Source organism: Streptomyces sp. WAC00040 (genome assembly GCF_056835925.1).
Window position 1 is genome coordinate 963,461 of the sequence record NZ_JAKQZE010000002.1, and the last position, 114,277, is coordinate 1,077,737.

A 114,277-nucleotide genomic window follows, 5' to 3' on the forward strand; every position below is an offset into this window, starting at 1 on the left:
CGCCGTCGACGATGCGCACATCCGCGGCGTTGGCGCCCAGTCGGCCGGCGGCCACCTGCAGCAGCCGCTCGCGCAGCTGCTCACAGGCGTTCTTGATCGCCCCGCCGTTGAGGTCCGCACCGGAACTGGCAGCGGTGGCCGAGGTGTTGGGCACCTTGTCGGTGCGCGTCGGGGCGAGGCGCACCTTGTGCAGCGGGATGCCCAACGTGGTCGCGGCCACCTGCATCATCTTGGTGTGCAGCCCTTGGCCCATCTCGGTGCCGCCGTGATTGATCAGGACCGAGCCGTCCTTGTAGATCAGGACCAGCGCGCCGCCCTGGTTGAAGGCGGTGAGGTTGAACGAGATACCGAACTTGATGCCGGTGATCGCAAGAGCCCGCTTGGTGTGCGGGTGCGCGGCGTTGTAGGCGGCGATCTCGCGCTTGCGGTCAGCGATGCCGGCGTCGTCCAGCACCTGCTGCCATACGGTCGAGATCCGTTCGGGCTGGGTGACCGGCTGTCCGTACGGGGTCGTCTGGCCCTGACCCGGCTGGTAGAAGTTGCGCTCGCGCAGCTCCATGGGATCCAGGCCGAGCTTCGGCGCGCAGCGGCCCAGGATGTCCTCGATCACCAGCATGCCCTGCGGTCCGCCGAAGCCGCGGAAGGCAGTGTTGGAGACCGTGTTGGTCTTGGCGACGCGACCGGCGACGCGCGCGTTGGGGATCCAGTACGTGTTGTCGATGTGGCACAGCGCGCGGGCCAGGACCGGTTCGGACAGGTCCAGGCTCCAGCCGCCGTCCGCGATCAGGGTGGCGTCGAGGGCCTGGATACGGCCGTCGGCGTCGAAGCCGATCCTCCACGTGGCGTGGAACCCGTGCCGCTTGCCGGACATGGTCAGGTCCTGGGTCCGGTTGAGCCGGAACCGGACCGGCCGACCGGTCAGCTTGGCGCCGAGCGCGGCGACGGCCGCGAAGCCGTGCGGCTGCATCTCCTTGCCGCCGAAACCGCCGCCCATCCGCAGGCACTGGACGGTCACCTCGTGGGCGGGCACGCCGAGCACGTGAGAGACGATCTCCTGGGTCTCCGAGGGGTGCTGGGTGCTGCTCTGGATGAACACCTGCCCGTTCTCGTCGACCTGGGCCAGCGCCGCGTGGGTCTCGAGGTAGAAGTGTTCCTGACCGGCGAACTGGAACTCGCCGGTGAACACGTGCGCGGAGTCGGCGAAGCCCGCGTCGACGTCGCCGTGCACCATCAGGGGCCGGGCGCCGTGGTAGCTGTCCGCCGCGATCGCGTCCCGCAGCGTGACCAGGGCGGGCTTCTCGTCGAGTTCCACCTCGACGGCCGCCGCACCGAGGCGGGCCGCCTCCAGGGTCTCGCCCAGCACCCACGCCACCGCGTGGCCGTGGAACATGACCTCGTCGGGGAACAGGGGCTCGTCGTGCTTCATGCCGGCGTCGTTGACGCCGGGTACGTCGGCGCCGGTCAGCACCCGCACCACACCGGGCACGACGAGCGCGGGCTCGGTGCGCAGCGCGGTGATCCGGCCATGGGCCTTCATGACCTGGACCGGGTAGGCGTGCAGCACGTCCTTGGTGCGCTGGACCAGGTCGTCGGTGTAGAGCGCGGTGCCGGTGACGTGCAGCGAGGCACTCTCGTGCGGCATCGGAACGCCGACCACGGGCTTTTCGGGGCGCTCGGACAGATGACTCATGACGACACCGCCTCGGGGGTCTGTGCGTGCAGCTTCAGCAGGCTCTGGCCGAGCATCGCGGAACGGTAGAGGGCGCTGGCGCGATGGTCGTCCATCGGCGTGCCCTCGCCCCGCAGCACGCGTGCCGCGGCCTCGACGGTCTCCGCCGTCCACGGCCTGCCCTCCAGGGCGGCCTCGGTGTCGAGGGCCCGGATGGGGGTGGCGGCCACGCCGCCCAGGCCGATGCGTGCCTTGCGGACGATCCCGTCCTCGACGTCGAGCGCGAAAGCGACCGCCACGCTGGAGATGTCGTCGAAGCGCCGCTTGGCGATCTTGTGGAAGGCCACGACCGGTGACAGCGGCAGCGGGATGCGCACCGCGCGGATCAGCTCATCTGCACGGCGCACGCTCTGCCGGTAGCCGGTGAAGTAGTCCGCCAGCGGCACCTCGCGCTCACCGTCGGCGTCGGCGAGTATCAGCGACGCCTCCAGTGCGAGCAGCGCCGGTGGGCTGTCACCGATGGGGGAGCCGGTACCCAGGTTGCCGCCGAGGGTCGCACCGTTGCGGATGAGACGGGAAGCGAACTGCGGGAACAGCTCGGCCAGCAGCGGGACGTCGCCGTCGAGGCGGCGTTCGATCTCGGTGAGCGTCAGCGCCGCCCCGATCTCGATGTGGTCGGACTCGACCCGCAGCCGGCGCAGTTCGGGCAGTCGGTCGATGGCCACGACGCAATCCGCCCGGCGGGAACGGATGTTCACCTCCACCCCCCAGTCGGTGGAGCCGGCGACCACCACGGCGCCGGGCCGCTCGCGCAGCAGCTCCAGCGTCTTTGCCAGCGTGCTCTTCCGCAGGAACGCGCTGTCGCCCTGGGCGTATTCGGTGGCGACCGGTGCGGGCGGGGCCTGCTCGCGTCGCTGCGCCAGTGGGTCGTCCTCGGCGGGCGGACCGACAGCGAACGCGGCATCACGGATCGGGCGATAGCCGGTGCAGCGGCACAGGTTTCCGCTCAGCGCGTGCAGATCGAAACCGTTCGGGCCGTGCTCGTGACCGGTGTTGTCGGCCGGGTCCGGCTCCGGGTCCGCGTGTGCGCAGCGGTCGGGTCGGTAGTACTCGGCGGCCATGCTGCACACGAATCCCGGTGTGCAGTAGCCGCATTGGGAGCCGCCGCGGACCGCCATCTCCTCCTGCACCGGGTGCAGGGTCGACGGCGTGCCGGGTCCGCCGGCACTGGCGAGACCTTCTGAGGTGATGATCTCCTGACCGTCGAGCGCCGCGACCGGGACCAGGCAGGCGTTGACCGCCACCCAGTCGGTGGGCTTGTTCACCCCGGGACGGGCCACCAGGACGGAACAAGCGCCGCATTCACCCTCGGCGCAGCCCTCCTTGGTACCGGTGAGGCCGCGCTCTCGCAGAAAATCGAGCGCCGTGGTGTGGGGCGCGGCCGGGGAGATCGGTGCTTCTTTACCGTTGACCGTGATCCGCGCCGCTACCATGACGGGCCACCGTTTCGGTGCGCGACGGGTCGGTTCATCATGTTCGCCAATTTCAGGCAGCTTTCTGTGTTCAGACGCGCCACGTGAGAGAAGCGGGCGCACAACGGCACGCAGCAGCGACGTGCCGGAAGATCGTGAAGGGAAAACCGGAAGGTACGGGAAACGCGGACTGTGCCACGGAAGGGCACATCAGAACGGCGTGTCAGCAGCCGTGCGCGATTCGACCCGGAATCCAGACCGTGCACTGGGCGAGGCGACCAAGATCAGAGCTGGTGTACATCTGCTGGTCGCCTCCTTTCGGTCATGACGGGTCGGCGTCCACCGCAAAGTAGTGGCTGGCGTCACAGAGGTCAAGAGCCCAAGTGGAACAACGGAGCCGAGGCTGGCGCCTTGCTCTGGTCGCAGCGGGACGCAGGGGCCCGGGAGGCCATTTCGGAGATCTTGCGCGGCGCACCGGGCGGCTCGTCACCCGTGTCGGCGGCCAGGACAGGGAACGCCGGCCCGGCGGAGCGAACTGCGCGCCCCGTCCTGACCGGCGTCCGTGGATGTCCCGGCCGGTGATCGGAGGGCCGGGACATCGGGCTCAGGCGAGGTCGAACCGATCGAGGTTCATGACCTTGTTCCACGCGGCCACGAAGTCACGCACGAACTTGTCGCCCGCGTCCTTGGACGCGTAGACCTCCGAGACGGCTCGGAGCTGGGAGTTCGAACCGAAGACGAGGTCCACGGCGGTGGCGGTCCACTTGACCTCACCCGTGGCACGATCACGGCCCTCGAACACGTTCTCGGTAGAGGTCGATGCCTTCCACTCCGTGCCCATGTCGAGCAGGTTGACGAAGAAATCGTTGGTCAACGTTCCCGGCCTGTGAGTGAAAGCGCCGAGGGGGGAGCCCTTGAAGCCGGTGTTCAGGGCCCGCATGCCGCCGATCAGAACCGTCATCTCGGGAGCGGTCAGGGTCAGCAGGTTGGCGCGGTCGAGCAGGAGCGTCTCCGGCGACAGCTTCTCTCCCGCCCGGAGGTAGTTGCGGAAGCCGTCCGCCGGGGGTTCGAGCACGGCGAACGACTCCACGTCGGTCTGCTCCTGCGTGGCGTCCGTGCGCCCCGGTGCGAAGGGGACCGTGATGTCGTGCCCGGCGTCCTTGGCGGCCTGCTCGACGGCCGCGCACCCGCCCAGGACGATCAGATCGGCGAGCGAGATCCTCGTTCCGCCGGCCTGGGAGCCGTTGAAGTCCTGCTGGATCTGCTCGAGGGTGCGCAACACCTCGGCCACCTCGGGCACGTCATTGACCGCCCAGTCCTTCTGCGGCGCGAGCCGGATGCGTGCCCCGTTGGCCCCGCCGCGCTTGTCGGTGCCGCGGAAGCTCGCCGCCGACGCCCAAGCGGTGGTGACCAGCTGCGACACGGACCGGCCCGAATCGAGGACCTTGCGCTTGAGGGCGGCTGCGTCCGCTTCGGACACCAGGTCGTGATCGACCTCGGGCACGGGGTCCTGCCACAGCTGCGGCTCGGGAATCCACGGGCCGAGATAACGCGTGAGGGGACCCATGTCGCGGTGCAACAGCTTGTACCACGCCTTGGCGAAGGCTTCCGCGAGCTGGTCCGGATTCTCGTGGAACCGCTTCACGATCGGCCCGTAGACCGGGTCCAGCTTCAGCGCGAGGTCCGTCGTCAGCATCATGGGGGCGTGCCTCTTCGACGGATCATGGGCATCAGGCACAGTGCCCTGTGCCGAGGGATCCTTGGGGGTCCACTGCTTCGCGCCGGCGGGGCTCGTCGTCAGCTCCCAGTCGTACCGGAACAGATTATCCAGGTAAGGGCTTGCAGATCATTAACACGTTGTCTTGATCATGCTGCTGGCGTCGCTGCTCAGGGCTCGAACCCGAGCCTGGAGGGCTGTGAGGGCGGAGGGCGGAGTGGCCGCCGGCGGGATGATGACGCTGTGCGCCTTGAGCAGTGTCCTGATCTTCAGCAAGGTGCGGTGCATGGCGGTCCGACTGCTGTCGAACAGCACGGCGAGGGGTTCCGCGGCCAGGGCGACCCGCAGGTGAAGGACGGCTGCCAGGACCTGGTCGGGGAAGGCGAGCCGGGGCGGGCGGCCGCGCTTGACGTCGCCGGCGAGAGCCAAAGTGTCGGTGAGATCGCTCAGTTGCTGCCGGGACATGCCGGTCAGGGCGGGGTCGGACAGGAGATCGTGGTCCCACTCTGGGACCGGTTTCTGCGGAGCCCGGGGTGCTGGGACGGCTGGGCAGGGCTGGGGGTGCAGGGCATAGTTCCAGTCGCCGTGGAAGGCATGGCGGGTCAGTGGCAGGGCCGCCATCTCTGCTTCGCCGATCTGGACTCCGGTGGGGTAGACGTTGGTGTCCAGCTCGGCCATGACACGTAGTCCGGTGCGGGTGGTGGTCGCGGCGATGGACTGGACAATGACTTCATGGCTGGTCAGCGGGCGGCCGCGCCAGTTCATGGTGATGTGCGAGAAGAGCCGGTGCTCGATCTTGTTCCACTTCGACGTGCCCGGCGGCAGGTGGCACACGGTGATCGTCAGTCCTGTTTCGGCCGCGAGCCGGGCGAGTTCGAGCTTCCAGGCCCGGGTGCGGTAGCCGTTCGAGCCGCCCGCGTCGGCGGTGATCAGCAGCCGAGTTGCCTGCGGGTAGGCGACCCGGCCCTGGCCGTGCCACCAGCGGCGAATCGATTCCACCGCGAACGCGGCGGTGTCGTGGTCGGTGCCCACGTTGACCCAGCCGGTGTTCGCCGCGAGGTCGTAGATCCCGTACGGGACGGCCTTGCCCAGCTGGGGGTCGGCGAAGTCATGGACGTTCACCGGCGCCGGATCAGCCGCAGGCCGCCACTGGCGGCCGTTGTTCTTGAACTCGCCGACGAGCTCCTTCTTCTTGGTGTCCACGCTGATCACCGGCTGGCCGGCGTCCCGGTAATCACGAACCTGCTCGTTGAGATAGCGGAACTGGGCATCTCGATCTGGGTGCTGGCTTCCCTCGATGGTCTTGGCGTTGGCCTGCAGACTGAAGCCTTCCTCCCGCAGCAGGTCGGCGACGGTGTCCGCGCTGACTTTGTGCCCGGTCCGGGCCAGCTCCCGCGCCAGCGTGCGGGTCGACTTCACCGTCCACCGCAGCGGCGACATCGGATCGCCTCGCTCGTCCGGCTCGACCAGTGCAAGGAGGGCCGGCCGCAGCCCCGGATCAAGATCTGCGACCCGCTTGCGGCCTCCGCCCGGTCGCCGCACCCGCCCCAGAGGCTCCTCGCCGGTCTCCAACTCGGACACGCCCTTGCGGACCGTGGTCTCACTCACCGCGGCCGCCCGTGCCACGGCCCGAACACCACCATGTCCCAGAACACGGGCCTCTGCGGCCATCAGTAGCCGTCGCTGCCGCTCATCCAGATGCGGGAACAACACCGCGAACTTCATGGCGAGTTGAGTACAGGTCTCGTCCGAGATGCGCATACCACATCAACGAGCCATGAGACAGGAAGCAACACCTTGATGATCTGCAAGCCCTAACCGTTGTCCCATTTCGTCGGCTCCGTGGTCCATGCGCCCTCGAGCCCGCTGGTGAGCGTGTCCGCGCCCTTGCCGCTGCCGGAGGTGTTCCGCCAGCCGATGCCTTGCTGCTCGACGGGCGCGGCCTCGGGCTCCGGACCGATGTAAGAGGGATCGACCGCGCCATGGCATTTGCCGAACGTGTGGCCGCCGATGATGAGCGCGGCGGTCTCCTCGTCGTTCATCGCCATACGGCTGAAGGTCTCGCGAATGTCCCTGGCGGCGGCGAGCGGATCCGGGTTGCCGTTGGGCCCTTCCGGATTGACGTAGATCAGGCCCATCTGCACGGCGCCGAAAGGACCCGTGAGTTCCCTGTCGCCGCTGTAGCGCTCGTCTCCGAGCCAGGTGTCCTCGGGTCCCCAGAAGATCTCCTCGGGTTCCCAGATGTCCTGCCGCCCGAATCCGAACCCGAACGTCTTGAAGCCCATCGATTCCATGGCACAGTTGCCGGCGAACACGAGAAGGTCGGCCCAGGAGATCTTCCGGCCGTACTTCTGCTTGACAGGCCAGAGCAAACGGCGCGCCTTGTCGAGGCTCGCGTTGTCCGGCCAGCTGTTGAGGGGGGCGAAGCGCTGGGCTCCGCTGCCGCCACCGCCCCGGCCGTCGGCGATGCGGTACGTTCCCGCGGCGTGCCAGCTCATCCGGATGAAGAGCGGCCCGTAGTGGCCGTAGTCGGCGGGCCACCAGTCCTGTGACGTCGTCATCACCTCGAAGACGTCCTGCTTCAGCGCGTCGACGTCGAGGGTCGCGAACTCTGCTGCGTAGTCGAAGTCCTCGCCCATCGGATTGGACAGAGGCGAGTGCTGGTGGAGAACCTGAAGATCCAGCTGATTCGGCCACCAGTCCCGGTTCGTCCTGGGACGAGTCGGCGTGGGGGTCGGGGAGGGGATTACCGGGTTCTCGCTTTCGCTGCCGGACACGTCCGTCCTTCTTCCTGTATCGGTCCTTCTGCTGGCTCATCGCTCTTGACGTCTTTGCATTGCCGGTGTCGAGAATCGCGACCCGCGCTCTGGCGCGCCATGCAGCCCGCCGGCCGGAAACACCTGACCGCACCCGCACGGAACGCGCCTCGGCGGCCGGCGAGGACCCGTCGTCATGCACGACGCCGATGATCGAGTCTGTGTCGGCGTCCGTATGGTCGCGCACCGCGGGCCGCACCGCTAAGAGAACACGCAGGGCACCCGCGCATAACATCAGCCTAAGTCGAAAGCCGTTCGGGTATTGCCTCATTTCCTCTCGACATTCCAGACCTCCGGGGATGCGGCAGAAGGAAGACTTCTTATCGCCACAATCACCCTGCCGGGCGACGGGAGCGGACACGTGTATTGCCGGCCCGGCATGCAATGGAAGGGTGAAGCCGCGCAACAGAATTCCTGATGACCACCGTCGCGAAGCTCTGGCGCGGCGCCGCATGAGCAGCGCCGCCGGTCGTCGCCGAACGCGATCCGGCCCCGGCGCAGTGACTGCGCCGGGGCCGGATCAATTTCGTCGTCAGAGCACGGTTTCGCCGGACATCGCCGCCGCCATCCGCAGATGCGGCGCAGCCTCGTCCGCCCGTCCCTGCCGCTCGAGGGTGCGGCCCAGCATCAGGTGCGCGTAGTGCTCGACCGGGTCGCGTTCCAGCACAGCCAGCAGCTCGCTCTCGGCCTTTGCCAGCCGGGCGGAGTGGTAGTACGCGCGGGCCAGCAGCAGCCGCGGCCCGACCTGCTCGGGCACCTCGTCGACCAGGCCCCTGAGGATGCGCGCCGCCGTCACGTACTCCTTGGCGTCGAAGAACATCTGTGCCCGCTCCCACCGCTCGGCGGGCGTCCCGAACTCGAAGTAGCTCTCGCTCACCCGCGTACCTTTCGCCTCGCCGGCCGGTCGTTGGCCGGACACCCCTGCGAACACGGTCGTGCTGCCCGGCATTCCGCCCGTGTGCACGCGTCGCCGCACCTGCCATCCGGGCGGGGCCGGCGCCCCAGGCGCAGCGGACGCCGTCAGTCGCTCAGGTCGGGTTTGCCGAAGAGGACGGCGTAGCCGGAGGGGAGTTGGCTGATGATCTGGTTGAGCTCGCCGGGGGAGACGGCGTCGGCCAGGGTGCTGAGTACGGCGCTGGCGTCCCACTGGGCGGTCCGGGGCCGGGCCCCGGTGCGTTCTGCCACCCGTCGGCAGAACTCCTCGACGCCGTACGACTCGGCCCGCTGCTCCCCGTCGACCCTGAGAGCCTCCTTCAGCGCGGCGGGCAGCTGCGCCGACAGGTCCTTCGCCTCCCCGGGCGTGATGCGGTGCGCCAGGATCTCCAGGACCGCAGTGGTGATCTCGGCGGCTTCCGCCTGATCCGCGTACTCACCGCGCTCCCGCACCCGAGCCAGGAATTCGTCATGCCTCATCGATCTCTCCTCGGTTCGACAGCGGCGCACGGACCGATCCCGTTCTTCCCTTGTCAGAGCCAGGGCTTCATCCCCGTACAGGGGGCCGGCGTCCGGCGTGTCGGCCCCCGCACCCTGATCCTCGAGCCGTGCGGCTGTGCCTGTACCCGTCGCACACGACGGGTGACAGCGCATCCGTGCAGTCGCACAGGACGGGTGACACCGCACGCGTGCGGCCAAACGGCCGCCGTCGAAGCGGGCGGGCGAAATCCGGCGCGAGGAATTGCCGGCTACGCCCGTCAAGCGGGTGTCACACCCCGCTCGGCCAGGTCTCTTCCTGGCCCGTGTCGGCGGGAGGCATGTGCCTACCGGAGCCGAAATCCGCGGGCCGGGAACGGGCTGCGCTGCGACCGGCCTCGGGCGCGGCCGTAATTCGCTTGCCCTGGCGAAGCGGCAACGCTGCACTGTGGCGGGGCCACGAGCCGTGGTGCCGGCATCACACGGAAGGCAGCGGCAGCGATGGAGATACGTCCCACGACCGACCAGGACCTCGACGTCTTCGTCGACACACTCCATGCCGCATTCGGACGCTTCCCGGAAACCCCGGCCGATGACGGCGGCGGGGTCTGGTGGGCGGCGCTCGAAATGGACCGCAATCTGTTCGCCATGACGGCGGACGGGCGGCCCGTCGGCACCGCCGGCGCGTACTCCTTCGAGCTCACCCTGCCCGGCGAGATCCTGGCCCCGGCCGCCGGGGTGAGCGCCGTCGGCGTCGTGCCCTCGCACCGGCGCCAGGGCGTGCTCAGGGCGATGATGCGGCACCAGCTCACCGATCTGCGGGCTCGAGGGGAGTTCCTCTCCGTACTGCTGGCCTCCGAGGCCCCGATCTACGGCAGGTTCGGCTACGGCCCGGCGACCCACACGCAGCGGCTGACGGTGCCGCGCCACCAGGCCGTCTTCGCCCTCCCTCGGGCGCGCGGCCTGACCCAGGCCCCCACGAGCGGCCCGGACACCGGATCGGTGGAGGTGCTGCGGCGGGCCGAGTGCGGCGACGTCCTGGAGGAGCTCTACGACCGCTACCGCCGTGCGCAGCCCGGCGCGCTGTCCCGGCCACACCGCTGGTGGGCCCTGGGCGCGGGGCAGCCCCCGCTTTCTCCGGCGCCGCGCTACGTCGCCGTCCACCGTGACGCCGACGGCGTGCTGGACGGGTACGCCAGCTACTCGCTCGGCGAGTCCGGCGCCTTGACGGTCGACGAGACCATTACAACCGACGACGCCGCCTTCACGGCCCTGGCCCGGTTCGTCCTCGGACACGACCTGGTCACTCAGGTCGTGTTCAAGCACTTCCCACCCCAGCACCCTCTGCGCTGGCAGCTCGCCGACTTCCGCGCCGGTGAGGTGAGCGGCGACACGGACTGGCTCTGGGTGCGGCTGCTGGACGTACCGCGTGCGCTGACCGCGCGGGGCTGGTTCACGGACGGCGAGCTCGTCCTCGACGTCGACGACCCGTTCCTCGGCGAGCGCGGCCGCTACCTGCTGGCCGTCCGGGACGGCAGGGCCGACTGCGTCCCGACGGACCGGGAGCCCGACCTGTCCCTGGACGTGAGCGACCTGGGCTCCGTCTACCTCGGCGGCACCGCCCCGAGCACGCTCGTGCGTGCCGGACACATCCGGGCCCACCGCCCCGGCGCGGCCGCCCTCGCCGACGCCCTGTTCCGCGCCGAGCGCCCGCCGCACTGCCTGCACTGGTTCTGACCCGCACACGCCGGACCAAGCACGTCGCCCACCGGCGACTCCCCCTGGGGGAGGGCGGACGGCCACATGCATGCCGCCGAAACCGCAGGTCGGATAGGTCGCCCGCCCTGCGTGAGCACCGGCCCCGATGGACTCACCGACCGCCGGGCGGCCATCGTCGCCTTCATCGAGCGGGAAGTCGCCCGGAAGGGCTGTCCGCCGTCGATGCGCGAGATCGGCCAGGCGGTCAAGCTCAAAAGACACCTCGTCCGTGGCGCACCAGCTGATGGCCCTGCAACGCAAGGGCGTGCTCTACCGCTACCCGCACACGCCGCGCGCCTTCCACCCCGCCCGGTTCGTCGGCGGCGAGGTCGCGCAGGATGGCCCAGTGCCGCTGCCGGTCCAGCGGCCAGGCGCGTCCAGTCCGGGTCGATCTCCTTGAGCTGCGCGGCCCGCTGTTCGGCCCGTTCCGGGTTCTTGCCGAGTCCGTGGGGCGGCGGAGGTTGACCAGGTGCTGGCCGATGGGCTGCTCGTGGCGTTCTCGCCCTGCCACAGTGCCTCGGGTTTGGGGGCGAGGTGGCCGTGGGCGCGGTGGTAGGAGCGGAACAGCGCAATCTTTGCTTTCCCAGGCTTCGTCGCCCGGCTCCCAGACCATGCCCTGCTCGTCCAGGCGCTCGCGCCGGTGCTCGTCGAGGGTGCCCCTGCCGATAGGCGCGCCGCTGCTCGTGGACCCACCGCCCAAGCGGAAACTCCCGCTCCTGCCCGGTGCCTTCGCCTTCTCCTGTGTCGCCGGGGCGGCGGTGCGGGCGTGGGGGACGGTGGTGTCGTAGGGGACGGAGTAGCGGCAGGTGATCTCGTTCTCGGCGCGCCAGCGGCGCAGGGCCTGCCAGCCCTCGAACCAGATGGTGGAGTCGGGGCGGATGACGCGGGCGCGGACGAAGGCCGCGATCGTGGACGGGGCGCGGGGGAGGCGAAGTTCATCATCACGCTCGTTTCCGTCGGCTCCGCCGCTTCTTCATCGGAGGAGCCTTCGGGGTTGACGTGGCGCTTCTTCTCCCAGCGCCGTTCCCGGGTCAGCGAGGTGGAGGCCAGTCGTTCGACGATCGATTCGTGGTGCGAGGGCAGGCCTTGGAGAACGTCGACGAGGGGCTGGTAGCTCGCGCTGGCGACCATGTCGGGGGGGTCTCGCCAGGGGCGAGGAAGATCGGCACGATGATGCGGCAGACCTTCGTGCTGCCGTCGGGGTCGGGGCGCAGGCCGCGGCCGATGTTCTGCACGATCTGCACCATCGACCCGCGGGCCGACGATGCAGACGGCCTCCACGCCCCGTTCGCCGACGATGTCGACGCCCTCTCCGAGATCCGGACGCTGGCGAGGAACGCGCGGTGCATCCGCCGGGCACGGGCATCGATGCCGTTGGCGAACTGGTGCAGCACCTGGCGGGTGGGCGATGGGGTGGTCGCCGCACAGCCAGTCGGACAGCCGCTCGGCGACCCGCTGTCCGACCGGCAGCGGATCCCACGGCGACTGATTCACGAACTGCTGCAGGGCCTGCATGTTCCCGTCCGGCAGACGCTCGGCCATCGGCTGGACCGACTTGCGCCGGCCATCCAGCATCAGGCCCCGCAGATAACACTCGCCCCACCGCCGCTGATCCCGCCGCGGCACCGAGGCGAACACATCGGCAACGAACTCCGATAACTCACCCCGGAGTCGTTCCACTTCCCCCCAGCCTCATGCCAAGAAGATGCCCAACACCACGCGAGATCACCCGACGTAACGAAGCACTACTAGAAGAGCCTTTTGTTCCCCTCCTGTGGTTCTCCTTCCTCGTGGCCGAAGGGCTGCTGCTGCCCGGCCACCCCCCAGGCCCGGTACTGAAACCACATCAGCGCGGCCAGCACTGTCATGCCCACCGCCCCGCCCGTGGCGAATCCGGCGACTGCCGAGTGGCCCGAGGCGAGCGCGGCGAGCAGGCCCGCAGCCGAGCCGGTCAGGACCGCGGTGACCACGCCGATCATCCCGGCGACCGTCCGGAAGACCTGCCCGTACCCGCCGTGCAGGCCTTGCAGGACGAGCCGTCGCCGGGGCGGGGCGGTGGCCAGGTAGGCGGTCAGCTCGGGGGCGGCCTCGAAGTAGTAGGCACGCAGCCGCTCGATCCGTTGGGCGTATCGCAGGTCCTCGATCCCGCACTGGAGCACCCGGTCGAATGTGACGAAGCCGATGAAGGACAGTGTGGACAGCAGGATCAGCCCGAAGGTGTAGAACACGGTGCCGACGCGGGTTGCCGTGGCGATCAGCCCCAGGGCGACCATCCCGGCGGACATCGCGCCGAGGAAGATCGTAGCGCGGCTGGTTGCTTCGGTGATCGTCGCCGCCCGCGCCCCCTGCAAGGTGAAGTGCTCGGTGGTCACGAAGGACACGGCGGCCTGCCGGGGCTCTTCGTCGTCTGCCTCGGCCCTCGTACCCCCGTCGGCGCTCGTAAGACCACCAGCTTCCTGGACGCGACCCGCATACTGTGTCGATGATCTCCTGAGACCCGTGGGTCCATCCAGCACCGCCTGCCGCATGTCGGGTCCTTGGCAGCCGTCTGCGGACGGTCTCCGGCGGTACTCAGTCGAGGCGGGAGGCCTCGTCCGATGAGAGTGTTTCGGCGTCGCGGGAGAGGCGCTTGCCCCTGCTGCGTTCATGCAGGGCAGAAACCCGGCCAGACGTTCCAGGGCTCTGCGCGAGCGGCTGACGAACGATCTGTCGACTCACCGGCGACCAGGCGCGGGCAAGCCGGGATCAGCGCGCCGGTGCTGAACAGAGCGATCGGCCGCTGACACGGCAGCGACCAACCGGGGAGCAATCTGCGGCGCATACGCCGGGCCGGAGTGGTGTTCGAGGACCGCCCGATGGAGCGGAGTTGCTGCCCAAGCAGCCGTCCATCCATGACTTCTCCGGTCTGGTCGCCGCGATCGGAAGGCACCGCGTGAATACGCCGCAGGCCGACCAGGACCCGGCCGAGTGGCTCCCGCCGCGTCCGACCAGTACCGCCGCTGCATCGGCCAGTGGATCGGCACCAAGCTCAGCCGTCGACAAGGGCGAGCGCGATGCGCACCCGCACTGGCGCTGCTGCCACCGTCGCCGACCGAGGCAAGGTACAGGACAGCACTCACGGTGAGCGACTTCTCGGACTCCGCGATCACCTGTGAGGCCCGTCGCAGCCGTGGGGTGAAACGCCCTATCCGTCTGTGATGCCTGTGAGGTGGGGACCCTGTTTTCCGAGCCTGGGGCGTCTGTGTCAGGCGAGGTCCCGGCGGCGGCCCACCGGGACCGCGAGCAGATACAGCGGCGGCAGGAGAGCGGCCGTGCACACCGCCCACAAGGCCGTGTGCGTCCCCACGTACGTGGCGAGCAGGCCGGCGGTGAGGGCGCCGAGCGGCTGGGCGCCCCAGGAGACGAAGCGGACGGTGGCCATGACACGGGCGAGGAGCTCAGGCGGGGACTCGGTCTGGCGGTGGGTGCGGGTGGCGATCGACCCGATGACGACGCCGAAGGCGAAGCCGGCGTTACCCAAGGCGAACCAGTACGCGTCGGCTGCGGACGTGGTCAGCGGGGCCAAGAGGGCGGCAGCGCCACCGGCCAGCGCGGTCCCGACGAGCCCCCGGGCGGTGCCGAACCGCCGGGTCAGTCGGACCGCCACGGCGGATCCGGCGAGCGCGCCGATTCCGTCCATGGCGAGCACCACGCCGAGCTGTACGGGCGTCAGTCCGGCCTCACGGACCAGGTAGAGGGGTGTGAGGGCGACCAGGGCGGCGCAGACGAAGTTGGTGGCGGTGGCCCAGAGCATGCAGGGCAGCATCACTGGGTGCCGCGTCACGTACGTCCAGCCCTCGCGGATCAGCCGGAGGGTGCCGTCGTCGGTGCGGGCGGCGGGACGGCGCTCGGGGAGCGTACGCAGCAGCAGGGCTGAGAGCAGGTAGCTGCCCGCGTCCACGAGGAGCGCGCCGACCGGGCCCGCGGCGTGCACGAGGAGGCCGCCCCCGGAGGGCCCTCCGGTTTCGGTGACGGCGTGCGTGCCGGACATCAGGCTGTTGCGGGCGGCGAGCTGCCGGTCCGGGACGATGGCGGGCAGAAAGGTCGAGTTGCCGATGTCGAAGAGTACGGTCGCGGCGCCGGTGACCAGAGCGGCGAGTAGCAGGTGCGGATAGGTGAGCCGGTCAAGCCACCAGGCGAGCGGGAGGGATCCGACGGCGGCGAACCGTACGAGATCGAGGGTGACCTGGAGGCGGCGGAGCGCGACGCGCTGGGCGATCACTCCTGCCGGGAGGCTGAGCAGCAGCCAGGAGATCTGTCCGGCGGCGGCGAGCAGGGCGGCCTGGAGCGCGGTGGCGTCGAGGACTGTGAGGGCGACCAAGGGTAGAGCGAGGGCGGTGACGGCGGTGCCCGCGTTGCTGACGGTGGCAGCGGCCCAGTAGCGCCAGAAGACGGCCGGAGGCGAGGTCCCCTGGTGGGTGCTGCGGCGATCGCGCTCCGGGACCGTCGGTGTCTCGCTCATGCGACGCCCATCCTTCAGTGAGTCTCTTATGGGAACTTACTTTGTTTGCGACTCAGTTCCTATACGGAACTGTCCACATGGCGCAAGATGGTTTCGAGGCCGGACGTTGTATTCGTCAAGACAGGAGAGCCATGGGCAGGTCGGTACCCGAGCGGGACGCCGCCTGTGCGATCGCGCAGGCGGCGGCGGTGGTCGGCGACTGGTGGAGCCTGCTCCTGGTTCGGGAGACCGCGCGCGGGCGCCACCGGTTCGACGCGCTTCAGGCGGAGTTGAGGATCTCCCGGAAGGTGCTGACCGAGCGCCTTGCGCACCTGGTGGATGCGGAGGTCTTGGAGAAGGTTCCGTATCAGAGTGGCCCGGTGCGGTACGAGTACCGGCTGACGGAGAGCGGGCGGGGGCTGCTGCCCGTGCTGCTCTCGATGCAGGACTGGGCGGACCGCTGGCTGCTCGGCGACGGCTCGCTGAGCGGCACGGCTGACGAGGAGAGTGCGGAGGCGGTGCGGGTGGCGGGCCTGGTGGGCGAGTCGCTGCCGCGCCTCGAACTGCCGGGACACCGGGACGGTGAGCAGCTGGACCCGGTGGCCGAGGCTGCGGCCACCGTCCTGTTCTGCTACCCGGCGACCGGTCGCCCGGGCCCGTTGCCGGACGGCTGGGCCGACATCCCGGGCGCCATCGGCTGCACGCTGGAAAACCGGCTGTTCCGGGACGCGTACGACGACTTCCGCGCGGCGGGCGCCGAGGTGCGCGGCGTGAGTACTCAACGCCTGGAGGAGCAGCGGGTGTTCGCGGTCGAGGAGGGCATCCCCTTCACCCTGCTCTCGGACGTCGACCTGCGCCTCGCCGCCGCTTTGCGGCTGCCGGTGTTCCGCGCCGGGCAGGCACTGCGGCTGAAGCGGGCGGTGCTGGTGGTGGACCGCGAACGCGTGGTACGCCAGGCGCGCTTCCCGGTGACGGACATCCCGGGGGCAGTGTGCGAGGCGCTGGCGGTGGTACGGCGGGTGGCGGCGGGGAGCTGAAGGGCGCGGGCGCGGCGACGGCCCTGGACATGCCCGCCGCGTCCGTCAGGGCGACAGTCATTCCCACCCGCCGGCCGCCCCCGAGCCGCTCGTGCTGGCGCTGGAGTGTGGGTGACATCCGGTTACCGGTCGGGCTCCGCGTCTTCGGGGCGGCCCGTTCCGAGGCTTCGTCGCGGAGTCAGCGATGCGGTGGGGCGCACTCCGAGGGTTCCGCGGGCTCGTAGCTCGTCCAGATCTGGCAGGTGGACGCCGGGCAGTGCGTCGAGAAGGTCGGCCTGGGCGGCACGGAGGTGCGCGGGAGTCTCGGGGCCTGGGCCGAGGTTGCGGCGAGTGGTCACATGATCATCGTACGGGCGGGCCACGGCGTCAGCGGCGCTGTTCGTACCTGTGCACCGCTGTCACCGTTCCCCTGGCAGAAGCCCCCCTTTGTAGCGGTCCGTCCAGGTGACTTGCGCCGTGTCGGCGGGTCGGCGGTGCGAGGGACAGTGGGACGGTGGCTGCGTCAACTCCAAGCGCCTCTTTGGGATTGTCGAGCGAGAGCCCCCGTAGTGGCCGGCACGTCCCGCCGCGGGGGCTCTGGCTTGTCTGCGGTGCTTTCACCGGAGCTCTGTCGGTCTTCCGTCGCTCCGCATTGCGCCCGTGACTGCCGCGTGACCGATCGGTGCGGCTACCAGCCGGAGCAGGGCCAGCTATTGCCCCCTGTGCGAGCACGCGCGCCGCAAACTCGAACGCGAACGCAGCACCGAGGAGGCGGCCGGGCCGGCAGGCGGCCTCATGGTCCGCCTGCGCGCACCCGCCGCCGAACGCTAGGCCGCGCGGTGCGGCATGGTGCTGACGGCTCTCCCGCTGCACTCCTGCGGAACCGAGAGACACCGTCTCGGTGCTGACAGCTCTCCCGCTCGCGGCCGGGAGTCGGATGCGGATGGTTTCGACCATGCCGGGGCTGCGTGTGAAGGCCAGGTGCCTGGTGAGGCGGCGGATCATGTGCCAGCCGACCCTCTCGGTGACTGCGCCACTCAGTGGCCTGACCGGAAGGTTTGGATCCGCTTGCACAGCGCAGTAGATAAATGAACTCAGCCGTACATCCCGGGAGAGGATCATCATGGGCATCATCGCCTGGATACTCATCGGCTTGCTCGCCGGAATGATCGCGAAGCTTCTGATGCCTGGCAAGGACCCCGGCGGCATCATCATCACCATGCTCATCGGCATCGTCGGCGGCCTTCTCGGAGGCTGGCTGGGCAAGGTCATCTTCGGCGTCGACTCGATCGACGGCTTCTTCGACCTCTCCACGTGGATCGCGGCGATCGTCGGCTCCCTGATCCTGCTCGCCCTCTACCGGCTCTTCACCGGAAGCAGGCGCTCCCACCGGCACGTCTGACGAGAGCGAACTTGACCTCCGGTTCACCGGATCCGCAACCGGTCAATCGCCGCGACTTCGCGACCGCCCTGACCAACTACTGGGCCAGCCGGGCAGGGCAGGGCTCAGCGGAGCTGCAGGCCTGCCGGGCCCGGGCGATCGACGCCGGGCGCACATGGGTCATCCACCGATCGGCAGCGTGACGGAGGTGAAGCGAGGCGGCCCCGTCCAGCACATTGGACGGGGCCGCCTGCGATTGCCTGCACGAACTCGACAACACTGCTCCGCCCATGGCCGGACCGCACGGCGCGCCTGTCGCGCGACCGGGACGGCCGGTGCCTGTCGCCCGGCGGCGTGGTGGACTGCCGAAGTTCACTACCTGCTCCGGCACAGGGGAACGTCTGGCAGTGGTCGTCCGGGTGGCTGATGTAGATGTTGGAGACGTATCCGCCGTACTGGGGCAGGTACGCCCACCATTCATTGGTGTACGGCGGCACCGAAACGGTCTGGCCCTTCTGGCAGCCCACCAGCACCTCGACGCCTGCGGGAAGTCGGGTCAGAACATTGACCCCGAGGACAGGTCGGCTCCGGACGTTGACGTGTGAACTCCACGTTCCGTACCACTCACCGGACGGCGCGACGCCACCGGGAACATTCAGAGAGCCGGTCAGCCTGCCCATGTCGGTATAGGCCTTGCCGTAGGCGGTGCCCGTCGGGTGCAGCATGAAGACGGCCACGATCGAGGGGGGCCGTACCGGTGCGCAGCGCAAGACCTGGCGTGGTGGCGGTCAGTGGGCCAGCGGGAGGACCGCGGACACCGTCTTGCCGCCCGGTCGGATGCGGACCCGCACCTCAGCGGCCAGAGTGTGCACCAGGTGCCAGCCGAACCCGCCGGGCCGCCCCGCGTCCCGGGGTAGCGGACGTGGAGCGACACGGCTGGGGTCGTCCACCGACACCGTCACCGTTCCGGGGCCCGCCACCAGGCGGAACCGGGTCACGCCGCCGGCATGCCGCAGCGCGTTGGTGACCAGTTCGGACACCACCAGCAGCACCGCATCCACCTCGGGCCTGCTTGCCGGTGCCATCGCGGCCACAAAACCCCGCGTCGCATCCCTTGCCCGTTCAGCGGTCTGCGGGCGGGCCGTCAGGGACTCGCTGTCCGCCTCGGGTGGCTGCATGATCACAAACCCTCCGTCGGAGTTCTTGGACCTTGAATCGCATGCCCCGAGATGTGTCGGTCATCCCCGATGCCCGAATGCGCCCGCGGCAGGGCCGCAGGCTTGCGCCTGCGCAGACTCCGGCCACTTCAGTCGCGCCGGGCCGGGGGTCCGTCGGTTCCAGAGCCCTCGTTCAATTGGTGCCACCGTGGTGTCATCGCAGTGCCACCGCGCGCCATTCTGTCGCTCCGTGCGGCTCCGTGACTGTCGATTCCAGGAAGAAAGTGCAGCTCAAGGACGCGCGCCCCAAAGGTGAGCCACTTTGGCTCGCCGTGGCGCCATTGATGTGCCATCATGGCGTCATGGACCTCACGCCCTACGTCGACAACCTCCGGCACGAACTCGCCGTCGCGGCGGACGCGGGCGGTGACGAAGCCCGCGCCCTCGCCGAGCGGCTCACCGCCCCCCTCGAATCCGCCGCACGTCTCACCTTGCTCAACGCGCTGTCCGCGGCCATGGGCGAGGTCACCCGGGATCTGGCACCCGGCTCCGTCGATGTGCGGCTGCGTGGGCTCGACCCCGAGTTCGTGGTGACGCCACCGCCCGTGCCCGAGCCGTTCCGGGAGGCGCAGGTGCCGGTCGCCGCGCCCGCCGCAGCCGCTCCGCCGCCCGCGGACGCCGACGACGGCGCCATGGCGCGGATCAACTTCCGCCTCCCCGCCCACCTCAAGGCCCGCGCCGAGGACGCCGCCGCGGCGGAGGGCCTGTCGGTCAACGCCTGGCTGGTGCGGGCGGTGTCCACCGCGCTCGACGGCGGGGAGCGCGTGAGCCCGGGCCGCGGCAAGGAGTCGGGCGGCCGGAGCTTCACCGGCTGGGTCCGCTAGGCCGCCGGCCCGCCGTACCCCACTCCACCGGCGGAGCTGATCCCGCCGACGTGACCCATCACCCGCCTCACCGGCGGGATCACCCACCCAAGCCAAGAGGACGGGACAGCCATGCCTGCTTTCGACACACCCGAACCGATCTCCGCCACCTTCGAGTTGGAGGTCGGCACCGCCCGCGTCACTGCCGGCAGGCGCACCGACACGGTCGTGGAAGTCCTGCCGCGCAACGGCGCCGACGACAACGACGTACGGGCCGTGCAGCAGACCCAGGTCACCTTCTCGGGCGGCAGGCTGACGGTCAGGACTGCCAAGAAGCGGTCCCTGTTCGGCAAACCGGGCGCCATCGAGGTGAGCGTCGAACTGCCCGCGGGATCGGATGTCCGGGGCAGCACGGCCATGGGCGGTTTCTTCTGCGAAGGCCGCCTCGGTGACGCCGTGCTCAAGACCTCGTTCGGCGACCTCCAGGTCGACGAAGTGGCCGGCGCCGAACTCAGGACCGACCACGGCGACATCCGCCTGGCCCGCTCGACGGGGGACGTCGAAGTGGTCGGCGCGGGCCGCATCGAGATCGGCACCGTCGTCGGCACGGCGACCGTCAAGAACGGCAACGGCGCGACCGAGGTCGGCGAAGTGACCGGCGGCCTGAAGACCAGCGCGGCCAATGGCGATGTCTCCGTGGGCATCGCGCACAGCAGCGTCGATGCGAAGTCCGCCAACGGCAGGATCGAGATCGGCGTCGCCCACGCCAGGATCGACGCGGTGTCCGCCAACGGCCGCATCCGTGTCGGCGACGTCACCCGCGGCCGTGTGGACCTGCGTTCCTCCGTCGGCGACATCGAAGTGGGCATCCACCAGGGCACCGCCGCCTGGCTCGACGTGCACACCAAGTACGGCACGGTACGCAACTCGCTCGGCTCCTCCGCCGGCCCCGCGGACTCCGACGAAACCGTCGAGGTGCACGCCCGGGCCGGAGTCGGCGACGTCATCATCTGCCGCGCCTGACCAGGCGTACCCCCGACTCCCGTCCCAGAAAGGAATGCGGCATGACTGCTACCCGGACGACCGGGCCGATCACCGCGAACGCGTCGGCGCCGGCGATCACCGCCACCGGACTGCGCAAGTCCTACGGCGACAAGCTCGTCCTCGACGGCATCGACCTGAACATCGCCGAAGGCACCGTCTTCGCCCTGCTCGGACCCAACGGCGCCGGCAAGACCACCACGGTGGAGATCCTCTCCACGCTCATCGACGCCGACGCGGGCGAAGCCCGGGTCGCGGGCCGCCACCTCACCCGGGCCGCCGACGCGGTGCGCTCCGTGATCGGCGTCACCGGCCAGTTCTCGGCCGTCGACAGCCTGCTGACCGCCGAGGAGAACCTGCTCCTCATGGCGGATCTGCACCACCTGGACCGCAGTGAGGGGAAGCGGCGGGCCAAGGACCTGCTGCGCCGCTTCGACCTGTCGGAGGTGGCGGACAAGACCACCGCCACCTTCTCCGGCGGCATGCGGCGCAAGCTCGACCTGGCGATGACCCTCATCGGCGATCCGCGGATCATCTTCCTCGACGAGCCCACCACCGGACTCGACCCGCGCAGCAGGCGCACCATGTGGGAGATCATCCGCGACCTCGTGGCCGACGACGGCGTGACCATCTTCCTGACCACCCAGTACCTCGAAGAAGCCGACCAACTCGCCGACCGCATCGCGGTGCTGGACCACGGCCGGCTGATCGCCGAGGGCACCGCCGACGAGCTGAAGCAGCGCATCCCCGGCGGCCACATCCGGGTGCGGTTCGCCGACGCCCGGAGCCTGGACACCGCCGCGGGCATCTTCGGCATCGCGACGCGCGACGAGGACTCACTCACCCTGCAGATCCCCAGCGACGGCTCCATCCCCAATCTGCGGGCCGTCCTCGACACCCTGGAGGCCATCGCCGTCCAGGCCGAGTCGCTCACCGTGCACACCCCCGACCTCGACGACGTCTTCCTGACCCTCACCGGTCAGCCCCGCCCCGCCGGCACCGTGGCATCGCCCAAGGAGAACGCCTGATGGCCACCATGTCGTACGCCGCGCGAGACTCCAGGACGATGCTGCGGCGCAACCTCAAGAAGGCGCTGCGCTACCCGTCCCTGACGGTCACCGTCGTCGCGATGCCCCTCGTGATGCTGCTGCTGTTCAACTACGTCTTCGGCAGCGCCCTGGGCAACGGCATCAGCGGACTGCCCACCGGCAACGGCGACTACATCGACTACCTGGCGCCGGGCATCATCCTGATGGCCGCCACCTCCGGCGCGCTGACCACGGCGATCAGCGTGTGCGTCGACAAGACGGAGGGCATCGTCAACCGCTTCCGTACGATGCCGATCTCCCATGCCTCGTTCCTGACGGGCCATGTCGTGGGCAGTGTGATCCAGACGATGACCAGCATCACGCTCGTCATCGGCGTCGCCCTCCTGATGGGTTTCCGCCCCAGCGCGACGCCCGTCGAATGGGTCGCCGCCATCGGCCTGCTCACCCTGCTCACGCTCGCCCTCACCTGGATCTCCGCGGGCATCGGCCTGATCGCCAAGAACGTGGAGACCGCCAGCAATATCCCGATGCCGTTGACGTTCCTGCCGTTCGTCGGCAGTGCCATCGTGCCCACCGAGTCGATGCCCACCGGTCTGCGCTGGTTCGCCGAGTACCAGCCCTTCACCCCGATCATCGAGACCCTGCGAGGCCTGTGGCTCGGCACCGGGATCGGCTCCAGTGCGGTCGTCGGCCTCGCCTGGTGTGCGGCGCTCTCCCTCGTCGGATATGTGTGGGCGCGCCGTACCTTCAAGGTCGGCGCCAAGCGGTAACCGCTGCCCTCGTCGAGCCACTTCACCACCTCGCACCACCTGCACACCGCCCGACGATCGCAGGAGGAACCCATGTCGTACGACCCGACGGCCGCCGGCACCACCGCCGAAGAGCCGCCCACCCTGCCCACCGACCGGCGCACCGGCTGCCCCTTCGACCCGCCCGCCGAACTCACCGCGCTCAGCGACCGGCCGCTGCGCCGCATGCGCTACGCCGACGGACACATGGGCTGGCTGGTCACCGGACACGCCGCCGCCCGCTCGATCCTGGCCGATCCGCGCTTCAGCTCACGCTACGAACTCCTCCACCCGCCCATGCCGATGGAGGGCGTGCAGGGGGAGATGCCGCCCGCGCCGGTCGGCGACATCATCGGCCTGGACGCCCCTGAGCACACCCGCTACCGGCGCCTGCTCACCGGTGCCGATGCGCGAACGCTCCAACATCTACGGCGTGATCAGCCTGCCGGTCACCTGGGACAAGGAATAGCCCATGAGCGACCCACGATTGCCGCTGCGACTCCGCGTCGACCGTGACCGCTGCGCCGGCGCCGGCATGTGCGCCCTGACGGCACCGGCCGTCTTCGACCAGGACGACGACGAGGGTCTGGTGATGCTCCTGAACCCCGCACCCGACCCCGAGCAACGGGCCGCCGCCCGGATGGCCGTGGGCCTCTGCCCTGCCGGAGCCATCGCCCTCGACGACCCGGATTCCACGGACCTGTAGTGCCCGTGGCGCGGCCCGGACCGAGAACCCCGCACCGCGCACCGGTGGGGGCTCTCGCGTGTTCGGACCGCCCATCACTTTGCCGCGTGCGAGGTGGAGCGGGCGCCGATGACGGCACGGACCCGTGATGCCGGTGTCGACCCGGCCTCGCTCGCCGCCGATTCACCCGCACCCGGCCACCGCCGATACCTACGGCGACCGCAGCAGCGGGCGGCGCCTTGTTCCCTCCCACGTCAGGTGGCCTGGCACGCGTCTGACCCGTTCAGGATTCGAAGGGCGCGCCGCCAACGGCTACCCGGGGGAGGGGCATTCGCTCGGACGGGAGCAGGCGGACGCGCGGGAGGAAGCCCCCGGTCAGAATGCGCGGCCCTGCGGTCTCGAGCCTTGCGGTTCGAGGTCACCGATCGCTGGTGGGCGGGCCGCAGCCATGACCGCGGTCGTGGTCAGCCGAATGACGGAGAGGGGGAGTACGCCTTCCCAGCCCAGAATCCTCATGGCGACGGTGCCGGTCGCGTCCGTTCGGATCTCGAGACCGAGGGTGTCGGTGCTGTTCCATGTCGCTTCGCGGTTGTCCATGGTCAAGGATGACGCCGACGAGCTCTCCCGCGGTGAGGCACGCCGATGGAGCCGAACGGCGAAACGTGCCCGGCACTCCGGCCGCCCTGTGCGCGTGCGCCGGGCGACGGCCTACGCGGCTGTGCCATCGTGGCTACCGGCAAGTGCCACCGGCGGCCGGTGGAACGGCGGGAGGTGAGGGCCACGCCATCGAGGACAGGTTCGCGCGGGTCCGCTGCTCGCCGAAGTCGCCGGTAGCCTGTGCGGCGCAGTCGGCACGGCCCGCGGAGCCGCCGGCCCCGTCCTCCGCGAGGCCGTGGGCGCCATCTCCTGACCCCGGACAGCCGGGCAGCCGGAAACGAGGTTCGACGTGTCCGTGAACGCAGACGGTCCTGCCGACTCCTGGTGGAGCGAGGCGGTGGTCTACCAGATCTATCCGCGCAGCTTCGCCGACTCGAACGCGGACGGCGTCGGCGATCTGCAGGGCATCGCGGATCGCCTCGACCACCTCTCGGAGCTCGGTGTCGATGTGCTGTGGCTCTCGCCGGTCTACCCGTCGCCGCACGACGACAACGGCTACGACATCAGCGACTACCAGGACATCGACCCGCTGTTCGGGACCCTGGCCGACTTCGACCGCCTCCTGGCCGCCGTCCACGAGCGGGGCATGAAGCTCGTCATGGACCTGGTGGTCAACCACACCTCCGACGAACACCCGTGGTTCACGGCCTCCCGTGACGGCGGGCCGGACGGGCCGCAGCGCGACTGGTACATCTGGCGGCCCGCGCGCGACGGCATGGAACCGGGCACACCGGGCGCGGAACCCAACAACTGGGGCTCCTTTTTCTCGGGCCCGGCGTGGACCTACGACGAGACGAGCGGCGAGTACTACCTGCACCTGTTCTCCCGTAAGCAGCCGGACCTCAACTGGGAGAATCCGGCCGTGCGCCGAGCGGTGCACGCCATGATGCGCTGGTGGCTCGACCGGGGTGTCGACGGCTTCCGGATGGACGTCATCAACCTGATCTCCAAGGCACCCGGGCTGCCGGACGGGGTCGTGCATGAGGGAAACCGCCACGGGGACGGCAGCCCCCACTACATCTGCGGCCCGCGGATCCACGAGTTCCTCGCCGAGATGCACCGCGAGGTCTTCGAGAACCACCCGCGCAGGCTGCTGACCGTCGGCGAGATGCCCGGTGTCACGGTGGAGGAGGCCAGACTCTTCACCGACCCCGCCCGCCGTGAGGTCGACATGGTCTTCCAGTTCGAGCACGTCGGTCTCGACCAGGGCCCGGGAGGGAAGTTCGACGTCCGGCCCCTGGAACTGACCGACCTCAAGGCCAGCCTCGGACGGTGGCAGGCCGGCCTCGGCGCCACGGGATGGAACAGCCTGTACTGGAACAACCACGACCAGCCGCGTGTCGTCTCCCGCTTCGGCGACGACGGCCCCGCCCACCGCGACCGCTCCGCCAAGCTGCTGGCCACCGTGCTGCACCTCCACCGCGGCACGCCCTACGTCTACCAGGGCGAGGAACTCGGCATGGCCAACGCGCCCTTCGCCTCGATCGACGACTTCCGCGACATCGAGTCCCTCAACCACCACCGCGAGCAGATCGCCCTCGGCGCCGACGAGAACAGCGTCCTCGCCGGCCTGCGCCACCGCGGCCGCGACAACGCCCGCACCCCGATGCAGTGGGACGACACCGACCACGCCGGCTTCACCACCGGTACACCGTGGATCGCGGTCAACCCCGACCACCGCACCGTCAACGCCAAGGCCCAACTCGCCGACCCCGAATCCGTCTTCCACTACTACCGCCGCCTCATCGCCCTGCGCCACACCGAACGCGCCCTCACCCACGGCGACTTCCACATGCTTCACCCGGACCACGAACAGCTCTACGCCTTCACCCGCCACGACTCCGCATCCGGCACCGAACTGCTCGTCCTCGCCAACTTCGGCGCATCCGACCTCACCGTCGACCTGCCCGACGGCTGGGAGCACAGCGAGACGCTCATCGCCAACGTTCCCGCGCCCACGCCTCTCGGCGCCCGGCACACCCTGCGGCCCTGGGAAGCCCGCGTCCACCGCCGCAACGTCTGACGCTGCCGCCGAAGACTCAAAGCACCAGCGGACCGCCCCCGTCCCGGTCCCGGAAAGCGCGGGGGCGGTCCGCTGACGCTCAGTGCCCGTACTGCGGGCGTGCCGCCCTCAGGACGGGCCGGGCTGTTCGCAAGGCTCCGGACCCGTTCCTCGCGGGAGTCGCTCCACCGGAGGACGACCGCCACCTGCTCTCACGCCCGCCCGGCACGCCGCGTCCGAGCATCGGCGCGCTCTACGGTGTGTGGGACGCTCGCGGCGCCGCCACACGCCGCACTCCGATGTGACGTTGTCTTTCGATCGGGTTCAGACGTGCGTGAGGAGGCGCTCCAGCGGCCGGGGAACGCGTTCGAGGTCCAAGTGGGTGATCAGCGCCCGCGCGTAGAGCGCCTTGCGGCCGCTGTGCGTGCCCATGAAGCGCCGCAGTTGGTGCTCCACGGGCCGTTCCCGCTGCGCCGGCTGGCCCTGGAACGTGTGGAAGGGGCGCATCTCGCCCTGGTCCTTGATCACTTGCTGCACACCCTCGGCCCCGAGAGCGCGGATCAGCTCGTCCTCCAGGTCGGCGACGCACACGTGGAACCCGAGTGGCTCCAGTGCGGCCCGTGTGAGACCGGACCCGAGGCCGACCCGTTCCAGATGACGACGGAAGTGCCGCTCCTCGCCGATGTCGCACAGACCGGCGAGCGGGAGGCCGAGCCCGGGGGGACCGCAGACGTCCAGGAACCGCCCGATGTTCGTCGCGCCTCCGAGCGCTACCACCGCGACGCCCTCCGCGCCGAGGTCGCGGCCGTAACGTGCGGCCAGCGCTTCGAGTGCGACGTGATCACTGCTGCCCTCGACGAGCACGATCGTCCGTACACCGCCGGCCAGTTCCCGCGCCGCCGCGGCCGCCGCTCCCGCCTCCGCTCCGCCGGCCGCCCACGCGACCAGCGCCAGGCGGAACCGCCTCAACTCGTCCACGAGACCTCGCTTTCCGATGTCATCCTGGCACGGCCGAGATCCCGCACGCACGTACGTTTTCCGCGGGTACGGCCCCCGGAAATCGGCAGCTCCGCACTACCGGCCGCGGGCGTCTCCGGCTTGACCCGGCTGCGTGCCTGCCGGCCGGCACGCAGCCCCGTCGCATCAACCGCAGGACAGAGCCGATGAGTCCCGGTAGTGGTCCCGGACCTCGGGGCGTTGCCGGAAGCCGGCCGACGTGTAGGTGGCGACGGCGCCGGCATTGGAGCTGGGGGTGCAGACGAGCGCGCTCGACGAGCCCAGTTCCTGGAGTGCCGCCGCCGCGGCGACGGTGATCGCCTTTCCGTAGCCGTGACGGCGATGCTCGCGGTGCACGCCCATCGGCTCGAGCAACCCGGGCTTCCCCGGACCGGCCGACCACACCGTCACCGCCGCTACCGCGTTGCCCCGGTCGTCGTACGCGACGAGACAGCGGGCGTCGGCGTACGGCAACCCGGCCGCCATCGCGTGCCAGCGCTCGTCCGTGAACCTCGACCCGTCGAACGCCGCCCGCTGTACGGCGGCGAACACACCGGCCTGCTCGGGACCGATTGCCTCGATCCGCACGCCCGGGTCGTTCACCGGCTCCGTGAGGTCGCGGAGCAGCGGCGTCCACGGCTCGTCGGCGTTCCAGCCGTCCTCGAAGAGCAGATCCTGGACCAGCGCGCCCATCGGCGCCTCGATGTTCGCCTTCCCCTCGGGCAGCACGCGCTCCGGCTCGGTCACGTCCTCGACCAGCTTCCGGGCCAGCTCCTCGTCCTGGTGGGCGTCCGGCGCGATCGTCAGGCGCAACAGCCCGGGACCGTCCAGCAGCCCAAGGGCGAGAATCCGTCCGCCCCGGCTCCATGTCCTGACCGCCGTGGCGGTCGCTTCCGCACCTGACCGCCAGTACCAGCCCAGATCCCCGGGATGCAGTTGCATGGGCGCCCCGTCGTACTGCCACTCCCGCAGCACGCCCACAGCCTCGCTCAGCCCCTCCACTCCCGGCATGCTCAGCACAATCGACATGCCCCGATCTCACACCACAGCGCCGGCCCTCCGCACCCGGTTTCCGGCCGGTGGGCGCGGTGGGGGCTGAGGGTCCTCGCGCGGCGGCCGACGGGAGGTCCGGTGGGCCGCCTGCCGCGGTGGGGCGGGGCAGCACTCGTCATCGTTCCGGAGCACGGCGTTCCGCCGCTCCTGTCAGGCGCGGCGTTCCGCCGCTCCTGTCAGGCGGCGTCACTCCTCTGCGGTCCGGCGTCCGACTCCGGGCGCCGCAGGCGTGCTTCAACACGGCCGCCGGTGATGCGGGTGTCGAATGCGGGCTGCGGCGCCGTCGCGGGGCCGCGTACGTTCCAGCCGTCGGCCAGGCGGAACACGCTGCCGTGCCAGGGGCAACGGACGCAGCCGTCGCTGATCGTCCCTTCGGAGAGCGGGCCGCCCATGTGACTGCACGTGTCGGCGAGAACGTGCACGGTGCTGCCGCTCTCGCGCACCACCAGGACCGGCACGTCGTCGATCTGCCGACGGACAGCCTGGCCGACGGGGAAGTCGGCGACGGCGCCGATCACCTGCCACCCGGACTTCACGAGATGCGGTACCGCTTCCGCATGGTTGGCGCCGGATGCCTGCCGGTAGGCCAGGTGACCGCCGAGCGCGCCCCCGAGACTCACGGCTGCCAGCCCGGCGAAACCGAGTGCCTTGCCCAGTCCGGTGCGGCCCTGTGTCCGGGCGGTGAACGACCCCGCGTACAGCGCCACGGCCGTGACGTTCGTCGCCGCGTGCACGAGTCCCACGCGCATCTGCTGTCGCTGGAGATCCGCCCAGTCGACCCAGCCCGCCACGGCGGCAGGGGGGACCGCGGCCAGCCCCACCCCGACCAGGGCGCGTGCTCCACGGTGCTGTCCGGGAAGCAGATCGAGCACCGCCGCGGAGAGCCAGCTACCGATCGGCACCTGCACCATCAGGGGATGCACGGGATGTCCCAGCCACCTGCCGTGCAGGAAGTCCCTGCCGCGTCCCAGGGGTAGCCCGTGCACGGTCCGCTGGACCCGGTCGATCACCGGGTCGTTGCGCGGACTGCGCTCCAGGCGGTCGATCGCCGCAAGGAAACGGCCGGGGCCTGCCGACGACGAGAAGAAACGCTTCCGGAGTTCGGGCCGATCGCTGCCCGGTGATGCGTCCCATCGGTTCATAGGAGCTGGGTAACCACGAACGAGGACACGAAACCGCATCGAGGCGCCGCCGGGCCGACAGGGCTGCCGGCAGCACGGGGTGCCACTGCCCTGATGGCATGCGGCCGACGCCTGGGAGGACAACGATGAAGCCGTACGCCGTCCATCAAAGGAAGGAAGCGGGCCATGTCCGACCAGGAAGAAGAATCCGTGACTCCCGAACCGGAGGAGGAGCCCGACTTCGCTGACGAGCACTCCCGTCCCACCTATGCCGATGAGCCCTCGACGGAGAGCCCCGACGAGTCGGTTCCGTCGGGGGAGGGCGGCGACGGTGGAATGGACCCCGCCTGAAAAGGCCGATAGATGGTCATAAACGTATAATCAGGCCCATGGCGCATCGGCCGGCGGAGAAGCCGCGACTGCTGTCGGGCGGCAATCCGCAGATCCCAAAGGGCGACGGAGACGGCCCTGTCCAGGCCTATATAGAGGCGATGCCGGGCTGGAAACGCGAGGTCGGCCGCCGTCTGGACGACCTCGTCGTGCGGACCGTTCCCGGCGTGCGCAAAGCGGTCCGCTGGAACTCGCCCTTCTACGGCGTCGAAGGCAACGGGTGGTTCCTCGCTCTCCACTGCTTCACCAGGTACGTGAAGGTGAGCTGGCTCAACGGCACATCGCTGGATCCGCTCCCGCCGGGCGAATCCAAGCATGAGCGCGTGCGCTACCTCGACATCCACGAGGACGAGGAGTTCGACGAGGAACTCGTCGTCAGCTGGATCCGTCAGGCCGCCGACCTGCCCGGTGACGACCTCTTCTGATTGCCGACGGCCATGCCGTGGCGGGTACGGCGAGTTCGGCCTCCCCGGTCGGTGGTGAAGCCGCCGTGGCTCAGTGACTCGTCCGTGCCCGCCTTGCCGCCAACCAGGCAGTGACGAGCGCCCCGCCCACTACCGCGGTCGTCCGGGCGCCTGAGCTTCCGGCGACGGCTCCGGCCATGTCGCGAGTCCGGTCCAACGCGCTCAGCGGCACTCCGGCCAGTACGTTCGCCAGAGGCCGGCGAGGTGCGGCCGGGTGGGGATGCGTGGGGGCGGTACGCCGCACCGTCTCCCACGTGGTGCCCAGTCGCCGCAGCCGTGCGCGGTCATGGCCCAGCGCCTCCTGCAGCCGGGGCAGGAGCATTTCCTCCTCGTCGCGGATGTCCTGCCGTATCAGGGCAAAGGCCCGCTCGACGAGTTCGTCGTGGCGGGGGTCGGCCGGGTCGGTGTGTTCGACGGCGGCGACCAGGTCGTTGATTTCCTGGTGCTCCTGCTCGACCCGAGAGGTCAGTTCCTCGCCGTCGTCCGCGAGCCGCCGCAGCGCCGGCCACAGCACGGTCTCTTCGGCGAAGGCGTGGCTGAAGGTCAGCTGGATGATGTCCTTCAACGTCTGCTGCCGTTCCTCCGGGGGCCGCCTGCCCGATACATAGCGGTTCATGAGGCGGTCGAGCTTGGCGTGGTCACGCCGCTGCCGCACCAGGACGCTGGCCTCGCCGCCGAGCTCCTCGACACTCTGCTGTGTGATGGAGGTGGACATCGGGGCCTCCTCAGCCCGTGTGGTGCCCCGGGGGGCCGGACTCGTTCGGCGGCCCACTCGGGGGCTCGTCGCCTTCGCCGCCGGTCCCGCGAGTACCCAGTGCCTCTCGGAAGCACTCCTCACCGGGCCCCGCTCCGGCCGGCTGTTTCACCTGGCAGGCGGGCCCGTCACCTCCGTGGGGAATTCCTCGACGCCCAGTACCAGCAGCAGCTCCAGCCGCTCGCGGGCCTCGCCGTCCGCCGGGGTGAGCACGAGCAGCAGCTGACCCTGGTCGGGAGTCACGAGGGTTTCGCAGTCCATCAGCAGGCGGCCCACCCGCGGGTGCAGCACGGTCTTGCGGTCGGCGCGCCGGACCGCCACCTCGTGCTCGGCCCAGAGCCGGCGGAAGTCGGCGCTCGCGGCCTGCAACCGGTCGACGAGCCCGGCGACCGCGGGATCGCCGGACCGGCGGCCGGCGACCGCGCGCAGGTCGGCCACGAGCTGCCGGGCGTGGTGCTCGTGCTCCTCCGGCGGGTGGACGGCGCGGGTCGCGGGGTCGGTGAACCAGCGGTGCACGAGGTAGCGCCGATCGCCGGACAAGCCGGTGTGGTCGCCCGTGAGCAGGACGGCCGCACGGTTCTGGGCAAGGACCTCGCCCAGGTCGGACAGCACCAGGGCCGGGGTGTCGCCGAGCAGGGCGAGCATGCGCACCAGACCGGCGCGGGCCAGTCGGGCCACTCCGTCACCGGGCGGGGGCCGGTGGCCGGCCAGGTGGAACAGGTGGTCCCGTTCGTCGTCGGAGAGGCGCAACGCCCTGGCCAGCGCGCCGAGCAACTGGGTCGAGGGCTGACTGCTGCGGCCCTGCTCGAGGCGTACGACGTAATCCACCGACATGCCGGCGAGCATGGCCACCTCTTCCCGGCGCAGGCCGGCGGTGCGGCGGCGGGGGCCGTCGGGGATGCCGACCTCGGCCGGGCGGATCACCTCGCGGCGGTGGCGCAGGAAGTCGGCGAGTTGCTCACGTTGCATGGCTCCATGGTCCCCCGCCGCAGGCGGGCCGATCCAGGGAGCGGCTCTCCCATGATGAACGCTCCGTTCCCGTACGCCGTGGCGCACACGCAAGGTGGGTGACGGATCCGACGACGAAGGAGAACGTGATGCAGACGCGAACCCTGGGCAGTACCGGCCCGACCGTTTCCGCGCTGGGCCTGGGTGCGATGGGCATGTCGGACGTTTACGGCGCGGCCGACCGCGCGGAGAGCATCGCCACCGTGCACGCCTCGCTCGAGGCCGGCGTCACCCTCATCGACACCGGCGACTTCTACGCCATGGGCCACAACGAGCTGCTGCTCGCCGATGCCCTGCGCGGCCGGGACCGGGACAGTTACCAACTGTCCGTCAAGTTCGGCATGCTGCGCGGACCCGGCCACGACCTCGGCGGTGCCGACGCACGTCCCGAGGCGGTGAAGAACTTCCTGGCCTACTCCCTGACCCGGCTGGGCACCGACCGCATCGACATCTACCGTCCCGCCAGGCTGGACCCGGCGGTTCCCATCGAGGAGACGGTGGGCGCGATCAAGGAGATGATCGACGCCGGGTACGTGCGGCACCTCGGCCTCTCCGAGGTCGACGCCGCGACGATCCGCCGGGCGCACGCCGTGCACCCGGTCGCCGACCTGCAGATCGAGTACTCGCTGATCTCCCGCGGGGTGGAGGCGGATATCCTGCCCACGCTCCGGGAGCTCGGCATCGGCCTGACCGCGTACGGCGTCCTCAGCCGCGGCCTCATCTCCGGGCACTGGGCCGCCGGGCGCACCGCCGGCCCCGGCGACTTCCGCGCCTTCAGCCCGCGGTTCTCGGCCGGGAACGTGGAACACAACCTCGCCCTCGTGGACGCTCTGCGCCGGGTCGCCGAGGCGAAGGGGTGCACCGTCGCCCAGCTGGCCATCGCCTGGGTGGCCGCACAGGGCGACGACATCGTGCCGCTGGTGGGCGCCCGTACCCGCGAACGGCTGGCCGAGGCGCTGCCCGCGACGGAGCTGACCCTCACCGCGGACGACCTCGCCGAGATCGAGAAGGCGGTGCCGCCCGGTGCGGCGCGCGGCGACCGGTATCCGGCTGCGTTCATGTCCGGTCTCGGCGTGGGGAACTGAGTCCGTCTCTCGGGCGGCGCCCGGCTCGAGTGCCGCCGGGAAGCGGGCACCTGGGCCACGAGGTTGTGCCCCGTGGGGCGCGAGCCGATTGCCGGAGCGTCCGTCCTCGATGGTTGCCGGGATGTGTCCCTCCGTGTCTGATCACTGATGCGACGTGGGACCGGATCGAGCCGCTGGTGCCCGCCGGGAAAACACGTTGGCCGGCTGCCGCCGACCTGCGACGATGCCCCTGTTTCCCGAGCGGAGGGCATTTGTTCGTTTTCGTTTGCGCAGGGTGCGACGCCGAGCTGACCGCCCCGTTGTCCCAGGTCGCCCTGCCGGTCCACACCTATCAGAAGTACGGCAACGGACTTCAGCTCCCGGTGCTCATGGAACCGGGGACGTTCGCCGTGGAACCGGAGCCATGGGGGCCGCCTTGGCGGAGGTGGGAGGAGATCGATCCGGACGAGGCGGCGGCCCGTGGCGTCTACGCGCCGGTCCACGCCCTGTCCGACGGCGCGCCCGGTGCGGTTGTCATCGCCCCCGGGGACATCCGCGGCGCCGTGCTGATCCCGGAGAGGCGCGGCGGCGCCTGCTGCGGCCTCGACGTGGCAGACGGCCCCAACATGGCCTGCGAGGCGTGCGGTCTGCCGGTGGCGAGCCGGATCGACGACTGCTCCCTCTGGCAGGCCATGTGGCTCGCCCCGGACGCCGTGCGCCGCGTCCAGGCCGGCGGCTCCGACCTCGGACCGCTCTCCTGGCCGGAGCTGATGGAGGAAGGGAAGGGCGTGCCCGCCTTCGAGCCGATCTCCCTGTGGGGATCGCTGTCCGGGGCGAGCCGGCGGTGGTCCTGGAGCCCGCAGTGGGAGGCGGCAGCCGGGCGGGCGCTCGCCCACTTTCTGGTGGCGTCGGAAGGCCGGGCGGTGACCGTCCCGGACGGCCTGACCGCGGAGGTGTTCCAGCACGCCCTCGACGCCCTGCTGCCGGCCGGTCCGCCGATGCGGCGCGCCGTCCTCGCCGGACCGGGGCTGTCCGCCCCCGACGCGGACGCCGGCATCCTGCTCGTCCCGTCCCATCCGCAGACCGGGGAGGTCTGGACCCCGGCCGCTTCGGCCGCCCGGACGTACTCGGTGCCGCTGCCGTTCGGGGTGTGGCTCCGGCTGGTCTTCCCTGAGTCGCGGCTGCCGTCCCCGCGTCGAGTCTCTTGCCCGCGGACGTTCTGCGCGACGACCCGCCCGCCCCGAGTGTCGATGACGTGTTCCGGATGGACGTGGGAGTGTTCCGGCGCACCCTGGTCCGGCTGCCGGCCGTCCGCCGCCCGTGGCTGCGCGAGATCCTCCAGCACCCCGCGTACCCCGCGTGATCCATGCGGGCGGCAGTTCCAGCCGGCCGGCGGAAGGGGCGACCCGCCGCCCGCGCTGTCACGTGACCCCCTCGCGTGCGTAGGGGTTCCGGCGGGGCGAGTGGTGAAGGTGCCGACGCGGCAGCGGGCAAGGCAGGAGACGGTTCCGCGCCCGGCTCAGCGGAAAACCGCGTATCGACGACGGCCGGGCACCGCGGTCACGTCGCCGACCGCATCACCAGCCTCTTCGACGACCTTGGCGAACCACACCACGAGCCGACCGACCAGTGCGCCCGAGGAAGCACTGGTCGAACAGTTTCGCCCAGTACCAGGATGCGGCTGTGCGTTACGCCAACGAGGACTCCGAGCGCTCGCTCTCGGGCAGGAGCGAGAAGTCGGCCTAGTGGGCCGCGAGTCTCTCCACCAGCCCGATTCCCCGTGCCAGCAACTCCCACTCCTCGTCAGTCAGTTCCGCCTCGATCGCTCGCGCAAGCCAATCCGCCCTGCGCCCCCGCTCCTCCTCCAGCAGCGCCCGCCCCGCAGAGGAGAGTTCGACCAGGCTCTTGCGGCCGTCGGTCGGATGTGCCCGGCGCGTGATCAGCCCTTGGTCCATGAGCAGTCCGACGGCTCGGGCCATGGACTGCGGGCGTACCCGCTGATCGGCCGCCAGTTCGCTGGTCGTCATCGCGCCGCTGCGGTCCAGCGCACCGAGAACGGCCACCTGACCCAGCGGCATCTGGTCCTCGAGCTTCACCCGCCGCGTGAGCTTTCCCATCGCGGTGCGCAGTTACCGGTGACGACGTGTTCTGCACGAACGAGACCCTCCTGCGCGAGGGCATCGCCTCCGGCGTCGCCAACTCGGTCCTGGTGAAGTCAACCAGATCGGCACCCTGACGGAGTCCCTGGCCACCGTCGACGCTGCGCACCGGGCGGGCTACACCGTCGTCATGTCGCACCGCTCGGGAGAGACGGAGGACACGACGATTGCGGACCTGGCGGTGGCCACGGGCTGCGGCCAGATCAAGACCGGATCACCGTCCCGCTCCGACCGCACCGCCAAGTACAACCAACTCATCCGCATCGAAGAGCAGTTGGGCGACAGTGCCCAGTACGCGGGCGCGGAGGCGCTGCGCCGCCAGGAGGCACGTCCGCCGCTCGGACGGAACGTGTGCCGGTTCTTCCTGGACAGAGCCCACCGCCCGCCTCAGACCCTGGACATGGCGTCGACCGCCCTCGCCCCGCAGTCCGAGCACCTTCCGGACGACCTGGTGGCAACGAACAGATGCCGGTAGACCGCCACGTGGCGCCGAGGGATGCCGCAGAGTGTCGCCTCGTCCGCCAGGGCGTGTTCCAAATCCCTGCCGCCTCTCTCGCGGCATGCCGCGAAACGCGTCGGGGCAAGACCGACAGTGAGTTTGAGGGATCGGAGGCTGTGAAGAAGGCGCGGCATGGCCACCACTCTCGCACGTGGCCCGAGCACCGGGAAGTCGATGAAGCGGCGCCCCTAGGAACGGCCCTCGGGCGGGTTGTCCGTGCGGAGCATGCGCAGGACGGCCCGCTCGGCGGGCCCCCGGGTGGCGGGAATACCGTACGCGCCCTCGTCGCCGAGGCGTGGCAGGGCGGCGGCGATGGTGATGCCCTCTTCGTACAGCTCGATCACCCGCGGGTTGATGTAGGAGCTGCGGCAGATCGCAGGGGTGTTGCCGAGGTATCCGGAGACCTCGCGTACCGCGCGGGCGATGGCACGGCGGCGGGCGGTCTCGCTGTGCGCGGCGGACTGCGCGACGGCGGCCATTACCGTGGCGTGCCAGGTGCGGAAGTCCTTCGCGGTGATCTCCAGGCCGGCGATCTCCTGAAGGTACGCGTTGACGTCGGCACTGCTCACGTCGTGCCAGGCGGGCCGCTCCCAGTACGCGAGGAGGCGGTCGCCGCCGCCCCGGCGCCGCAACAGCGCGGTGAGGCTGCGGCAGACGGCGGGATCGGCGACGGTCTGGACGATCTCCTTGCCGTGCTTGCCGGTGTACGTGAACAGGACTGCGCCGCCCCGGCAGCTGGAGTGTTCGCGGAGCAGCGTGGTCAGGCCGTAGCTGTTGTTCAGTTCCGTGTACTGGTCGCTGCCTATGCGGAAGAAGCCGAGGTCGAGGAGGCGTACGGCGGTGGCGAGGACCCGCTTGCGGGTCAGGCCGCGGTCGCCGAGATGTCCCTCGACGGCCTCTCGTACGGCGGGCAGGGCCTCCGCCGCGTCGAGGACGTGCTCGTGCTTGGCCTGCTCCTGTTCGGCGCGGAACTGCGGGTGGTACAGGTACTGGCGGCGGCCGGCGGCGTCGGTGCCGACGGCTTGGAGGTGGCCGTTGGGCCGGGTGCAGATCCACACGTCGTTCCAGGCGGGCGGGATGACGAGTGCCCGGATGCGGGCCAGCTCGGCCGGGTCGCGCACCGGCTGCCCCTGGGCGTCGAAGTACCGGAAACCGCGCCCGTGGCGCTTGCGGCTGTAGCCGGGGTCGGTGGGCCGGCTGTGGTGAAGACGCAACCCCGCCTCCTCGGACGCGATCGGCCGTGGAGGTGAACGGCTGATCGTCCAGGTCCATGTCGCCGCGACGCGAGTTCTCACGAACGGCGCTGCCGCGCACCACGCTTCTGTCCGGATGCGCCGGCCACAAACCCGCCCCGCCCGGAGCCGGAGGCTCACCGGTTCTCTCGGCGCTCGAGGTGGATGGACGTGAATACGGCGACCTTGGCGCGCAGCGCCCAGGGGTCGAAGGGCTTGCTCATGTAGTCGACGGCGCCGGCCGCGTATCCGCGGGCGGAGTGCTCCGGATCGACGCCCATCGCGGTCAGGAAAATGATGGGGACGTCGCGGGTCCTCGGCCGGCGCTTGATGTGCGCGCAGGTCTCGTAGCCGTCCATCTCCGGCATCTGCACGTCCATGATGATCACGGCGAAGTCGTCGTGGTCGAGCAGCGCCTTGAGCGCCTCGCGGCCGGAAGAGACGGTAACGAGCTCCTGATCGAGGGTCGCCAGCACCGCGGTCATGGCGAGGAGGTTGTCCGCCTGGTCGTCGACGATGAGGATCTTGGGCATGTCCTGTGGTGCCGATACGGCCGGCAGAGCCGCCGGCCGCTCCACGGCCTCCAGTTGACGTTCCAGGAGATCGCACCGTGCCTCGGCGGCGGCACGCTGTTCCCGTGCCTGACGCAGCTCGTTGTCCAGGCGGGAGACCTCCATCTCCAGGTCGTTGCGCTCCTGGAGGAGTTCCGTGACGTCGGAGTGGGCGGCGGCGAGCTTGTCCGCCCGCTCCCGTTCGGCGCTCCGGTCGGCCTCCAGCTGGTTGAGGCGTACCTCCAGATCGGCGATGCGATGGGTGCGGTCGAGGAGCGCGTCGCCCAGGACGTCGCCGCGGACGCTGGAGCGCCGGGACACCCGGTCGGCGTCGGCCAGCTGCTGCTCCAGGAGCTCGACCGCGTGCTTGGGGGAGGAGGCGGCGTCGACCGCCGAGCCGTACAGGCCGCGAACGAACTCGATGGCCTCCGTCGTGACGGCGGTTCCATGGTGCTCGGCAAGGTCCGTGAAGAGGTCCATGATCACTTGCCAAGGCGGTAAACGAGTTCCGTTCAGGTAGCGCGAGAACGTCCCGGGATCGCGTTGGCGCCGCGCCGCATAGCGTCGTACGGAGACCTCCATCCCTTCGAACAGCTCCCGCAGCGCCTGGGCGAGAGCGCGGGACGCCTCGGTGAGATCGTTGCCGAGAGGTCGCAGCTCACCCACGGTCTTCCGCCTCCCCGGCACCGGCGCCCAACGCTTCACGGCAGCCGGCGGTCTCGGCGGCGATGAGGCGGTTGAAGAAGGGCACCGACAGCCCGGCGGTCGCGAGGCCCGCGAGGACGCTGCGGGGGGTTCCCTCGCCGGCGAGCGCGGTCAGCACTCCCGCGGTCACGCCGCCGATCAGTGCGAGCAGGAACACCAGGGTCGCTCTCTGAGACAACAGAGGCCGGTCCACCAGGATCTCCGTCCATCCAACCCGTGCCAGGGCAACGGGGCTTCACGCTTCCGGCGGATTGCCGGAGCGGGGAATCACAGAATGGCGGGCGGTGGGACCGATGCGCTTCGCGACCGGAGAAGAAGTGCAACAGCGATCGATGTTGGCACCGGCTCTCTCCGCGGACGGCGCCTGTTCCCGCTGGTCGGAGCGGCATGCGCGTAACCGTTGCCCGGCGTTGCCCTGCAACGCTGCTGACACGTTGCCACGAGCACTGCGGAAACCCCGCTCGCAGGCCGTTCGTCCGGAGCTGCCGCAACTCCACCCCTTCGGGGCATCGGGCGGCGCGTTGGTCGGCGTTTTCAGTGGGACGCCCATAACTTGGCCGCGAAGACACGCCTCTCTGCCTGCCCGAGGGTCGGCGACCGGCCGCCGCGGGTTGGCCGGCACGACCCCTGGAGAAGTTCCGTGAGCGCCTACGGCTCCACCCCCCTGTCCCGGCGACCGATGCGGCGGAAGCTGCCGCAGGTCCTCATCGCGGGGCTGATCCTCGGCACCGCTTCCGGTTGCTCGTACAACTGGGAGGACTTCCCGCGGCTCGGTATGCCGACCCCGGTGACGGAGGAGGCGCCGCGGATTCTCTCCCTGTGGCAGGGCTCGTGGGCGGCTGCGCTGGCCACGGGCGTGCTGGTCTGGGGGCTGATCCTGTGGAGTGTCATCTGGTACCGGCGCAGCCGTACGAACGTCGACATCCCTCCGCAGACCAGGTACAACATGCCGATCGAGGCGCTGTACACCGTGGTTCCGATCATCATCGTGTCGGTGTTCTTCTACTTCACGGCGCGGGACGAGTCGAAGCTCCTGGAGCTTTCCGAGAAGCCGGCTCACACCATCGGTGTGGTGGGCTACCAGTGGAGCTGGGGTTTCAACTACGTCGAGGACGTGGACGGCAGGCCCGAGACGGGCGACGCGCAGGGGAGCCCTCTCCTGGGCACGGTCCCGGACCGGTTCCGCAATGACTTCCCGGCGGGTGCGGAGGGTGTCTACGACGCAGGTGTCCCCGGCATCCGGAACCCGCAGAACGGCAACCCCGGTCCGACGCTGTGGCTGCCCAAGGGGGAGAAGGTCCGCTTCGTTCTCTCCTCGCGTGACGTCATCCATTCGTTCTGGGTGCTCCCGTTCCTGTTCAAGCAGGACGTCTTCCCCGGTCACAACGTCAACGCCTTCGAGGTCACGCCCAGCAGGGAGGGCACTTACAGGGGCAAGTGCGCCGAGCTCTGCGGCGTCGACCATGCCCGGATGCTCTTCAACGTCAAGATCGTCTCTCCGGAGCGCTACCAGCAGCACCTGAAGAGCCTTGCCGCGAAGGGGCAGACCGGGTTCATCCCGGCGGGCGTCGAACTGACCGACCCGGCCAGGAACGCGGAGCCCAACAAGCTGTGAGCCCATGCTGAGCAGCTGAGCAACGGAGCATGCGTGCGGTCCCGGGCCGTCACGGCACGGCCGGGCACCTGGACGGAGAGCGTCGTGGCGGCTCTCGTGCCGCACGGCAGCCCGGCCGTCACGCGGAGTCGGTCCACAGGCCCGTAGGAACGCCTACGGTGCGTAGCGGGACGGCGGTCACAGGGTTCACGTCGCCGGTCACGGGCACCCGCGACGGTGTCCGCCTCCCTTGCGGCAGGAGCAGATCGTCGTTGACCGGTCAGATGTCTCAGGCAGGGACGAAGCTGCCCGTCGGCGTCAGGCTCGCCGCGCGGGCTGCACGCGGCATCGCCCGCCGGGGGGCCGAGCAGATTCGCCCCACGGTCGTGACGTCGCCCGGCGTTCCCGGACGGGTTACAGATGAAGACACAGGAGATCGATCCGGCCGGGGCGCGCCGTGCGACCCCGGAGGAGCGGCCCGCGCCGAACGGAGCGGGGCCGGCCCGCGGAGAACGGAGGCGGTGATGATGACCGAGGGCAGCATGGCGGACGACGTCTATCAGCCGACGGGCAGCAACGAAGAGCAGGAGGACGCCGCACCACTGGACCTCCAGAACACGGTGGGCGAGCGTAGCTACGACGACATCCTCGACGAGGGCTATTCGCCGCCGGAGAGGCCGCTCGGGGTGGAAAGGACCGGAACCACCGCAGCAGAGCAGCACGACGGCGAGACCCTCGACCAGCGGCTGGCCCAAGAGATGCCCGACGGCGGAGAGGACGAGTCGGACGGCATCGGCGACCTGCCCGGTGGTGAGGGGGAGCCGATTGATCCCGAGGCGGGGACCGAACGGGCGGGACGGCTGGTCGCGCCGGACGAGGGCGCCCACCCGGACACCGACAAGGAGCTCTTCGCCTCCGACGTGGGCATCGACGCGGGCGCGGCCGGCGCCGAGGAGGCGGCCATGCATGTCGTGCGCGACAACGACCTCGAACGGTCGGAACGGGACCTGGACAGAGGAGGGACGTGAACCCCTCCGGGGCCTGTGCCGCGGGCACCCGCAGCGATCGGCCGTCGCGAAACGCTGCGCTGCGAGATCGGTGCGTCCGTCGTGCCGGGCACACTGACGAGGAGCAGGAGTGTACGAACGTACCTTCTGGAGTGTACGGTCGTACGCATGGCGACGGACTACTTTGCTGACGACCCGCGCACCAACCTCGAGCGCATGCTGGCGGGCGACCTCTACATCGCCGACGACCCGGCGATCACCGGCAGGCAACAGCAGGCCGTGCGGCTCGCCGCCCGCTACCGGGCCGCCCACCTCGAGGACCCGGCGAAGGCGCGGCCGATCCTCGAAGAGCTGCTCGCCTCCGCGGGCGAGGACGTCGAGGTGCGCCCGCCGCTGTACGTGGACTACGGCAGCAACATCACCATCGGGGCCCGCACCTTCGTCAACTACAACCTGACCGCCCTCGACGTCGCCCGGATCACCATCGGCGAGGACTGCCAGATCGGCCCGAACGTCCAACTCCTCACCCCCACCCACCCGCTGGAGCCGCAGCCGCGACGCGACAAGCTGGAGGCCGCCCTGCCCATCACCATCGGCGACAACGTCTGGCTCGGCGGAGGCGTCATCGTCTGCCCCGGCGTGACCATCGGCGACAACAGCGTCATCGGGGCCGGCTCCGTCGTCACCAAGGACGTCCCCGCCGACGTCGTCGCCGTCGGCAACCCCGCCCGCCCGATCCGCAGCCTCTGAGGCACGGCACCCGATGGCCACCGGACACACCGACCCCCAGCGGCGCGAACGGATCATCGCCGCCACCCTCGACCACATCGCCGAGGAGGGCATCGCCGGCGTTTCGCACCGCAAGATCGCCACCCGCGCAGGCGTACCGCTCGGCTCCATGACTTACCACTTCGCCGGCATCGACGACGTGCTCCGCGAAGCCTTCACCCGCTTCGCCGACCACTTCGTCGCCGTCTTCGAGCACCACCTGGGCCCCGTCGACAGCCCGGAACAGGCGCGTGAGGCCATCACCGACCTCATCCACACGCTCTCCGAGGGGCCGCAACGCGACCTGGTCCTCACCCATGAGCTCTACACCCTCGCCGCTCGACGCCCGGAGTACCGGGAACTGACCCAGGCGTGGATGCTCCGCAGCCGGCACCTCCTGGAACGGCACTTCGACCCCGATACCGCGCGTCAGCTCGACGCACTCGTCGAAGGACTCACGCTCCACCGGGCCCTCGACCGCGCACCGCACGACCGCGCACTCACCCGCGAAGCGGTCAAGCGCATCACCGCCGTCTAGCAGCGGCCACCGAGCAGCCTGTGGGGGCGCCGGCCTGACACCGGGCCCCCACAGGCACGACGCGTCACCGCTGCTTCCGCGGGAGCGGCAGGCCGAAGCCGCACCGCGCCCGGTCCACGCGGCGCCCGGAGCGTCGCCCCGCACGGAGGTCTCGGTGCGGGAGGGTCTCAGGCTCCGAGTTTGCCGACGGCGTCGCGCAAAGACGCTGCTACCCGCGCCACGTCCTCCTGGGTGGGGGACGAGGTGCCCAGCCGGTCCACGAGCTCCCCGCGCGACAAGAGCACCGCTGCGCCGCGAAACGCGTCGCTGCCGAGGGCGGTCCGGTCGACCACCCGCGCCGTCCCTTCAAGCAGCACCAGAGCAGCGTCGTCATCGGTCGCATCCAACAGTTCCTGGACGACAGCTTCGTCGATCACCGCGTCTTTCCTTCCCGTGGTCCACCCGGCCCGCAAGGCACTCGTCAGGCCCATGCTTCGCCCCCTCGGACGCGCCCGCGAGCGCACACGCCCGGGTGGGCGCAGCCGCGGCCCGAACGGCGCAGCCGGGGGGCCGTGGGGGAGCCCGAGGCGGATGTCCTCCGGTCGAACATCGCGCTCCCGGATTTACCGAGCGGTGATCGCGGTCCCGCCGGGTGCGTTCCTGGGGCGCGTGCCGAACAAGAACCGCGTCACCCGGGTCCTTGGCACCGCCCACTCGTACACGACGAGGATCACCGCCAGTGAACCCGCCACGATCACCGCGTACTTGACCAGCATCGGCGCGTGCCATCCGACCTCCGCGTACGCGTACGCGAAGGCGACCACGACCGGCTGGTGCAACACGTACAACGGCAGTGCGGCGAGCGCGAGATGCTCCCACGCCCGTCCGTCCTTGCCCGAGGAGAGGCCACCTTCACGCAGCTTGTCTCCAGCAGTCCCGGGATCGCCACGACCCAGCACCACCCTGCCGCCCCGAACAGCGCCCGGGTGGCCGGCGCGAGCGGGCTCCAGGCGGTGAACGGGTCGTCCCCCGCCATGAATCCGGGCGCGGACGCGGCGAACACGGCGAGCCCGAGCAGGCCGACCGGCACGGCGAGGCGGCGCAGGGCGGCGCGGAACCGGGTCCTCCTCCATGCCCAGCAGCGCGTCCAATTCGCGGCACCGAGGACCGGGCGCCGTCTCCGCTGTCTTGCTCCCTGCCCTCGGCCCAGTCACATCCGTCTGCCCCGTCTCGCACGGCTCGCCCCCTGATGAGCCTTCGCCGAGGGGACTCTTCCCCGGAAGGGACGTCGAACGCAAGTGCAGCAGGCCCGTATCGAGCGGAGAACCCCTCGTGTCCGGTTGACGACGGTGAGGGGTCCGCTGTTCCGAGGGCGCATCCGCTACTTCTGCTGATGCTGCCTCGACGTGTCCTTGAAGCGCCCCAGAGCCTTGATCAGGGCGTTTCGTGGGGAGCCTGCCGGCTTGGCGGCCGTGTCGTCCGGGGCCGGGCGCGGCATGCTGTCGGAGCCGGTCGCCTCGGCCAGCGCGGCCTGCGCGAGTTCGGCTGCTTCCCGGTACAGGTCCCGCGACCTGGTCATGGCCTCGAGCGCCTCGGCGTACTTGATGACGAGCCGGCGGGTGTGGGCCAACTCCTCCTCCAGGGTGAGCAGGTGCCACCGGTGGCGCAGGCTGTGGAGGGCCCCTTCCGCCTCGGTGGTCAGGGTCCGCGGCAGCTCGGCGAAGGCGGTGACCTTGTCGACGAGTTCCGTCGGCTCCGAGCCGTCCAGGAAGACACTGCGGACGGAGAAGCGGTCCGCGTCGTACTCAGAGCCCACCAACGCCGTGGGCAGGACCACCGCCCCGCCGCGTGGCACCCGTACGTGTAGGTCCCTCATCGCCCAGTTGACGATCTGGAACTGCTCCGGCGAGGCCCGGTGCTCCACCACCCGATGGCGCAGGCCAGGCGGCAGGAAGGGTGTCAGAGGCCGGCGGCCGGGCGCGTCGGGCGTCATCGCCTCGTGGACGACGATGTGGATGTTCCAGCTGACGCGGCTGCAGTCCTTGAGGAGACGGCGCATCTCCTTGTCGTCGTCCGGCAGCCGATTACTGGTCCGCAGCCGCAGACCGGGAACCGTGTCGTGGTCCCAGTCGACGCGGTCGCTGTCGGGCCAGAACATCGTCGCGGGGGAGGGCCACCGCTGGTCCCAGGTCCGTTCCGCCTTCGCGGCCAGCACCCAGCCGACCGCCTCGCCGTCACGTTGCCTGCCGTGGGAGTCGAAGCAGGTCAGCTGGGCGCGCACGGTCACGTCGTTGTCCACGCGCCAGCGGGCCTCGAAGAGGCGGCGGGCGGAGGGGTCCGGCGGGGCGGCGCTCTCGTCCGTGCCTGGTGGTCGGGGGAGGCCGCTGACGCCCGCACCGGCCGTGAAAGCGTCAGCGGCATCGGCGGGAGCGAGGTCGAGGAAGTCGTCTATGACCCCGGCGGCCTTGAGCGCGATGAGGTTGCGCCGGACGTCCTGCTCGGGCGTCGGCCCGAGGTGGCGCCCGTGCCCGAGCCACGTCGTGGCGGGGGCGGTGGTCAAGGAGGTACTCGTCTTCGGCATGGAGTCGTTCTGTCAGGGGGTCGCGGGCAGCTCCAGTATGGTGCGGACGGCCGCCGGAAACACACGAGGGTGAGGCCCGACACTCCTGATTCACGGTGGGTTCTGTTCGTTTACGTGGTCGCGGGAGCTGCCGGCGGCGGCCGGCTCAGGGCGGCCCACGCGGCGAGGAGTCGATGTTCGAGAGGAAGTCGGGCCAGTAGCCCGCAGAGGCGGGGGCCAGGGTGGAGAGCATCTTGACCGGACCCGCCAGGTGCTCCTCGGCCAGCCTCGCGTGGGCGCATCACCGCCAGGCGGCGAAGACGGGCAGGCCGCGCCGCGGCGTGGTCAGTTGGTGCAGGCCCAGCAGGGTCTCCCAGACGGGGTCCGGTTCGCGGGCCGGATGGACACGGGTCAGGTCCCTGTCCGTGAGATGAATGCGCAGCATTCTTGACTCCCCCCCAGTGTGTTCGGTCGGCACGGACACGTTTTCCGGTCATTTCTTTCCGGGACGCGCGGCTTGGCCGTCGTCGGGACGTGGTCCGCATCCCGGTCCGGGTGGCAGCGGGCAGACCGCCGTGACGCTCCCGCCCGCGGCTGTCACTGTCCCGGGGCGGCAGGCCCGATGGGCCCGCCGCGGCTCCGACGGACGTCCCCTGCCCACTGGCCCCTGTGCCGGGCCGCGGATGAGCCCAGGGTCCGGACCCGGAACCGCGGGTCCGGCACCGGCCGTGCCTGGGCGGCGCCCTCGGCCGTCACAGTGACGGCTGTGCCTTCTCCGGTCCGGGCGTCGGACCCGCTCCGCGGGCGGCGGCGTCGGTGTGCGGGGCGGCGGGGCGGCGCGCTCACGGCCTCCGCCGGCCCGGCTCGGCGGCGTCAAAGGCCGCCCGGCACCGGGCCGTTACCGCGCAGGGCGCAGGCGCGCCGACGAAGTGGCCGTCGTACGGAAGGCGGCCTGCGGGCAGCGCACGGTACGCGGCAGAACGCAGGCGCGCCTTGGTTCACCCTTCCCCCATTCCCCGTGATTCCGCGTGTGCTGTCGTCCCCGCCCGTCCCGGTGGTCGGCCGGTCGGCGGAGGGGCACACACAGCGTCACACGGCGAAATCGCGTCTGCCAGGGAGGCGGCGATGAGTGCCAGGAGACGTCCAGGGCCGCCAGGCCCTTGCCGGACTGGAAAAACTCCTCGACCCGCCACCTTGATCCAGCGACGCGCACAAGGGTGGTCAGCGGCACTGCGGCAGGCGAGTAGCAGCGGTAGTAGGCACGTTCGCCGGTGCTGCGGCTGCGGCGGATCAGCAGCTCCCGGCTCCCGGGCCGGGGATCGGTGAGGTCGATGACGGCCCAGTCGTAGAAGCGGTGGCCCTTGGCTCCGGCCCCTGCGGCCAGCTTCTGCCAGGCCCTCTTGGGCACCTTCCTGGCCAACATGTCGGCAACGAAACCTCCCGGCGCCTGTGGTGACTTCGTGCGAGCAGGCCACCGCGAGGACGTAGCCGGTGCCGCGTTCCTCCAGCGCGGGTGCGCAGCCTCAGGTTGCCGCCGTAGACCTCGTCTGCGGGCCCGGCGTCGGGATTTCGACCCGTGCGAAGCGTCCCGCTATCCGGCTCATCAGGCCCTCGAACGCCTCCTGCCGGCAGGCAGGGTCTACGCTGTGACCTGCGGTCACCGCATGATCGTTTGTCTTCACACACCGATGATCAACGGTGGCCGCACCCGTCTCCACACCGCGTCAGGTCGCGCAGCGTCTGCCTGCCGTCCTGTGTATCGGAGGGCTTGTGCAACGTGGCGAAGTCTGGTGGGTCCAGTTCGACGAGCGGAGGTTGGTCGTACTGCTGTCAGGAGACGACGCGTCCGGGTTCCAGGTGATGCAGGTCGTCGCTCCGGCTGGCCTCGACATCAGCGGTCTGGGCATCGAAGTGACGGTCGGCGCCGGTGAAGGGCTGCCGCTGGAAGGCGTGCTGCGGCTCGCGTTCCCGCGTCCAGGCTTCACCCCGTGCACGTGGCTGACCAACGTGTCCCGGGACGACCTGATAGAGCGGGCGGCCGTCCTGTCCTCCAGGAAGCTCAGCGAGATCGACGATGCCCTCCGACTCGCTGAACAAGCACAGGAGCGGACCCCGGCTGCTACGACCGCAAAGCTCAGCGAGATAGGGGACGCCCTCCGTCGCGGTGAACTCGGGTAGACGGAGAAGGAGCCGACGCCCGCGACGGCATGGGCGATCTCTATTGCCCTGTGAGCTTGGGGACGCGGCTGGCGGGTGGTTTGCCTGCGAGGGCGGTGTGTCCGCGGTGGGGGGCTGGAGCCGCACCGACGGAGCCCGGGGACACAACTGCGATGAGGCGTTTGGGCCAGGCTCTTATCAGGTCACATCCGGCGGTCCGCCGATGCAGCGGCATGCGCTCTCCCGGCCGGCCGACACATCGGCAACAAGGCACGAACGGCCGGTTGGTCTGTGGGTCAGACCGGCCGGAAGGGCGCACTCGAGATCCTCGCAGTTGGTCTGGGGCCGGTAGGTGCCGGGTTCGCTTGTATGCGATCCCGGCCGCCGCCAGCGTGTCGCGCCAGTTGCGTGAGCGGTAGCAGGAGCCGTTGTCGGTCAGCACGCGTTCGACGGTGATGCCGGCCTGGGTGAAGTACGCCTGGGCTCGGGTCCAGAAGGCGGTGGCGGTCTCCTTCTTCTCGTCCGCGTGGATCTCGCTGTAGGCGAGGCGGGAGTGGTCGTCGACGGCGGTGTGGATGTAGCTGTAGCCGGCGTTCGTGCGGTTCTTGCGGCCCGCAGGCGGGCCCGGCACCGTGTGGCCGCCGCCGTCGGGGACGTTGCCCAACTTCTTGACGTCGACGTGGATCAGCTTGCCGGGCCTGTCGCGTTCGTAGCGGCGTATGGCTGGGCCGGTGGCTCGGTCGAGGTGGGTGAGCCCTGTGGCGCGTCGGTCCCCGGCCAACAGGTCACCGTGCCCCGCAACCACGGCAGTTCTCCGGTAGGTCCGGGGACCTACGGCGCCGCCGCGCCCAAGTACGCACGCACCATTCGTGACGACAAGAAAGGCAAACACTGTGCGCAAGCACGTTCTGACCGCCCTGGCCGGAGCCGCCGCGCTGGCACTGATGATCACCGCTCCGTCGGCCAATGCCGAGCCCAACCCGCCCGGCTGCCCGAAGGGATACTTCGGCGCCTACTCCGAGCCGGACCAGGGCGGAACGCTGCTGATGAAGACTGCCGGTGACTGGTCCGGCGAGATCCACCACGTGGGTTCTGTTTTCAACAACGGCTACGTCTTCCCCGGCGCCGACCACATCGACCTGAGCTACGGCGACACGACCTCGGTCCGCCATATCTGCCTGCAACTACAACCCCGGTCCGGGACAGTACAAGGCCGACATCATCTACGCCACGATCGGGACGGTGAAGTGGCTGGGCGAATGCTGAGCCGTACCGGCACAACCGTCTGATCCTCAGGGTCCGTCCTCGGGCCGCGATCGAAGCCGCGTCGCCCCGGCCGCCGGGCAGGCAGGCCGGGGCGGCAGCAGTGCCCCGCTTCCGGAAGGAACGGTTCTCCCAACGCTCACTTCCCGTTGGGAAAAGGCGCGGTGTTCGCTCCTAGGGTGACCGGTGCCGCTCCCCAGATCGTTGCATCGAGAGGACTCCCATGACAGGCACGTCCGCAGGAAGACCGACAGGTCCCGGTTTCGAACGACGCACTCTCCTGCGCGGGGCCGCCGTGGCCGCGGCGGCTTCCCTCCCCTTCCAGGCACTGGCCGCGCGGACGGCGGCAGCCGCGCCGGTCAAGCTCGGATCCGACGCCGGGTACGGTCCGCTCGGCCCGGTCAGGGACCAGGCGACGGGCCTGGAACTGCTCCAGTTGCCCCAGGGCTTCGAGTACATCTCGTACGGCTGGACCAACGACCTCATGGACGACGGCGTGCGCACCCCCGGCGCGCACGACGGCATGGCGGCCTTCCGCTACGGCGACAAGGTCCACCTCGTCCGCAACCACGAGCTCGGCGCCGGGCCCGCCTTCACCGCCCCGTCCTACAACCCGGCCGCCGGCGGCGGTACGACCACCATGGTCTTCGACCCGGACGCCGGCCAGTGGCTCGAGTCCTACGGCAGCCTCGGCGGTACGATGCGCAACTGCGCGGGCGGCCCCACCCCGTGGAACACCTGGCTCACCTGCGAGGAGACCTTCTCCACGACGGCCGGCAAGCGCCACGGCTACATCTTCGAGGTGGCCTCGGAAGGCAAGGGCAATCCCGAGCCCTACAAGGCCATGGGCCGGTTCAACCACGAGGCCGTCGCCGTCGACCCGGCGACCGGCTACGTCTACGAGACCGAGGACCGCGGCGACGCGTCGCTCTACCGCTTCGTCCCGGCCGTGCCGGGCGACCTGTCCAAGGGCGGCCGGCTCGAGGCCCTGCGCATCGGAACGACGACGTACGACACCCGGTCCGACGGCGAGAAGGCGTACGGCACGGTCTCCTGGGTACCCGTCGGCGACGTCGACCCGGCGACGGACACGGTGCGGCTCCAGGCGCAGGCGAACGGTGCCGCGGTGTTCAGCCGCCTCGAAGGCGCCTGGTACGGCAACGACCGCATCTCCGTCATCACGACGGACGGGGGACCCGCACGCCAGGGCCAGGTGTTCGAACTCGACCCGGCCACCGACGAGTTCCGGGTGCTCTTCGCCTCCCCGGGATCCGAGGTGCTCAACGCGCCGGACAACGTGTGCGTCAGCCCCCGCGGCGGTCTGGTGCTGTGCGAGGACGGTGGCGGCACCGAGTACGTCCACGGGCTGACCCCGGGCGGCGAGATCTTCCGCTTCGCCGCCAACGACGTGGATCTCCGCGGCGGGACCGCGGGCAAGAACGTCACGGCGGCCGACCACAGGGGTTCGGAGTGGGCCGGTTCGGTGTTCGAACCGAAGAACGGGAACTGGCTGTTCGTGAACATCCAGAGCCCGGGCATCACGCTCGCGATCACCGGCCCCTGGGGCCGGGGCGCGCTCTGATCCGTCAGCAGGGCCGCGGTGCCGTGCTGCCGCCGTGCCGTGCTGCCGCCGTGCCATGCTGCGGCCGGGTCGCGGACGCGTCCGGCCGGGCGCTGCTCCGGCTGAACCGGCCCGCCGCGAGCCGGTCGCCGGGCGGCTGATCAGCAGGCGGTAGAGCAGTGCACCGATCAGACCGCCGATCAGGGAGCCGCCGGGCACTGCCCTCACGGGTCGGCCGGCGTTCACCGCCCGCCCGAAAACGGCGCCCGGGCGCCGGTTTCCGTCGTCCGCGCCGGCACCGACCTGCCCGGTCGGTGCCGGGGCGCCCTTCGTTCCAGCTGGCCGCTGAAGCCGGGCAGCCTGGCGCGCGTCCCTTCGCCCCTGCTTCGTTCGATCACCGGACTCCGCGGCGTTCACCCGAATGGCCTGCTCACCTGTGAGAGTGGAGGGCCGGGGCGCAAGGTGGTCCCATGTGGTCCCGTCGGATCGTCCTGGGTGCCGGGGTCGTGGTGCTGGCTCTGCTCGTGCCGCGGGACGCCCCGTCCCGGCCTGCCCGGCCCGAGCACGTAGCGGTCGGCCCGGTGGTCCCGCGACCGCCGATCGTCAGCCGGGAGGCGTGGCAGGCTGACGAGGGGTTGGTCAGGGAGCGGGCGACGTACACGGGCGCGGTGAGCGCGGTCTTCGTCCACCACACCGGTCATCTGAACGGTTACGACTGCGCCGACGTCCCCCGCATGCTGCGGGAGATGCAGAGGGACCACGTCGAGAGCGACGGCTGGGACGACATCGGCTACAACTTCGTGGTGGACCGCTGCGGAACCATCTACGAAGGCCGGGCCGGCGGCGTCGGGCGTCCCGTACTGGGGGCCCACACCAAGGGCTTCAACGGCGACAGCATCGGCATCGCGGCGCTCGGCACCTTCGGTCCGGGTACGACGGTCCCGCCGGCGATCGAGGCCGGGATCGTGAAAGTGGCCGCCTGGAAGCTCCGGCCGGGGGCCGATCCCCGAGGCACCGTTCGGCTCGTCTCGACGAACGACGAGAGCACCTACAAGAAGGGCGAGGTGGCCCGGCTCCACGTCATCTCGGGCCACCGCGACGCCTTCCGCACGGACTGCCCCGGCGACGTGCTGTACGAGCGGTTGCCGGTGATCAGAGAGGCCGTTGCCCGGCTGCGCAAGAGCGCGGAGTCCGCTCGGTAGACCGTCCGTACGCACCACGGTCCAGGGCGGGACGAACCGGGCGACGGAGTGCTGCGCCTGTCCTGCCGGACCGGCGTCGACGAACGCGGCCTCGACGGGTGCCGCCCCGCCGCATCCGCCGGGGCCGATCGGTGCGCCGACCGTGGAGGTACGGGGTCGCACGCCTGCGCACGAGCCGCTCGGTGGCGGACCCATCTTGCCGTTCCTATCGAATATCGATAGATTTCGATCGTCATTCGACCGGTTCCCGGTGGTGTCACGCCAGCCTGCGCCTTCGCCGCATCGCCGACGGCCGGCGTACACCCGCGTACCGGGTGCGACCGATGACGGACCCTCATGAGGAGCAGAGCATGACGACAGCCGACCACCCCTACCGCCTCCCGGCCGCGGAAAGTGCCGACGTACTGGTGGTCGGGGCCGGACTGGCCGGGCTGCACACCGCCACGCTGCTGGCCCGCCAGGGTCACGACGTCCTCCTGGTGGAACGGCGAGCCGGTCTCGCCGGCGCGATCCGCACCACGGGGATCTTCGTACGGAAGACGCTCGACGACTTTCCCCTGCCTCCCGAATGTCTCGGGCCGCCCATCCGGCACGTGGTGCTCTACCCGCCGAACCTCCGCCGCCCCGTCGACCTGGTCAGTCCGCGCGACGAGTACCGCGTGGGCGACATGGGGCCGCTCTACGAAGCGTCGGCCGCCTCCGCCGCTGCCGCCGGCGTGCGGATAGCGCTGAGCACCCGTTACCACGGCCGGCACGGCGACACCTTTCACCTGGCCGGACGCGACGGGACGACGACGGTCCGCGCGCGGTTCGTCGTCGGCGCCGACGGCGCACGGTCGAAAGTCGCCCGTGACCTCGGCCTCGACCGCAACCACCATCTGCTCGTCGGTGCCGAGGAGGTCTTCGAGCTGCCCGGGAGCGACGAGCCGCCGACCTTCCACTGCGTGCTCGACCCCTCGCTCGCCCCCGGCTACCTGGCCTGGGTCGTCAACGACGGGCAGCACGCCCATGTCGGGGTCGCCGGCTATGCCGACCGCTATCCGGAGGGCCTTCGCCGGGCGGTGGAGCAGTTCAGCGCATCAGCGCCCGGGCTCGCGGGAGTTGACCGTCCGGAGGCCGTGGAGCGGCGCGGGGGCCTCATTCCCGTCGGTGGCCTGCTGCGTCGGATCAGCTGCCCCGACGGTCTTCTCGTGGGGGACGCGGCAGGCGCGGTCTCTCCCCTCACCGCCGGTGGCCTGGACCCCTGTCTTCGGCAGTCCGAGCTCGCGGCCGAGGTCCTCGACGACGCGCTGCGGGCCGGGAAGCCGGACGCGATGCGCACTTACGACGGGGCCGCTCTGCGCCCCCACTTCAGGGGAAGGCTCATGCTGCGCAGGGGGCTTGCCCAGGTGCGGACGCCGGCTGCCGCGGCGGCGGCGTTCACGCTGCTGCGCACACCGTTCGGCCGGGCCGCGGCCGGCCGGGTCCTGTTCGGTGACAGATCCTTCCCCGACGCGGTACGCGGGTGAGTCCGCCCCACCGACGCCTCGCTGCCCCCGTACGCAAATGTCCGGGCCGGCCGGTTCGGCCGGCCCGGACATCACGGTCGGGCCATCGAGCTCGCGTCGGACGTCAGATCCCGCCGATCACGTCAGGCGATGTCGAACCGGTCGAGGTTCATGACCTTGTCCCACGCCGCGACGAAGTCGTTAACGAACTTCTCCTTGGCGTCGTCGCTCGCGTACACCTCCGCGAGCGCGCGCAGCTCGGAGTTGGAGCCGAAGACGAGGTCGGCACGGCTGCCGGCCCACTTCACCTCGCCCGTGGCGGCGTCGCGGCCCTCGAAGGTCGTCTGGTCCTCGGACGTCGCCTTCCACGTCGTGCCCAGGTCGAGCAGGTTGACGAAGAAGTCGTTCGTCAGCGTCCCGGGCGTCGTGGTGAGGACGCCGAGCTGCGACTGCTGGTGGTTCGCGCCCAGCACGCGCAGGCCACCGACGAGGACGGTCATCTCGGGGGCGCTGAGGTTGAGCAGGTTCGCCCTGTCGAGCAGCAGGTACTCGGCCGGCAGGCGGTTGCCCTTGCCGAGGTAGTTGCGGAACCCGTCGGCGGTCGGCTCGAGCGCGGCGAACGACTCCGCGTCGGTCTGCTCCTGCGAGGCGTCCACCCGGCCCGGCGTGAAGGGCACCTCGACCGGGAAGCCGGCCTCCTCGGCGGCCCGCTCGACGGCCGCGACGCCACCGAGCACGATCAGGTCGGCCAGGGAGACCTTCTTGGCACCGGAGTTGAACTCCTGCTGGATCCCCTCGAGGGTGCGCAGCACCGTGGCGAGCTGGTCGGGGTCGTTGACCTCCCAGGTGCGCTGCGGCTCCAGGCGGATGCGGGCGCCGTTGGCACCACCGCGCTTGTCGCTGGCACGGAACGTCGAGGCCGACGCCCACGCGGTGGACACCAGCTGAGAGACGGACAGCCCCGAGTCGAGGAGCTTGGCCTTGAGGGCCGCGATGCCCTCGGCGTCGAGGACCTCGCCCTCGGCCTCCGGCAGCGGGTCCTGCCACAGCAACGTCTCCTCCGGGACCTCCGGGCCGAGGTACAGCGACTTCGGGCCCATGTCACGGTGGGTCAGCTTGTACCAGGCGCGGGCGAAGGCGTCCGCGAACCGGTCGGGGTTCTCCAGGAAGCGACGCGAGATCTGCTCGTAGACCGGGTCGAACCGGAGCGCGAGGTCCGTCGTCAGCATCTGCGGGGCGTGGGTCTTCGACGCGTCGTGCGCGTCGGGGACCGTGCCTGCCCCGGCACCGTCCTTCGGCCGCCACTGGTGGGCGCCGGCGGGGCTCTTGGTCAGCTCCCACTCGTAGCCGAAGAGGATCTCGAAGAAGCTGTTGTCCCAGGTGGTCGGGGTGTTCGTCCATGTCACCTCCAGACCGCTGGTGATCGTGTCGCCGCCCTTGCCGGTGCCGTAGGTGTTCTTCCAGCCGAGGCCCTGCTCCTCCAACGAGGCGGCCTCGGGGTCGTCGCCGACGTTGTCCGCCGGGCCCGCGCCGTGGGTCTTGCCAAAGGTGTGACCACCCGCGATCAGGGCGACAGTCTCCTCGTCGTTCATCGCCATCCGGCGGAACGTCTCACGGATGTCACGGGCCGCGGCGAGCGGGTCCGGGTTGCCGTTGGGACCCTCCGGGTTGACGTAGATGAGGCCCATCTGAACCGCGCCGAGGGGGTTCTCCAGCTCGCGGTCGCCGGTGTAGCGCCGGTCGTCGAGCCAGGTGGTCTCGGGACCCCAGTACACGTCCTCCTCGGGCTCCCAGACGTCCTCACGGCCGCCGCCGAAGCCGAAGGTCTCGAAGCCCATCTGCTCCAGTGCGACGTTGCCCGTGAGGATCATGAGGTCGGCCCAGGAGATGGACTGGCCGTACTTCTTCTTGACCGGCCACAGCAGTCGGCGGGCCTTGTCGAGGTTGGCGTTGTCCGGCCAGCTGTTGAGGGGCGCGAAGCGCTGCTGACCGGCCCCGGCGCCGCCACGGCCGTCGCTGATCCGGTAGGTGCCCGCGCTGTGCCAGGCCATACGGATCATCAGCGGGCCGTAGTTGCCGAAGTCGGCGGGCCACCAGTCCTGCGAGGCGGTCAGCACCTCGGCGATGTCCTGCTTCACGGCCGCGAGATCGAGGTTCTTGAACGCCTCGGCGTAGTCGAACTTCTCACCGAGCGGGTTCGCCACGGCCGGGTTCTTGGCGAGGATCTTCAAGTTGAGCCGCTCCGACCACCACTGGCGGTTTCCGCCGCCTTGGGTCGGGTGCGGGGCGCGCCCGTGCGCTACCGGGCAGCCGCCGCCTTGGCCCTCCGTCTTCGGGTCTGTGACGATTGCATCCGGGTTCTCGGACATGGGAATCCTTTCGGGCGGAGCGGGATCGTGGTGCTCGTGAAGTGCCGGCGGCCGAAGGTGGGGGCACATGTGTCCCTGACAAGGGGCCGGACTGCCGGGACGGCACGGCAGCGCGGCATGGGGAAAGGCCCGTCAGTCGCGGCCCGTCAGCTTCGGCGGTGGTCCCGTCATGTCTCAGTCTCCTGCCGTAACCGGAGATGCCGGCTCCCTTGGCTGATGCCGGAAACGATCCTACGATGGACGCTGTCCAGGTCAAGAAGTTTGCGCGTTTCATATCCCATCGGGTTCCGGACACCTGCCGGTAAACTACGGGTATTCCGCCAAGCCTGAATAGGTGAACCGATATGAGTGACCTGCTGGAACGGCTGCGAGGACGCGGCTGGCGGGTGACCTCCCAACGGCGTGTCGTCGCGGAGGTCCTCGACGGCGACCACGTGCATCTCACCGCCGACGAGGTCCACGCCCGCGCGGCACAGCGATTGCCCGAGATCTCACGGGCGACCGTGTACAACACGCTGGGCGAACTGGTCTCTCTCGGTGAGGTACTGGAGGTCTCCACCGACGGGCGCGCCAAGCGCTACGACCCCAACGCCCACCGGCCGCACCAGCACCTGGTCTGCTCACGCTGCGGCACCATCCGCGATGTCCACCCCACCGGGAATCCGCTGGCGGACCTCCCGGCGGAGGAGCGGTTCGGCTTCACGGTGTCCGAGGTCGAGGTCACCTACCGGGGCGTGTGCCCCTCCTGCGCCTGACCTTCGGCCTTCAACAGACGGACTCACGGGCCGGCTTCCCCTGAACAGCCTGCGCGCGCCACCGTGTGGGGCGGTGGCGCGCGTGGGCGCCGACTGCGGTCGGACCCGGAAGTGGCCTGTGGGTGGCGGGAGTTCCGGCCCGCCCGGACGATGCGCGGCCGCCGTCGGCCGCGGGCGTCAACGACCGGGCCGGCGCTCCACCATGACCTCGAGGGGAGCCCGGAAGGACAACAGACCCAGCATCGGCGGGCGTGCCCCTTCCGGCGCGAGCCGGATCTCCGGCAGACGGCGTGCCACCGCCCGCAGGGCGATCGCCGCCTCCGTGCGTGCGAGGGACGCGCCCGGACAGCGGTGGCGCCCGGCACCGAACGCCAGGTGGTGGCGAACGTTCTCGCGATGCGGACACATACGCTCCGGCTCGGCGAACACGGCCGGGTCGGAGCCGCTGCCCATCAGCATGAGCAGCAGCTGCGCGCCCGCCGGGAGTCGCGTACCCGCCAGTTCCACCGGCCGCGCGGTGACCCGGCGCCAGGTGGTCACCGGCGGCTCGCGCCGCAGCACCTCTTCCACCCAGGCCTCGGCCAGGCCGGCTTCCGGCACGAGCCGCGGCCAGAGCCCCGGTTCGCCGAGCGCGCGGCGCAGCACGGTGGCGATCAGCTGTCCGGTGGTGGACTGCCCGGCGATGAAGATGAAGAAGCAGGCGCTGACCGCGGTCGCCGTGTCGAGCGGTTCCCCCTCGGGGAGAAGGTGGCGGGACAGGGCTCCGATGAACGACTCGGCCCGAACGTCCGGCGACGATGTGGCTCCGCGTACGGTGTCGGTCAGCCATCGGTGGAACTCACCGACCAGCTCGGCCAGTTCGAGCTGGCGTTCGGCCGAGGGCATGCCCCAGAACAGCTCCAGCGACGCGTCGCTCCAGCGGATCAGCGTGCCGGGCGTGACGCCCCGGACGCCGAGCAGTTCCATGAGGACCCGGCACGGCAGGATCTGGGCGTAGGAGGCGAACAGGTCTTCGCGGCCGTCGGCGTCGATCCTGGCCTGCGCCGCGTCCAGCAACTCCTCGGCGCAGCGCTCGATCACGGGGACGGCGGCCGCCACCTGCCGGGCGTTGAAGAACCGGTTGACCAGCCTGCGCAGCCCGGCATGGCTGCTGGTGCCGTTGTTGGCCAGCGCGGGGGGCAGGGTGAAACCTGCCTTCGCGAGCCTCCGCAGCGCGGCAACCGGGAGCGGGGCGACTGCGTGCTGGGCGTTGTCGGGCAGGAAGACCGACGCGTCGGACAGCACCCGCCGCACGTCCTGGTGGCGGCTGACCAGCCACAGACCCGTCGCCTCGTCGTGGTGCACGGGCGCCTCGGCGCGCAGAAGGTCCAGCCACGGGTAGGGATCGCGTACGAAGTCCGCACCGAACAGGTCGAGTCGATCGCCCGGCACCGGAACATCCCGGGCCCCCGCCGACGGCGCCGCGGCTACGGAACCAAACACGCCGTGAGCCTCGGGCTCCGCGGTCGCGGTTCCCGAGGTCGATACGTCGCCGGCCGGAAAAGTCACGCGCGGACGCTAACACGCACCGTGACCGTCCTCGACGGCCTGTGCGCGGTATCACTCGGCCGGGCATACGGTCCGCCGTGCCACCACCGCCGTACGCGCCCGGCCCCGCCGCACCGATGCCACCCCGCCGACGGCATCGTGCGCGTCGCCGCGGTGGGCCGATCACACGCCACCTGGTCGTCGACGCCTTGGCCGGGCCGTTCCGGGGGCGGCACCGGGCCTATGATCGACCCGGCCGTGGGAGGCCGGAGGGGGCAAGACACCGTGGACGAGCACGCTTCGCTGAGTGAGGTCGTCTGGGGGCGGGATCTGCCTCTGCGCTTCGCGCTCGTCAGCGAAGAGTGGGACGGGGAGCAGACGGTGTGGGCGCGGTGCGTCGATGCCGACGGGCTGTTCCTGGACCGGGCCGTGTTCCGGCAGCGGCTGACCCTCCTCGGCTGCGCCCCCACCGGCAGGCTCCTCAAGGCCGCCGAACGGTGCGCGACGAACGCGCGTGTCCCCTTCGGCGAGCTGAATTTCACGGTGCACGACGTGGACGCCGAGGATCCGTACACCTACGACTACTGCGCGCTCGACGACGCCGTCCTCATCGACGCCAGGCCGTGTGCGAAGGATCCGGCGCTGCTCGACCTCGTGCTCGAAGGCGTGGTCACCGAGGGGCCGCCCTACTCCCGCAAGGAGCCCGCGAGGACGGATGTGGCACTCCTGAACGGCACCAGCGGCGGCCCGCTCGGGCACTGCCGCCGGGTGGAGGGCGTGTACGGTGACCGGCCGGACCCCGTCCGCCGCCCCGTACGCCTCATCGGGTGCGAGCCCGCGCCGAATCTGGTGCGCCGGTTGGTCCGCCCCGGCGGCGGGGGCGACCACATGAAGCTCTGGCTCCTCGACCGTGCGGGCAGGCCGACCGCGGTCGAGGAGCACATCACGGCGGATGTCGACGAGTGCCGCCCCTCGGCGCTGGGCGGTGCGCTGATCGACGTGACGCTCAAGAGGGGGCTCTTCCGCCGCATTCCCTTCCCGCCCGCGGCCCGGACCGTGTGGGACGCCTGGTACGAGGGTCCGCCACGGGAACGCAACGCATGGGCACAATTCCCGACCGAGGGGCGCAGCGAGTGGCTGCGGTTCACGGAAGTGTGCCGGGGACCCGAGCAGGCCGGTGCGGTGTTCGAGATGGACGGGCGGCACGCCACGGACATCCCGGGCCTGCACTGCGCGATCGGCGAGGCGATCGGCGGCCCGGGGCGGCGGTGGCACCAGTGCTGGAACGCGCTGCGCGGCTGCCAGTGCCACGGCGAGGCGCCGCCCGCGCCCTTCACCCTCGTCTGGCACGACGCGGACGTCGCCCGGCAGCACTTGGCGGGCGTCAGCGTGGACACGGACGGCGAGACGGGCTACTTCGACGCGGTGGTGCCGTTTCTGGAGCGGATGGGCGTCACCGTGGTGCTGCGCTAGGTGTACACCGAACCGGCAACGGCCGAACAACTGGAGCGGGTGGCCGCCGCGCTGCGTGCGGGCGCCTTCGCGGCCGAGATGCGGAACCGCGCCAGGGTGCGGCACCGCGCTGCTTCTCCGAGAGGGCATCGGCTACTGACCCGGCCGGCGGACGCGAGGGCGGCCGGGGCCGTCCCGGGACTCGGGTGGCCCGGGCCGTTCACCGTCCATGGCCGGTGACCGCCCGGAGCAGGAGGAGCGCGATGTCGTCCGTGTTCTGCCGGGTGGGGCGGAACTCTTCCAGGAGATCGTCGATGATCAGGTCCAGGTCCAGGCCAGCGGCGCGGTCGAGGCAGTGGGCAAGTCGTGCGAGGGAGTCGTCGAGGTCGACGCCCGGTGACTCCACGAGGCCGTCGGTGTAGAGGGCCAGCGTCAGACCCGCGGTGAGGGGGATGTCGGTGACGGGATAGGTGGCATCGGGATCGACACCGAGGAGGGGACCGGGGGAGACGTCCAGGGGGACGGTGTGCCGGCCCGGCAGGCACAGAAGCGGCGGGGGATGGCCGGCGGTGGCGACGCGCAGGCGTCCGCGGGCGAAGTCGAGGTGGGCGTAGAGACAGCTGGTGAACAGGCCGGGGTCGAGGTCGGTGAGGAGCCGGTTGGTCCGCGAGAGCACCTGGTCGGGCGAGGTGCCGAGGGTGGCGTGGGCATGGACACCGGTGCGGACCTGCCCCATCAGCGCGGCGGCGGCCACGTTGTGTCCCTGAACGTCACCGATCACGGCTGCCGCGGCGGTGTCGCCGAGGCGGAGCAGGTCGTAGAAGTCGCCGCCGATGTCCATACCGCGGGTCGCGGGCAGATAGCGGGCCGCGACCCGCAGGCCGTCGACCGCGGGAAGGGCGTGCGGCAGCAGGGACTGCTGGAGGCCGTGGGCGAGCTGCTGCTTCGTGTCGTACAGGCGGGCACGGTCGAGGGCCTGTGCGACGAGGCCTGCGAGCGAGGTCAGCACGGCGCGTTCCTCGGCCTTGAACGCATGAGGGTGGTCGTAGGACAGGACGCAGCAGCCGACGGGTCGGCCGGAGATGATCAGCGGCAGGAAGGCCCATGCCTGCTTACCGCTGACCGTCGGGGCCTCGGGGTAGATGCGCCGCATCTGATCGGGGTCGGAGAAGAACGAGGGGATGCCCGTGCTGAGGGTATGGCCGGCGGGGGTGAAGGAGGTGTCCAGCGGCAGGCCGTCGAGGCGTTCGACGACGTGGGACGGATAGCCGCGATGCCCGGTGATCCGCAGCCGCCCGGCGTCGGCCGCGGACAGGACCAGGCCCTGGGCCCCGAAGGCCGGCATGATCTGGTCGGCGATGAGGTCGACGACGTCCTGGACACCCACGACCTCCGTGAGGGCGGCGGCCAGGTGCACGAGCTGGTACAGCTGCCCGGCGCGGGCCGGTGAGGCGGTGTTCAGGGACTCCTGGGACGGCGCGGGGGACGGCGACCGCGCCTCTGTGGGAACGATGCGCACGCTGATGCCGCTCGCGTCGGGGTAGAGCTGGAAGTCCAGCCACCGGTCCGGTGGGCGGCACGCGGTGAAGGCGACGGGCTCGCGGCTGATCACCGCGGCACGGTAGCGGTCCTCGTACGTGGCGTCGTCGAGCCAGGGCAATGACTGCCACGGCAGCGTACCCAGCAGCTGACCGGCGTCGCGGCCCAGCAACTCGGCGGCCCCGAGGCTCAGATAGGTGATGCGCCCTTCCAGGTCCAGCGAGCAGGAACCGCCGGGGAGACGCTCGGCGAAGTCGGCGGCGGCCAGCGCCGGAGTCGCGACCGGCCGCCCGGCCGCGGCGGGCAGGATGCGGGGCCCGCTGCCGTGGACCGGACTCCCGGATTCGGCGGCCTCCTCGAGCAGCCGGGCCAGATTCCCGCAGGCGGAAGTGATGTGGCCCCGCTCCCGCGGGGTCATCCGCGGCGGGCGGGTGGCGGGCCACATCAGCAGGAGCGAGCCCCACCGCAGGACGCCGGTGACAGGTGCGGCGGCCAGCGCGAGCGGATAGGGGAGCGCGACCGCCGTGCGGGGATAGGAGTGGGCCATCTCCTCCTGGCTGCCCACCCAGATCAGGCGGTCGTCGCGGAGGGCGTCCGCAACCGGGGCCGGAGCGGCCACCGGCACTCTCGCCCAGGGGGCGGCGAACTCGGCCGGCGCACCGCACAACACCTCGAGATGCAGCACCTGTCGGTCCGGCGCGAGCAGATAGAGAGCACCGATCGCGGCACCAGTACGCCGTACCGTCTCCGCGAGCGCGGCATCCACCGCGCCGACATCGACTCCGGGGTCGCCCGTGCTGGTCACGAGGCACCTCCAACGTCGCCTATACGGGACGTTACGCCGACCCGGAGGGCAAGGCACATTCGTCTGTGCCGGGGCGAGGCCCGGGCCTCCGCCGGTGGGTGGCGCCACGGCGTACGGACCTGTCGGCTCTCGAGCGGAACGACCCCGGCGGCGGCCGGGGCTCCGTCAGCTCTCGAAGCGGCGGCGGGAGGCCTCGATGTGGCCGAGGTACCGGTGGGTCCAGCCGCACATGCCGCTGACCGTCGCGCGCAGGGCCTGGCCCGGTTCGGTGAGGGTGTACTCGACGCGTGGCGGCACGGTGGGGTGCACGTCCCGCTCGACCAGGCCGTTGCGCTCAAGCATGCGCAGGTTCTGGGTGAGCATCTTGTGGCTGATGCCCTCGATCTCGTTCCGCAACTCGCTGAAGCGCAGGGTGCGTTCACCGAGAGACTCGATGATCAGGAACGCCCACTTGTTGGCGACGTCCGAGAAGATCTCCCGGGCCAGGGAGTCCGCGCGCGTCAGGTCCGCGTCCTCGGGCGAGCCGTTGAACTGCTTGGTCACCATCAGGTTCCCCAGTCACTGAAAAGTGCCTTCTTCCAGGTCAGCGCTCACTCTCCTACAGTTTCTGAGTAACCACAAGAGACCACGGGCGGGCTCGCTCCGTGGGAAAGGAGCCCGCGGGCTCTCATGACAAGGAGGCGGGCAGCATGGCCATCACCCTGGTGAACCCCGGCGGACTGCCGGAGATCGATGCCTATCGGCAGGTGTCCGTCGCGACCGGGTCGAGACTGGTCTTCGTCGCAGGGCAGGTCGCATGGGACGCCGACGGCGTGACGGTCGGCGAAGGCGACCTCGCCGCTCAGGTCGAGCAGTGCTACCTCAACATCGGCACCGCCCTGGCCGAGGTCGGTGGCTCCTTCGACGACGTGGCGAAACTGACCGTCCACGTCGTCGACTGGACCCCCGACAAGATGCCCCTGTTGCTGGAGGGCGCCGCTCGGGCCGCGGCGAAGCTGGGGGTCACGCCGGTACCGCCCGCCACGCTGCTGGGCGTTGCGGCACTGTCCGTACCGGACCATCTTGTAGAGGTCGAAGCCACCGCGGTCCTCGACTGAACAGGCTCCTCGCCGAGGGACCCCGCCTCGACGGACGTCCCTCGGCCGGAGCGCGCTCTCGTGTCACGGCAACGAACGTGTCAGCCAGGCCACTTCACCGCTGTCCTCCATGGAGACGTGATCCCGCTCGAACCTGAGCTTCTCAAGGACGCGGAGCGACGGTGTGTTCCACGTGCCGACGGTCGACCAGAGCCGTTTCCGCCCGGTCGCGATTGCGGCATCGAGCACTGCCCTGGCCGCCTCGGTGGCGTAGCCACGCCCATGCGCACGCTGGAACAACTCGTACGCGATCTCAGGCTCCTCCAGGGTGGAGCGGCCGATGATCAGCCCGCAATAGCCGATGAAGTCGCCTTCGTCGCGGCGCTGGATGGGCAACAGGGCGATCCCCGTGGTCGCCGTCGCGGCGAGCAGCTCCGCGATGGACGTACGGATGTGCTCGACCGTAGGGGTCCCCTTGCCGCGTTCGGCGAGGAGGGCGCAGAACTCAGCGGCGTCCGACTCGGCCCACGGCCGCAGTATCAGCCGCTCGGTCTCAAGGTGGAACGACATCGTCTCGTACGTAGTCATGTCCCCACTCTGTCCCACTGATCACGAACTACAGCCGGAGCACCAGTCGTAGGCGGGAGTGGCAGTGATGGTCCGGCCGCGGCCAAGGCGGCCGGCCGGCGCCCCGCGTAGTTACCTCGTACGTGACGTCCGCAACCGCGGGGAATTCAGACGCGTCTCCGACCGTGCCGGCCGCGTCCGCGGGCCGGTGTGCGGAACAGATCGGGGGGACCTGCGGTGAACGGAACAAGAGGCCTGACAAGACGGGGATCGTGGATGATCGCCTCGCTCGTCCTGGCATCGGTGGCAGTGGGCTGCCAGGACACGGACGGCAACGGCAACGGCCCGGGAGCCGAGTCGCCCGACCGGGGCAGTTCTTCGCAGTCGCCCGGTGGCGGTGCCGGCCACGATGACGGCAAGGAATCCGCCGAGCCCTCGCCCCGCCCGTCGGACAGGCCGGCCGGTGGGCTGACCTGTGACCGGCTCCGCAACGCGGAACTGCAGAACTCCGAGCTGCGGCTGCCGGACGCCCCCGCGGGATCCATCTCGTTCACCGACGGGCGGTGGGAGGGCGACGGCATCGTCATCGAGCTCCAGCCGCAGTGCGACATCGGCGACATGACCGGCGACGCGGCGCCGGACGCCGTGGCGCCCATCAAGGTGACGACGGAGGGTACGGGCAAGTTCTACGCCGTGGTCACCTGGCGCAACGACGCGGGCACGCCGGTGCCCGCCGCGGCGGTCTCGCTCGGGGACAGGACGCCCGTGGAGTCCGTCGAAATCTCCACGGCGCCCCCGAGGCAGGCCACCGTCGTCCACCTCACCCGCGGTGACGACGACCCTGCCGCTGTGGTGACGATCAGGCGGACCGCCGTTTACCGGGTGGCGGGTCCCGTCATGGCCGAGCTCCACCACAGCGACGCCCCGTACACCCCCTGAGCCCACCGTGAAGGCCGCGGCGGGCTGCCGCCGTACGGGCGGCGGGGGCCGAACCGCACGGACGGGGTTCAGCCAGGGATCCGTACGGCCAGCAGCGCCACGTCGTCCTCGTTCTGCGGTGGTCGGGACCGCTCGAGCAGATGGTCGGTGAAGGGCTCCAGAGGTCGGTGGGCCAGGGACGCGGCGTTCCGGCGCAGCCGCTCCAGACCCTCGTCCAGGGAATGACCCGAGGCCTCGATCAGGCCGTCGGTGTACAGCACGAGGGTCGACCCCGGCGGCAGAGTCACGGTCGCGTCGACGCGGCCCTTCGGCGCCTCGTGGGCCGCGACGCCCAGGAGAAGGCCGTGGCCACCGGTGAGGAAGTCGGCCACGCCGTCGTGCGTGACCAGCAGAGGCGGCGGGTGGCCGGCGTTGGTCCAGGTCAGCTCGGGCTGCTCGTCGTCGGCCACCGTCATCCGGGCATAGATGAGGGTGGCCATGGAGGCTTCGGCGATGTGCAATGACGCGTGGTCGAGACACTCGACGATCTTGCTCGGCGGTTCGTGCTGCGCCCAGGCGTAGGCGCGGAGCATGTTGCGCAGCTGCGCCATGCCGGCGGCGGCGTCCAGGTCGTGGCCGACGACGTCGCCGATGGCCAGGGCCGTGGTGCCGTCGCTCAGGGAAAACGCGTCGTACCAGTCGCCGCCGACCTGCGAGGCGTTGGGCGCCGGCACGTAGCGGGCTGTCATCTCCAGCCCCGGCACAATCGGCAGCTGGGGCAGCAGATGACGTTGCATGGTCTCTGCGACCTTGCGCTGCCTCTGGTAGAGGCCGGCGTTCGCCAGGGCCAGGCCGGCCCGGCGCGCGATGTCCTCCAGCAGGGCGACGTCCGCCGCGGTGAAGGGCTCCGGCCGCTCGGAGCGGCCCAGGGTGACGGCCCCGAGGATCTCCCGTACGCCGCGGATGGGCGCGATGACCGCCGAGTGCATGCCGGTCGCGTCGAACAGGCGGCGCTGCTCCACCGCGATGCCCGAGTCCGGCGGGCCCTGGTACGTCTCCGGCCCGGCCAGCGCGGACGACACGCCGCGCAGAGCCCGGGACAGGGGCATCGGGGAACCTTCCGGTACCGGCGGCATCGGCCCCTGGAGCTCCTCCCGGTGCACCAGCGTCTCGTCCTCCACGTGCACGACGGCGCGGCGCCACACCTCGTCGCGCTCGGTTATCAGGTCGACGACGGCCCAGTCCGCGAGGCGGGGCAGCACCAGGTTCACGAGTCTTCGCAGCGCCTCGTCGACATCCAGCGTGGAGGTGAGCGTCGTGGTCGTCTCGGCCAGCAACGCCAGCCGTTCGAGCTCCGAGAGCGACGCGGAGGGCCGGTCCGGGACCGCGGCCGCCGGATCCGGGACATCGTGGGGATGGAAGATCACAAGGGTGGCGGTGGTCCGTTCATCGAGCAGGCAGGGCGTGGACAGCCACGACACCGGCAGCATCGAGCCGTCCCCACGCACCATCCACTCGCCCGTTCCCTGCGCCGTGCCTCCGGCGAAGACGGCCTGCCGCACCGGGCACTGGGCCCTCGCGATGGGTTCGCCGTGGCGGGTGCGGTGCAGCATGTCGTGCGCGTCCTGACCGAGGAGCTCCGCCGCGGTCCGGTCCAGAAGCTGCTCGGCCCCGGAGTTGACGCCGATGATGCATCCCTCGTCGTCCGTCAGATAAGCGCCGGTACGCAGGGCGTCCAACGCCACGGTCAGCGTCTCCAGCGCCTTCTCCGGAAACCGACCGGCGACCGGCTCCACCGTCTTGGGGTCCGTCATGTTGTGGTTGCCTCCCCTGGCCGAAGGGCCCATTCCGCCGTCCGTCGTCCGTCCCTGCCGTCTCTCCACATGCCCCGACGGGCGGATGTGACGCTCGCGGGTCCACGGCACCCCAGGGCCTTGCCCCGGATTCGACGGGTTCGCCCTGACCTGGTGACGGCATGACCGGCAGGCCGGAGAAGGACGAGGTCCACGGTATTCGACGCAGAGGCCCGCCGACCTGCCGGAGGTGCGCCCGAGGCCGCTCAGGAGCTCGGCCCGTCGCCGTCAGCGGGCGTCGGTGACCACGGTCTTCCCCGCCTGCCGGCGTCAGCCGCCGGCCGTGGTCCTCACCCGTGTCGGCCAGGTCGAGGCGTTCCGCGGGACGGCGGAGGACTCCGGTGAATCCCAGACCGGCCGGGACGGCGCCCTGGCACGGTCGGCCGGGTGGTGGACGACCGCGCCGGCGTACCGCCGCTGGGCACCGGCGGCCGCCCCCGGGCGGCGTCGGGGGGACGCCGCCCGCCGGCCACCGCACCGTGACAGTGGCGGACGGCCCGGCCGGAGCACCCCGGCCGCACGGGACCGGGCGTACCCCTCGGGCGACCAGTGCCGCGGCACCGCCCTGGCGAGGGGGTGAACGCGGGAGCATGCTGGAGGAGTGCCGGCTCCGCGGGGCGGTCGTACGGCGAAGGGCGAGTGAAGGTCCCCATGGACGAAGACATGAGCGGCCGACAGGGCCCCGGAGGGGACGGTCCCCCCGGCCTGCCGTGGTGGATCCTCGAGCAGCTGCCCGTGCCCGTGGTGTTCTTCGACCGCCGGGCCCGACTCGTGTCCGCCAACGACGCCACCCTCGAGTCTGTGGCCATGAAGCCGGAGCAGCTTCTCGGGCTGCGGCCGGGCGAGGTGGAGCCGGGTGTGGTGATCAGAGGTGCGGAGGGCCTCGAAGCGGCGGTCGAAGAGGTGATCGCGAGCGGCGAGCGCCGCAGCTACGAAACCCTGATCCGCCCCGACATCGGCCGCGAGGGCGTGTGGACGGCGGTCATCTCCCCGGTCAAGGACGGCGCGGGCCTTGTGCAGGGCTGCTCGGTGGTGACCCTCGACACGACCGAGCAGTACCGCGCCCGCGCACGCATGACCGTCCTGGCCGAGGCGAGCATGCACATCGGCAGCACGCTGGACGTGAGCCGTACGGCCGAGGAACTGGCCGAGCTGGCCACCGGGACCTTCGCCGACTTCGTCACCGTGGACCTGCTCGCCCCCGTGCTCGCCGGCGAGGAACCCGGCACCGTGGAGCCGGGAACCGCCCTCGTGTTCCACCGGGCCGCTCAGCACTCGGTCCTGCAGGACTGCCCCGAGCCGGTGCTGCCCGTCGGCGCGCGGCACACCTTCGCACGGGAGTCGGCGATGGGGCGCGTGCTCGTCAGCGGCAAGGCAGCGCGGTTCACCGTCGACGAGGAGGCGCTGCGCCTGGGGGAGGCGGCCGACCCCGACCGTGTGCACAGCATCCGGGAACACGGCATCCACTCCTCGGTGGTCGCTCCGCTCACCGCGCGCCGCATCACCCTCGGGATGGCCGTGTTCTCACGGCACCGCACGCCCGAACCCTTCGACGACGACGATCTGCTGCTCGCCGGGGAACTCGCCGCGCGGGCAGCAGTGGCCGTGGACAACGCCCGCCGCTACACCCGTGAACACGCCACCGCCCTCGCGCTGCAGCGCAGCCTGCTGCCCCGGCGGACGGCCCGGCAGCACGCCGTCGAGGTCGCCTCCCGCTATGTGCCCAACACCGCGGGCGCGGGGATCGGCGGTGACTGGTTCGACGTCATCGCCCTGTCGGGCGCCCGGGTCGCCCTGGTCGTCGGCGACGTCGTCGGGCACGGCGTCCAGGCATCGGCCACCATGGGCCGGCTGCGTACCGCCGTACGCACGCTCGCCGACGTGGACCTCGCACCCGACGAACTGCTCACCCAGCTCGACGACGTGGTGCTGAAACTGGACAGGGAGGAGTCGGTGGACCCCGCGGGAGGCTCCTCCGTCACCGGTGCGACCTGCCTGTACGCCGTGTACGACCCCATCTCGGGGCGGTGCACCATGGCCCGGGCCGGCCACCCGGAGCCGGTGCTCGTCCGTCCCGACGGCAGCGCCGCCCACGTCACGCTGCCCGGCGGACCGCCGCTCGGGGTGGGCGGACTGCCGTTCGAGGCGGCGGAGTTCGACCTGCCGGAGCGCAGCATCCTCGCGTTGTACACCGACGGTCTGATCGAGACACCCGGACGGGACATCGACGCCGCGCTCGCCATGCTGCGCGAGACGCTCACCCGCTCCACCGGCTCTCTCGAAGACACCTGCGACGCCGTGATGGCGGCCTTGCTGCCCGAACGGCCCGGCGATGACATCGCGCTGCTTCTCGCCCGCGCATGCCGCCTCGACGCCGAACACCATGTGTCCTGGGACCTGCCCGCGGACCCGTCCATCGTCTCGCAGGCGCGTAAGCACGTCGCCGCACAGCTGGAGCAATGGGGCCTGGAAGACGCCGTGTTCACAACGGAAGTGGTCGTCAGCGAGCTGGTCACCAACGCCATCCGCTACGGCGGCGCCCCCATCCGGCTGCGCCTCGTCCGCGACACCGCCCTCATCTGCGAGGTGTCCGACGGGAGCAGCACCGCCCCCCATCTGCGCCGCGCCCGCGCCTTCGACGAGGGCGGCCGGGGACTGCTGCTCGTCGCGAGCCTCACCGAATGCTGGGGCACCCGGTACGACCCCACGGGCAAGACGATCTGGGCGGAGCAGGCCCTGCCGGGCGCGTGACGCCCCGTCACACGCCGGGCAGGAGAGGCATTCCGTCCGACGTCGATGTCGGATTCCTGCCGGACAGCGACGACCGGGCGGTGTTTGACTGCCCACATGTTCACCACCCGGCCGGACCAGGCCCGCCGCTTCCGCTCCCTGCACACCTCGTCCCGACCCCTGGCACTTGCCAACGCCTGGGACGTCGCGAGCGCCCGAGTCATCGAGGCCGCGGGCGCTCAGGCGATCGCCACCACCAGCGCCGGCGTCGCCTGGTCGCTGGGCTCACCGGACGGTGACACCCTCACCCGCGAGCGCGCACTGGAACTGATCTCCCGGATCGCCGCCGCCGTCGCGGTCCCGGTCACCGCCGACATCGAAGGCGGGTACGGCAAGGACGCGGCCGACGTCGCGGAGACCGTCACGGGCGTGCTCGCGGCGGGCGCCGTCGGCGTCAACATCGAGGACGGCGCCCGGCCCCCCGGCGAACTCGCGGCACGGCTGGCCGCCGCCCGGCACGCCGCCGACCGGGCCGGCGCGGACCTCTTCCTCAACGCCCGCATCGACACCTACCTCTTCGCCCTCGGCGACCCGGACACCCGGCTCGCCGAAACCCTGGACAGGGCACGAACGTACGTCGACGCCGGCGCGGACGGCATCTTCGTCCCCGGTGTCACCGACACCGCCACCATCGCGGCCCTGGCCCGAGACATCTCCGTACCGCTGAACGTCATGGCCGGCCCGGACGCACCGAAGGTCGCCGAGCTCGGCGCCCTCGGCGTGGCCCGCGTCAGCCTCGGATCGGGCGTGGCGCAGGCCGCGTACGCCGCCGCCCGCCGCGCCGCGCAGGAACTCCTCCACACCGGCGGCTACGGCTCCCTCGCCGACGGCATCGCCTTCCCCGAGCTCAACGGGCTGCTCTCCGGGCCCCGCTGACCGGTCCACCCGCGCGCGGCGGTACGAGAACCTGGCCGCGCAGGCAGCCGCCCAAGCAGGTAGGTCGGTACGGGACACGGTCTCCCGCGCGCGGCGGAGACGTGAAGGCATTTCCGCGTCGCACCGCTCCCGGGGCCGTTCGCCCGGCCGGGGCTGGCGTGCCCCTGGACGCCGTCGCTCCGCCGCGAGCCCGTCCGGACCCGCACGGCTCGCTGCGCGGAGCCGCCGCGCCCCGGTACGGCCGGGCTGTGCGGACCCCGTGCGCGGGGCGTGACAGCATCAGGTGCATGGTGGAACGGATCATCGCCGCGTGTGACGGGGCGTCGAAGGGTAATCCCGGGCCGGCGGCCTGGGCGTGGGTCGTTGCCGGTACGGACGGTCAGGTGGCTTCCTGGGAGGCGGGCCCGCTGGGGAGGGCCACGAACAACGTGGCGGAGCTGACCGCGCTGCGCGAGCTGCTCCGGGCGACCGACCCGGTCGTTCCGCTCGAGGTGCGCATGGACTCGCAGTACGCCATGAAGGCGGTCACGACCTGGCTGCCGGGCTGGCGCCGCAAGGGATGGAAGACGGCCGCCGGCACGCCGGTGGCCAACCGGGACCTGGTGGTCGCGATAGACACGCTGCTGACCGGCCGGGACGTCACCTTCGTGTACACCCCGGCGCATCAGGTCGACGGAGACGCGCTGAACGCGGCCGCCGACGCCGCCGCGAGCCACACGGCCCGCTCCCAGGAGCCGGCCGGGTCGGCCGCCGGCTCCGCCCTGCCCCCGCCGGAGCCGGTGTCACGGCCCGCGACGGCGGGACGCAACAGGCGGCCCGCGGAACGGCGCTCATCGGCGGCGGGCACCTCCTCCCGTGGTTCGGTCGCGGCGAAGTTCCCCGGCCGGTGCCGCTGCGGCCGGCCCTACGCCAAGGGAGAGACGATCGCGAAGAACCCCGACGGTTGGGGCCACCCGGCATGCGCCACGGACGGCGGCTGAACCGGGGCGCGCGCCACCCCGGAGCGGCGCGCTGGCGGCGGCGACGCCGGCCAGGTCGACGGTGTCCGTGTCGTCCACGCGTCACCGCGCTCGCGCCGTCACGCTGATGGCCTGCACCGCGGTGCCGCCCTCTGTGCCGTGGTCCCGGACAGGGAGCGCTCTCCGTACGTGCGGCAGGCGCTCCCCGGCGGGAGCAGCTGTCCCGGTCGTTCCCCGGACGGCACGACCTGGCCGTCACCGGCCGCGGGTCCACGGGCCGTGGGCGACTTGCGGCTCAGTAGGTGACGTGGATGCGGCGCGCCGGGCCGTCGACCCGGATCCGTCCTCCGACGGGGACGACGAGTTGCGGGTCGGTGTGGCCGAAGTCGACGTCGAACACCGCCATGGTGTCGGGGGCGTACCGGTCGAGAGCCCGTAGGACGGCGTCGCGCTGCTCCCGGCGGAAGCGCGCCCGGGCCTGCGGGTCGAGCGGATTCTCGAACGACCAGCTCTTCGCCCTGGCCATCAACAGCGCAGGGAACTGCCGCAGCAGCCCGCGTTCACCCATGCTCCTGAGAATGAAGAAGACGTCCTGAGCACGCGGCATCTCCTCCGACGTCTCCAGGAAGAGCACGTTGCCGGCGTACGGGTCGACCGGTTCACCGATGCGGCCCGCCATCAGCAGCCAGGACAGGATCTCCAGGTTGCCGCCCCAGCCGGCTCCTTCGACCACCCGGTCGCCGTTGTGCCAGAACCAGCCTTCGGCGGGCTCCGTCGCCGGTTCGGTCTCGAAGGTCCGCGGGTCGTCCCAGGGCCGGTTGACGTCGCCGTACGTGGGCGAGGGAGTGAGCTCGTACTCGCCCGAGGTGAACAGCGCCGCCCGGAGCGAGTCCGCCGTCAGCGGGTGTATCGCGCCGGGTCGCCCGAGTTCGACCATCACCGAACCGCCGTGGTAAGCGACCATGCCCAGGTCCCGCAGGTACAGCAGCAGGTTGGTGTTGTCGCTGTAGCCGAAGAAGGGCTTCGGGTTGGCGCGGACAAGGTCGCCGTCGAGGTGAGGGAGGACGGTGATCTGGTCGTCGCCGCCGATGCTCGCGATGACCGCCTTGATGTCGGGGTCCGCGAAGGCCGCGTGGATGTCGGCGGCCCTCTCCTCGGGCGTCGCGCCCATCTTCCGGGTCGTCGGGTATTCCACCGCCTTCAGCCCGAAGTCCTCCTGGAGCCTGCGCAACCCCAACTCGTGGGGAAGGGGAAGGTGTCCAGGCAGACCGGAGGAAGGGGACAGCACCGCGACCCGATCTCCGGGGCGGGGCTTGGCTGGGTGAAGGGGGGCCGTCATCTCATGATCGTAGGACCGGGCGGACCCGCGGCCGAAACGATTTGCTCGGCGGTGTCCTGCACGTTCGCCCTCCGTCGCGGACGGCACGCGGTCGGGCGGGACATGTGGTGGGGGAGACCTGCCCGGCGGGCCGGACAGGTCGAGCAGAGCGCCGACTCGTGACGGGGCGCGCTGTTGCCGGCCGGCGTGCGGTTGTGGACGGGCACCGGTCCCGGAGCGCACGACGGGCCGCGGCCGGAAAGTGGCCGGCCGCGCGTCGTGCACCGGATCGCGGGCACCGGGGCCCATGGTTGTGGTCGTTGCCGCGTCGCGCCGCCGGGCGCGCCGGCGCGGGAGGCTGGAAGGTGGCCGCAGACAGCGATCCGAAGGAGGAAGCCACCATGACCGGGCATGTGACCGTCGGTCTGGACAACTCGCCCGAGAGTCTCGCGGCGGCGCACTGGGCGGCGCGGGAGGCTGCCCTGCGCGGTGCGGACCTGTTCCTGGTGCACGTGGAGGAGTGGCCGCTGCCGGTGGCCGTGGCCATGCCGACCGTCACTCGTGACGACCACCGCGACTGGGCGGACCGACTGCTGGAAGGCGCGGTGGACGAGTTGCGGCTCGCCCACCCGGGACTTCGGATCTCCGGGCGCCGGATGTCGGGGCGGCCCGCCGGTGCACTCGCCGTCGAGGCCGCGGACGCGGACCTGCTGGTGCTCGGATCACGCGGGCTGGGGACCGTGATGGGCGCTCTCATGGGCTCGGTCGGGCTGGCGGCCGTCGCCGCCACCACGGCACCGGTCGTCGTCGTACGCGCCGACGGCAGCGAATACGGGCACGGGCCGGACAAGGAGGTCGTGGTCGGGGTGGACCTCCACCGGCCCGCCGGTCCGGTCCTCGCCTTCGCCTTCGAGGAGGCGGCACGGCGCCGATGCACCCTGCGCGCCGTGCACGGCTGGAAGCTGCCCCTGATGTTCGTTCACTCCGACCAGGCCCGGGCAGAGGCCGGACGCGAGTCGGCGACGGCCCTCGGCGAGGCACTGCTGCCCTGGCGGCAGGCGCACCCGTCGGTGGCCGTGCTGGAACGGCCCATGATGGGCGCGGGCGCGCAAGTGCTGGTCGACGAGGCCGCCGACGCGGGCCTCGTGGTGGTCGGCCGGCACATCCGCCGCGCGCCCCTGGTCCCGCACATCGGCCACGTCGCGCATGCCGCGATGCACCACTGCAGGGCGCCGGTCGCGGTGGTCGCGCACGAGTGACAGCGATGCGGCGCGCACTCCATGGAGCGGCCACGCCGACGCGGGCAGCGCCGCCCGCGCCGCCGGCGTACGTACGGGATTCCGGGCGGTCAGGCGCCATCGGACCGTGTGGGGGCGCCGCGGGCCTCGTCGCGGCGTCCGAGGTGGTCAGGACCGGTCGTCGGCGAGTTGCCGGGGGAGCTGGACCAGCAGGAGACGGGCGTCCGCCCGCACGTTGCACTCGCTTATGGTCCGGCGGACCTCCGCGGTGAGGCCGCTCCTCGTCAGAAGACGCAGCGCCACCGTCACTTCGCCGAGCCCCTGCCGTGGGCCGTCCTGTTGCTGGAAATGCCGGTAGAGACTGTTCGGCCAGCGATCCGGGTCGGTGTCCCGCCAGAGCCGGGGCCCATCGGTACTGAAGCGGCAGTGCTGGCCGCCGTGCGGTTCCTGGAGCAGCGAGTGACTGACCGGCACGGTGCTGAACAGGGGCACGAGCCTGACCCGCAGATCGTCGTTCTCGACGAGGCGTTGCTGCTGCCAGTGCCGGTTGCCGGAGACCGCCATCCGCAGCGCGGCGAGCACGTACGGGTGCCCGCTGGGTGCCATGACGGGGTACTCGTCCTGCCACTGGGGCCAGGACGCCGGCGGGTGTGCCGCCGGCAGCGCGCCGGGCCGGTGCGTGCTGCCCCGCAGGGGCACCACATGGTCGTTGTCCACGGCGGGATTATCACCCGAGTGCGGGGTCCGCGTCGTCACGACGTCCATTTCGGGGCGACCTTGTCCGGTCTCCCGATGGAGGGCCCGCACACGACCGCACCCGCCGCGGATATGTGGCGGTCCGGTCGTGTTCTCCGGCACCCCGAAGTCCCAGGCGTACGCGTTGTACGGGCCGGTGTGCGAGAACGTGCCTTCGGGCCTGGATCACCCCGTACGACTCGCCTGCCGGGTAGGGCAGTTCGTACCAGTAGTCGGCCGCGGCGGCGGGTGGTGCGCCGCGAGCGCGATGGCCGTGACGGCGAGCACCGCGCCCGCCACCGCGGACGTCTTGCGCAGCACCGTTCTCGTTCTCCTCACCATGCGTCTCCGTCCTGGAACCGATCGGGATCTGGGCGTGCGTGCTGGAATTGGTGTGTGCCGCGTTTCAACTGACCTTTTCATGCGGGATGTTGCTTGACCTTGCCCAGGAAAACCCGTAACACCGGACCGGCTGACGACATCCGCACCAGCCGTCGCTCCGGAGCCGTGCTCTCGGTGCGAGGATGAGAAGTGGTGCCGGGCGCGCCGCCCGAGCGACAAGACGCCAGGAGATCCCGTGTACGACGACCACCGGACGGCAGAGCGTCCTGAGCGGGCGTTCCCCACCCCGAACAGCCTCACCGGGGTCGGTGTCGTCGTCCTCGACGAGGGCGGGCGGCGGGTGCTGCTCGGACTCGGCCACGACGGGCGATGGGAGCTGCCCGGCGGGAAGGTCGACCCCGGGGAGGGATTCGAGGGCGGCGCGAGAGTTGGCGGAGGAGACGGGCCTGCGGGCGGAGCCGGCGGCAGTACGCATCGGGGCCGTGCTGGTGGACGGGGAGCGCGGGCTCACGCGGGTGACGGGCGCCGCCCTCGTCACACGGGCGGCCGGTACACCGCGAGTGCGGGAGCCGGACAAGATCGTGCGGTGGGAGTGGTTCCCGCCGGAGGCTGTGCCGGAGCCGCTGTTCGCGCCGTCCGCCGCGGTGCTGCGGAGCTGGCGAACGGGGCCGACGGCCGCGGCCGACGACCGGTTCCGCCGCTATCCCGTCTTCGCTGATCCGGAAAGCGGCGGCTCGACACCGTCAGCAACGTCCTCCAGCTGACCGTCGTCCTGCTCGGTCCCGCCATGGCCGTCCACGCCACCGACATCCTGGTACGCCGCAACCGCTACGACGGGCCCGTGCTCATGGACGAGACCACCGGCAGCCCCTTCTGGTACACCGCCGGCGTCAACCCGGCGGGCGCCGTCGCCCTCGTCTCCGGCGTCGTCGCGGCCGCCCTCAGCGTGAACACGCTCTACACCGGGCCCGTGGCGCGTGCCCTGGGCGGAGTGGACCTCGCCCTGCCCGTCGGCATGATCGTCGCCGCTGGCGTCTACGCGCTCATGATGCGGAAATCCGACAACGCGCGCGCCGCGCGGAGTCTGACGGCGTGAGCGACCCGGACCCTGTGCCGGGCGCTCAGGTCGGCCGGGCCGTGACCGAGCCGTCCCGCTCGGCCTGCACACGGACGCCCAGGCCGTGGCTGATCCGGCCCAGGACGTCGTGCACGAGACGGCAGTCGGACGCGGAGGCGTGCGTCAGCCGCAGCCGCCGGGCCTGCAGGGGAACGATCCTGACCTCGTGGAGAGCGCCGGTGGCGGGATCGATCGAGGCGAGGTGCAGCAGACGCAGGTCGTCCCGGTACCGTTCGTAGCCGCCGATGCCCTCGTAGTCGTTGATCAGGTCCCCGCAGCCGTAGAGGACGAGTCGGCCGCGGTACACCTCCACGGGCCGCGGATGGTGGGACGAGTGCCCGTGCACGATGTCCGCGCCGCCGTCGATCAGCGCGTGGGCGAAGCGCACCTGGCCGCGTGGGACCTGGTAACCCCAGTTGGAGCCCATGTGCACGGACACGACCGTCACGTCGCCCGGCCGCCTCACCTCGCGCAGCCGAGCCGTCACGTCCGCCGCGACGGCGGGCGACGGGTCGGCCGCGAAGTGGACCCCACTGCGCCGTGCGGTGGCCGCCCACTCCGGCGGGACACCGCTGGACTCCATGCCCAGTGAGACGACGAGAACCCGCCGGCCGCCGTCCAGCGGGAGGCTCGCGCACCGCCGAGCGGCCGCCAGGTCCCGCCCCGCGCCGGCCGTGCGCAGGCCCGCGTCCGCGAGGACCGCGAGTGTCTCCTCCAGCCCTTGGCGGCCGTAGTCCAGGACATGGTTGTTGGCGAGGACGCAGACATCGGGACGGGCCGCCGTCAGGCAGGGCAGATTCGCCGGGTTCATCCGGTAGAGGACCTCTTTGCCATCGGTCGCGTCGTCGCTCCGCGTCACTGAGGTCTCCAGATTCAGCAACCGCACGTCGGGCCCGGCTTCCTCGAGCACCGGCAGTGCGTCGCCCCAGGGCCACGAGAACGGGACCGGGCGGGGAACCTTGCCGTTCACCGCCTCCGCCATCTCGACGTAGGCCCGCGCGTCGCGGACGTAGGGCTCGGACAGGGCCGGATCGCCGGGGTGCGGAAGGATCTGGTCCACGCCGCGGCCGAGCATCACGTCACCGCTGAGGAACAGGGTGACGAGGCCACTGCCCATGACTCCACGGTAGTCCGCCCGGTCACGGTGCCGTCCCGGCCGCTTCTGCCGTCCCCCACGAGCGGATCATGCACGAGCGGATCAGGCCGGCTCGCGCCGACCGGTTACCGTCGGGCGGATGCCGAAGCTGAAGGAGAACCGATGAGGCGGGTACTGGTCACGGGAGCGTCGCGAGGGATCGGCCGCGCCGTCGCGGTGGCGTTCGCGGAACAGGGCGACACCGTGGCGGTCCACTACGGGGCCCGGCGCGAGGACGCCGAGGAGACACTGCGGCGGTTGCCCGGCCACGGCCACACTCTTGTCGCCGGCGATATCAGCGATCCGGGCGTGGCGCGACGCATCGTCGACGATGCCGTGGCGACGCTGGGCGGGGTCGACGTCCTGGTCAACAACGCCGCCCTCGCTCCCTCCGCCGACAACCGGCACTCCGTGGCCGACGTCTCCTACGAGGATTGGCAGCGGTCCTGGCAGCGCATGATCGACGTCAATCTGCTCGGCGCGGCGAATCTGACGTACGGCGTCGCCAGGCACCTCATCGACCGGGGCGCGACGGGCAGCATCGTCAACGTCGGCTCCCGCGGCGCGTTCCGGGGAGAGCCCGACTTCCCCGCGTACGGCGCGAGCAAGGCCGCGCTGCACGCGTTCGGGCAGTCGATGGCCGTCGCGCTGGCGCCGCACGGGATCTCGGTGACGTCCGTGGCCCCCGGTTTCGTCGCGACGGAACGGCAGGCCGCGAAGCTGGTGGGGCAGGGCGGCGAGGCGCTGCGTGGCGAGAGCCCTTTCGGGCGTGTCGGGACGGCCGAGGAGGTGGCGGAGGCCGTGCTCTACCTCGCCTCACCCGGGGCCGTCTGGTCGTCGGGCGCGGTGCTCGACCTCAATGGCGCGTCGCATCTTCGTACTTGAGGGTGAGACGCGAGGGGACGCCGGGCGCGGTCGCGGACGATGACAGGCCTTGCGTGGGGCTCGCCGCAGCCGGGGCCGTGCAGGGCCGACGGGCCCGGGACGGTGGGGGTCGCCGTGCCCGGCCCGACACACCGCCGACCAGGCTCGAACGTCATCGGCTCCCCTCCACCACGCCGTCCCCGTTCCCGGTTTACGTCGCCGGCTGGCCGCTGATCTCCTCACGCAGCCCGCTCGGCACACGGACGGTCCGGCGTTCGGCCGCCTCGGCGGTCAGGTCCCGGCTCCAGCGCCGGCTGTTGCGGGCCGCCGTGCGCACCTCCTCCTCGCGAGCAGCGGCGGTGCCGACCGTACAGCGGGCGCGGTCGGCGGCGGGCAGTTCCTGTTCCAGGGCCCGGCTGGCGGTCAGCCTGTGGGCGGGGCTGTCGCGCAGGAGACGGCAGAGCCGCAGGTGCTGCGGCGCGACGACCGATGGTGGCGGTCTCCTGAGTGAGCGCGCGGGCACGCTTGCGAACGCCCGGCACACCGCCGGACGCGGACGACTGTGACCTGACGTCCGGCTCAGGAGACGCCCGTGGGGCGGAATTCCAGCGGCGCGGTGGGTCCGGCGGGTCGGGCCCACCGAGCGGGAGCCGGGCCCCTGCCGCACGTCCGACCGGATCTCGTAGAAATCTACGGACAGCCTGCGGCCGCTTTCATGTCTTTTACTCCTGGCACCTTCCGCTCGGGTGCCTGTGTACTCCTCAACAAGTTGCAAGGAAGCAAGAGATGAGTGCCGTGGATTCCCTCCGGCCTGCCGCGGGGGAGCGCCGCCGTTGAGGCCGGCATCGGGAAAGAGGAGCGACCGTGACCGCACACACCCAGGAAACGAGTATCCAGGAACTCGAGCGCGGCTGGATGGACGAGGCGATCAGATCGGCGTGCAACAGCGTGACGAACGGCGGCGGTCCGTTCGGCGCCCTGGTCGCCAAGGGCGGCGAGATCGTCGCGATCAGCAACAACCAGGTCACCGCGACCCTGGACCCGACGGCGCACGCCGAGGTGAGCGCGATGCGCGCCGCCTGCAAGCAACTGGCCACCTTCTCGCTCGAGGGCTGCGTCCTGGTCACCTCGTGCGAGCCGTGTCCGATGTGTCTCTCCTCCGCGCTCTGGGCGCGCGTCGACCGGATCGTCTACGCCGCCGACCGGCATGATGCCGCGGTGGCCGGCTTCGACGACCGCAGGTTCTACGACCTGTTCGACAAGAAGCCCGCGTCGATGTGGCCGATGCCGGTCGAGCGGCTGGACCTGCCGAACCGCACGGCGCCGTTCGACGCGTGGCTCGCCAAGTCCGACCGCATCGACTACTGACAAGGAAGTTCTCTCGGAGACTCGGTGACGAGCCTGAAGCGGCTCTTGTTGCCGTTGATGTCCCGCTCGTCCGGGAGTTCGGGCAGTGGCCCGTCCAGAGGCAGACCCGTCAGGTCGGTCCCGAGAATCCCGGAGAGCTGGGCCACGCCGTACTCGGGCACCTGGAGGTCCGTGAGCTGCTGTGTCAGGTCCCGGGTCTCCGCCTCGGTCGAACCGATCACAGGGCAGACGCCGGGCAGGATCCTCACGTCCTCCTCCGCGCGACCGTGGCGTGCCGCCCGGCTCCTGAGGTCCTTGTCGAACTCCTGCGCGTCGGCCAGGGTCTGCTGCGCGGTGAACACCGCTTCCGTGTACCGGGCGGCGAACTCCTTGCCCGCCTCCGACGATCCCGCCTGCACCAGCAGCGGGCGCCCCTGCGGAGAGCGGGGCACATTCAAGGCCCGCGCACCTGGAAGTGCGTTGTCTCACATGCCGAATAGCTGGCCATGCGCCTGAAGTCCGCCGTTCACAAAGCGCATTCGCAGCGCCGGGATGCGGTGAATCGCCCGCAGGCTGCGACGTGGGGACACCCCCGTCGGAGCCCGCGGCACCGGACCCCTTACACAGCTGACCGGCCGGCGCGCAGTGCGCGCCGGCCGGTCACGAGGCACCCGTGTCGATCGGGGCCACAGGTCCACGGGGAAGCCGAGCCGCTGTGCGGCGTCGTCGCGGTCGCGCGCCGGCATCAGCCGGACGCGTCGGGCCGCGGGCGCCGGCGCCTCGCGAGGGGCGTCACACGTCGCCCGGTGCGATCCGGCCGCGCCAGCCGCCGGACTCGCCGCCCTGCTTCTCGATGTAGTCCTTGAACCTCCGCATGTCTCCCTTGACGCGCCGGTCGATGGTGCCGGTGACATCGGCGACCTTCTCCGCCGGACCGGACGGTTCGATGTCCATGACCAGCTCCACCCGCGTGTGCGTGTCATCCAGACTCTCGAAGCGGACGGTGCCCTTCTGCTGTGTGTCGCCACTGACGGTCCGCCAGGTGATCCGTTCGTCGGGGAACTGGTCGACGATCTCCGTGTCGAACTCGCGACGCACGCCGCCGATCTTGGTCGTCCAGTGGTTGTGGCGGTCGTCGATCTGCCGGATCTCCTCGACGCCCTCCATGAACTGGGGGAACTCCTCGAACATGGTCCACTGGTTGTACGCGGTCCGCACCGGAACCTCGACCTCGACGGCTTCCTTCACGGTGCTCATCAGTGCCTCCTTCTGTTCTGCGGCGATCCCTCTTTCAGCACGGCGACCAGCCGGTGTCGTGCCCGGACCGCCCGTGCTGATCCCCGGGTACCCAGTTACGCCCGCTCCTCACGTCGCTCTTCTCCGCACCCCGGCGCGACCGCCGGAATCGCCGCACCGGGCGGCCGCCGGAGCACGGCTCGTGGTCCCGGCTCCCGCGGTGTGCAGGCACGACTGCGCCTCGGCCGGGACCACGATCGGTCCCGGCCGATACGCGGACCACGACGGGTCCCCCTGGGAAGTGCTCCCGCGATGATCAGTCCCGGGCCGGCCGCCCGGTCATCGTGTCCTCCTCCCCGAGGCCCCGGCGGGCGCGCCGTCGATCACGAACTGTGAGCCCGTTCCGATGACCACATCGCCTTCGGCCGAGTTCGTGACGGTCACGAGCGTCGCGCTGCCACGGGCGCCGCCGTGCGCCAGGATGCCCGGCGAATAGCGTGATGGCGTCGAACTCCTGCGCCTCGCCCGGAAGGCCCCGCCCGTGCGGTGCGAAGCCGGGGTGGTTCATCGTGTCGGAGATCAGGTTGTTCTCGGCGGTGTTGCCGTAGCCGCCGTAGATCGCGATGCCGTCGGCACACCAGGGCAGCCGGACGGTGTTGTTGCGGAAGTGGTTGTCGTGGCCGACGCCGGTGGCGGGATCCTTGACGTACCGGCCGGCCCACACCGCGAGGCGTCGTCACCGGTGTTGCGGAACGAGGAGTTGAACACCGGCGAGTTGCGCGTGCCGTTGGCGAGGTCGATGCCGTCGGCGTACGTGTTCCTGATGCGCGTCCCGGTGAACTCGAGACCGTCTTCCGGACCCCACAGCTCGATCGAGCAGGATGGCGCCCACCATGGCCCACCCGTCGGACTGCCGGTCCTTCGCCGCCCCGGACTCGTCGTCCGGCGACAGCAGCGTGATCTCCTCGTCCAGCGTGACCGCCATGCGTGTTCCCCCTGGATCCAGTGGTTTCCTGATCGGAGACCGCCGGGCGTCACGCTCAATTCCCCCGAGGTGGCGTCCGAGGACTCGCGCTGCCGGCAGTCGCGGCAGTTGCCCGCGACCGTCGATCCGAAGAAGCGGCCGCAGTCCTCGCACTCCTGGAGCGGGACGACGCCGACCGCCCGGCGGCCTTCGGCAGCTCCGGCGGCATTCAGTGCTCAAGGCGGTACGCGGGGAGCCGCGACGGCCGGTACGGGGTGCCTGCGGATAGCACGGCGGCGGGCATACGGGGCGACCCGCGGCCCAGGTCACGGTCAGACACGTCGTGACGGCCGGGACCAGGCCGGCGGTGCCCCTGGGCGCGCCGTGCCCCCCGCGGAGCCGGGACACGGTCATGAAGCGCTGACTACGGCCCGATCTCGAACTCCGGCGGTTGGAGACCCGCGAGGCATCCCGTGTTCGGCGCGGTGGGACTGTCGAAGAACGAGGCGGTGATCGCTTGCGCACACGGTGACTCGGCGAAGGCGACATGCGCGACGTAGGGGACCGTGACGGAGGTGGACCTGCTCAGCGTACGGGCGGCGTACGCACCGTTGCTCGCCCCGGTCTGGGCGTCGAACCCGGCTGACACGACCAGGGTCGGGATGTCGCTCCGCGTCACTTTCCGGATCGGGCGCGATGCCGCGGGGACCTCCCAGGCGCGGCAGTCGTCATGAAGGAAGGGGAGCTGCGGAGCGTTGGCGAGCACGGAGCGGGGGAACGACGGGAACGCGCGCCGCCCCTCCCGGATCACGTCGGCCTCGCTCTCGAACGGTGTCCACTCGCTGCAGAAGACGCCGTAGGCGAGCCCGTGGGCAAGTCTTCCGACGGCTTGCGGGCTGAGCTTGCCGCCCGCCCACTGCTCGGCGATGCGCTGCGGGTTGCCGTGGGCCAGCTCGTCGACGGAGCGGGGCACTCCGGCCGCCAGGTGGGTGGCGGAGGTCAGCCAGTTCACCAGGACCCCGCCGTCCAGCACGACTTTCGCCGGCGTCGGGCGGCCCGGGACGGTGACGGTGGTGGTGAGCGGTCGGGCTTCGAGCTCACGGACGAGGCGCTCGAAGGTGCCCGACAGGTTGGGATAGCGGCGGTTGCAGGCGGGCTGCTCCGCACACGCCTTGAACAGACCGTCGAACCCCTGCCGTGCGGCGCTCCAGGTCAGGCTCGCCCCTGCCAGGGACGGCGGCAGGACGCCGTCGATGCCGACCGACCGGATGCCCTTCGGGTGCTCGCGCATGTAGGTGAGAGCCAGGTCGGTGCCGTAGGAGATGCCGAACACGTTCCACTGATCGATGCCCAGCGCGGCGCGCAGGGCTGCGTAGTCGGCGGCGCTCTCGGTGCTGTTGTAGGCGCTGCGGTCGGCCCGCTTCGCCGACTGCTCGCGGCAGGTCCGCGTCGCCTCGACGTGCAGGCGCCCGGTGGACGGCGCACCGTAGACGAGGCCTACGGAGCGTGCGTTGAACTCGTCGATGTTCGGACAGGTGAGCGCCGGGTCGGCCGAGTAGGCGCCCCGCTGGGACATGAAGATCACGTCCCGGTCACGGTTCAGGCCGCCGTCGATCGCCAACGGGACCTCGGAGACCGCGTCGTCGCCGGGCCCGCCGGCGAACCACACGATCGGGTCGGGCGCCGGTCTGCTCGTGGCCGCCGGCACGATCGCCACCCCGAGGGTGATCCTTCGGCCCTTTCCGCGGGAACGGTTCTCGGGCACGGTGAGCGTCCCGCAGCGGGCCCGCTCGAGAGCGGGGATCGGGTCCGCCGTCCTCGGGCAGGGGCCCGGCACGAAGCGGGCGTCGCCCACCGTCCGGGCGACCGTGCCGAGCGGCGCTCCGGCACCGCCCCCGGCACGAGCGAGCGTCACGGCGAGGCCGACGACGAGGACACCGGCCGTGGCCCCGGCCAACGCGGCCGGGAGCCGGCGCGCGGTGCGCCGGTGGTGGTGGGGCGGGCGGACGGACATCATGCGCTCTCCGGGTCAGGGGTGATGGTGAACGGTCTCGGCGTGAGTCCTGCCACGCACGATCTGTCGGGCGCGGTCGGATGCGTGAGGAAGGAGGCCAGGACGCTCTGCGCGCAGGGGGACTGGGGGACCACCCAGTGGCCGATTCCGGGAATCCGCACGGCGGTTGAGCGGGGCAGCGTACGGCCCGTGTACGGCCCCCAGCGCGCTCCGGTCTTCGCGTCGAAGGTCCCGGAGACGATGAGTGTCGGCACCTTGCTGACGGTCGCCACCCGCTGGACGGACGTGCGGTCCGGGACGTTCCAGACGCGGCAGACGTCGTGCTCGAAGGGAAGCTGTGGTGCCTGGGCCAGGACTGTGTCCGGCCACCCGGGGAAGGCACGGCGCCCCGCCTTCAGCAGGTCGGACCGCGAATAGCCCGGCACCCACTCGCTGCAGGCCACCGACTGGGTCAGGCCGTGGGCGAACTCGCCGATGACGGGCTTCGCACCGGCGGCGCGGGCCTGCGCGAAGCGCTCAGGGCGTCCGTGGGCGAGTTCGTCGAGCGCCGCGGGGACGTCGACGGCCGGGACGGCGTTGGCCACCAGCAGGTTCACCAGCGCGCCCCCGTCGAGGACGACCTTCACCGGGTTTCCGCCGCTCGGCGGCTGAGCCGTCAGCGTGAGGGGGTGCGCCTCCAGCCGTCGGACCTGTTCCGTCAGCGTGAGCGGGAGGTCCGGGTAGCGGCTCTTGCAACGGGGCTGGGCCTCGCACGCCGCGAAGATCGCCCCGATCCCTTCCCTGGCGCTGTCCCAGGTCCACGGCAGGCTGACCAGCTGCGGCGGTACGACGGAGTCGATCGCCACCGAGCGAATCCCATAGGGGTGCCGACGCAGGAAAGTGAGGGCCAGGTCGGTGCCGTAGGAGTACCCGTAGACGTTCCACCGGTGGATGCCCAGTGCCTTGCGCAGGTCGGCGAAGTCGGCGGCGTTCTCGGTGGTGTTGTAGGCACTCAGCTCGATTCCGTCGGCCGTCAGACGATCCCGGCACTTCTTCGCCGCGCGCGTCAGGAGGCGCCCGGTCGACGGTGGGTCATAGCGCAGCCCCACGGCGGCCGCGTAGAACCGGTCGATCTCCGGGCAGGCGAGGTTCGGCTGCGAGTGGAGCGTTCCGCGCTGGGCCATGACGATCAGATCGCGATCCCGGTTCACGCCGGCGTCGACCAGGAAGGGGATGTCCCCGATCGCGTCGCCTCCGGGACCCCCGGTCATGAACACCACCGGGTCCTCGGCCGGCGTCTTCGAGGCGGCCGGAATGATCGCAACGGCCAGCCGGATGGTCCGTCCTCCCCGGTGGGCACGGTTCTCGGGCACCTCCAGGAACCCGCACCGCCCCGGGACCGGCTCGGGCGTCTTCGGGTAGGGGCCCGGGCACGAACCGCTCCGGGGGGCCTGACACGGGCCCGCCGCCGGGTGCCGGCAGCGCACCGGTCGGTGTCGTGCAGGCCGCTCACAGGAAGGCCAGACCGGCTGCGACGAGCGCCATCGTGGTGTGCGCCCGCCGGTAGCGTCGCCGCGCGTACCGGTGTTGCGCCTGCCTTCGCACGGACCTGCCGCTCCCGTGAACGGAGGGCGGACGACCTGGACCGGTGCCCTGTTCCGTCATGTGATCCCGTCTCTCTGACATCCCCGGCCGCCCCGACCGGGGACGACGCCGCGTGGCCCGGCCCGCCGCCGCATGGTCGGGGCGGGCACTGCGTACGCCAGCCTGAGCATGCGGGGAGACGTCCACCACTCGTGCGCTCCGTTCGGGCGTCGGCGGAAGCGGCGATCGCCGGCTTTGGGCGCGGGGTCGTCGCACGCCCTGCCTGCACCCTTGTCGCTGCGGCTGTCTGCGCTGCGACTGCGAGGCGGACTGTGCGGCCCGGGAGGCGCTGATCGCGGTCTGTGCCGCACGGGCCGCGCCGCGTGCGGGCCAGGCTGCCGTATCCGGCCGAGCCGGGCGTCGACGCCATCTGGTTCACGCCCTGGTACTTCTTGCCGCTGGCCGACGGTGGCTACGACGTCGCCGACTACCGCACCATCGACACTGCGTTCGGCACCCTTGCCCAGACGGAGAAGCTGATCGCGGAGGCCCTCGAGCTGAACATCCGCACCATCGTCGACATCGTTCCCAACCATGTTTCCGACCAGCACGCCTGGTTCCGCGCCGCACTCGCCGCGGGACATGGCAGCCCGGAACGGGACGACGCGGAATCCGTCCGGCACCCGCCGCACACACGCCTGCTGCTCGCCGCCGGCTCGCTGACGACGGCGGACGGCTGCCGCAGGACACGGCGGTGTGGCTGCGGACCTGACGGTCGCACCGGCGCCGGCCGGGGGACGGCGAGGGCCCGGGACGCGTCGCGTCCCGGGCCCTCGCCGATCGGTCAGGCCGCGTTACCGGCGCTCATCGCGCGGTGTGCCCGGATGATGTCCGTGTAGCGGTGGCCGCTGCCCTTGATCGTGCGGCGCTGCGTGGCGTAGTCGACGTGGACGAGGCCGAAGCGCTTGTCGTAGCCGTACGCCCACTCGAAGTTGTCCAGCAGGGACCAGGCGAAGTAGCCGGCCAGCGGGGCGCCCTTGCGGACGGCGCGGGCACAGGCGGCCAGGTGCTCCTCCAGGTACCGGGCACGCTCCCGGTCGTCGATGCTGCCGTCGGCACGGACGACGTCCGGGTAGGCGGAGCCGTTCTCCGTGACGTAGAGCCTGCGCGCGCCGTATTCGTCGGTGAGCCGCAGCAGCAGCGCCTCGATGCCGTTCGCGTCGATCTCCCAGTCCATGCCGGTGCGCGGCACGCCGGGACGCTCGACCTGCCGGGCGAACGGCGCGGGACCGGTGGGGTCGTCGGTGACGACCGCGGGGAAGTAGTAGTTCAGCCCCAGCCAGTCCAGCGGCGCGGCGATGGTCTCCATGTCACCCGGCAGTTCGGGCAGTTCGACGCCGTACACCTCGAGCATGTCGACGGGGAAACCGCGCCCGTGGACGGGATCGAGCCACCACCGGTTGGTGTGGCCGTCCATCCGCCGGGCCGCCGCGACGTCCGCGTCACGGTCGCTCACGGGAGCCACCGTGGAGAGGTTGTTGACGATCCCCACCTGCGCGCCGGGCGTCGCAGCGCGGATCGCCCCGGCGGCCAGGCCGTGGCCGAGCAACAGGTGGTAGGAGGCGCGGACGGCGGCGGTCAGATCGGTCGCTCCCGGGGCCATCCGGCCCTCCAGGTGCCCGATCCAGGCGGAACACAGCGGTTCGTTGAGCGTGGCCCAGTGCTTGACGCGGTCACCGAGCCGCTCGGCGACGGCGGAGGCGTACGCCGCGAGGTGGTGCGCGGTGTCCCGTTCCGGCCAGCCTCCCCGGTCCTGGAGGGCCTGTGGCAGGTCCCAGTGGTAGACCGTGACGGACGGGGTGATGCCCGCCTCGAGCAGCCCGTCCACGAGCTGGTCGTAGAAGTCGAGGCCGTTGGCGTTGACCTCACCGTCACCGCCCGGCACGACTCGGGGCCAGGCGACGGAGAGGCGATAGGCGTTGGTTCCCAGCTGCTTCATCAGCGCGATGTCCTCGCGCCAGCGGTGGTAGTGGTCGCAGGCGACATCGCCGTGGTCGTCGCCCGCGATTTTGCCGGGGGTGTGCGAGAACACGTCCCAGATGGACGGCGACCTGCCGTCCTCGGTGACCGCGCCCTCGATCTGGTAGGCGGAGGTGGCGGTGCCCCAGGCGAAGTCCTGCGGGAGGGCGTCAAGGTCGGTGAACTCGGTCACGGACGTCCTTTCTGGCAAGGGATCAGGGAATGGCGCGGCGAAGCGCCGGTCACTTCACGGCGCCGGCGGTGAGTCCGGTGACCAGATAGCGCTGGAGGAGGAGGAAGCCCGCCACCACGGGGACGGAGACCACGAGGGACGCGGCCATGATCTGGTTCCAGTACACGTCGTTCTGCGTCGAGTAGCCCTGGAGGCCGACGGCGAGCGTGCGCGTGGTGTCGTTGGTCATGACGGACGCGAAGAGGACCTCTCCCCACGCCGTCATGAAGGCATAGACGGCGACGGCGACGATGCCGGGGACAGCCGCCGGCACGACGACCCGGAAGAGGGCCTTCAGCGGCCCGCAGCCGTCGACCAGCGCGGCTTCGTCCAGTTCCCTGGGCACCGAGTCGAAGTAACCGATCAGCATCCAGATGGAGAACGGCAGCGAGAACGTGAGGTAGGTGAGGATCAGCCCGCCGCGTGAACCGAACAGCGCGACACCGGTCGTGTTCCCGATGTTGACGAAGATCAGGAACAACGGCAGCAGGAACAGGATGCCGGGGAACATCTGCGTCGACAGCACGGACACGGTGAACAGCCGCCTGCCCCGGAAGCGGTACCGGCTGACGGCATAGGCGGCGAAGATCGCGATGATCACCGAGCAGACGGTGGCCGCACCCGCCACGATCAGGGAGTTGACGAAGTATTTCGCCAGGGGGACGGTCTCCCAGATGTCGAAGTACGGGCGGATCGTCAGCCCGCTCGGCATCCACCGGAACTCGCTCGACACGTCCTCCAGGGGTTTGAGCGAGCTGGAGACCATGACGTGCACGGGCAGCAGCACGAAGCCCGTCAACAGGGTCAGAAAGATCCGCCGCGACCACACGAAGGACCGCGGCGCGGCCATCGGGGACCGGGGCACGGCGGTGCCGGTTTCGGGAGAGCTATGCATCGGTGGCCTTCCTCCCGCGGGAGGTGAAGAAGAGGTAGACGCCCGTCACCAGCAGCAGGAAGAGCAGCAGCAGTACGGACATGGCCGCGCCGGCGCCGAAGTTCCAGGTGGCGAACGACGACTGGTAGATGTGGATGGAGATGAGGTCGGCGGCTTCCGGCGCCGACTTGCCGAACAGCACGAACGGCGTGTTGAAGTCGTTGAACGTCCACAGGAAGAGCACCAGGACCAGCACCTGGTTGACGCTCCGCAGCGACGGCAGCGTGATCTTGCGGATCTGCTGCCACACACCGGCGCCGTCGAGCGCTCCCGCCTCGTACAGCTCGCTGGGGATGTTCTGCAGACCGGCCATGACGATGAGGAAGGCGAACGGCCAGCCCTTCCACACGGAGACGATGAGCAGTGCCCAGAAGCTGTTGTCCCCGATCAGCCAGAAGGAAGGGCTGTCGGTGAGCCCCAGCTGGTCGTGGAGCACATGGTTGATCAGTCCGTTGTCGCGCTGGAACATGAACGACCACGTGATGACGGCGGCGTAGACGGGCAGCGCGTAAGGCACCAGGAACAGGGCCCGCAGGAAGCCGCGGCCCTTGAACGTCTCCTGCATGAAGACTGCCGCAGCGGTGCCGAGCAGCCAGCACAGGCCGACGGACAGGACGGTGAACAGGCACGTGGTCGTGAACGACCTGAGCAGTGACTCGCCGGCCGGTGCGTCGAAGTCGACCGCGAATCGGAAGTTCTCCAGGCCCCGCCACGGGGCGGCTCCCCAGTCGCGCAGGTAGAACTGGGTGAGCTCCTTGAAGCTCATCGCGACGCCGATCACGATCGGCAGCAGGTGGATCAGGATCTCCAGCAGCAGCGCCGGGAGCAGCAGCAGGTAGGGCAGCGCCGTGCGGCGGGTCCGCCTGGAGCGGCGCGGGCCGCGCGCCGCCCCGGGGGAGTTCTTCCGCACGGCCGGTTCCCCGGTGGCCGGGACGACGGTCGTGTTCATGAGAGTGTCACTCATTGCTGGGGCATCTGCTGCTGGGCCTTGGCCAGTTCGGCGTTGACGGACTCGGTGGTCACCTCGCCGCCGTCGGCGGCGGACGCGAAGAGATTCTTGACCGCGGTGCCCACGACCGTCTCGAACTGCGACTCGCTCGGGACCTGGGGGAGCGCCTCGGCGCTGGTGGCGAGGGTGTCACGCAGCACCTTCAGCTCCGGCCGGTCGAACGCGGGGTCGCTCTGTGCGGCCTTGACCGGCGGTATGGACCCGTAGGTCTTGCAAAGCAGCTTCTGCTCCTCGTCGCTCGTCATGAACTTCACGAACTCCAGGGCCCCGTCGAGGTTCTTGGTGTTCTTGAAGACGGCCATGTTGATGCCGGCGACCATGGAGTTGACGTTCTTGCCCTGGCCCGGAGCGCCGGACCGGACGGGCACCGGCGCGACGCCCCACTCGTCGTCGCTCATGCCCTGGGACTTGAATGTGGAGGCGGCCGCCTGCCACAGCACCATCGCTGTCTTGTCCTTGGCGAAGTCGCTCAGCGACTGGTTCTGGGCGTACTCGGCGTTGCCCGGGGCGATGATCCTGTCCTTGGCCATGAAGTCCACGTACTGCTTCACGGCCGCGACGGCGCCCTCCGAGGTGAAGTCGGGCTTGCCCTCGGCGTCGAAGAAGGCGGCTCCGTGCTGCCGTCCGAGGACGAACACCTGGTGGATGTTGTTGGACAGGTTCGCACCCTCCGCGCCGAGGGCCCACTTTCCGTCCTTCGACAGCTTCTTGCCGGTCACGACCATCTCGTCCCAGGTGGTCGGCGGCTGCTCGATCCCGGCGTCCGCGAACATCTTCTTGTTGTAGTAGAGCGCGTAAGACATCGAGTACAGCGGCACCGCGGCCGGGTCGGTGCCGGCCGCGCCGGTCGAGCCGAGCGCGGCCTCCACGAACCGGTCCTTGCCGCCGATCTTCGAGAAGTTCTTCTCGTCCCACGGCAGCAGCGCGCCGGTGGACTGGAGTGACGCGGACCAGGTGTTGCCGATGTTCAGGACGTCGGGGCCCTGGCCGGAGGTGGTGGCGGTCATGATCCGGGTCAGCAGGTCCGACCACGGAACGACCTCGAGCTCGACCTTGATGCCGGTCTTCTGCTCGAACTTCTTCAGCTCCGGCTCGAGGATCTTCTTGTCGGCCTCGATGTTCGGCCCCTGGTTCGACGCCCAGTAGGTGAGGGTCTTCGGCGACTCGTTGGAACCGCCGCCTCCGGCGGGCGAGCCGCCGCCGCACGCGGTCGCGGTGGCGAGCAGGGAGACGGCGACTGCACCACTGGCTACCGCTCTGTATCTGCGCATGACTCCAGGTGTCCCTTCCGGAGGTGTGGTGCCGCGGGGAGGTCCGACAGGCTGCGGCTTCGAAGGCCTCACGGCTTAATTTAGGACGTGAGTTAAGCTGCCGCGGGCGGCACCGTCAAGAGGTGGAACCCAGCGCACTTCCGGGGGAGCGCAGGCCGAAGGAGCGAAGGATGTCTGGACGAAGCGGGCGAACGGTCAATGACCTGCGGCGAAGCAATCGAGCGACGGTGCTGCAACGGTTGTATTTCGATGGCCCGATGAGCAGGCAGGCCCTCGGTCCCGCCACGGGGCTGAGCTCCGGCACCATCAGCAACGTCGTCGGCGAACTCATGGGCGACGGCCTGGTGGAGGAAGCCGGCAGCATCGAGTCCGACGGCGGCCGCCCCCGAACCCTCGTCCGCGTCGCGCCCGGCAGCGGATGCCTGATCGGTGTCGACGTCGGTGAAACCCGGGTGCGGGTGGAGCTGTTCGACCTCACTCTCACCGAACTGGCGCGCACCGAAAGGCCCTTGAACGGAGCCGGATACGACGTCGGCGTCATCGTGGAGCACATCCGCCACGCCATGGAAGAAGTGCTGCACGCGACGGGAGTCGGTGTCGACGGACTCCTCGGTGTGGGCGTCGGCGTGCCCGGCATCGTCGCCGCCACACCCGGGAGCGGGGCGATCGTCCACGGCCAGACCATCGGCTGGGACGCGGTCCCGTTGGAAGCCCTGCTGCGTGCCTCCTGCCGGCTGCCCGACACGGTGCCGTTCTTCATCGAGAACGGCGCGAGGACCCTCGGTCAGGCGGAGATGTGGTTCGGGGCCGGCCGGGGGGCGCAGAGCGTGGCCGTGATCCTCTTCGGCTCCGGCGTGGGCGCCTGCCATGTCACGGACACCGTCGAACAGGGCAGGGCCCTGGAATGGGGACATCTGACGGTCAACGTCGGTGGCCGCCGCTGCCGTTGCGGAGCGCTGGGCTGCCTCGAGGCGTACGCGGGGGCGGAGGCCCTGGTGGACCGGTGGCGCGAGGCGGGCGGCCGGCCACCGGAGGGGGCCGACGAGGAGAAGGCACTGACGGCGCTGCTCTGCGCGGCGTACCCGGGCGACGGTGACGGGACGCACCGGGGCGACGGTGACGGGGCGGACCCGAACGGCGGTGAAGGGGTTGGTGGGGGCGGCGGTGAGGGGACGTACCGGGACAGCGGTCAGGAGGCGGATCCCGTGGCGCTCGCGGTCGTGGAGGAGACGGCGGAGTACCTCGGTGCCGGGCTGTCCGGCCTGATCAATCTCTTCCAGCCCGAGCGCATCCTCATCGGCGGATGGGCCGGACTCCAGCTCGGCCCGCGCTTTCTCGCCGCCGTGAGGGAGCACGCCACTGCGTACTCGCTCCGCTACCCGGCCGGACGGGTGGCCATCGACCTGGGCCGACTGGGGCCGGACGCGGTCACGGTCGGTGCGGCCACTCTGCCGCTGGCAGGCTTCCTGGCGGGCGGTGGCAGACGGGCGAAGGCGGGGCGCGAAGCCCAACCGCCGGCGTGGCGGTCCGCGTTGGACGGCCGGGTGCCGAGCTGACAGCGGGGGAGCGGAGGGGGCCAACCGCACCGGGCCCGGCCCAGGCTCGGGGCGCCGGCCGCCGGGGCCGACCCCGGCTCTGCCGTCGGGCTCGAGACAATGGAGCCGCACGCCCCTGACCCACTGCTGAGGAGGTCGCCGTGGCAGTCGAACCCGACCGGCCCGCCCGCTCGCAGGCCGGGACCGTCCGGATCGTGGTAGCGGACGGCGGGCACGCCGTCCTCGTCCTATCGGGTGTCCTGGACACCCACGCGCTGCGTGAGCTCGAGGAACGGCTCCTCGACCCACGGCTGCGACAGTCGGGCACCTGGGTGCTGGAGATGAGCGGTCTGGATGGCATCGACCTCGCGTGCGCCTACGGCCTGCTCCGCGCCGTGACCGTTGCGTCGGAACCGGTCGGCATCACCGTCCGAGGCGCCCGCCGCGGCGTGGTGCGGACCTTGCGCCACGCGGGAGTCGACGCGGTGGCGACGATCGAGCCCTGACCGGCCACGCCTCGCCCGTGCTGTGCCATGCCGACTCGGAGCCCAATGCGTCGGCGCCCTGCCGTGACGACCCCTCCCTCACCGCCGGCCCATCATGGACCCGGCCGCTGGACCGTGTGCAGGCCCGCAAAGGGCGCCGCACGGCCCGGCAGTCTCAGACGCGTTCCATCGGACGGTGCGGGCCCGCGGGCAGCTCGACGGCGATCGTGTCGCCGGGGCGGACGGTACCTCCCTGCCGGACCACGCCCATGATTCCGGACTTGAAGGTGAAGTCCCCTGTCGTCGCGTCGAGTTCGAAGACCTCTTTCAGGAGGCCCTTCTGGAACGTGTTGATCTGTGAGCACGGATTGCGCAGCCCCGTCACCTCCACGATCGCCTCCTCACCGAGGCGCAGCAGCGCCCCGGTGGGCAGCCCGAGCAGGTCGATCCCGCGTGTGGAGACGTTCTCGCCGAGCTCGCCCGCGGCCACGGTGAAACCCTTCGTGGCGAGCTCGTCGAACAATTCCTCGTGCATGAGGTGCACTTGGCGCAGGTTGGGCAGGTGCGGATCGTGCTGCATGCGGAACCGGTGCTTGACCGTTTCCCCGGCGTGGACATCGCCCTCCACGCCGAGACCGGCGAGCAGCGTGATGCTCTCGCGGTTCGGCTTGCTGAACGAATACGTCCCGTTGCTGCTCACAGCTGTGACCCGCGCCATCGTCGTGCCCACTTCTCCTCGCCCGGTACGACCTTCGGTACGGCCAGCGTACTCAACGGTGAACGGCAGTTCGCCGGCGTGAAGCCGGGGAGCGGCGGCCGTTCGGCAGGACCCTCGTCGAGCGGGCCGCTCACCCCGGTCTGCCGGGCCGGCCGCCAGGTCCCGGGGTTCAGGTCCTCCTCGGCCGAGAACCCTCCGCCGGAGATCCCGCTCGTCTCACGATCACGGCACGCCCCGTCACACCGGACGTCCAGGCAGACCTCAGGTGCCCGGTGACCGAGGCGTGTCCGATCAACATCAGAGCGGGTTGAGGCGGGCTTTGAGCAGGCAGAACTCATTGCCTTCGGGGTCGGCCAGAACATGCCACTGTTCTTCGCCGGTCTGGCCGATGTCTGCCGGGCGCGCACCGAGCTTCAGCAGGCGTTCGAGCTCGGCGTCCTGATCGCGGTCCGTGGCGTTGACGTCGATGTGCAGCCGGGACTTCCCCTTCTCCGGTTCGTCCCTGCGACTGAGGAAGATCGTCGGCTGTGGACCGCCGAACCCTTCGCGCGGCCCGATCTCCACCGAGCCGTCGTCCTCGCGATCGAGCACGACGAAGTCCAGGACCTCGCACCAGAACCGTGCCAGCGCCTCAGGGTCGCTGCAACCGAGCACCAGTTCACTGATACGACATGCCATTGACGAAACCTCTTCTCCGCCCGGGAACCGCCGGGGAGGCCACACGCGAACTCGTGGCCCCAGCAGCGAAAACAACCCCGCGACCGTACCGGACCAGGCGATCACGGGCGAGGTGATTTCCGGGCCGGCCGTGTCCGGGCCGCAGCCGCCGGCACCGTCGGTCCGAGCCGACTCCGGCTGCGCTCATGATTCGTCGCACGGCACTTGGCCGTCCCGCACCCACGGCCGCAGCTTCTCGGGATTGCGGACCGCCCAGATGCGGGTGACGCGGCCGTCGGCGACAGCGAACGACGCCACGGTCATGACGGCTCCGGTGCGCCGGGCCACCAGCCCCGGCGCACCGTTGACCGAACGTTCCAGGAGTTGCAGCCCCGCGGCCTTGTCGGCGATGGCGACCATGTACTGGGCGATGCGCGCACCGCCTTCGATCGGACGCAGGACGGTACCGACCATGCCGCCGCCGTCGGCGGTCATCACGGCGGCCGGGTCGAGGAGGTCGACGAGGGCCGGGATGTCCTTGGCCTCCCAAGCCTCTTTGACACGCCGTACCGCGTCGGCCTGTCCGGCCGCCGTCGCCGGAGCCCGAGCGACACGCACCCGTCGCCGGGCGGAGGCCGCGAGCTGCTTGCAGGCGGCAGGGGTCCGGCCGAGGATGTCCGCGATCTCGGCGAACGGGTATCGAAAGACGTCGTGCAGGACGAACGCCACCCGCTCCGCGGGCGTCATCGACTCCATGACGACGAGGAGGGCCATGGCCACCGATTCGTCCAGGACCATCTGGCCGGCGGGGTCGGTGCCATGGCCGTGGTTCCGCTCGGCGTGGTCGGGCAGCGGGTCGGGCAACCATGCGCCGACATAGCGTTCACGCCGCGCCCGCGCCGAGCCGAGCACGTCCAGGCAGATGCGGCCGGTCACCTTCGTCAGCCAGGCCCCCGGGGACAGGATGTCGTCCTGGCGGCTTCGTGGCAGCGCGTACCAGCGCGCGTACGCCTCCTGCACGGCGTCCTCCGACTCGGCCAGCGATCCGAGCAACCGGTAGGCGACATTGATCAGTTGACGCCGCTCACCGGCTATCTCATCGGTGCTCGTCCCAGCCGTCCCCATGCTCCCGACCGCCTCCTCGCCTTACCTTTCGCAGGCCCGCGTCGTCGGCCTGGTGAGACCTTATCGATCTACTGCCCCCAGGGCGGAAAAGGGGACCGCGGCATGGCAACCCGGACGACGGCACAGCGCCGCTTCTCGTTCCTGCAGATCGCGATCACTCTGCAGATCCTGACGCTCTTCCTTCAAGCGGTCTCCGCCGGGCTGCTGCTGACCTCGTCCTACGGAGCGACGCTTCACAGCGTCGGAGCCCGCGTGATGTACGGGGCGTCGATGCTGTATCTGTTCGCGGCGGTGGCGGCGTGGAAGCCGGGTGGCGGCTCGCCCCGGCCCGTCCTGCACGCCTCCGGCTTCCTCGTCCTCGCCTCGGTCCAGGTCGTGCTCGGCATCGCGCACGTACCGTCGCTCCATGTCCCCCTGGGCGTCCTGATGTTCGGACTGAGTGTGCTGGCACTGGCGCGGCGCTGAAGTTTGAGCCGGGGCGTACAGGGGACCAGCCGCGGCCTGCCCGGCGGATGTGGCACGCGAGGATCCCCGGCGAGCGGTCGGCACCGCTCGCCGGGGACCGTTCAGCCTTTGAGGCTACGGCTTCTCCCCGGCGTGGAGAGCGCTCACCTCCGCGCTCAACGGAGTGCTCATCGCCCGCGCGGGCATGGCCCGTTCATCGTCACCCTCGCCTCCCTGCCGGGCGCCCGCGGGCTGCTGCTCGCCATCACCGACGAGGGCGCCACCACCTGTCTGGTGCCCAAGGACTCGGCGTTCGCCGGGCTCGGCCAGGGCAGCGTTCCGGGCTTGGGCTACCCGATCCTGATCGCCCTGGCGCTCTTCGCCGTCGGCGGCGTGGTGCTCCAGCGCACCTCGTTCGGTCAGACGCTCTTCGCGGTGGGAGGCAGCAGCGGCGCCGCCCTGCTCATGGGCTTCCCGTGTCATGGCCGAGCCGCGCAGGGCGGGACCCGGCTACCGGCTCGTGGTGCGTGAATCGACCTTCCGGAGACGGACCGGCCCACGGTGGTCAACCTCTGCAACCACGCCTACTTCAACCTCGCCGGAACCGGCGACATCCTGGCCCACACCCTTCAGGTCGACGCCCCGCGTACCTGCCGGTCCGCGACGACGGCATCCCGACGGGCCCGGTATTCGACGTCGCGGGCACGCCCTTCGACCTGACGGCACCCACGCTTCTGGGGGACCGGCTGTCGGCACCGGACGCCCAGATGGAACCGGCGGGGGCTTCGACCACTGCTGGGTCCTGTCCGCAGCCCCAGCCGGCACACTCCGGCGCGCCGCCCGGCTCACCGCCCCGGCCGAGGAACGGATCACGGGGGTGTGGACGACGGAACCAGGACTGCAGGTCTACTCCGCCAACCAGCTCAACGGCTCGCTCATGGACGGCCACGGACGCAGCCTCGACCGCTGCTCCACGAGCAGCGCCCGTCACGGCAGCGCACCTTTGTGGTGTCACGAGATGTCCGCGCCCCGCAGCAGCAGTTGAACCACCGCCAGCGCGGCCACAGCGATCGCGGCCCGGAAAGGCCACTTCCTGTTGCCGTGCCGCACGGCCGTGGCAGCCACCGCCGCACACCCGGCCGTGGCGGCGACTGCCCGTCCGATCATCCCGGCCGTGCCCGGAGGGCCGGCGGTGAGCACGCCGAGAGCCGTCAGCATCACCGCGGGAGCGAGCCACCGGCACGCGGTGGGACCCAGGCGCTGCGGCAGGCCCCGGACACCCGTCGCGAGATCGTCGTCGATGTCCGGCAGGACGTTGACGAGGTGTGCCCCGACGCCGAGCACGGCGCTCCCGACGGTCGCCCACCAGGCGGGCCACGGCTGGGACGGCAGTCCGAGCGTGACGAACGCGGGCAGTGAGGCGAACCCGAGGGCGTAGGGGAGCGGGGAGAGCACGGTGCCTTTCAGGAGGAGGTTGTAGGCCCAGCCTCCGGCCACCACTCCGGCGAGGTGCACCGTCGCCGCCGTCACCCCGCTGAGCAGGGACAGCGGCACGCAGAGAGCCAGCGCCGCCGCGGCTGCCCTCGCCACCACGTGCTGCGCCAGGGTGCCGGCGGCCACCGGCTTGTCCCGGCGGCCGACCGCGGTGTCCCGCCGCGCGTCGACGGCGTCGTTGCACCACCCGACGGAGAGCTGTCCGGCCAGCACCGCGGCCGCGACGCCCAGCGAACCGGCGGGCCCGCGGCCGGCCGACAGGGCCAGCGCGGTGACGAACACCGTCACGGCGACCGTCGCCTCCGGGTGGCACGCACGCAGCAACACCAGTAGCCGGTGTGTCGCCCGAGGGGAAGTCGCGCAGGGGTATAGAGACACGGGTGCAAGGTAATGACCGGATCGACCGTGAGGAGACATCCCGGTATGCGTGTCCCCGCGCTCGACGAAACGGCCCCCGCCCCCTCCTCCGCGTCGAACCGGACCACATCCGTCGTCTCTGTGCGGACCGCTCTGCCGTCGCACCGGTACGCCCAGAGCGACCTGACCGAGCTGATCGGTGATCTGTGCCTGCCGCCGGGCGAGGACCGGGGCCTGCTGCGCCGCCTGCACCGCTCGGCGGGAGTGCGTACCCGTCACCTCGCCCTGCCCATCGAGCGGTACCCGGGGCTGACCGACTTCGGGCGGTCCAACACCGCCTGGATCGAGGCCGGTCTCGCGCTCGGCGAGGAAGCGTTGGTGGGCGCCTTCGAAAGCGCCGGGATCACGGCGGCGGACGTGGACCTCCTGGTCTGCACGTCCATCACCGGAGTGGCCGCTCCTTCGCTCGACGCCCGCCTCGCCGTTCGGATGGGAATGCGGCCGGACGTGAAAAGGATCCCCGTGTTCGGTCTGGGATGCGTTGCGGGCGCCGCGGGTCTGGGCCGGATCCACGACTACCTGTGCGGCCATCCGGAGGACACCGCGGTACTCCTCAGCGTCGAACTCTGTTCGCTGACCCTCCAGCAGCGCGACGGATCGCTCGCCAACCTCGTGGCAGGGGCACTCTTCGGGGACGGTGCGGCAGCAGTCGTCGCACGCGGCGGCCGGGCGGCGGGGCCGGACGCCGGCCGGCCGCGGGTGGTGGCCACGCAGGGCAGGCTGTACCCGGACACCGAACACCTGCTGGGCTGGCAGATCGGCGCCGGCGGCTTCCGCGTCGTCGTCGACGCCGGCATCCCCGACATCGTCCGGGCCCGCCTCGGCCCGGACCTTCGGGCCTTCCTGGCCGCCCACGGCCTCGGCCCGGACGACGTCGGCACCTGGATCTGCCACCCGGGGGGCCCGAAAGTGCTCTCCGCGGTCGCCGACACGCTCGACCTGCCCGAAGGCGCTCTGGAGTCCGCCTGGAGGTCCCTGGCGAGCGTGGGGAACCTGTCCTCCGCCTCCGTGCTGAGGCTTCTCGAGGACATCGGCACGACGGGGCGCCCCGATCCCGGGACCTGGGGCGTACTGCTCGCCATGGGGCCGGGGTTCTGCACCGAGTTCGTCCTCCTGCGCTGGTGAGGAAACGCTGATGCTCTGGTACACCGTGCTCGTGTCCGCCGTCGCGGCGGAACGCGTCGTGGAACTCGTCGTGGCCAGGCGCAACGCCGCCTGGACCCTCGCCCGTGCCGGCGTCGAGCACGGCCGCGGACACTACCCCGTCATGGTGGCCCTTCACACGGCTCTGCTCGCGGGCTGCCTGACCGAGGTGGCGATCGCCGGCCGGCCGTTCGTCCCCGCCCTCGGCTGGTCCATGCTGGGCGTCGTCGTGCTGGCCCAGGCACTGCGCTGGTGGTGCATCAGGACCCTCGGCCCCTACTGGAACACCCGTGTCATCGTCGTTCCCGGAGCGCGCCTGGTCCGGGCCGGCCCCTACCGTTTCGCCCGCCACCCGAACTACGTCGCCGTCGTCGCGGAGATCGCGGCCCTGCCACTGGTGCACTCCGCGTGGCTGACGGCCGTCGTGCTCACCGCGGCGAACGCGGTACTGATGGGCGTCCGCGTCCGCTGCGAGAACACCGCCCTCGCCCAGGCCGTGCCGGCATGAGCCCGGCTCACGACCTCCTGGTCGTCGGAGGCGGGCCCGCCGGCCTGGCCACCGCGCTGCACGCCGCGCGGGCGGGCTTCGACGTCGTCGTGGCCGAGCCGCGCACGGCACCGATCGACAAGGCGTGCGGCGAGGGACTCATGCCGGGTGCGGTACGGGCGCTGAAGGCGCTGGGCCTTAAGGTCCCCGGCCAGCCGATCGCCGGCATCCGTTACGTGCAGGGCACGCGCGCGGTCGAGGCCGCGTTCCGGCACGGTCACGGCCTCGGCGTGCGCCGCACCAGCCTCCACATGGCCCTGCATAAGGCGGTCGTCGACGAGGGAGTCCCCGTACTGCCCCTCCGGGTCAAAGGCGTGTCCCAGGACGCCACGGGTGTCACCGAGTGCGGCACCGGCCTGCGCGCCAGATGGCTGGTCGCCGCGGACGGCCTCCACTCGCCGGTGAGGCGGTCGCTCGGACTGGTGACCACCTGCCGCGGCACGCCTCGGTACGGATTGCGCCGGCACTACGCGGTGCCGTCGCGGTCCCCGTACGTCGAAGTGCACTGGGGCCCGCACGGGGAGGCCTATGTGACACCGCTCGGCCCCCGGCTGGTGGGCGTCGCCCTACTGACCTCCCGGCGCTCGCCGTTCGGCGCGCAGCTCGCCGGCTTTCCCGAACTCGCCGCCCGGTTCCACTCCGGGGCGGCCGTGACGGACGTCCGCGGCGCGGGCCCGCTGCGGCAGTCGGCCGGCGCCCGCGTCCACGGTCGCGTGCTGCTGGTGGGCGACGCCGCCGGATACATCGACGCGATCACCGGGGAAGGTCTCTCGCTGGCCCTGACGGGAGCCGAAGTGCTGGTCGACCATCTGCGCCGCGGGACGCCCGCCGCCTACGAGTCGGCCTGGCGTGCGGCCACCCGCCGACACCGCCTCCTCACCGAGGGGCTCGTGCGGGCCCGGCAGCAACCCCTGCTGGCCCGGCTGATCGTTCCCACGGCCAGAAGACTCCCGGGCGTGTTCACCGCCGCCGTGAACGCCCTCGCGTGACCGGATGCCCACCCTCGACGCCGTCCCGCGAGTGCTGCGGCCGCGCCATCAGCACAGCGACGTCGTCCTGCGGGCGTACGGGCAGCAGCTGCCGCAGGACGTGGTCACAGAGTTCCTCCAGCGGCTGCTGATCATGGTCCCGCAGCGCATGGGCGAGTCGGCCGAGGCCCTGATCGAGGTCCCGGCCGCGGGTCTCGATGAGGCCGTCGGTGTACAGGACCAGCAGACTGCCCGGAGGCAGCGGGATCCGCTCGGCCCGGAAGTCCTGCCCTCCCGTTCCCAGCGGAGTGCCCGGTGGGCCGTCCAGGTAGGTGATCGCTCCGCCGGGCGACGCGACGGCCGGCGGAGGGTGGCCGGCCCTGGCGATCAGGCATCCGCCCGAGACGGGATCGTGGACGGCGTAGACGCAGGTCGCCATCTCGTCCTGTCCCATGTCGGCCACCACGGCGTCGAGCGAGCGGAGTACCTGGGCGGGCGGGATGTCGCTCCGCGCGAGCGTCCGCACCGCCGTGCGAAGCTGCCCCATGACGGCCGCGGCGTGGATGCCGTGGCCCATGACGTCTCCGATGACCAGGCCGGTTCTGCCCCCGGGCAGCGTGATGACGTCGAACCAGTCGCCGCCGACATCGTGTTCGCTGGCGGGCAGGTAGCGGCCGGTGAGCTCGAGGCCGCCGACCGTTGGGAGCTCGCTGTTCGTCAGGCTGCGCTGCAGAGTGAGGGCCGCCGCGCGCTGGCGGGTGTACATGAGCGCGTTGTCGATGTTCAGTGCCGCTCGTGCGACGAGTTCGTCGATGAGCACGCAGTCCTGCTCGTCGAAGGGCTCGTGACTGCTGAGCCGCGTCACCACGACGGCCCCGAGCACCTTGCCCCGCGCGACCAGCGGGATCAGCCGCGCCGAGCCGAGGGTCTTGAGATACGCACGCAGGTCGTCGGCCCGGGGATCGGTGATCAACGCCGGCACGTCGGAGCGGTACAGATCGGTCGGACGCCCGTCGGCGATGACACGTTCGTACAGGGATCCGTGCGGAATCCGGGACGTCGTGCCGGGCACGAGATTCGCCGTGGGGGCGGACGGATCCGGGAAGGCGGCGGCCATCCGGCGGACCACACCGTGCGTGGACGCCGCGGACTCGTCCGGTTCGATGAGCTCTTCGAGGAGTTGCACGTCGGCCGAGTCGGCGAGCTGGGGCACCAGCACCTGCACCACCTCCTCCGCGGTCTGCCGAAGGTCCAAGGTGGTGCCGATGCGGGTACCGGCCTCCGCGAGCAGGGCGAAGCGGCGCCGGGCGCGTTCGACCTCGATCTCGGCCTGCTGGCCCTCGGTGATGTCGATGAGGGAGGCGATCAGCCCCAACGTCCGGCCCGAGCCGTCGACGAGCGGGGCGTACGAGCAGGACCAGGTCCGGTCCCGCTCCGGGTCGGCGGCGGTCCGGCCCGTACGGCGGACGTCGACGACCGCGGTGCCCCGGTCCAGAACCTCCCGCATCGTCGATTCGAGCCCTGCGGCGTTGACGCCGGGCACCACTTCCGAGAGCCGCTTGCCCAGATGCTCGGCGGCGGAGACACCGTTCATCCGTGCCAGGGCGTCGTTGACGCGCAGGAAACGCAGATCGGTGCCGAGGGTGGCCAGGCCGATGGGCGACTGGGTGAAGAGACTCTCCAGTGCCGCCAGCGATTCCCGCATGCGCAGCACCTGCGAGGTCTCCACGGCGACGAGGAGGGCCCCCGGCTGTCCCTGCGCGTCGGCGGCCGGGACGATCCACATCTCCATGGTCACGCGGTGGCCGTCACGATGGCGCACGGAAAGGGTCCCGACCACGGTCTCCCCGGCGTGGACGCGGCGCGTCAGCTGATCGGCCAGGGGGCCGTTGCCCTCGGGCACCAGCAAGCCGGACGCGTGTCGGCCGAGAATGTCCTCGGGCGGGTGCCCGAGCAGGTCCTGGGCGGCCAGGGACCACTCCATGACGCGTCCCTCCGCGTCTTCCCTCCACAGCGCGATCGGAAGCAGCTCGCGGAGCACGCCCGCGTATCCGACTGCGCCTACGGGCGGCACCTGGCCCGCCGAACGGTGAGCGTCCAATATGAGACCTCACTACAAATGGATCGTTTAATACCAAATCACCCTATCCGAGACTCCGTGGTCGGGCCCGGCCCGGCACGGGTCCCGCCCTACTCGGGCACGGCGTCGGGATTCTGCGCGGCGTCCTTGCGGCCCTGCGGTGTCGGTCTCGCGTGGATGTACAGCTGCCGGCGGTCCTCCACCTCGACGTGCCGGGGCAGCGGTAGCTCGAAGCGCACGGGGCGGCCGTGGTCCGCCATCTGCCGCGCGGGGTTGTAGACCCGGTTGAATCGCCACAGCATCCGGGCGAAGTTCGTCTGGCCCCGGGCCAGGTTGGCCGCCAGGATGCGCCCCGCGCCGAACGCGGTCCGCAGGCCGAGGTGCTTGCGGTTGATCACCGACTGCGTGCGCACCAGCTCGCGGTAGAACTCCTCCAGGGGCAGCGTCGTCGGCACGACCGCGTGCTGGATGTCGAAGAGCCGGTAGTCGCGGGTCGTCAGCTTCCGTGCCTCGGTGTGCCAGATCTCCGTCCCCGGATACGGAGTCATCACGGTGAGGTGGACGATCTCCGGAACAGAAAGGGCGAATTCCCGGACGACCCGGAACCGCTCCCGGTCCCAGGCCGGATCGACGATCAGGTTGATGGCGACGGTGATACCGAGCTTCCGCGCCGTCTCGAGGGCGTGGAAGTTCTCATCAGGGCTGATGCGCTTCCGGTAGAGGTCGAGCCCTTCGGCGTCGATCGCCTCCATACCGAGGAACATGTATTTCAGACCGAGCCGTGACCAGCGCTCGAAGATCTCCCTGTTGCGCAGCAGAACATCGGCGCGGGTCTCGAGGTAGTAGCTCTTGCGGATACGGCGGCGCTCCAGCTCCGCGGCGATACCGTCGCCGTGTTCGGGACGGATGAAGGCGACGTCGTCGACGATGAAGACGTTCCGCTCCCGGATGCTCGCCATTTCCTCTGCGGCGACCTGCGGAGAAGCTTTTCGGTAACTGCGGCCGTAGAAGGTCCAGGCGGAGCAGAAAGAGCAGTCCCAGGGGCAGCCGCGGGTGAATTCGATGGAGGCGCAGGGGTCGAGCTCGCCGATGAAATAGCGGCGGCGGTGCCGCAGGAGGTCGCGCGCGGGGCGAGGGGAGTCGATGCTGTGCAGCATGGCGGGCGCCGGGCCCCGGCCCTCCAGGGTGACCGCCCCGGGCACGGAGGACAGGCCGCCGTCGCGGGCGGCGTCGAGGAGCGGCCCGACCGCCGTCTCACCCTCGCCGCGGGCCACCGCGTCCACGGCGCCGTCGGCCTGCTCCAGTACGTCGTCGGCGACGAAGGACACGCTGTGTCCCCCGAAGAAGACGAAGACGCCGGGCATCCTGCGCTTGGCGTCCTGGGCGATCTCGATCGCCTCAGGAATGTTCGCCAGGTAATTGAGAGAAACGCCGATGGCCTCCGGCCGGAAGGATTCAAAAAGGCGCGTCAGCGCCGTATGCGACTCGGTCTGCAGGTCGATCACCCGCACCTCATGACCCGCTTCCCGTGCCGCACCCGCGACACGCTCGAGACCCAGCGGCTCAAGACGCAGGAAGATCTCCGAGTACATGAGCGCGCTCGGATGAATCAACAGCAACCGCATGCCGGCCTCCAATTCGTAGAAGAGGAAAACCCACACCCTTGTGCGAGCACTCCGGGCCTGTCGGTCACCCTCGTGGCCGCGCTGCTCGGAGTGCGAGACGGTGGCATGAGATGTCGGCAAGCAAACACCTCGTCACATCCGAGTCGCGGGACCTGATGGAGGACAGCGCCCTTCGTGTCTCGTTTCCGACTCGCATGGCGGCACGTCACGGGAGGAAGCGGGGGCGGCCGCGTGTACGGCGGCAGGCGTCCGTGTGAGCGGTGGTGGCCGTCGGCCCCTGCACGTCCGTGTCGGACCCGTCATCCGGCGCAGGTGCCGCACGGCACACACCGGGCCGACGGGACCGACGAAGGGCGGCCGTGTCGATCGGTGCCAGGACGCTTCTCGTACACGAGCAGGGCCATGTTCGTCGTGACCGGCGTGAGTCGTTGTGTCCCGGGCGGATGACGGCAGGATGACGCTGGACTGACAGCAGGTCCGTAGCCTTGCGAGTGTGATTCGGGGACCGCTTCTCCGTCCTGCCCACGGGCGAGCCGGCGCAAAGGCCCGCACGTTCGGTCGGACGGCCGGCAGACCGGGGGTGTGCTCCTCGGGCCACCGCGGTGCGTTCTCGCGACGCGGTCGCACCACCGGGTCCTGCCCCGCCGGGGGTGTTCGACTGGACGCTCCCGTTACGCAGCGACAGGTGCAAGTCGCCCCAGGAGCACCGGTTATCGGCGGGACCCGAGTTGCCGGCGGAGCGGAACCGGCGGACGCTGAGAGCAAGGAAAGCTGCGACTTGGCCACCGTCAGGGCCGGTTGGGCCCAGGTATCCGGTTTCCCTTTCCCGTGGAGTCGCCGCGAGTCGCTGTCCGCGTACGCCGGGCGTTCGCGACACCGGCCTCTCCACTGTGCGGCGCAGAGAGGCCGACACCATGCACCACACCGTCCGCGACCATCGGATCGCGTTCAAAGACCCGCTCGAGGGCCGATCAATCGCCATGTGTCCACGGCTCCGGCCCCGCACGGAGGCGTTCCGCACCGAACAACGCCCCGACGGCGCCCAGTTCGCCTCCTGGTCGGCCAACGCAAAGCTGGAGGGAGATGCGCCATGCCCACCGCCACGATCGTAGAGCTCTGGTGTCTGAAGCCGGCCACCGGTACGGACTTCGGCCATCTGACCCCGCATGTGCAGGGTCTGCTCTCGGGCTTCGAGAAGATCTTCATCGATGAGGCAGGCCAGCTGGCCACTGCCACCGTCCGGGCCATCCCCGGTCTCGTGCAAGCACTGGACGAGGTCCAGGCGGACCCGGACAACGTCTACCTCACCGTCAACGCCTCGAGCGGGCTGGACAACTCCGTGTGGCCGGGGAACGGGGAGACGCGCGACATGAACAAAGACCAGGTGGAACACCCCTCCGTCACGATCCCGTTCGACTTCTCCGCGTCGCTGACACTCTGGGACAAGGACTCCGGATTCCTGAACGACGACGACCCGCTCGGCACGGTCAGGATCGACACCGACGACACGGACCGGGGGCACGTCGCCCAAGTCGCCTCTTCGGACGTCGAAGGGTCCTTCTACTACGTCACATACCGGGTGGACTCCTGACCGCGGGAGAACGACGGAACGGGTGATCGACCGATGGCAGAAGACGAAGGCACGCGGCTGCTCCGACTCCTGTCGCGCACGTTCCTGGACGCGCTTCAGGACGCTGCCTCCGCCGTCCTGCAGGAACTGACCGGCCTCGCGGTCGACGAGAGGTTCGCCGCGTCACCGTACGCCGGAAGAATCCTCCAAGCAGTCCATCCGGACCACCCGGTGCTTGCGGTTCTCGACCGGCTGAGCGCCGATTCGGGCCCCGCTCACGTGGGGCTGCACGGTTGGAGGGAGGCGGCGGCCGACGACGCACCGCACGGGCTGGCGTGCGTCGCGTCGTCCGGGACCGGCGCCTTGGCGCTCCTTTCCGTGGTGCCCGGGGGGAACCCGGCAATCACCGCCCGCGCGGCCGGATTCAACGACGGTTCGATGCCGCCGCTGCCCCTCCCGGGCGGCTTCACGCTCGTCGTCGGTGGCAACACGCCGGGGGAATTGGCCGTCGGTCTCTCCTCCGACACGTCACCAGCCCTGCACCAGCTCGCCGTCGGCTCGCGTGTCGAGCTCGAACTGACCCGTACCGGCCCGGCGGAGCCGCTGGGTGTCGAGGGCGGACCGGCCGTCCAGTTCGGTGCGGTGAGCGCCGGGGCCTTCGTCGCCGCCGGCCCCGCCGGAGAACTCGAACGCGGTGGGCACCTGGTGCTGACGGGCGGGGAAGTGGTTCTCGCCCCGGGGTTCCTGCGCGGCCTGCTCCCGGTCGACCTGGCGTTCCCGCTCGAGCTCGACCTGCGCGCGTCGCCCGGGACCGGTGTCGTCATGGGCGGCAGCCCTTCGCTGCGGACCCGCCTGTCGGGGTCCGCCGGGCGCTGGCTGGACCTGGCGCTCGAGGTTCCCGACACGGCCGACGCGACGGCCGTCCTGGCCTCGTTCGAGACGTCGCTGACCGCCGCCCTGCCGGCCGCGCCGGTCGAGATCCAGGTCGGCGGGCTCGGATTCAGCCTCCCGCTCTCGCTGGAGCTCGGCACACCGCTGCTGCCGAAGCCGACGGAGCTGCTTCCCGCGGTCCCCGACGGTGCGGGAGTCTCGCTCGACCTACCGGTGGTCGCGGGCTCGGGCGTCCTGGCGCGGATCGGCGACGACCTGGCCGGCGCACTGTCGGTACGCATCCCGCCGATGTCCGCCGCCGCCTTCGGGGTGCTCTCCCCGGCACGGGGCGGTGACCCGCTGTCCTTCCTCGTCATCATGGGGGCGACGTTCCCGCCGCCCGGCGTCCAGATCGGATTCGGGTTCGCGATAACCGGAGTGGGCGGCGTCGTCGGCGTGAACCGGCGGATCGACCGGGACGCCCTGATGCGCGCGGTCTCGGACGGCACCGCCGCACAGATCCTCTTCCCGTCCGACCCGGCCGGTACCGGGCGCGCTGCGATCGAGGCCCTGCCCGCGGTCTTTCCGGCCGCGCGCGGCTCCGTCGTCACCGGTCCGATGTTCCAGATCGGTTGGGGCGGCCGCATGGTCACAGGCAGTGTCGCCGTCCTGGCCGAGTCAGGCAGACAGGTCCGGCTGACCATTCTGGGCAAGGTCGTGATCGCGCTGCCCGATCCGGCCGCCCCGCTGGTCTTCCTGCAGGTCACGTTCGCAGGCTTCATCGATCCTGCCGAACCGGGGGTCATGTTCGTCGCCGGCCTCACCGGCTCCCACATCGTGGGGGCGCCGCTGACGGGCGATCTCATGGTGCTGACCCGCGGCGGCGACGACCCGACCCTCGTGATCAGCGCGGGCGGGTTCCACCCGGGCTTCCCGGTGCCGCGCGGCGTCCCCCCGCTGCAACGCCTGTCGATGGACCTGTGTCCGGTGCCATGGATCGAGATGCGGTGCGAGTCCTACTTCGCGCTCACGACGAACACCCTGCAACTGGGGGCAGCCCTCGAACTGGTCGCTGAGGTCTCCGGCTGCGGACTGCGCGGGTTCCTGGAATTCGACGCCCTGGTGCAGTACTCCCCGTTCCGCTTCGTCGCCGACATCAGCGCGGGGATCGCACTTCGGGCCTTCGGTCGGACCCTCATGGGTGTCAGCCTCACCTTCCACCTGGAGGGCCCCGCGCCGTACCTCGCCCGGGGGCGGGGCTCGATCGACCTGTTCCTGTTCGAGGTCTCGTTCGACTTCGAGATCGGCTGGGGTTCCCCCGCGCCGGAACTGACCGGCGGCGATGTCGGCAAGGATCTGCGCAAGGCCCTCGCCGAACCGGCCGCCTGGCGCACGCGTGGGTCCGGCCGGCCGACATTCGAGCTCACCGCGCAGTCCGAGAAGGCTCTGGAGGACGCCACCGTCGTGGATCCGTACGGAACGGTGTCGGTGCGCCAGGAGGTCGTCCCGCTCGGGGTGGAGATCCAGCGGTACGGCGGGGTTCCTGTGCCGGCTCAGCGGTGGGACCTCACGGGCGGGGAGTTCGCCGACGGGGAACCCGCCGAGCACACGGTCGAGACCAGGGCCGACTTCGCGCCCGGCATGTTCGTGCCGAGCCGGTCGGACGACGAGTCCATGACCAAGGAAGCCTTCGTGCGCCTGCGGTCCGGGGTGGAGCTCCATCCGGCGGGCGCGTCGGGCTCCGAGCTCCGCCCGGTGGACCTGGTGTGGGAGGAGCGGGTGCTGGCCCGGGACATACCGATGCCGGCGCCGTCGCCGGTGGTCGGGCCGGTTGCCGCAGGAGCTCTGATGTCGGTGATCACGGCATCGGTCTTCGGACACCGCCGCTGGTGGACGCTCCCCGAGATGGTCGTCACCGTCGCGGCGGCTCCTCCGGTGGCGGCGGCGTCGACGTGGTCGATGGCCGCGAGCGAACTCGGCGCGGAGACCGGCCTGGAACTGGCACAGGCGGTCGCGGCCTCCGGCGGAGCGCTCATGGCCGTCGAGGCGTGGGAGATGTGACCCGATGGCAGACCTGGAGTTCGGTTCGTATGCCCAGGGGCCGCTGGGTGAAGCGATCAAGACCGTCGACACCATGGGCACGCTGCCCCCTCCGACGTTCGGCCCGTCGGTGACGCTGCTGGGACCGGGGGAGGAGACGGACGTCGTCAAGGGCCCCGAGACGCGCCTGCTCGGACCCGGCGACATCGCGGCCCTCGCATCCGGTTCCATCGTCCGGTCCGAACCGGCCGCAGGCGCCACGGACGTGGAACCCAACTACCTCGCCTCCGTCGAGGTGACCCCCGCCGAACTGCCGTGGGTGCTGACGCCGGCGCGGGCGAACGAGGGCAGGCTGCGCCCGTGGATGGTGCTCGTGGTGCTGGAGAAGGCAGGTGCTCCGCTGACCGAGGGGCCCGGGCTGCCTTTCGTCGAGGCCGACATCGGCCGGCTCCCGGATCTACGTGACTCCTGGGGATGGGCACATGTCCAGTCGGCGCCGGGGGAGGGCATGACCGCCGGCGGCGGGGTGCAGGCCGACCCCGCCGTGGCCCGGCTGGTGTGCCCCAGGCGGCTCGCGGAAGGCGTGACCTACCGGGCATGTCTCGTGCCGGCCTTCGGAACCGGCGTCGCCGCCGGGCTCGACCCCGCATCCGGCACCGGCCTGGAGGTACCGCCGCACGAACCCGCGTGGAACGTCGACGACACCGGAACGGTCCGGCTGCCCGTCTACCACGAGTGGTCGTTCACCACCGGCCCCGCCGGCGACTTCGAGCAGCTCGTCACCCGGCTGCGGCCCGCCGACCCGGAGTTGCTGCGGGTCTCCGCCGCCCGGCCCGTCGACGTCCGGGCGCCGTGGCCGGGCAGCGCCCCGCTCAGCGACACCGCCCGGACGATCGGCGTCCAGGGCGCGCTGATCCCCTTCGCCGACCCGCCGGAACCCGCCGACGCGGCGGCCCCCGAGGTCACCGGCGAGCTGGTCCAGCGACTGCGGGCCCAGTTGGACGCTCCCGAGCAGCGCCTGCTCGGCGCGCCGCCCGACGACCGGACCGGGGCGCTCGCGCCGCCCCTGTACGGCGCCCGGCACGTGTCGCAGGAACGCCTGGTGGACGACCCGGCGTGGATCGCCACACTCAACACCTCCGTCGCGAACCGCATCGCCGCAGGGCTCGGGGCACAGTACGTCCGCACCCATCAGGAGGACCTGATGGCCAAGGCGTGGGAGCAGGTCGGCGCGATCCGTGAGGCCAACCGCCGTCACGCCACAGTGGAGTTGACCACGGCCGTCACCGAGCGCATGCACGAGAGGCACGTCGCACCCCTGCAACACGGGGAAGTGCTGGCCCTGGTGGCTCCCGCGCAGGCCCGTCTGCGCACCAGCGACTCGACCACGCTGTCCATGGAGCTGCGCATGAGCCGCCTGACCGACGGGGTCTCGAGTTCGGCCTTCGCGCGACGCCTCCGACCCGGCGCGAAGCTCGCACGGCGCTCCGGTGTGTCGGTGTCCGGGATCGTGCCACGCGGCCTCGTCGGAGAGGTGGACGTCCCGGCGGGCAGCCGGCTCGTCCCGTCGACGCCGCCGGTCGATCCGGCCGGTTCCGTGACGGTGATGTCCCGGGCGGCGGCCGGCCAGCTGATGGTGATCAGCGCTCTGGCCGACGTGGCGAATGTCAACCAGGCCGCCGGCGGCGCTGATCTGCAGGCCCGCGTGAGCGCCCTGCCCCTCGTGGCCGAAGTGGGCGGCCTCATCGCCGCCGGCGACGTCGGGTCCCTCGCGGCCGCGATAGCCGGAGAGATCGGCACGGTCACGGCGGCGACCGGCCAGGTGCTGACGGACATGACCGAGCACCAGGCTTTCAGCGACGTGTCGGAGAGCGGCGTCCCGATCGCCGCCGCACAGATCGCCGGGCGGGTCCACGGCGGGCTCCTGCCCGGAGCGAGCCACTGGAACCGGCTCGCCTCACAACTGGCGATACCCGAACGGCTCACTCCGGCCGACGCCACCGACCCGGTCATGGCGTGTCCCCGGTTCCCCGTGCCGACGGCACTGGCCCTGCTGGACGACGACCCCGAGTGGCTCATGCCGGGACTGTCCGGGGTGCCGGGGAACCGGGTCGCCCTGCTGCGGCAGAACTCGGCGTTCATCGAGTCCTATCTGGTCGGCATCAACCACGAGATGATGCGGGAGTTGCTGTGGCGCGAGTACCCGACGGACCGCCGCGGCACCCCGTTCACCACCTTCTGGCCGCGGCCCGACGGCTCACCGGACATCGCGCCGCTGCACACCTGGACCGGCCCGGTGGCCCTGGGCGACCGGCTGCTGCAGGACGAGGCGCTCGCGGTGCTCCTGGTGCGCGGGGACGTGCTGCGCCGCTATCCGGGCACGGTCGTGACCGCCGTCCGCTCAGGGCCGCCGGACAGCGCGGGCCGCCACCGTCCCCTCGAAGGCGGGGAGGCGCTCGTACCGGCCTTCGTTATCCAGGTGGACGCCCAGACCAACGCGTACGCCTTCGAAATCCCTGAGCAGGAGCTGTTGGCCCCGGCGACTGCGGAGGCACCCGGGTGGTTCTTCGTGTTCGCCGAGAACAGCTACCGGATCCGTTTCGGATTCGACGCGCCACCGGAGCCACCGGCCCCTCCCGGGAACCTTGCGAGCTGGGCCGACGCGACCTGGCCGCCTGACGGGGGGCCCACCCCCACGAGCGTGCCGGTCGTGCGCGCCCACGCGATCGCCGGGCTCCCGTTCGGGCCGCCGGGCGATGCGGCAGCCGACGGGCCCCGGTGGAACCGCGACGCCGCCGACATCGCGCGGATCGCCCTGCAGAAGCCGTTCCGCGTCGCCGTCCAGGCCGATCTGCTGGTACAGCACAAAGGTGGTGCGTGATGTCCGAGATCACGGAGGCCCGGTTGGCCCTGGCCGCCACCCGGGCCGCGCGTGAGGTCGCACTGCGGAACATGCACACCGCCGAGGCCGGCGCGCTCCGGCTGCGTCAGCGGGACGGCAGCCTCCCCGTCGTCGACGCGAGCGTCCCGGGGAACGAGGAGTTCGCCGCCAGGGTGCAGGCGCTCGAGGCGTCGCTCGACGCCGCGTCGGCGGCGCTCGCCCATGCCGAGGAGGCCCATGCCGGGGCGGCCGCGGCCTACGACGCGCTCGCGGGCCTCGCCCCGCTGTTCCCCTCCGACAACCTCGGCCCGGTCCTGCTGCTGCCGGTGAGGGTCGAAGCCGTCTACGGAACCCGTGACGACGGGACCCCGGAGCTGCGCATCCGGGTCTACCCCGACGACGTCCACGTGGACAGCCACGAGCCCGCCCTGACCGACGGCGAGCGGGTGGCCGGCACGGCGTACTGGCGTGAGGTGTTCGCCGCGGGCGACGACACGCAACGGCGCCGGGCCGCCTGGGCCGCGCTGGTGGCGGCGACCGGCGGTCAGCGGGCGACGTGGGTCGCGCAAGCGCTCACGCCGGTGAACGAACCGCCGGGTGACCCGGTCCTCCCCGAGGTCGAAAGCCGCCGCGAGGCGTGGAACAGGGCGGCACGGACCGTTCTGCTCCCGGACCGCCTCGAGTTCTCGGCCTACCGCGACGGCGCCCTGGTCTGGCGCACGACCGGCGCGGACATCCCCGACACCCTCCCCCTGGGGGTCGCACCGCGGCCGGGCGACGCCGACGAGGAGACGGACGGCGACACCGCCGACGAGAACGACGCCCTGCCCTTCGACCGGAACAGCCGCTGGCTGGTGGACTTCGAGGCCGCGCTTGCCGTCGGAATGGGTCTATCCGTCCCGCTCGAGTCGCCCACCGACCGGTTCGATCTGCTCACCGTGGTCGGTGTCGGCGGCCAGGACGCCGCCACCGGCGCCGAGCGTGTCCAGGACGCGCTCGCTGCCCGGGTGTTCACGGAGGGCCTGTCACCGCTCCCCGTCGGAACCCCTACCAACAACACCCCGGAGAGCAGGAGCGGATGGCGCACCCGCGGAACCCCCACGGACCCGGAGGTGGCGAACGCCTGGCAGGCGGCGTACGACCCGTCCGGCCCGCAGGAGGCCGCACGACTGGCGCGGGCGCTCGGGATCGACGGGCACCCGGTCCTGGCGCGGGTCTGCGACCCGCAGGGCGGCGACGAGGCCCTGTTGGAGAAGCTGCACCGGCTCCGGGCGGAAACCGCCGCCTGGTCCGGGGTCTGGCATCCGGCCGTGGACAGCAACCAGGACCACCGCCCCCTCGCCGACCCTTGGTACGCCACCGCCGCGAACCACTTCACCGCCCATGTCCGCGCGCGTGGCCCGCTGCCCCTGCTGCGCATCGGGCGGCAGCCGTACGGCATTCTGCCGGTGAGCTCGCTCGATCTGTGGCGAGGCGCCGACGGCGACGACCCGGTCGCCTGGCATGTGGGATCCTTCGCCGCCGCCTTCGCCGAGCACGTCGACCGGGCGCTCCAGGTGGGTGAAGGAACGGATCAGGACGCGGTGCTGCTGGACCTGCTCAGCCGCGAGGCGAGCCCGCAGGAGATCGCGAGGTGGTCGCACTCCCTCAACGGAACGGACCAGCCGCCTCCGCCGGCGTCGGCGGGTTCGGTGCCGCCCACCCTGGGCCTCGCCTGGCAGCAGCAGTTCAGGTTCCCCTCCGACCCCGCGGCATTCCCTCAGGAGGCGGAGACGATCGCACCCTTCCCGGACGAGATCCCCCCGGACCTGCGGACGTTCCTGGACGCCCGGCCGCTGGCCCAGCTCTTCGTGCTCTTCGACGAGGCCCTCGCCCACATGCGTCAGACCGGCGCCGCGCCGGTGCCGGAGGAGTTCGTCGGACAGTACGAGCCGATCGCCTCGACCCTGTGGCAGCTGGGCAGAGAACCCACCGTCAGCCTCTTCTACAGCCATGCCGAGTGGGTCTACAACGCGATCTCCAACACCCTGCGTTCCGGGCCCGCGCTGCCCGACGCCGTCAACCGGGCCGTCATCGAAGCGGAGAAATGGCTCGGCCTGTTCGGCGCCTACGTGGCACTGGAGGACGAGGCCGTGGAGGACCTCTCTCGCGTCGAACGGCTCTTCCGCGAGACCCTCCAGCCGCTGTCGCACCGGGTCGACGCATGGGTGTCCTCGCTGTCCACACGTCGCCTAGAGGAGCTACGGGCCCAGCTGCCCACCGGGATCCACACCGGCGCGTACGGCTGGCTGACCGACGTGGAGCCCACCGATCCGAATCCGCCGCGCGAGGGATACGTCGTCACCCCCTCTCTGCATCACGCCACGACCGCCGCGGTCCTGCGGTCCGGGTGGCAGGCGCACTCCGCGAAAAGCTCGTTCGCGGTCGACATCCAGTCCGCCCGCGTCCGCAGGGCCCAGGCCATGGTCGAAGGGGTGCGCGGCGGGCAGACCGTCGCGGCGCTGCTCGGCTACCAGATCGAGCGGGCACTGCACGACGCCCGGCTGGACCGGTTCGTCGCCGGTCTGCGCCGCGCGTACCCGTTGGCACCGCTGGTGGAACCGGACGGCCCCGACGTACCGCAGGCGCAGGTCTCGATCGGCGCGCGCAACGTCGTCGACGGGCAGGCGCTGCGTCGCGACCGTACGAGACTCGACGACGACGCCGCACTCGCCGCGGCGGTCGGTCAGGATCCCGGGGAGGACGCCCCGGCGCTGCGCCGGCTGCTGGCCGAACTGGACGAGACCTTCGACGCGGTGGGTGATCTGCTCCTGGCGGAGAGCGTGCACCAGCTCGTCGGCGGCAGTGCGCTGCGCGCGGGACTGGCGGCCGACGCGGCCGGCCGGGGCCAGGAACTGCCCCAGGATTTCGACGTGCTCCGCACTCCCCGCGGCGGCATCGCGGTCACACATCACGTGGGGGTGCTCCTGCCGGAAACCGTTCCCGCGGGTTGGACCGACGACCGGCCACTGGCCACGCTGGAGCCCGGGCTCGAGGCATGGGTGCGCGGGCGCCTCGGCCCGGCAGGCCAGTGGCTCGTCGGACCGGACCTCGCCGGCCTCGGCCTGTGCGCACTCGACGTCCTCGTCACTCCGGTGCAGTCGCTGCACACCGCGCTGGCTGCCCGAGGTGCGGTGGACGAGCCGGTCTTCGACCGTCTGATGCTGCTGTGCGAGCGACTGCGGGCCGCGTTGGCCGGCGCGGTACCGCTCGCCGCGGGTCACTTCGATGCCGGCGCCGTGTCGCCGTCGAGGGGGTACGACCTCGGCGACCTGGACCGCCGGGTCCGACCGTGGCTGGGCCGCGTCAGGGCAGCGGCGGCGGCCCTGGCAGCCGCCCGCCCCACGGGAGACACCGGGCCGATCGTCGCCGAACTCGCCTCGCTGGGACTGCCCGCCGGCGCCGGCGGTCCGGAGGCCGACGCCGAGCGGCTGCACACCCTGCTCGAGAAGGCGGACCTGGCGGAACCGCTCTCGCCCCCCGATGCCGCGGCGGACCCCGCGGCAGCGGACCGGTGGCTGAACGGCGTCATGGAGGTCGTGTCCGGACTGCTGCATCCGGTGCTCCGCGTGGTGCCGAAGCTGACCGCCGCCCTGCCACCCCCGCCGGACCCCGAGCCGTCGGCGGACGAGGTGAGGGACTGGCTGCGGGACATGGCGCTGGTACGGCCCAAGGCGGACGCCCTCGACGGCGCGCTGGTCGCCGGCGAGGTGCTGGCGTCGTCCGCGCCTCCCGTGCTGCTCGTCGCCCAGCAGCCTCTTCCGTCGGGCGGCGCGGGTCAGTGGCTGGCGACCTCGGCACCGCGGGCCGGCCCGAGGGCACGGTGCGCCCTTGTCCTGGAGCGTGACGGCACCGGCGCGTCCAGCAGCGGTCTGGTGATGGATTCGTGGTCCGAGACGGTGCCGCGGGAACCGGGCCCGGACGGCCCGGAAGAGGTGGTGGGAGTGGCGTTCGACTTCGACCGGCCCGGCGCCCGTGCACCTCAGGCCCTGCTCATCGCAGTGCCACCGGATCTGACCCGTGGCTGGTGCCTGGAGGACGTGCACGCCTGTGTGGAGGAGACGTTGCTCATGGCTCGTATCCGCACGCTCGATCTGGCCGACCTGCCCGAACTGGCGCCGGTGCTTCCCATTCCCCTGAGGGTGTTCTGATGAGCCGCTACGAGACGCCGTCGCGCGGACACGGGATCGGGGAAGGCCTCGCGGCCAGGGCGCAAGACCCTTTGTGGCTGCTCGGCCGGCAGTGGCAGTTCGGCGAGTACCGGCACGAGAACGCCGCGTCGCCCGCCTGGGTCGAGATCTCGACACAGGCGCACGTGGTCGACGAGTGCCGCACCGCCGAGACGCAGTCGTGGCAGCCCTTCGACGTTTCGAGGGCGCCGCTGGAGCGGACAGTCGAGGAACACAGCGGCGGACCCTCGCCCCGGCTGCGGCTGGAGGGCGGCCTGCGGCTCCGCAGAACACTGGTCGCCGCGGGCAGGGCCGGTGACCTCGCCGCCTTCGTCGCGCACTGTCCCTTCCCCTCGGCGCCGATGGTCGACGCCTCTGACAGGGCACTGCGCTCGGCCCTGCCGGACGGTGCGCTGCTGGCACCGTGCCTCGAGAAGCTGGCTGACGACGGCACCCGCGACGGCGAGTTCACGGCGCTGCGGGGCCGGGGACCCGTCACCTCCACCGCGGCCCAGCTGGGCGAGCTCGCCCAGGAGTGGCTTTCGTGGTGGCGGCCGCGGGTGCCGGCGGTCG

The 114,277-nt window shown here is 71.1% G+C and carries 89 protein-coding genes and 15 pseudogenes (2 of these 104 cut by a window edge); 51 read left to right on the top strand and 53 right to left on the bottom strand.

The window, feature by feature from the left end:
• The 7 genes and pseudogenes from xdhB to MDN94_RS23865 form a co-directional block, all read right to left on the bottom strand.
• Positions 1-1,690, bottom strand: the 5' portion of a protein-coding gene (gene xdhB, locus MDN94_RS23835) for a xanthine dehydrogenase molybdopterin binding subunit (RefSeq protein ID WP_482727898.1). It extends 713 nt beyond the left edge of the window; the window shows 1,690 of its 2,403 coding nt (coding positions 1-1,690); it begins with the start codon at positions 1,688-1,690; its stop codon lies beyond the left edge, outside the window.
• A complete protein-coding gene (locus MDN94_RS23840) occupies positions 1,687-3,162 on the bottom strand; it encodes a xanthine dehydrogenase small subunit (RefSeq protein WP_482727899.1) in 1,476 nt (491 codons plus the stop codon). Before MDN94_RS23840 ends, xdhB begins: the two co-directional genes overlap by 4 nt.
• A gap of 583 nt (positions 3,163-3,745) precedes the next feature.
• A pseudogene (locus MDN94_RS23845) lies at positions 3,746-4,975 on the bottom strand (peroxidase family protein); the annotation flags it as partial.
• Between the two features lie 15 nt (positions 4,976-4,990).
• Positions 4,991-6,619, bottom strand: coding sequence for an ISAzo13 family transposase (locus tag MDN94_RS23850; RefSeq protein ID WP_482727900.1), 1,629 nt, complete (start codon positions 6,617-6,619; stop codon positions 4,991-4,993).
• Between the two features lie 56 nt (positions 6,620-6,675).
• Positions 6,676-7,635, bottom strand: a pseudogene (locus tag MDN94_RS23855) (peroxidase family protein); the annotation flags it as partial.
• A gap of 571 nt (positions 7,636-8,206) precedes the next feature.
• A complete protein-coding gene (locus MDN94_RS23860) occupies positions 8,207-8,551 on the bottom strand; it encodes a tetratricopeptide repeat protein (protein ID WP_482727901.1) in 345 nt (114 codons plus the stop codon).
• Between the two features lie 143 nt (positions 8,552-8,694).
• Complete coding sequence (locus MDN94_RS23865; RefSeq protein WP_482727902.1) at positions 8,695-9,087, bottom strand: DUF2267 domain-containing protein; 393 nt, start codon at positions 9,085-9,087, stop codon at positions 8,695-8,697.
• A gap of 498 nt (positions 9,088-9,585) precedes the next feature.
• On the opposite strand from MDN94_RS23865, the gene MDN94_RS23870 reads away from it, so the two are divergent.
• Positions 9,586-10,821 carry a GNAT family N-acetyltransferase gene (locus tag MDN94_RS23870; RefSeq protein WP_482727903.1) on the top strand — a complete coding sequence of 412 codons (1,236 nt, stop codon included), beginning with the start codon at positions 9,586-9,588 and terminating at the stop codon, positions 10,819-10,821.
• Between the two features lie 66 nt (positions 10,822-10,887).
• Positions 10,888-11,143, top strand: a pseudogene (locus MDN94_RS23875) (LexA family protein); the annotation flags it as partial.
• 1,136 nt (positions 11,144-12,279) lie between these two features.
• Here the strand turns inward: MDN94_RS23875 and MDN94_RS23880 are convergent.
• The 3 genes and pseudogenes from MDN94_RS23880 to MDN94_RS23890 form a co-directional block, all read right to left on the bottom strand.
• Positions 12,280-12,522: pseudogene (locus MDN94_RS23880) on the bottom strand (transposase); the annotation flags it as partial.
• A gap of 68 nt (positions 12,523-12,590) precedes the next feature.
• Positions 12,591-13,214 carry a hypothetical protein gene (locus MDN94_RS23885; protein ID WP_482727904.1) on the bottom strand — a complete coding sequence of 208 codons (624 nt, stop codon included), beginning with the start codon at positions 13,212-13,214 and terminating at the stop codon, positions 12,591-12,593.
• Between the two features lie 872 nt (positions 13,215-14,086).
• The gene (locus MDN94_RS23890; RefSeq protein WP_482727905.1) at positions 14,087-15,343 is read right to left on the bottom strand and encodes an MFS transporter; all 1,257 of its coding nucleotides are present in this window, start codon (positions 15,341-15,343) and stop codon (positions 14,087-14,089) included.
• Between the two features lie 131 nt (positions 15,344-15,474).
• Between MDN94_RS23890 and MDN94_RS23895 the strand changes: the two genes are divergently transcribed.
• Positions 15,475-16,359, top strand: coding sequence for a winged helix-turn-helix transcriptional regulator (locus MDN94_RS23895; protein ID WP_482727906.1), 885 nt, complete (start codon positions 15,475-15,477; stop codon positions 16,357-16,359).
• A 122-nt stretch (positions 16,360-16,481) separates the two neighbouring features.
• On the opposite strand, the gene MDN94_RS23900 is transcribed toward MDN94_RS23895, so the two are convergent.
• Entirely contained in the window at positions 16,482-16,697 is a 216-nt protein-coding gene (locus tag MDN94_RS23900; RefSeq protein WP_482727907.1) for a hypothetical protein, read from the bottom strand.
• Positions 16,698-17,461: 764 nt separating this feature from the next.
• Between MDN94_RS23900 and MDN94_RS23905 the strand changes: the two genes are divergently transcribed.
• Positions 17,462-17,740: a GlsB/YeaQ/YmgE family stress response membrane protein gene (locus tag MDN94_RS23905; RefSeq protein ID WP_189473838.1), complete on the top strand. Its 279-nt coding sequence runs from the start codon at positions 17,462-17,464 to the stop codon at positions 17,738-17,740.
• Positions 17,741-18,507: 767 nt separating this feature from the next.
• On the opposite strand, the gene MDN94_RS23910 is transcribed toward MDN94_RS23905, so the two are convergent.
• Positions 18,508-18,897 carry an ATP-binding protein gene (locus MDN94_RS23910; RefSeq protein WP_482727908.1) on the bottom strand — a complete coding sequence of 130 codons (390 nt, stop codon included), beginning with the start codon at positions 18,895-18,897 and terminating at the stop codon, positions 18,508-18,510.
• Between the two features lie 341 nt (positions 18,898-19,238).
• Between MDN94_RS23910 and MDN94_RS23915 the strand changes: the two genes are divergently transcribed.
• From MDN94_RS23915 to MDN94_RS23940, 6 genes and pseudogenes are all read left to right on the top strand, one after another.
• Entirely contained in the window at positions 19,239-19,760 is a 522-nt protein-coding gene (locus MDN94_RS23915; RefSeq protein WP_482727909.1) for a toxin-antitoxin system HicB family antitoxin, read from the top strand.
• 111 nt (positions 19,761-19,871) lie between these two features.
• Positions 19,872-20,762, top strand: coding sequence for a DUF4097 family beta strand repeat-containing protein (locus MDN94_RS23920; protein WP_482727910.1), 891 nt, complete (start codon positions 19,872-19,874; stop codon positions 20,760-20,762).
• 41 nt (positions 20,763-20,803) lie between these two features.
• Positions 20,804-21,808 carry an ATP-binding cassette domain-containing protein gene (locus tag MDN94_RS23925; protein ID WP_482727911.1) on the top strand — a complete coding sequence of 335 codons (1,005 nt, stop codon included), beginning with the start codon at positions 20,804-20,806 and terminating at the stop codon, positions 21,806-21,808.
• Entirely contained in the window at positions 21,808-22,599 is a 792-nt protein-coding gene (locus tag MDN94_RS23930; RefSeq protein ID WP_482727912.1) for an ABC transporter permease, read from the top strand. Before MDN94_RS23925 ends, MDN94_RS23930 begins: the two co-directional genes overlap by 1 nt.
• Before the next feature lie 72 nt (positions 22,600-22,671).
• A pseudogene (locus MDN94_RS23935) lies at positions 22,672-23,019 on the top strand (cytochrome P450); the annotation flags it as partial.
• A gap of 70 nt (positions 23,020-23,089) precedes the next feature.
• Positions 23,090-23,323 carry a ferredoxin gene (locus MDN94_RS23940; RefSeq protein ID WP_482727913.1) on the top strand — a complete coding sequence of 78 codons (234 nt, stop codon included), beginning with the start codon at positions 23,090-23,092 and terminating at the stop codon, positions 23,321-23,323.
• A gap of 354 nt (positions 23,324-23,677) precedes the next feature.
• Here the strand turns inward: MDN94_RS23940 and MDN94_RS23945 are convergent, their stop codons facing one another.
• Entirely contained in the window at positions 23,678-23,899 is a 222-nt protein-coding gene (locus MDN94_RS23945) for a hypothetical protein (RefSeq protein ID WP_482727914.1), read from the bottom strand.
• A 349-nt stretch (positions 23,900-24,248) separates the two neighbouring features.
• Here MDN94_RS23945 and MDN94_RS23950 point away from each other — a divergent pair, with 349 nt between their 5' ends.
• Positions 24,249-25,982, top strand: a complete 1,734-nt coding sequence (locus MDN94_RS23950; RefSeq protein ID WP_482727915.1) for an alpha-glucosidase — start codon at positions 24,249-24,251, stop codon at positions 25,980-25,982.
• Between the two features lie 303 nt (positions 25,983-26,285).
• On the opposite strand, the gene MDN94_RS23955 is transcribed toward MDN94_RS23950, so the two are convergent.
• The 3 genes from MDN94_RS23955 to MDN94_RS23965 all read right to left on the bottom strand — a co-directional run bounded on the left by MDN94_RS23955 (position 26,286) and on the right by MDN94_RS23965 (position 29,152).
• A complete protein-coding gene (locus MDN94_RS23955) occupies positions 26,286-26,939 on the bottom strand; it encodes a TOPRIM nucleotidyl transferase/hydrolase domain-containing protein (protein WP_482727916.1) in 654 nt (217 codons plus the stop codon).
• A gap of 165 nt (positions 26,940-27,104) precedes the next feature.
• Complete coding sequence (locus tag MDN94_RS23960; RefSeq protein WP_482727917.1) at positions 27,105-27,986, bottom strand: GNAT family N-acetyltransferase; 882 nt, start codon at positions 27,984-27,986, stop codon at positions 27,105-27,107.
• A gap of 200 nt (positions 27,987-28,186) precedes the next feature.
• The gene (locus tag MDN94_RS23965) at positions 28,187-29,152 is read right to left on the bottom strand and encodes a Rieske (2Fe-2S) protein (RefSeq protein WP_482727918.1); all 966 of its coding nucleotides are present in this window, start codon (positions 29,150-29,152) and stop codon (positions 28,187-28,189) included.
• Between the two features lie 165 nt (positions 29,153-29,317).
• Here MDN94_RS23965 and MDN94_RS23970 point away from each other — a divergent pair, with 165 nt between their 5' ends.
• Both MDN94_RS23970 and MDN94_RS23975 read left to right on the top strand, forming a co-directional pair.
• Positions 29,318-29,482, top strand: a complete 165-nt coding sequence (locus MDN94_RS23970; RefSeq protein ID WP_482727919.1) for a hypothetical protein — start codon at positions 29,318-29,320, stop codon at positions 29,480-29,482.
• 38 nt (positions 29,483-29,520) lie between these two features.
• A complete protein-coding gene (locus tag MDN94_RS23975) occupies positions 29,521-29,946 on the top strand; it encodes a DUF1801 domain-containing protein (protein WP_482727920.1) in 426 nt (141 codons plus the stop codon).
• Positions 29,947-30,016: 70 nt separating this feature from the next.
• On the opposite strand, the gene MDN94_RS23980 is transcribed toward MDN94_RS23975, so the two are convergent.
• Positions 30,017-30,700 carry a hemerythrin domain-containing protein gene (locus MDN94_RS23980; protein ID WP_482727921.1) on the bottom strand — a complete coding sequence of 228 codons (684 nt, stop codon included), beginning with the start codon at positions 30,698-30,700 and terminating at the stop codon, positions 30,017-30,019.
• 147 nt (positions 30,701-30,847) lie between these two features.
• Positions 30,848-31,708, bottom strand: coding sequence for a helix-turn-helix transcriptional regulator (locus MDN94_RS23985; RefSeq protein WP_482727922.1), 861 nt, complete (start codon positions 31,706-31,708; stop codon positions 30,848-30,850).
• Positions 31,709-31,836: 128 nt separating this feature from the next.
• Here MDN94_RS23985 and MDN94_RS23990 point away from each other — a divergent pair, with 128 nt between their 5' ends.
• Positions 31,837-32,832, top strand: a complete 996-nt coding sequence (locus MDN94_RS23990; protein ID WP_482727923.1) for an aldo/keto reductase — start codon at positions 31,837-31,839, stop codon at positions 32,830-32,832.
• 251 nt (positions 32,833-33,083) lie between these two features.
• Positions 33,084-34,174: pseudogene (locus MDN94_RS23995) on the top strand (hypothetical protein).
• Between the two features lie 379 nt (positions 34,175-34,553).
• Here the strand turns inward: MDN94_RS23995 and MDN94_RS24000 are convergent.
• Entirely contained in the window at positions 34,554-34,928 is a 375-nt protein-coding gene (locus tag MDN94_RS24000; protein WP_482727924.1) for a MarR family winged helix-turn-helix transcriptional regulator, read from the bottom strand.
• A 2-nt stretch (positions 34,929-34,930) separates the two neighbouring features.
• Between MDN94_RS24000 and eno the strand changes: the two are divergent.
• Positions 34,931-35,289 (top strand): annotated as a pseudogene (eno, locus tag MDN94_RS24005) (phosphopyruvate hydratase); the annotation flags it as partial.
• A gap of 368 nt (positions 35,290-35,657) precedes the next feature.
• Here eno and MDN94_RS24010 read toward each other — a convergent pair.
• From MDN94_RS24010 to MDN94_RS24020, 3 genes are all read right to left on the bottom strand, one after another.
• The gene (locus tag MDN94_RS24010; RefSeq protein WP_482727925.1) at positions 35,658-36,683 is read right to left on the bottom strand and encodes a DNA topoisomerase IB; all 1,026 of its coding nucleotides are present in this window, start codon (positions 36,681-36,683) and stop codon (positions 35,658-35,660) included.
• 155 nt (positions 36,684-36,838) lie between these two features.
• On the bottom strand, positions 36,839-37,918 hold the full coding sequence (locus MDN94_RS24015) for a response regulator (RefSeq protein ID WP_482727926.1): 1,080 nt from the start codon (positions 37,916-37,918) through the stop codon (positions 36,839-36,841).
• Positions 37,911-38,135: a hypothetical protein gene (locus tag MDN94_RS24020; protein WP_482727927.1), complete on the bottom strand. Its 225-nt coding sequence runs from the start codon at positions 38,133-38,135 to the stop codon at positions 37,911-37,913. The genes MDN94_RS24015 and MDN94_RS24020 overlap by 8 nt, the downstream gene beginning before the upstream one ends.
• A 501-nt stretch (positions 38,136-38,636) precedes the next feature.
• Here MDN94_RS24020 and ctaC point away from each other — a divergent pair.
• From ctaC to MDN94_RS24040, 4 genes are all read left to right on the top strand, one after another.
• Positions 38,637-39,572 carry an aa3-type cytochrome oxidase subunit II gene (gene ctaC, locus MDN94_RS24025; RefSeq protein WP_482728224.1) on the top strand — a complete coding sequence of 312 codons (936 nt, stop codon included), beginning with the start codon at positions 38,637-38,639 and terminating at the stop codon, positions 39,570-39,572.
• A 506-nt stretch (positions 39,573-40,078) separates the two neighbouring features.
• Complete coding sequence (locus tag MDN94_RS24030) at positions 40,079-40,579, top strand: DUF5709 domain-containing protein (RefSeq protein WP_482727928.1); 501 nt, start codon at positions 40,079-40,081, stop codon at positions 40,577-40,579.
• A gap of 147 nt (positions 40,580-40,726) precedes the next feature.
• Complete coding sequence (locus MDN94_RS24035) at positions 40,727-41,308, top strand: sugar O-acetyltransferase (protein WP_482727929.1); 582 nt, start codon at positions 40,727-40,729, stop codon at positions 41,306-41,308.
• A 13-nt stretch (positions 41,309-41,321) separates the two neighbouring features.
• The gene (locus MDN94_RS24040) at positions 41,322-41,864 is read left to right on the top strand and encodes a TetR/AcrR family transcriptional regulator (protein ID WP_482727930.1); all 543 of its coding nucleotides are present in this window, start codon (positions 41,322-41,324) and stop codon (positions 41,862-41,864) included.
• 167 nt (positions 41,865-42,031) lie between these two features.
• Here MDN94_RS24040 and MDN94_RS24045 read toward each other — a convergent pair whose 3' ends face one another.
• The 5 genes and pseudogenes from MDN94_RS24045 to MDN94_RS24065 form a co-directional block, all read right to left on the bottom strand.
• The gene (locus tag MDN94_RS24045; protein ID WP_482727931.1) at positions 42,032-42,280 is read right to left on the bottom strand and encodes a hypothetical protein; all 249 of its coding nucleotides are present in this window, start codon (positions 42,278-42,280) and stop codon (positions 42,032-42,034) included.
• A 186-nt stretch (positions 42,281-42,466) separates the two neighbouring features.
• Positions 42,467-42,805 carry a hypothetical protein gene (locus tag MDN94_RS24050; protein ID WP_482727932.1) on the bottom strand — a complete coding sequence of 113 codons (339 nt, stop codon included), beginning with the start codon at positions 42,803-42,805 and terminating at the stop codon, positions 42,467-42,469.
• A 419-nt stretch (positions 42,806-43,224) separates the two neighbouring features.
• Positions 43,225-44,424, bottom strand: coding sequence for a hypothetical protein (locus MDN94_RS24055; RefSeq protein ID WP_482727933.1), 1,200 nt, complete (start codon positions 44,422-44,424; stop codon positions 43,225-43,227).
• A gap of 280 nt (positions 44,425-44,704) precedes the next feature.
• Positions 44,705-44,848, bottom strand: coding sequence for a hypothetical protein (locus MDN94_RS24060; RefSeq protein ID WP_482727934.1), 144 nt, complete (start codon positions 44,846-44,848; stop codon positions 44,705-44,707).
• A gap of 633 nt (positions 44,849-45,481) precedes the next feature.
• Positions 45,482-45,951, bottom strand: a pseudogene (locus MDN94_RS24065) (transposase family protein); the annotation flags it as partial.
• A gap of 222 nt (positions 45,952-46,173) precedes the next feature.
• Here MDN94_RS24065 and MDN94_RS24070 point away from each other — a divergent pair.
• Positions 46,174-46,581 (top strand): type II toxin-antitoxin system PemK/MazF family toxin, encoded by a 408-nt coding sequence (locus MDN94_RS24070; protein ID WP_482727935.1) that lies wholly within the window; start codon positions 46,174-46,176, stop codon positions 46,579-46,581.
• Between the two features lie 312 nt (positions 46,582-46,893).
• Here MDN94_RS24070 and MDN94_RS24075 read toward each other — a convergent pair.
• Positions 46,894-47,314 (bottom strand): annotated as a pseudogene (locus tag MDN94_RS24075) (DDE-type integrase/transposase/recombinase); the annotation flags it as partial.
• A gap of 139 nt (positions 47,315-47,453) precedes the next feature.
• On the opposite strand from MDN94_RS24075, the gene MDN94_RS24080 reads away from it, so the two are divergent.
• The 4 genes from MDN94_RS24080 to MDN94_RS24095 all read left to right on the top strand — a co-directional run bounded on the left by MDN94_RS24080 (position 47,454) and on the right by MDN94_RS24095 (position 52,094).
• Positions 47,454-47,849 carry a hypothetical protein gene (locus tag MDN94_RS24080; protein ID WP_482727936.1) on the top strand — a complete coding sequence of 132 codons (396 nt, stop codon included), beginning with the start codon at positions 47,454-47,456 and terminating at the stop codon, positions 47,847-47,849.
• A 197-nt stretch (positions 47,850-48,046) separates the two neighbouring features.
• Positions 48,047-49,405: an alkaline phosphatase PhoX gene (locus tag MDN94_RS24085; protein WP_482727937.1), complete on the top strand. Its 1,359-nt coding sequence runs from the start codon at positions 48,047-48,049 to the stop codon at positions 49,403-49,405.
• Positions 49,406-49,854: 449 nt separating this feature from the next.
• Positions 49,855-50,586: a peptidoglycan recognition protein family protein gene (locus MDN94_RS24090; protein WP_482727938.1), complete on the top strand. Its 732-nt coding sequence runs from the start codon at positions 49,855-49,857 to the stop codon at positions 50,584-50,586.
• A gap of 350 nt (positions 50,587-50,936) precedes the next feature.
• Complete coding sequence (locus tag MDN94_RS24095; RefSeq protein ID WP_482727939.1) at positions 50,937-52,094, top strand: FAD-dependent oxidoreductase; 1,158 nt, start codon at positions 50,937-50,939, stop codon at positions 52,092-52,094.
• 122 nt (positions 52,095-52,216) lie between these two features.
• On the opposite strand, the gene katG is transcribed toward MDN94_RS24095, so the two are convergent.
• On the bottom strand, positions 52,217-54,442 hold the full coding sequence (gene katG / locus MDN94_RS24100) for a catalase/peroxidase HPI (RefSeq protein ID WP_482727940.1): 2,226 nt from the start codon (positions 54,440-54,442) through the stop codon (positions 52,217-52,219).
• A gap of 344 nt (positions 54,443-54,786) precedes the next feature.
• Between katG and MDN94_RS24105 the strand changes: the two genes are divergently transcribed.
• Complete coding sequence (locus MDN94_RS24105; RefSeq protein WP_482727941.1) at positions 54,787-55,197, top strand: Fur family transcriptional regulator; 411 nt, start codon at positions 54,787-54,789, stop codon at positions 55,195-55,197.
• Positions 55,198-55,374: 177 nt separating this feature from the next.
• Here MDN94_RS24105 and MDN94_RS24110 read toward each other — a convergent pair whose 3' ends face one another.
• Complete coding sequence (locus tag MDN94_RS24110; protein WP_482727942.1) at positions 55,375-56,628, bottom strand: cytochrome P450; 1,254 nt, start codon at positions 56,626-56,628, stop codon at positions 55,375-55,377.
• A gap of 381 nt (positions 56,629-57,009) precedes the next feature.
• Here MDN94_RS24110 and MDN94_RS24115 point away from each other — a divergent pair, with 381 nt between their 5' ends.
• Positions 57,010-58,197, top strand: coding sequence for a barstar family protein (locus MDN94_RS24115; protein ID WP_482727943.1), 1,188 nt, complete (start codon positions 57,010-57,012; stop codon positions 58,195-58,197).
• A 199-nt stretch (positions 58,198-58,396) separates the two neighbouring features.
• Here MDN94_RS24115 and MDN94_RS24120 read toward each other — a convergent pair whose 3' ends face one another.
• Positions 58,397-60,520 carry a SpoIIE family protein phosphatase gene (locus tag MDN94_RS24120; protein ID WP_482727944.1) on the bottom strand — a complete coding sequence of 708 codons (2,124 nt, stop codon included), beginning with the start codon at positions 60,518-60,520 and terminating at the stop codon, positions 58,397-58,399.
• 165 nt (positions 60,521-60,685) lie between these two features.
• Positions 60,686-61,066: a winged helix-turn-helix transcriptional regulator gene (locus MDN94_RS24125; protein ID WP_482727945.1), complete on the bottom strand. Its 381-nt coding sequence runs from the start codon at positions 61,064-61,066 to the stop codon at positions 60,686-60,688.
• 143 nt (positions 61,067-61,209) lie between these two features.
• Between MDN94_RS24125 and MDN94_RS24130 the strand changes: the two genes are divergently transcribed.
• A complete protein-coding gene (locus MDN94_RS24130) occupies positions 61,210-61,617 on the top strand; it encodes a RidA family protein (RefSeq protein WP_482727946.1) in 408 nt (135 codons plus the stop codon).
• Between the two features lie 63 nt (positions 61,618-61,680).
• Here MDN94_RS24130 and MDN94_RS24135 read toward each other — a convergent pair whose 3' ends face one another.
• Positions 61,681-62,184: a GNAT family N-acetyltransferase gene (locus tag MDN94_RS24135; RefSeq protein ID WP_482727947.1), complete on the bottom strand. Its 504-nt coding sequence runs from the start codon at positions 62,182-62,184 to the stop codon at positions 61,681-61,683.
• Positions 62,185-62,439: 255 nt separating this feature from the next.
• Here MDN94_RS24135 and MDN94_RS24140 point away from each other — a divergent pair, with 255 nt between their 5' ends.
• Entirely contained in the window at positions 62,440-63,102 is a 663-nt protein-coding gene (locus MDN94_RS24140; protein WP_482727948.1) for a hypothetical protein, read from the top strand.
• A gap of 68 nt (positions 63,103-63,170) precedes the next feature.
• On the opposite strand, the gene MDN94_RS24145 is transcribed toward MDN94_RS24140, so the two are convergent.
• Positions 63,171-64,895, bottom strand: a complete 1,725-nt coding sequence (locus MDN94_RS24145; protein WP_482727949.1) for a PP2C family protein-serine/threonine phosphatase — start codon at positions 64,893-64,895, stop codon at positions 63,171-63,173.
• A gap of 702 nt (positions 64,896-65,597) precedes the next feature.
• Here MDN94_RS24145 and MDN94_RS24150 point away from each other — a divergent pair.
• From MDN94_RS24150 to MDN94_RS24160, 3 genes are all read left to right on the top strand, one after another.
• Positions 65,598-67,685, top strand: coding sequence for a SpoIIE family protein phosphatase (locus MDN94_RS24150; protein WP_482727950.1), 2,088 nt, complete (start codon positions 65,598-65,600; stop codon positions 67,683-67,685).
• 96 nt (positions 67,686-67,781) lie between these two features.
• Positions 67,782-68,600, top strand: coding sequence for an isocitrate lyase/PEP mutase family protein (locus MDN94_RS24155; protein WP_482727951.1), 819 nt, complete (start codon positions 67,782-67,784; stop codon positions 68,598-68,600).
• Positions 68,601-68,887: 287 nt separating this feature from the next.
• The gene (locus MDN94_RS24160; protein ID WP_482727952.1) at positions 68,888-69,580 is read left to right on the top strand and encodes a ribonuclease H family protein; all 693 of its coding nucleotides are present in this window, start codon (positions 68,888-68,890) and stop codon (positions 69,578-69,580) included.
• 274 nt (positions 69,581-69,854) lie between these two features.
• On the opposite strand, the gene MDN94_RS24165 is transcribed toward MDN94_RS24160, so the two are convergent.
• Positions 69,855-70,898 carry a S66 family peptidase gene (locus MDN94_RS24165; protein WP_482727953.1) on the bottom strand — a complete coding sequence of 348 codons (1,044 nt, stop codon included), beginning with the start codon at positions 70,896-70,898 and terminating at the stop codon, positions 69,855-69,857.
• Between the two features lie 380 nt (positions 70,899-71,278).
• Here MDN94_RS24165 and MDN94_RS24170 point away from each other — a divergent pair, with 380 nt between their 5' ends.
• Entirely contained in the window at positions 71,279-72,136 is an 858-nt protein-coding gene (locus MDN94_RS24170; protein ID WP_482727954.1) for a universal stress protein, read from the top strand.
• Between the two features lie 147 nt (positions 72,137-72,283).
• Here the strand turns inward: MDN94_RS24170 and MDN94_RS24175 are convergent, their stop codons facing one another.
• Positions 72,284-72,832 carry a hypothetical protein gene (locus MDN94_RS24175; protein WP_482727955.1) on the bottom strand — a complete coding sequence of 183 codons (549 nt, stop codon included), beginning with the start codon at positions 72,830-72,832 and terminating at the stop codon, positions 72,284-72,286.
• Positions 72,833-73,427: 595 nt separating this feature from the next.
• Here MDN94_RS24175 and MDN94_RS24180 point away from each other — a divergent pair.
• Together MDN94_RS24180 and MDN94_RS24185 are read left to right on the top strand one after the other, a co-directional pair.
• Positions 73,428-73,956, top strand: a pseudogene (locus MDN94_RS24180) (NUDIX domain-containing protein).
• Positions 73,926-74,288 (top strand): annotated as a pseudogene (locus MDN94_RS24185) (cytosine permease); the annotation flags it as partial. The pseudogenes MDN94_RS24180 and MDN94_RS24185, both read left to right, overlap by 31 nt.
• Positions 74,289-74,313: 25 nt before the next feature.
• Here MDN94_RS24185 and MDN94_RS24190 read toward each other — a convergent pair.
• The gene (locus MDN94_RS24190) at positions 74,314-75,426 is read right to left on the bottom strand and encodes a CapA family protein (protein WP_482727956.1); all 1,113 of its coding nucleotides are present in this window, start codon (positions 75,424-75,426) and stop codon (positions 74,314-74,316) included.
• Between the two features lie 141 nt (positions 75,427-75,567).
• Between MDN94_RS24190 and MDN94_RS24195 the strand changes: the two genes are divergently transcribed.
• Complete coding sequence (locus MDN94_RS24195; protein ID WP_482727957.1) at positions 75,568-76,329, top strand: SDR family NAD(P)-dependent oxidoreductase; 762 nt, start codon at positions 75,568-75,570, stop codon at positions 76,327-76,329.
• A gap of 190 nt (positions 76,330-76,519) precedes the next feature.
• Here MDN94_RS24195 and MDN94_RS24200 read toward each other — a convergent pair whose 3' ends face one another.
• A complete protein-coding gene (locus MDN94_RS24200) occupies positions 76,520-76,831 on the bottom strand; it encodes a hypothetical protein (RefSeq protein WP_482727958.1) in 312 nt (103 codons plus the stop codon).
• Positions 76,832-77,172: 341 nt separating this feature from the next.
• Here MDN94_RS24200 and MDN94_RS24205 point away from each other — a divergent pair, with 341 nt between their 5' ends.
• A complete protein-coding gene (locus tag MDN94_RS24205) occupies positions 77,173-77,676 on the top strand; it encodes a nucleoside deaminase (protein WP_441262335.1) in 504 nt (167 codons plus the stop codon).
• On the opposite strand, the gene MDN94_RS24210 is transcribed toward MDN94_RS24205, so the two are convergent.
• The 5 genes and pseudogenes from MDN94_RS24210 to MDN94_RS24230 form a co-directional block, all read right to left on the bottom strand.
• Positions 77,670-78,107: an LLM class flavin-dependent oxidoreductase gene (locus MDN94_RS24210; protein ID WP_482728225.1), complete on the bottom strand. Its 438-nt coding sequence runs from the start codon at positions 78,105-78,107 to the stop codon at positions 77,670-77,672. The genes MDN94_RS24205 and MDN94_RS24210 overlap by 7 nt on opposite strands.
• A 340-nt stretch (positions 78,108-78,447) precedes the next feature.
• Complete coding sequence (locus MDN94_RS24215; RefSeq protein ID WP_482727959.1) at positions 78,448-78,912, bottom strand: SRPBCC family protein; 465 nt, start codon at positions 78,910-78,912, stop codon at positions 78,448-78,450.
• Positions 78,913-79,230: 318 nt separating this feature from the next.
• Positions 79,231-79,761: pseudogene (locus MDN94_RS24220) on the bottom strand (right-handed parallel beta-helix repeat-containing protein); the annotation flags it as partial.
• Between the two features lie 518 nt (positions 79,762-80,279).
• The gene (locus tag MDN94_RS24225; RefSeq protein ID WP_482727960.1) at positions 80,280-81,872 is read right to left on the bottom strand and encodes an alpha/beta fold hydrolase; all 1,593 of its coding nucleotides are present in this window, start codon (positions 81,870-81,872) and stop codon (positions 80,280-80,282) included.
• Positions 81,869-83,221: an alpha/beta fold hydrolase gene (locus MDN94_RS24230; RefSeq protein ID WP_482727961.1), complete on the bottom strand. Its 1,353-nt coding sequence runs from the start codon at positions 83,219-83,221 to the stop codon at positions 81,869-81,871. The genes MDN94_RS24225 and MDN94_RS24230 overlap by 4 nt, the downstream gene beginning before the upstream one ends.
• 594 nt (positions 83,222-83,815) lie before the next feature.
• On the opposite strand from MDN94_RS24230, the pseudogene MDN94_RS24235 reads away from it, so the two are divergent.
• Positions 83,816-84,094 (top strand): annotated as a pseudogene (locus MDN94_RS24235) (alpha-amylase family glycosyl hydrolase); the annotation flags it as partial.
• Positions 84,095-84,276: 182 nt separating this feature from the next.
• Here MDN94_RS24235 and MDN94_RS24240 read toward each other — a convergent pair.
• The 4 genes from MDN94_RS24240 to MDN94_RS24255 are packed head-to-tail and all read right to left on the bottom strand — an operon-like array spanning position 84,277 to position 88,897.
• A complete protein-coding gene (locus tag MDN94_RS24240; RefSeq protein ID WP_482727962.1) occupies positions 84,277-85,644 on the bottom strand; it encodes a GH1 family beta-glucosidase in 1,368 nt (455 codons plus the stop codon).
• Between the two features lie 49 nt (positions 85,645-85,693).
• Positions 85,694-86,533 carry a carbohydrate ABC transporter permease gene (locus MDN94_RS24245; RefSeq protein ID WP_482728226.1) on the bottom strand — a complete coding sequence of 280 codons (840 nt, stop codon included), beginning with the start codon at positions 86,531-86,533 and terminating at the stop codon, positions 85,694-85,696.
• Between the two features lie 37 nt (positions 86,534-86,570).
• Complete coding sequence (locus MDN94_RS24250) at positions 86,571-87,581, bottom strand: carbohydrate ABC transporter permease (protein ID WP_482727963.1); 1,011 nt, start codon at positions 87,579-87,581, stop codon at positions 86,571-86,573.
• Positions 87,578-88,897 carry an ABC transporter substrate-binding protein gene (locus MDN94_RS24255; protein ID WP_482727964.1) on the bottom strand — a complete coding sequence of 440 codons (1,320 nt, stop codon included), beginning with the start codon at positions 88,895-88,897 and terminating at the stop codon, positions 87,578-87,580. Before MDN94_RS24255 ends, MDN94_RS24250 begins: the two co-directional genes overlap by 4 nt.
• Positions 88,898-89,067: 170 nt before the next feature.
• Here MDN94_RS24255 and MDN94_RS24260 point away from each other — a divergent pair, with 170 nt between their 5' ends.
• Together MDN94_RS24260 and MDN94_RS24265 are read left to right on the top strand one after the other, a co-directional pair.
• Positions 89,068-90,453: an ROK family transcriptional regulator gene (locus tag MDN94_RS24260; protein ID WP_482727965.1), complete on the top strand. Its 1,386-nt coding sequence runs from the start codon at positions 89,068-89,070 to the stop codon at positions 90,451-90,453.
• 140 nt (positions 90,454-90,593) lie between these two features.
• Positions 90,594-90,938, top strand: coding sequence for an STAS domain-containing protein (locus MDN94_RS24265; RefSeq protein WP_482727966.1), 345 nt, complete (start codon positions 90,594-90,596; stop codon positions 90,936-90,938).
• 154 nt (positions 90,939-91,092) lie between these two features.
• On the opposite strand, the gene MDN94_RS24270 is transcribed toward MDN94_RS24265, so the two are convergent.
• The 3 genes from MDN94_RS24270 to sigJ all read right to left on the bottom strand — a co-directional run bounded on the left by MDN94_RS24270 (position 91,093) and on the right by sigJ (position 93,417).
• Positions 91,093-91,635: an MOSC domain-containing protein gene (locus MDN94_RS24270; protein WP_482728227.1), complete on the bottom strand. Its 543-nt coding sequence runs from the start codon at positions 91,633-91,635 to the stop codon at positions 91,093-91,095.
• 297 nt (positions 91,636-91,932) lie between these two features.
• Entirely contained in the window at positions 91,933-92,313 is a 381-nt protein-coding gene (locus MDN94_RS24275) for a VOC family protein (RefSeq protein ID WP_482728228.1), read from the bottom strand.
• Between the two features lie 183 nt (positions 92,314-92,496).
• A complete protein-coding gene (sigJ, locus tag MDN94_RS24280; RefSeq protein ID WP_482727967.1) occupies positions 92,497-93,417 on the bottom strand; it encodes an RNA polymerase sigma factor SigJ in 921 nt (306 codons plus the stop codon).
• Between the two features lie 102 nt (positions 93,418-93,519).
• On the opposite strand from sigJ, the gene MDN94_RS24285 reads away from it, so the two are divergent.
• From MDN94_RS24285 to MDN94_RS24295, 3 genes and pseudogenes are all read left to right on the top strand, one after another.
• Entirely contained in the window at positions 93,520-93,882 is a 363-nt protein-coding gene (locus MDN94_RS24285; RefSeq protein ID WP_482727968.1) for a hypothetical protein, read from the top strand.
• 154 nt (positions 93,883-94,036) lie between these two features.
• Positions 94,037-94,338, top strand: a pseudogene (locus MDN94_RS24290) (ABC transporter permease subunit); the annotation flags it as partial.
• Between the two features lie 69 nt (positions 94,339-94,407).
• Positions 94,408-94,858: pseudogene (locus tag MDN94_RS24295) on the top strand (aldose epimerase family protein); the annotation flags it as partial.
• A 14-nt stretch (positions 94,859-94,872) separates the two neighbouring features.
• Here the strand turns inward: MDN94_RS24295 and MDN94_RS24300 are convergent.
• Positions 94,873-95,772 (bottom strand): UbiA family prenyltransferase, encoded by a 900-nt coding sequence (locus tag MDN94_RS24300; RefSeq protein WP_482727969.1) that lies wholly within the window; start codon positions 95,770-95,772, stop codon positions 94,873-94,875.
• A gap of 6 nt (positions 95,773-95,778) precedes the next feature.
• Here MDN94_RS24300 and MDN94_RS24305 point away from each other — a divergent pair, with 6 nt between their 5' ends.
• The 3 genes from MDN94_RS24305 to MDN94_RS24315 are packed head-to-tail and all read left to right on the top strand — an operon-like array spanning position 95,779 to position 98,451.
• Positions 95,779-96,897 (top strand): type III polyketide synthase, encoded by a 1,119-nt coding sequence (locus MDN94_RS24305; protein ID WP_482727970.1) that lies wholly within the window; start codon positions 95,779-95,781, stop codon positions 96,895-96,897.
• Positions 96,898-96,907: 10 nt separating this feature from the next.
• The gene (locus MDN94_RS24310; RefSeq protein WP_482727971.1) at positions 96,908-97,423 is read left to right on the top strand and encodes an isoprenylcysteine carboxyl methyltransferase family protein; all 516 of its coding nucleotides are present in this window, start codon (positions 96,908-96,910) and stop codon (positions 97,421-97,423) included.
• Entirely contained in the window at positions 97,420-98,451 is a 1,032-nt protein-coding gene (locus MDN94_RS24315) for an NAD(P)/FAD-dependent oxidoreductase (protein ID WP_482727972.1), read from the top strand. Before MDN94_RS24310 ends, MDN94_RS24315 begins: the two co-directional genes overlap by 4 nt.
• On the opposite strand, the gene MDN94_RS24320 is transcribed toward MDN94_RS24315, so the two are convergent.
• Together MDN94_RS24320 and hpnR are read right to left on the bottom strand one after the other, a co-directional pair.
• Positions 98,423-100,531 carry a SpoIIE family protein phosphatase gene (locus tag MDN94_RS24320; RefSeq protein WP_482727973.1) on the bottom strand — a complete coding sequence of 703 codons (2,109 nt, stop codon included), beginning with the start codon at positions 100,529-100,531 and terminating at the stop codon, positions 98,423-98,425. The two genes, MDN94_RS24315 and MDN94_RS24320, sit on opposite strands and share 29 nt — an antisense overlap.
• Positions 100,532-100,620: 89 nt before the next feature.
• A complete protein-coding gene (gene hpnR / locus MDN94_RS24325) occupies positions 100,621-102,135 on the bottom strand; it encodes a hopanoid C-3 methylase HpnR (protein ID WP_482728229.1) in 1,515 nt (504 codons plus the stop codon).
• A 1,090-nt stretch (positions 102,136-103,225) separates the two neighbouring features.
• Here hpnR and MDN94_RS24330 point away from each other — a divergent pair.
• The 5 genes in view from MDN94_RS24330 to MDN94_RS24350 are tightly spaced (at most 33 nt apart) and all read left to right on the top strand, a layout consistent with a single transcriptional unit that may run on beyond the window.
• Positions 103,226-103,726 carry a hypothetical protein gene (locus MDN94_RS24330; protein ID WP_482727974.1) on the top strand — a complete coding sequence of 167 codons (501 nt, stop codon included), beginning with the start codon at positions 103,226-103,228 and terminating at the stop codon, positions 103,724-103,726.
• A gap of 33 nt (positions 103,727-103,759) precedes the next feature.
• The gene (locus MDN94_RS24335) at positions 103,760-106,636 is read left to right on the top strand and encodes a DUF6603 domain-containing protein (protein ID WP_482727975.1); all 2,877 of its coding nucleotides are present in this window, start codon (positions 103,760-103,762) and stop codon (positions 106,634-106,636) included.
• Positions 106,637-106,640: 4 nt separating this feature from the next.
• A complete protein-coding gene (locus MDN94_RS24340) occupies positions 106,641-109,496 on the top strand; it encodes a hypothetical protein (RefSeq protein ID WP_482727976.1) in 2,856 nt (951 codons plus the stop codon).
• A complete protein-coding gene (locus tag MDN94_RS24345; protein WP_482727977.1) occupies positions 109,496-113,686 on the top strand; it encodes a hypothetical protein in 4,191 nt (1,396 codons plus the stop codon). The genes MDN94_RS24340 and MDN94_RS24345 overlap by 1 nt, the downstream gene beginning before the upstream one ends.
• A protein-coding gene (locus MDN94_RS24350; RefSeq protein ID WP_482727978.1) for a hypothetical protein crosses the window boundary here: on the top strand, positions 113,686-114,277 show its start. The gene runs 1,070 nt beyond the window's last position; 592 of the gene's 1,662 nt are visible here — the first part of the coding sequence; it begins with the start codon at positions 113,686-113,688; the stop codon falls past the right edge of the window. The genes MDN94_RS24345 and MDN94_RS24350 overlap by 1 nt, the downstream gene beginning before the upstream one ends.

What these genes read in the sequence shown, in the direction of transcription:
- MDN94_RS24260 (WP_482727965.1), top strand. Translation starts at nt 89,068, where the DNA reads ATGTCTGGACGAAGCGGGCGAACGGTCAATGACCTGCGGCGAAGCAAT.
- MDN94_RS23910 (WP_482727908.1), bottom strand. Translation starts at nt 18,897, where the DNA reads ATGCAGCCACCCGAGGCGGACAGCGAGTCCCTGACGGCCCGCCCGCAG.
- MDN94_RS23960 (WP_482727917.1), bottom strand. Translation starts at nt 27,986, where the DNA reads ATGTCGATTGTGCTGAGCATGCCGGGAGTGGAGGGGCTGAGCGAGGCT.
- MDN94_RS24155 (WP_482727951.1), top strand. Translation starts at nt 67,782, where the DNA reads ATGTTCACCACCCGGCCGGACCAGGCCCGCCGCTTCCGCTCCCTGCAC.
- MDN94_RS24345 (WP_482727977.1), top strand. Translation starts at nt 109,496, where the DNA reads ATGTCCGAGATCACGGAGGCCCGGTTGGCCCTGGCCGCCACCCGGGCC.
- ctaC (WP_482728224.1), top strand. Translation starts at nt 38,637, where the DNA reads ATGCGGCGGAAGCTGCCGCAGGTCCTCATCGCGGGGCTGATCCTCGGC.
- MDN94_RS24195 (WP_482727957.1), top strand. Translation starts at nt 75,568, where the DNA reads ATGAGGCGGGTACTGGTCACGGGAGCGTCGCGAGGGATCGGCCGCGCC.
- MDN94_RS24270 (WP_482728227.1), bottom strand. Translation starts at nt 91,635, where the DNA reads ATGGCGCGGGTCACAGCTGTGAGCAGCAACGGGACGTATTCGTTCAGC.
- sigJ (WP_482727967.1), bottom strand. Translation starts at nt 93,417, where the DNA reads ATGGGGACGGCTGGGACGAGCACCGATGAGATAGCCGGTGAGCGGCGT.
- MDN94_RS24105 (WP_482727941.1), top strand. Translation starts at nt 54,787, where the DNA reads ATGAGTGACCTGCTGGAACGGCTGCGAGGACGCGGCTGGCGGGTGACC.
- MDN94_RS23895 (WP_482727906.1), top strand. Translation starts at nt 15,475, where the DNA reads ATGGGCAGGTCGGTACCCGAGCGGGACGCCGCCTGTGCGATCGCGCAG.
- MDN94_RS23980 (WP_482727921.1), bottom strand. Translation starts at nt 30,700, where the DNA reads ATGTCCACCTCCATCACACAGCAGAGTGTCGAGGAGCTCGGCGGCGAG.
- MDN94_RS23945 (WP_482727914.1), bottom strand. Translation starts at nt 23,899, where the DNA reads ATGGACAACCGCGAAGCGACATGGAACAGCACCGACACCCTCGGTCTC.
- MDN94_RS24170 (WP_482727954.1), top strand. Translation starts at nt 71,279, where the DNA reads ATGACCGGGCATGTGACCGTCGGTCTGGACAACTCGCCCGAGAGTCTC.
- katG (WP_482727940.1), bottom strand. Translation starts at nt 54,442, where the DNA reads ATGTCCGAGAACCCGGATGCAATCGTCACAGACCCGAAGACGGAGGGC.
- MDN94_RS23840 (WP_482727899.1), bottom strand. Translation starts at nt 3,162, where the DNA reads ATGGTAGCGGCGCGGATCACGGTCAACGGTAAAGAAGCACCGATCTCC.
- MDN94_RS24160 (WP_482727952.1), top strand. Translation starts at nt 68,888, where the DNA reads ATGGTGGAACGGATCATCGCCGCGTGTGACGGGGCGTCGAAGGGTAAT.
- MDN94_RS23975 (WP_482727920.1), top strand. Translation starts at nt 29,521, where the DNA reads ATGGCGCATCGGCCGGCGGAGAAGCCGCGACTGCTGTCGGGCGGCAAT.
- MDN94_RS23970 (WP_482727919.1), top strand. Translation starts at nt 29,318, where the DNA reads ATGTCCGACCAGGAAGAAGAATCCGTGACTCCCGAACCGGAGGAGGAG.
- MDN94_RS24150 (WP_482727950.1), top strand. Translation starts at nt 65,598, where the DNA reads ATGAGCGGCCGACAGGGCCCCGGAGGGGACGGTCCCCCCGGCCTGCCG.
- MDN94_RS24215 (WP_482727959.1), bottom strand. Translation starts at nt 78,912, where the DNA reads ATGAGCACCGTGAAGGAAGCCGTCGAGGTCGAGGTTCCGGTGCGGACC.
- MDN94_RS24335 (WP_482727975.1), top strand. Translation starts at nt 103,760, where the DNA reads ATGGCAGAAGACGAAGGCACGCGGCTGCTCCGACTCCTGTCGCGCACG.
- MDN94_RS24255 (WP_482727964.1), bottom strand. Translation starts at nt 88,897, where the DNA reads ATGCGCAGATACAGAGCGGTAGCCAGTGGTGCAGTCGCCGTCTCCCTG.
- MDN94_RS23920 (WP_482727910.1), top strand. Translation starts at nt 19,872, where the DNA reads ATGCCTGCTTTCGACACACCCGAACCGATCTCCGCCACCTTCGAGTTG.
- MDN94_RS24225 (WP_482727960.1), bottom strand. Translation starts at nt 81,872, where the DNA reads ATGATGTCCGTCCGCCCGCCCCACCACCACCGGCGCACCGCGCGCCGG.
- MDN94_RS23865 (WP_482727902.1), bottom strand. Translation starts at nt 9,087, where the DNA reads ATGAGGCATGACGAATTCCTGGCTCGGGTGCGGGAGCGCGGTGAGTAC.
- MDN94_RS24055 (WP_482727933.1), bottom strand. Translation starts at nt 44,424, where the DNA reads ATGCCGAAGACGAGTACCTCCTTGACCACCGCCCCCGCCACGACGTGG.
- MDN94_RS24030 (WP_482727928.1), top strand. Translation starts at nt 40,079, where the DNA reads ATGACCGAGGGCAGCATGGCGGACGACGTCTATCAGCCGACGGGCAGC.
- MDN94_RS24330 (WP_482727974.1), top strand. Translation starts at nt 103,226, where the DNA reads ATGCCCACCGCCACGATCGTAGAGCTCTGGTGTCTGAAGCCGGCCACC.
- MDN94_RS24035 (WP_482727929.1), top strand. Translation starts at nt 40,727, where the DNA reads ATGGCGACGGACTACTTTGCTGACGACCCGCGCACCAACCTCGAGCGC.
- MDN94_RS24310 (WP_482727971.1), top strand. Translation starts at nt 96,908, where the DNA reads ATGCTCTGGTACACCGTGCTCGTGTCCGCCGTCGCGGCGGAACGCGTC.
- MDN94_RS23990 (WP_482727923.1), top strand. Translation starts at nt 31,837, where the DNA reads ATGCAGACGCGAACCCTGGGCAGTACCGGCCCGACCGTTTCCGCGCTG.
- MDN94_RS23850 (WP_482727900.1), bottom strand. Translation starts at nt 6,619, where the DNA reads ATGCGCATCTCGGACGAGACCTGTACTCAACTCGCCATGAAGTTCGCG.
- MDN94_RS24135 (WP_482727947.1), bottom strand. Translation starts at nt 62,184, where the DNA reads ATGACTACGTACGAGACGATGTCGTTCCACCTTGAGACCGAGCGGCTG.
- MDN94_RS24060 (WP_482727934.1), bottom strand. Translation starts at nt 44,848, where the DNA reads ATGCTGCGCATTCATCTCACGGACAGGGACCTGACCCGTGTCCATCCG.
- MDN94_RS24340 (WP_482727976.1), top strand. Translation starts at nt 106,641, where the DNA reads ATGGCAGACCTGGAGTTCGGTTCGTATGCCCAGGGGCCGCTGGGTGAA.
- MDN94_RS23870 (WP_482727903.1), top strand. Translation starts at nt 9,586, where the DNA reads ATGGAGATACGTCCCACGACCGACCAGGACCTCGACGTCTTCGTCGAC.
- MDN94_RS24090 (WP_482727938.1), top strand. Translation starts at nt 49,855, where the DNA reads ATGTGGTCCCGTCGGATCGTCCTGGGTGCCGGGGTCGTGGTGCTGGCT.
- MDN94_RS24275 (WP_482728228.1), bottom strand. Translation starts at nt 92,313, where the DNA reads ATGGCATGTCGTATCAGTGAACTGGTGCTCGGTTGCAGCGACCCTGAG.
- MDN94_RS24245 (WP_482728226.1), bottom strand. Translation starts at nt 86,533, where the DNA reads ATGGCCGCGCCGCGGTCCTTCGTGTGGTCGCGGCGGATCTTTCTGACC.
- MDN94_RS23915 (WP_482727909.1), top strand. Translation starts at nt 19,239, where the DNA reads ATGGACCTCACGCCCTACGTCGACAACCTCCGGCACGAACTCGCCGTC.
- MDN94_RS23965 (WP_482727918.1), bottom strand. Translation starts at nt 29,152, where the DNA reads ATGAACCGATGGGACGCATCACCGGGCAGCGATCGGCCCGAACTCCGG.
- MDN94_RS24000 (WP_482727924.1), bottom strand. Translation starts at nt 34,928, where the DNA reads ATGGGAAAGCTCACGCGGCGGGTGAAGCTCGAGGACCAGATGCCGCTG.
- MDN94_RS24130 (WP_482727946.1), top strand. Translation starts at nt 61,210, where the DNA reads ATGGCCATCACCCTGGTGAACCCCGGCGGACTGCCGGAGATCGATGCC.
- MDN94_RS24300 (WP_482727969.1), bottom strand. Translation starts at nt 95,772, where the DNA reads ATGTCTCCTCACGGTCGATCCGGTCATTACCTTGCACCCGTGTCTCTA.
- MDN94_RS24140 (WP_482727948.1), top strand. Translation starts at nt 62,440, where the DNA reads ATGATCGCCTCGCTCGTCCTGGCATCGGTGGCAGTGGGCTGCCAGGAC.
- MDN94_RS24040 (WP_482727930.1), top strand. Translation starts at nt 41,322, where the DNA reads ATGGCCACCGGACACACCGACCCCCAGCGGCGCGAACGGATCATCGCC.
- MDN94_RS24145 (WP_482727949.1), bottom strand. Translation starts at nt 64,895, where the DNA reads ATGACGGACCCCAAGACGGTGGAGCCGGTCGCCGGTCGGTTTCCGGAG.
- MDN94_RS24305 (WP_482727970.1), top strand. Translation starts at nt 95,779, where the DNA reads ATGCGTGTCCCCGCGCTCGACGAAACGGCCCCCGCCCCCTCCTCCGCG.
- MDN94_RS23925 (WP_482727911.1), top strand. Translation starts at nt 20,804, where the DNA reads ATGACTGCTACCCGGACGACCGGGCCGATCACCGCGAACGCGTCGGCG.
- MDN94_RS23905 (WP_189473838.1), top strand. Translation starts at nt 17,462, where the DNA reads ATGGGCATCATCGCCTGGATACTCATCGGCTTGCTCGCCGGAATGATC.
- MDN94_RS24085 (WP_482727937.1), top strand. Translation starts at nt 48,047, where the DNA reads ATGACAGGCACGTCCGCAGGAAGACCGACAGGTCCCGGTTTCGAACGA.
- MDN94_RS24285 (WP_482727968.1), top strand. Translation starts at nt 93,520, where the DNA reads ATGGCAACCCGGACGACGGCACAGCGCCGCTTCTCGTTCCTGCAGATC.
- MDN94_RS23930 (WP_482727912.1), top strand. Translation starts at nt 21,808, where the DNA reads ATGGCCACCATGTCGTACGCCGCGCGAGACTCCAGGACGATGCTGCGG.
- MDN94_RS24095 (WP_482727939.1), top strand. Translation starts at nt 50,937, where the DNA reads ATGACGACAGCCGACCACCCCTACCGCCTCCCGGCCGCGGAAAGTGCC.
- MDN94_RS24190 (WP_482727956.1), bottom strand. Translation starts at nt 75,426, where the DNA reads ATGGGCAGTGGCCTCGTCACCCTGTTCCTCAGCGGTGACGTGATGCTC.
- MDN94_RS24165 (WP_482727953.1), bottom strand. Translation starts at nt 70,898, where the DNA reads ATGACGGCCCCCCTTCACCCAGCCAAGCCCCGCCCCGGAGATCGGGTC.
- MDN94_RS24125 (WP_482727945.1), bottom strand. Translation starts at nt 61,066, where the DNA reads ATGGTGACCAAGCAGTTCAACGGCTCGCCCGAGGACGCGGACCTGACG.
- MDN94_RS24250 (WP_482727963.1), bottom strand. Translation starts at nt 87,581, where the DNA reads ATGAGTGACACTCTCATGAACACGACCGTCGTCCCGGCCACCGGGGAA.
- MDN94_RS24315 (WP_482727972.1), top strand. Translation starts at nt 97,420, where the DNA reads ATGAGCCCGGCTCACGACCTCCTGGTCGTCGGAGGCGGGCCCGCCGGC.
- hpnR (WP_482728229.1), bottom strand. Translation starts at nt 102,135, where the DNA reads ATGCGGTTGCTGTTGATTCATCCGAGCGCGCTCATGTACTCGGAGATC.
- MDN94_RS23940 (WP_482727913.1), top strand. Translation starts at nt 23,090, where the DNA reads ATGAGCGACCCACGATTGCCGCTGCGACTCCGCGTCGACCGTGACCGC.
- MDN94_RS23890 (WP_482727905.1), bottom strand. Translation starts at nt 15,343, where the DNA reads ATGAGCGAGACACCGACGGTCCCGGAGCGCGATCGCCGCAGCACCCAC.
- MDN94_RS23985 (WP_482727922.1), bottom strand. Translation starts at nt 31,708, where the DNA reads ATGCAACGTGAGCAACTCGCCGACTTCCTGCGCCACCGCCGCGAGGTG.